Origin of the sequence: Sphingobium mellinum (assembly GCF_037860795.1) — a bacterium.
GTDB classification, from domain to species: domain Bacteria; phylum Pseudomonadota; class Alphaproteobacteria; order Sphingomonadales; family Sphingomonadaceae; genus Sphingobium; species Sphingobium mellinum.
The window spans coordinates 1-115,343 of sequence record NZ_JBANRK010000007.1 but is presented as its reverse complement, the minus strand read 5'-3'; the positions used below and the strand labels follow the sequence as shown (position 1 = coordinate 115,343).

Annotated in this window: 95 protein-coding genes (1 of these 95 running past the window's edge); 43 read left to right on the top strand and 52 right to left on the bottom strand. The window is 65.5% G+C overall.

The window, feature by feature from the left end; genetic code table 11:
* A protein-coding gene (locus AAC640_RS10550; RefSeq protein WP_340266078.1) for an MFS transporter crosses the window boundary here: on the top strand, positions 1-598 show its final stretch. The gene continues 680 nt to the left of window position 1, outside the view; the window shows 598 of its 1,278 coding nt (coding positions 681-1,278); its start codon lies off the left edge, out of view; the stop codon is at positions 596-598.
* Positions 599-667: 69 nt separating this feature from the next.
* Here AAC640_RS10550 and AAC640_RS10545 read toward each other — a convergent pair whose 3' ends face one another.
* The 6 genes from AAC640_RS10545 to AAC640_RS10520 form a co-directional block, all read right to left on the bottom strand.
* The gene (locus AAC640_RS10545; RefSeq protein ID WP_340266077.1) at positions 668-1,669 is read right to left on the bottom strand and encodes an NADPH:quinone oxidoreductase family protein; all 1,002 of its coding nucleotides are present in this window, start codon (positions 1,667-1,669) and stop codon (positions 668-670) included.
* A gap of 150 nt (positions 1,670-1,819) precedes the next feature.
* Complete coding sequence (locus tag AAC640_RS10540) at positions 1,820-2,113, bottom strand: 4a-hydroxytetrahydrobiopterin dehydratase (RefSeq protein WP_340266076.1); 294 nt, start codon at positions 2,111-2,113, stop codon at positions 1,820-1,822.
* A gap of 13 nt (positions 2,114-2,126) precedes the next feature.
* The gene (gene maiA, locus AAC640_RS10535) at positions 2,127-2,771 is read right to left on the bottom strand and encodes a maleylacetoacetate isomerase (protein WP_340266075.1); all 645 of its coding nucleotides are present in this window, start codon (positions 2,769-2,771) and stop codon (positions 2,127-2,129) included.
* Between the two features lie 119 nt (positions 2,772-2,890).
* Positions 2,891-3,934: a 4-hydroxyphenylpyruvate dioxygenase gene (gene hppD, locus AAC640_RS10530; protein ID WP_340266074.1), complete on the bottom strand. Its 1,044-nt coding sequence runs from the start codon at positions 3,932-3,934 to the stop codon at positions 2,891-2,893.
* Positions 3,931-4,821 carry a phenylalanine 4-monooxygenase gene (gene phhA, locus AAC640_RS10525; RefSeq protein WP_340266073.1) on the bottom strand — a complete coding sequence of 297 codons (891 nt, stop codon included), beginning with the start codon at positions 4,819-4,821 and terminating at the stop codon, positions 3,931-3,933. The genes hppD and phhA overlap by 4 nt, the downstream gene beginning before the upstream one ends.
* A gap of 109 nt (positions 4,822-4,930) precedes the next feature.
* Positions 4,931-5,725, bottom strand: a complete 795-nt coding sequence (locus AAC640_RS10520; RefSeq protein WP_340266072.1) for a transglutaminase-like domain-containing protein — start codon at positions 5,723-5,725, stop codon at positions 4,931-4,933.
* 308 nt (positions 5,726-6,033) lie between these two features.
* Between AAC640_RS10520 and AAC640_RS10515 the strand changes: the two genes are divergently transcribed.
* Entirely contained in the window at positions 6,034-6,744 is a 711-nt protein-coding gene (locus AAC640_RS10515) for a spermidine synthase (RefSeq protein ID WP_340266089.1), read from the top strand.
* Between the two features lie 6 nt (positions 6,745-6,750).
* On the opposite strand, the gene AAC640_RS10510 is transcribed toward AAC640_RS10515, so the two are convergent.
* The 4 genes from AAC640_RS10510 to AAC640_RS10495 form a co-directional block, all read right to left on the bottom strand.
* Positions 6,751-6,918, bottom strand: a complete 168-nt coding sequence (locus AAC640_RS10510; RefSeq protein ID WP_340266071.1) for a hypothetical protein — start codon at positions 6,916-6,918, stop codon at positions 6,751-6,753.
* Between the two features lies 1 nt (position 6,919).
* Positions 6,920-7,162 carry a hypothetical protein gene (locus tag AAC640_RS10505; RefSeq protein WP_340266070.1) on the bottom strand — a complete coding sequence of 81 codons (243 nt, stop codon included), beginning with the start codon at positions 7,160-7,162 and terminating at the stop codon, positions 6,920-6,922.
* The gene (locus tag AAC640_RS10500) at positions 7,159-7,374 is read right to left on the bottom strand and encodes a hypothetical protein (RefSeq protein WP_340266069.1); all 216 of its coding nucleotides are present in this window, start codon (positions 7,372-7,374) and stop codon (positions 7,159-7,161) included. Before AAC640_RS10500 ends, AAC640_RS10505 begins: the two co-directional genes overlap by 4 nt.
* A 250-nt stretch (positions 7,375-7,624) precedes the next feature.
* Positions 7,625-10,192 carry a TonB-dependent receptor gene (locus AAC640_RS10495; RefSeq protein ID WP_340266068.1) on the bottom strand — a complete coding sequence of 856 codons (2,568 nt, stop codon included), beginning with the start codon at positions 10,190-10,192 and terminating at the stop codon, positions 7,625-7,627.
* 505 nt (positions 10,193-10,697) lie between these two features.
* On the opposite strand from AAC640_RS10495, the gene AAC640_RS10490 reads away from it, so the two are divergent.
* Genes AAC640_RS10490 through AAC640_RS10470 form a run of 5 tightly spaced genes read left to right on the top strand, consistent with a single transcriptional unit; the run spans position 10,698 to position 19,558 of the window.
* Positions 10,698-14,081, top strand: coding sequence for a glycosyltransferase (locus AAC640_RS10490; RefSeq protein WP_340266067.1), 3,384 nt, complete (start codon positions 10,698-10,700; stop codon positions 14,079-14,081).
* Positions 14,078-14,872 carry an AcvB/VirJ family lysyl-phosphatidylglycerol hydrolase gene (locus AAC640_RS10485; protein WP_340266066.1) on the top strand — a complete coding sequence of 265 codons (795 nt, stop codon included), beginning with the start codon at positions 14,078-14,080 and terminating at the stop codon, positions 14,870-14,872. The genes AAC640_RS10490 and AAC640_RS10485 overlap by 4 nt, the downstream gene beginning before the upstream one ends.
* Entirely contained in the window at positions 14,869-17,499 is a 2,631-nt protein-coding gene (mprF, locus tag AAC640_RS10480) for a bifunctional lysylphosphatidylglycerol flippase/synthetase MprF (protein WP_340266065.1), read from the top strand. The genes AAC640_RS10485 and mprF overlap by 4 nt, the downstream gene beginning before the upstream one ends.
* Entirely contained in the window at positions 17,496-18,182 is a 687-nt protein-coding gene (locus AAC640_RS10475; protein WP_340266064.1) for a winged helix-turn-helix domain-containing protein, read from the top strand. Before mprF ends, AAC640_RS10475 begins: the two co-directional genes overlap by 4 nt.
* Positions 18,183-18,193: 11 nt before the next feature.
* Complete coding sequence (locus tag AAC640_RS10470; RefSeq protein WP_340266063.1) at positions 18,194-19,558, top strand: sensor histidine kinase; 1,365 nt, start codon at positions 18,194-18,196, stop codon at positions 19,556-19,558.
* A gap of 23 nt (positions 19,559-19,581) precedes the next feature.
* Here the strand turns inward: AAC640_RS10470 and AAC640_RS10465 are convergent, their stop codons facing one another.
* The 3 genes from AAC640_RS10465 to AAC640_RS10455 all read right to left on the bottom strand — a co-directional run bounded on the left by AAC640_RS10465 (position 19,582) and on the right by AAC640_RS10455 (position 21,212).
* Complete coding sequence (locus AAC640_RS10465) at positions 19,582-20,052, bottom strand: Lrp/AsnC family transcriptional regulator (protein ID WP_340266062.1); 471 nt, start codon at positions 20,050-20,052, stop codon at positions 19,582-19,584.
* A 30-nt stretch (positions 20,053-20,082) separates the two neighbouring features.
* Positions 20,083-20,913: a SirB1 family protein gene (locus AAC640_RS10460; RefSeq protein WP_340266061.1), complete on the bottom strand. Its 831-nt coding sequence runs from the start codon at positions 20,911-20,913 to the stop codon at positions 20,083-20,085.
* A 137-nt stretch (positions 20,914-21,050) separates the two neighbouring features.
* Positions 21,051-21,212, bottom strand: a complete 162-nt coding sequence (locus AAC640_RS10455; RefSeq protein ID WP_340266060.1) for a hypothetical protein — start codon at positions 21,210-21,212, stop codon at positions 21,051-21,053.
* A 175-nt stretch (positions 21,213-21,387) separates the two neighbouring features.
* Between AAC640_RS10455 and AAC640_RS10450 the strand changes: the two genes are divergently transcribed.
* Positions 21,388-22,881 carry an acyl-CoA synthetase gene (locus tag AAC640_RS10450; RefSeq protein ID WP_340266059.1) on the top strand — a complete coding sequence of 498 codons (1,494 nt, stop codon included), beginning with the start codon at positions 21,388-21,390 and terminating at the stop codon, positions 22,879-22,881.
* 101 nt (positions 22,882-22,982) lie between these two features.
* On the opposite strand, the gene AAC640_RS10445 is transcribed toward AAC640_RS10450, so the two are convergent.
* Positions 22,983-23,435: a hypothetical protein gene (locus AAC640_RS10445; RefSeq protein ID WP_340266058.1), complete on the bottom strand. Its 453-nt coding sequence runs from the start codon at positions 23,433-23,435 to the stop codon at positions 22,983-22,985.
* 11 nt (positions 23,436-23,446) lie between these two features.
* Between AAC640_RS10445 and AAC640_RS10440 the strand changes: the two genes are divergently transcribed.
* Complete coding sequence (locus AAC640_RS10440; protein ID WP_340266057.1) at positions 23,447-24,340, top strand: glucosamine inositolphosphorylceramide transferase family protein; 894 nt, start codon at positions 23,447-23,449, stop codon at positions 24,338-24,340.
* Here the strand turns inward: AAC640_RS10440 and AAC640_RS10435 are convergent.
* The 4 genes from AAC640_RS10435 to AAC640_RS10420 all read right to left on the bottom strand — a co-directional run bounded on the left by AAC640_RS10435 (position 24,312) and on the right by AAC640_RS10420 (position 28,704).
* Complete coding sequence (locus tag AAC640_RS10435; protein ID WP_340266056.1) at positions 24,312-25,379, bottom strand: glycosyltransferase; 1,068 nt, start codon at positions 25,377-25,379, stop codon at positions 24,312-24,314. The genes AAC640_RS10440 and AAC640_RS10435 overlap by 29 nt on opposite strands.
* Before the next feature lie 5 nt (positions 25,380-25,384).
* Positions 25,385-26,644 (bottom strand): lipopolysaccharide biosynthesis protein, encoded by a 1,260-nt coding sequence (locus AAC640_RS10430; protein WP_340266055.1) that lies wholly within the window; start codon positions 26,642-26,644, stop codon positions 25,385-25,387.
* Between the two features lie 84 nt (positions 26,645-26,728).
* Entirely contained in the window at positions 26,729-27,517 is a 789-nt protein-coding gene (locus tag AAC640_RS10425; RefSeq protein WP_340266054.1) for a glycosyltransferase family 2 protein, read from the bottom strand.
* Complete coding sequence (locus tag AAC640_RS10420) at positions 27,514-28,704, bottom strand: hypothetical protein (protein WP_340266053.1); 1,191 nt, start codon at positions 28,702-28,704, stop codon at positions 27,514-27,516. The genes AAC640_RS10425 and AAC640_RS10420 overlap by 4 nt, the downstream gene beginning before the upstream one ends.
* A 154-nt stretch (positions 28,705-28,858) precedes the next feature.
* Between AAC640_RS10420 and AAC640_RS10415 the strand changes: the two genes are divergently transcribed.
* From AAC640_RS10415 to AAC640_RS10405, 3 genes are read left to right on the top strand one after another with little or no spacing between them, the layout of a single operon-like run.
* Positions 28,859-29,398, top strand: coding sequence for an RNA polymerase sigma factor (locus AAC640_RS10415; RefSeq protein WP_340266052.1), 540 nt, complete (start codon positions 28,859-28,861; stop codon positions 29,396-29,398).
* A 45-nt stretch (positions 29,399-29,443) separates the two neighbouring features.
* The gene (locus AAC640_RS10410) at positions 29,444-30,403 is read left to right on the top strand and encodes a FecR family protein (RefSeq protein ID WP_340266051.1); all 960 of its coding nucleotides are present in this window, start codon (positions 29,444-29,446) and stop codon (positions 30,401-30,403) included.
* Complete coding sequence (locus AAC640_RS10405; RefSeq protein ID WP_340266050.1) at positions 30,384-32,699, top strand: TonB-dependent receptor; 2,316 nt, start codon at positions 30,384-30,386, stop codon at positions 32,697-32,699. The genes AAC640_RS10410 and AAC640_RS10405 overlap by 20 nt, the downstream gene beginning before the upstream one ends.
* A 22-nt stretch (positions 32,700-32,721) precedes the next feature.
* On the opposite strand, the gene AAC640_RS10400 is transcribed toward AAC640_RS10405, so the two are convergent.
* The 5 genes from AAC640_RS10400 to AAC640_RS10380 form a co-directional block, all read right to left on the bottom strand.
* A complete protein-coding gene (locus tag AAC640_RS10400; RefSeq protein WP_340266049.1) occupies positions 32,722-34,497 on the bottom strand; it encodes a fatty acyl-AMP ligase in 1,776 nt (591 codons plus the stop codon).
* Positions 34,498-34,578: 81 nt separating this feature from the next.
* On the bottom strand, positions 34,579-35,445 hold the full coding sequence (locus tag AAC640_RS10395) for a class I SAM-dependent methyltransferase (RefSeq protein WP_340266048.1): 867 nt from the start codon (positions 35,443-35,445) through the stop codon (positions 34,579-34,581).
* Entirely contained in the window at positions 35,442-35,750 is a 309-nt protein-coding gene (locus AAC640_RS10390) for an acyl carrier protein (protein WP_340266047.1), read from the bottom strand. The genes AAC640_RS10395 and AAC640_RS10390 overlap by 4 nt, the downstream gene beginning before the upstream one ends.
* A complete protein-coding gene (locus tag AAC640_RS10385; protein ID WP_340266046.1) occupies positions 35,750-36,541 on the bottom strand; it encodes an acyl-homoserine-lactone synthase in 792 nt (263 codons plus the stop codon). The genes AAC640_RS10390 and AAC640_RS10385 overlap by 1 nt, the downstream gene beginning before the upstream one ends.
* 133 nt (positions 36,542-36,674) lie before the next feature.
* The gene (locus tag AAC640_RS10380) at positions 36,675-37,226 is read right to left on the bottom strand and encodes a hypothetical protein (RefSeq protein ID WP_340266045.1); all 552 of its coding nucleotides are present in this window, start codon (positions 37,224-37,226) and stop codon (positions 36,675-36,677) included.
* A gap of 168 nt (positions 37,227-37,394) precedes the next feature.
* Between AAC640_RS10380 and AAC640_RS10375 the strand changes: the two genes are divergently transcribed.
* From AAC640_RS10375 to AAC640_RS10335, 9 genes are all read left to right on the top strand, one after another.
* Complete coding sequence (locus AAC640_RS10375) at positions 37,395-38,687, top strand: cytochrome P450 (RefSeq protein ID WP_340266044.1); 1,293 nt, start codon at positions 37,395-37,397, stop codon at positions 38,685-38,687.
* Positions 38,688-38,844: 157 nt separating this feature from the next.
* On the top strand, positions 38,845-41,007 hold the full coding sequence (locus AAC640_RS10370; RefSeq protein ID WP_340266043.1) for a TonB-dependent receptor: 2,163 nt from the start codon (positions 38,845-38,847) through the stop codon (positions 41,005-41,007).
* Between the two features lie 129 nt (positions 41,008-41,136).
* Positions 41,137-43,314: a putative bifunctional diguanylate cyclase/phosphodiesterase gene (locus tag AAC640_RS10365; protein ID WP_340266042.1), complete on the top strand. Its 2,178-nt coding sequence runs from the start codon at positions 41,137-41,139 to the stop codon at positions 43,312-43,314.
* Between the two features lie 266 nt (positions 43,315-43,580).
* Positions 43,581-44,318, top strand: coding sequence for a DUF2334 domain-containing protein (locus tag AAC640_RS10360; RefSeq protein ID WP_340266041.1), 738 nt, complete (start codon positions 43,581-43,583; stop codon positions 44,316-44,318).
* A gap of 10 nt (positions 44,319-44,328) precedes the next feature.
* Positions 44,329-45,495: a glycosyltransferase gene (locus tag AAC640_RS10355; RefSeq protein WP_340266040.1), complete on the top strand. Its 1,167-nt coding sequence runs from the start codon at positions 44,329-44,331 to the stop codon at positions 45,493-45,495.
* Complete coding sequence (locus AAC640_RS10350; protein WP_340266039.1) at positions 45,492-46,427, top strand: hypothetical protein; 936 nt, start codon at positions 45,492-45,494, stop codon at positions 46,425-46,427. Before AAC640_RS10355 ends, AAC640_RS10350 begins: the two co-directional genes overlap by 4 nt.
* A 26-nt stretch (positions 46,428-46,453) precedes the next feature.
* Positions 46,454-46,942 carry a DUF2141 domain-containing protein gene (locus AAC640_RS10345; RefSeq protein WP_340266088.1) on the top strand — a complete coding sequence of 163 codons (489 nt, stop codon included), beginning with the start codon at positions 46,454-46,456 and terminating at the stop codon, positions 46,940-46,942.
* Positions 46,929-48,104 (top strand): glycosyltransferase, encoded by a 1,176-nt coding sequence (locus tag AAC640_RS10340; protein WP_340266038.1) that lies wholly within the window; start codon positions 46,929-46,931, stop codon positions 48,102-48,104. Before AAC640_RS10345 ends, AAC640_RS10340 begins: the two co-directional genes overlap by 14 nt.
* Positions 48,094-48,312, top strand: a complete 219-nt coding sequence (locus AAC640_RS10335) for a hypothetical protein (protein WP_340266037.1) — start codon at positions 48,094-48,096, stop codon at positions 48,310-48,312. The genes AAC640_RS10340 and AAC640_RS10335 overlap by 11 nt, the downstream gene beginning before the upstream one ends.
* A 205-nt stretch (positions 48,313-48,517) precedes the next feature.
* Here AAC640_RS10335 and AAC640_RS10330 read toward each other — a convergent pair whose 3' ends face one another.
* The 3 genes from AAC640_RS10330 to AAC640_RS10320 all read right to left on the bottom strand — a co-directional run bounded on the left by AAC640_RS10330 (position 48,518) and on the right by AAC640_RS10320 (position 50,585).
* Positions 48,518-48,769, bottom strand: a complete 252-nt coding sequence (locus AAC640_RS10330; protein ID WP_340266036.1) for a hypothetical protein — start codon at positions 48,767-48,769, stop codon at positions 48,518-48,520.
* Between the two features lie 61 nt (positions 48,770-48,830).
* Positions 48,831-50,369, bottom strand: coding sequence for a right-handed parallel beta-helix repeat-containing protein (locus AAC640_RS10325; protein WP_340266035.1), 1,539 nt, complete (start codon positions 50,367-50,369; stop codon positions 48,831-48,833).
* Positions 50,370-50,435: 66 nt separating this feature from the next.
* Complete coding sequence (locus tag AAC640_RS10320; RefSeq protein ID WP_340266034.1) at positions 50,436-50,585, bottom strand: hypothetical protein; 150 nt, start codon at positions 50,583-50,585, stop codon at positions 50,436-50,438.
* A 67-nt stretch (positions 50,586-50,652) separates the two neighbouring features.
* On the opposite strand from AAC640_RS10320, the gene AAC640_RS10315 reads away from it, so the two are divergent.
* Positions 50,653-51,063: a low affinity iron permease family protein gene (locus tag AAC640_RS10315; protein WP_340266033.1), complete on the top strand. Its 411-nt coding sequence runs from the start codon at positions 50,653-50,655 to the stop codon at positions 51,061-51,063.
* A 306-nt stretch (positions 51,064-51,369) separates the two neighbouring features.
* The gene (locus tag AAC640_RS10310) at positions 51,370-52,947 is read left to right on the top strand and encodes an ABC-F family ATP-binding cassette domain-containing protein (protein WP_340266032.1); all 1,578 of its coding nucleotides are present in this window, start codon (positions 51,370-51,372) and stop codon (positions 52,945-52,947) included.
* Here AAC640_RS10310 and AAC640_RS10305 read toward each other — a convergent pair.
* Positions 52,944-53,282 (bottom strand): cupin domain-containing protein, encoded by a 339-nt coding sequence (locus tag AAC640_RS10305; protein ID WP_340266031.1) that lies wholly within the window; start codon positions 53,280-53,282, stop codon positions 52,944-52,946. The two genes, AAC640_RS10310 and AAC640_RS10305, sit on opposite strands and share 4 nt — an antisense overlap.
* 599 nt (positions 53,283-53,881) lie before the next feature.
* Between AAC640_RS10305 and AAC640_RS10300 the strand changes: the two genes are divergently transcribed.
* The 9 genes from AAC640_RS10300 (at position 53,882) to AAC640_RS10260 (ending at position 77,641) form a co-directional block, all read left to right on the top strand.
* Positions 53,882-56,812: a CHAT domain-containing protein gene (locus AAC640_RS10300; RefSeq protein ID WP_422794986.1), complete on the top strand. Its 2,931-nt coding sequence runs from the start codon at positions 53,882-53,884 to the stop codon at positions 56,810-56,812.
* A gap of 4 nt (positions 56,813-56,816) precedes the next feature.
* Entirely contained in the window at positions 56,817-58,850 is a 2,034-nt protein-coding gene (locus tag AAC640_RS10295) for a CHASE2 domain-containing protein (protein ID WP_340266029.1), read from the top strand.
* A 31-nt stretch (positions 58,851-58,881) separates the two neighbouring features.
* Positions 58,882-59,601 (top strand): hypothetical protein, encoded by a 720-nt coding sequence (locus AAC640_RS10290; protein WP_340266028.1) that lies wholly within the window; start codon positions 58,882-58,884, stop codon positions 59,599-59,601.
* A gap of 114 nt (positions 59,602-59,715) precedes the next feature.
* On the top strand, positions 59,716-61,509 hold the full coding sequence (locus AAC640_RS10285) for a ShlB/FhaC/HecB family hemolysin secretion/activation protein (RefSeq protein WP_340266087.1): 1,794 nt from the start codon (positions 59,716-59,718) through the stop codon (positions 61,507-61,509).
* Between the two features lie 2 nt (positions 61,510-61,511).
* Positions 61,512-68,360, top strand: a complete 6,849-nt coding sequence (locus AAC640_RS10280; protein WP_340266027.1) for a histidine kinase — start codon at positions 61,512-61,514, stop codon at positions 68,358-68,360.
* Between the two features lie 110 nt (positions 68,361-68,470).
* Positions 68,471-69,859 (top strand): multiheme c-type cytochrome, encoded by a 1,389-nt coding sequence (locus AAC640_RS10275; protein WP_340266026.1) that lies wholly within the window; start codon positions 68,471-68,473, stop codon positions 69,857-69,859.
* Positions 69,856-71,832 (top strand): heme-binding protein, encoded by a 1,977-nt coding sequence (locus AAC640_RS10270; protein ID WP_340266025.1) that lies wholly within the window; start codon positions 69,856-69,858, stop codon positions 71,830-71,832. The genes AAC640_RS10275 and AAC640_RS10270 overlap by 4 nt, the downstream gene beginning before the upstream one ends.
* Positions 71,833-71,834: 2 nt before the next feature.
* Positions 71,835-73,673, top strand: coding sequence for a hypothetical protein (locus tag AAC640_RS10265; protein WP_340266024.1), 1,839 nt, complete (start codon positions 71,835-71,837; stop codon positions 73,671-73,673).
* Entirely contained in the window at positions 73,673-77,641 is a 3,969-nt protein-coding gene (locus tag AAC640_RS10260) for an LVIVD repeat-containing protein (protein WP_340266023.1), read from the top strand. Before AAC640_RS10265 ends, AAC640_RS10260 begins: the two co-directional genes overlap by 1 nt.
* 48 nt (positions 77,642-77,689) lie before the next feature.
* Here AAC640_RS10260 and AAC640_RS10255 read toward each other — a convergent pair whose 3' ends face one another.
* From AAC640_RS10255 to AAC640_RS10240, 4 genes are read right to left on the bottom strand one after another with little or no spacing between them, the layout of a single operon-like run.
* Positions 77,690-78,538 carry a phosphodiesterase gene (locus AAC640_RS10255; protein ID WP_340266022.1) on the bottom strand — a complete coding sequence of 283 codons (849 nt, stop codon included), beginning with the start codon at positions 78,536-78,538 and terminating at the stop codon, positions 77,690-77,692.
* Positions 78,539-78,555: 17 nt separating this feature from the next.
* Positions 78,556-80,364 carry a cytochrome c3 family protein gene (locus AAC640_RS10250; protein ID WP_340266021.1) on the bottom strand — a complete coding sequence of 603 codons (1,809 nt, stop codon included), beginning with the start codon at positions 80,362-80,364 and terminating at the stop codon, positions 78,556-78,558.
* A gap of 8 nt (positions 80,365-80,372) precedes the next feature.
* A complete protein-coding gene (locus AAC640_RS10245) occupies positions 80,373-81,263 on the bottom strand; it encodes a hypothetical protein (RefSeq protein WP_340266020.1) in 891 nt (296 codons plus the stop codon).
* Positions 81,263-83,776 carry a cyclic nucleotide-binding domain-containing protein gene (locus AAC640_RS10240; RefSeq protein ID WP_422794985.1) on the bottom strand — a complete coding sequence of 838 codons (2,514 nt, stop codon included), beginning with the start codon at positions 83,774-83,776 and terminating at the stop codon, positions 81,263-81,265. Before AAC640_RS10240 ends, AAC640_RS10245 begins: the two co-directional genes overlap by 1 nt.
* 203 nt (positions 83,777-83,979) lie before the next feature.
* On the opposite strand from AAC640_RS10240, the gene AAC640_RS10235 reads away from it, so the two are divergent.
* Entirely contained in the window at positions 83,980-84,894 is a 915-nt protein-coding gene (locus AAC640_RS10235) for a tetratricopeptide repeat protein (RefSeq protein WP_422794984.1), read from the top strand.
* Positions 84,895-84,963: 69 nt separating this feature from the next.
* On the opposite strand, the gene AAC640_RS10230 is transcribed toward AAC640_RS10235, so the two are convergent.
* The 6 genes from AAC640_RS10230 to AAC640_RS10205 form a co-directional block, all read right to left on the bottom strand.
* Entirely contained in the window at positions 84,964-85,227 is a 264-nt protein-coding gene (locus AAC640_RS10230; protein WP_340266017.1) for a hypothetical protein, read from the bottom strand.
* A gap of 175 nt (positions 85,228-85,402) precedes the next feature.
* Complete coding sequence (locus AAC640_RS10225; RefSeq protein ID WP_340266016.1) at positions 85,403-85,849, bottom strand: ferritin-like domain-containing protein; 447 nt, start codon at positions 85,847-85,849, stop codon at positions 85,403-85,405.
* A 231-nt stretch (positions 85,850-86,080) separates the two neighbouring features.
* Positions 86,081-86,479 carry a GFA family protein gene (locus tag AAC640_RS10220; protein ID WP_340266015.1) on the bottom strand — a complete coding sequence of 133 codons (399 nt, stop codon included), beginning with the start codon at positions 86,477-86,479 and terminating at the stop codon, positions 86,081-86,083.
* A 132-nt stretch (positions 86,480-86,611) separates the two neighbouring features.
* Positions 86,612-86,839 (bottom strand): hypothetical protein, encoded by a 228-nt coding sequence (locus AAC640_RS10215; RefSeq protein ID WP_340266014.1) that lies wholly within the window; start codon positions 86,837-86,839, stop codon positions 86,612-86,614.
* Positions 86,836-87,033, bottom strand: a complete 198-nt coding sequence (locus AAC640_RS10210; protein ID WP_340266013.1) for a hypothetical protein — start codon at positions 87,031-87,033, stop codon at positions 86,836-86,838. Before AAC640_RS10210 ends, AAC640_RS10215 begins: the two co-directional genes overlap by 4 nt.
* 198 nt (positions 87,034-87,231) lie before the next feature.
* A complete protein-coding gene (locus tag AAC640_RS10205; protein WP_340266012.1) occupies positions 87,232-87,558 on the bottom strand; it encodes a response regulator transcription factor in 327 nt (108 codons plus the stop codon).
* A 496-nt stretch (positions 87,559-88,054) separates the two neighbouring features.
* Here AAC640_RS10205 and AAC640_RS10200 point away from each other — a divergent pair, with 496 nt between their 5' ends.
* On the top strand, positions 88,055-90,088 hold the full coding sequence (locus AAC640_RS10200) for an elongation factor G (protein ID WP_340266011.1): 2,034 nt from the start codon (positions 88,055-88,057) through the stop codon (positions 90,086-90,088).
* Between the two features lie 24 nt (positions 90,089-90,112).
* Here AAC640_RS10200 and AAC640_RS10195 read toward each other — a convergent pair whose 3' ends face one another.
* Entirely contained in the window at positions 90,113-90,298 is a 186-nt protein-coding gene (locus AAC640_RS10195) for a hypothetical protein (protein WP_340266010.1), read from the bottom strand.
* A gap of 113 nt (positions 90,299-90,411) precedes the next feature.
* On the bottom strand, positions 90,412-91,311 hold the full coding sequence (locus AAC640_RS10190; protein ID WP_340266009.1) for a LysR family transcriptional regulator: 900 nt from the start codon (positions 91,309-91,311) through the stop codon (positions 90,412-90,414).
* Between the two features lie 113 nt (positions 91,312-91,424).
* On the opposite strand from AAC640_RS10190, the gene AAC640_RS10185 reads away from it, so the two are divergent.
* Complete coding sequence (locus tag AAC640_RS10185) at positions 91,425-93,527, top strand: malate synthase G (protein ID WP_340266008.1); 2,103 nt, start codon at positions 91,425-91,427, stop codon at positions 93,525-93,527.
* Positions 93,528-93,573: 46 nt separating this feature from the next.
* Here the strand turns inward: AAC640_RS10185 and AAC640_RS10180 are convergent, their stop codons facing one another.
* The 3 genes from AAC640_RS10180 to AAC640_RS10170 all read right to left on the bottom strand — a co-directional run bounded on the left by AAC640_RS10180 (position 93,574) and on the right by AAC640_RS10170 (position 96,502).
* Positions 93,574-94,032 (bottom strand): low molecular weight protein-tyrosine-phosphatase, encoded by a 459-nt coding sequence (locus AAC640_RS10180; RefSeq protein ID WP_340266007.1) that lies wholly within the window; start codon positions 94,030-94,032, stop codon positions 93,574-93,576.
* On the bottom strand, positions 94,029-95,483 hold the full coding sequence (locus tag AAC640_RS10175) for a helicase HerA domain-containing protein (RefSeq protein WP_340266006.1): 1,455 nt from the start codon (positions 95,481-95,483) through the stop codon (positions 94,029-94,031). The genes AAC640_RS10180 and AAC640_RS10175 overlap by 4 nt, the downstream gene beginning before the upstream one ends.
* 137 nt (positions 95,484-95,620) lie before the next feature.
* Entirely contained in the window at positions 95,621-96,502 is an 882-nt protein-coding gene (locus AAC640_RS10170; protein WP_340266005.1) for a LysR family transcriptional regulator, read from the bottom strand.
* A gap of 107 nt (positions 96,503-96,609) precedes the next feature.
* Here AAC640_RS10170 and AAC640_RS10165 point away from each other — a divergent pair, with 107 nt between their 5' ends.
* The 6 genes from AAC640_RS10165 to AAC640_RS10140 all read left to right on the top strand — a co-directional run bounded on the left by AAC640_RS10165 (position 96,610) and on the right by AAC640_RS10140 (position 103,412).
* Entirely contained in the window at positions 96,610-98,106 is a 1,497-nt protein-coding gene (locus AAC640_RS10165) for a CoA-acylating methylmalonate-semialdehyde dehydrogenase (RefSeq protein ID WP_340266004.1), read from the top strand.
* Positions 98,107-98,215: 109 nt separating this feature from the next.
* Complete coding sequence (locus tag AAC640_RS10160) at positions 98,216-99,358, top strand: acyl-CoA dehydrogenase family protein (RefSeq protein WP_340266003.1); 1,143 nt, start codon at positions 98,216-98,218, stop codon at positions 99,356-99,358.
* Positions 99,359-99,372: 14 nt separating this feature from the next.
* Positions 99,373-100,437, top strand: a complete 1,065-nt coding sequence (locus AAC640_RS10155; protein ID WP_340266002.1) for an enoyl-CoA hydratase/isomerase family protein — start codon at positions 99,373-99,375, stop codon at positions 100,435-100,437.
* Complete coding sequence (locus AAC640_RS10150) at positions 100,434-101,213, top strand: enoyl-CoA hydratase-related protein (protein WP_340266001.1); 780 nt, start codon at positions 100,434-100,436, stop codon at positions 101,211-101,213. The genes AAC640_RS10155 and AAC640_RS10150 overlap by 4 nt, the downstream gene beginning before the upstream one ends.
* A 103-nt stretch (positions 101,214-101,316) precedes the next feature.
* Positions 101,317-102,204, top strand: a complete 888-nt coding sequence (gene mmsB / locus AAC640_RS10145; protein WP_340266000.1) for a 3-hydroxyisobutyrate dehydrogenase — start codon at positions 101,317-101,319, stop codon at positions 102,202-102,204.
* 251 nt (positions 102,205-102,455) lie between these two features.
* A complete protein-coding gene (locus AAC640_RS10140) occupies positions 102,456-103,412 on the top strand; it encodes an SDR family NAD(P)-dependent oxidoreductase (protein WP_340265999.1) in 957 nt (318 codons plus the stop codon).
* Positions 103,413-103,713: 301 nt separating this feature from the next.
* Here AAC640_RS10140 and AAC640_RS10135 read toward each other — a convergent pair whose 3' ends face one another.
* Positions 103,714-105,927: a TonB-dependent receptor gene (locus AAC640_RS10135; protein ID WP_340265998.1), complete on the bottom strand. Its 2,214-nt coding sequence runs from the start codon at positions 105,925-105,927 to the stop codon at positions 103,714-103,716.
* A 419-nt stretch (positions 105,928-106,346) separates the two neighbouring features.
* Here AAC640_RS10135 and AAC640_RS10130 point away from each other — a divergent pair, with 419 nt between their 5' ends.
* Positions 106,347-107,045 carry a helix-turn-helix transcriptional regulator gene (locus AAC640_RS10130; RefSeq protein ID WP_340265997.1) on the top strand — a complete coding sequence of 233 codons (699 nt, stop codon included), beginning with the start codon at positions 106,347-106,349 and terminating at the stop codon, positions 107,043-107,045.
* 282 nt (positions 107,046-107,327) lie between these two features.
* Here AAC640_RS10130 and AAC640_RS10125 read toward each other — a convergent pair whose 3' ends face one another.
* The 9 genes from AAC640_RS10125 to AAC640_RS10085 form a co-directional block, all read right to left on the bottom strand.
* The gene (locus AAC640_RS10125) at positions 107,328-109,814 is read right to left on the bottom strand and encodes an autotransporter domain-containing protein (RefSeq protein ID WP_340265996.1); all 2,487 of its coding nucleotides are present in this window, start codon (positions 109,812-109,814) and stop codon (positions 107,328-107,330) included.
* A gap of 337 nt (positions 109,815-110,151) precedes the next feature.
* Positions 110,152-110,889 carry an arsenical resistance protein ArsH gene (gene arsH / locus AAC640_RS10120; RefSeq protein ID WP_340265995.1) on the bottom strand — a complete coding sequence of 246 codons (738 nt, stop codon included), beginning with the start codon at positions 110,887-110,889 and terminating at the stop codon, positions 110,152-110,154.
* Positions 110,864-111,541 (bottom strand): aquaporin, encoded by a 678-nt coding sequence (locus tag AAC640_RS10115; RefSeq protein WP_340266086.1) that lies wholly within the window; start codon positions 111,539-111,541, stop codon positions 110,864-110,866. The genes arsH and AAC640_RS10115 overlap by 26 nt, the downstream gene beginning before the upstream one ends.
* Before the next feature lie 36 nt (positions 111,542-111,577).
* Positions 111,578-112,012, bottom strand: coding sequence for an arsenate reductase (glutaredoxin) (arsC, locus tag AAC640_RS10110; RefSeq protein ID WP_340265994.1), 435 nt, complete (start codon positions 112,010-112,012; stop codon positions 111,578-111,580).
* Positions 112,013-112,261, bottom strand: a complete 249-nt coding sequence (locus tag AAC640_RS18430; protein ID WP_459113009.1) for a hypothetical protein — start codon at positions 112,259-112,261, stop codon at positions 112,013-112,015.
* A gap of 10 nt (positions 112,262-112,271) precedes the next feature.
* Positions 112,272-112,601 carry an ArsR/SmtB family transcription factor gene (locus AAC640_RS10100; RefSeq protein ID WP_340265993.1) on the bottom strand — a complete coding sequence of 110 codons (330 nt, stop codon included), beginning with the start codon at positions 112,599-112,601 and terminating at the stop codon, positions 112,272-112,274.
* A gap of 237 nt (positions 112,602-112,838) precedes the next feature.
* Positions 112,839-113,363, bottom strand: a complete 525-nt coding sequence (locus AAC640_RS10095) for a glycine cleavage system transcriptional repressor (protein WP_340265992.1) — start codon at positions 113,361-113,363, stop codon at positions 112,839-112,841.
* Positions 113,364-113,521: 158 nt separating this feature from the next.
* Positions 113,522-114,013: a LysR substrate-binding domain-containing protein gene (locus AAC640_RS10090; RefSeq protein ID WP_340266085.1), complete on the bottom strand. Its 492-nt coding sequence runs from the start codon at positions 114,011-114,013 to the stop codon at positions 113,522-113,524.
* An 11-nt stretch (positions 114,014-114,024) separates the two neighbouring features.
* The gene (locus AAC640_RS10085; protein WP_340266090.1) at positions 114,025-114,252 is read right to left on the bottom strand and encodes a hypothetical protein; all 228 of its coding nucleotides are present in this window, start codon (positions 114,250-114,252) and stop codon (positions 114,025-114,027) included.
* 466 nt (positions 114,253-114,718) lie between these two features.
* On the opposite strand from AAC640_RS10085, the gene AAC640_RS10080 reads away from it, so the two are divergent.
* Positions 114,719-115,027 (top strand): helix-turn-helix transcriptional regulator, encoded by a 309-nt coding sequence (locus tag AAC640_RS10080; RefSeq protein ID WP_340265991.1) that lies wholly within the window; start codon positions 114,719-114,721, stop codon positions 115,025-115,027.
* Positions 115,028-115,343: the final 316 nt, after the last annotated feature.

Genomic DNA, 115,343 nt, shown 5'->3' with positions numbered 1-115,343 from the left:
CTTCACCGCGCTCCTGCGCGCGAGCCGGTCGCCGGTGTTCTGGCTGTTGTTCGGTACGTTCTTCGTCTGTGGCCTGACCACCAATGGCCTGGTCGGCACGCATATGATCGCGTTCTGCGGCGACCATGGCATTGCACCCGTCCAGGCAGCGGGACTGCTGTCACTGATGGGGCTATTTGACCTGATTGGCACCACCGCATCGGGCTGGCTGACCGACCGCTACGATCCGCGCAAGCTGTTGTTCGTTTACTACGGGCTGCGCGGGCTGTCGTTGATGGTGCTGCCCTTCCTGGATTTCAGCGCCTACAGCCTCTTGGGCTTCGCGATATTCTACGGCCTCGATTGGATCGCGACCGTGCCGCCGACGGTCAAGCTGGCCAATGTCCACTTTGGCGAGCGCGATGCGCCTGTCATATTCGGCTGGATCATGGTCGGCCACCAACTGGGTGCGGCCACGGCCGCGTTCGGCGCGGGCGCCATCCGCGAATGGTCAGGAACCTATGCTCCCGCGTTCATCATCGCCGGCGCCTTCGGCGTGGTCGCCGCTCTGGCTATCTTGGGCGCGCAGGCGCGAACTGCCGAGCCGGCACTGGCCTGAGGGCCATTCGCCAGCGTCCCGCGCTTCCACCCGGCGTGATGCCGCCAGCCGGTCTTCCACCGGGCGCCGCTATTGCTCCACGGCCACGACCATCTTGCCAATGGCGTCGCGTGAGGCGAGGCAGGCAATGGCCTTGCCGCCCTGCTCCAGCGGGAAGACATGGGTCGCCCTGGGCGCGATCTTGCCATCGGCCCAGAGGTTGAACAGCGTCGTCACGTCCCGCGCGCAGGCGTCCGGATCCCGCTCGGCAAAGGCGCCCCAGAAAACGCCGCAGATGTCGCTGCCTTTAAGCAGCGGCAGGTTCAGCGGGATACGGCTGATCCCGGCAGGGAAGCCGATGACCAGGTAGCGGCCGCCCCAGGCGATGGAGCGCAGCGCCGGTTCGGCATAATCGCCGCCCACCGTGTCGAAGATGACGTCGAACCCCGCCGTGCCGCCCATCTCCTTGAACCGCCCGCTCAATTCGCGCATCATCTCGCGGTCGAACGGGCCGCGATCATAGACCAGCGCCTGGTCCGCGCCGCCGCGGAGCGCGACATCGGCCTTTTCCTCGCTGGAAACGGCGGCGACGACATGGGCGTCGAGCGCCTTGCCGAGTTCGACAGCGGCAAGGCCCACGCCTCCCGCGGCGCCCAGCACCAGCAGCCGGTCGCCCGATTGCAACCGCCCGCGACCCTTGAGGCCATGCAGCGCCGTCCCATAGGCGTAAAGCAGGGCGGCGCCTTCGTTGAAGCCATGGCGCGCGGGCAGCGAGAATATACGGCGTGCATCCACCGCGACCTGTTCGGCCAGGCCGCCATGCAGGGTCACGCCGATGACGCGGTCGCCAGGCTGCCAACGCGTGACGCCGGCGCCGACGCTCCGGACCACGCCGGCAACTTCGCCACCCGGCGCGAACGGGCGCTGCGGCCTGAACTGATATTTGTCCTCGATGATGAGCAGATCGGGAAAGTTGATCGCGCAGGCCTTGATGTCCAGCACGACCTGCCCGGGACCGGCGACCGGATCGGGCATGTCTTCGATCACCAGATCGTCGGGACCGCCGGTCTGGCTGGAAATAAGTGCGCGCATCCGATGTTCCTTTCGATCCACCGCCCTCGTTCGTGCAACTGGCCCGCGCCCGGGACGGTCGTTCACATGCGCGGGCAAGGACCGGCTGCCGACAAGGGTGGATAGGGGCGCCTTATTCCGCGCGGCCCCTGCAATGACAAGGGCGCTCGCTTACCCCGGCACGAACCGGTTGATCTTTTCCGCCAACGCCACGTCGCGGGACGATACGGCGCCCGCATCGTGCGTCGTCAGCCAGATTTCAACGCGGTTATAGACATTGCTCCATTCCGGGTGATGGTCAGCCTTGTCGGCCTCGATCGCCACGCGCATCATGAAGCCGATGGCCTCGGCGAAATCGGCGAAGCGGAAGGCGCGATAGAGCGCGCGGCGATCGGTATCATAAACCCAGCCCGGCAAGATGGCGAGCGCCTTGGCGACTTCCTCGCTGGATAGGCTCTTGATCATCCTGACCTCTTCATCATGCGTCGGCGTCGGGCTGGACGTCGGGACGGGCTGACTGGACGGCCGGCAGCGCCGCCGCCGCATCGCCGGCCGCCACCAGCCGACTATAGGGCGTCAGATCGACATTGTAACGGCGCGCGCCGTAAATTTGCGGCACGAGATAGCAATCCGCCAGGCTCGGCGCGTCGCCAAAGGCATAGGCACCGCCATGTCGCGCGATCAGCCGTTCCAGCGCCGCGAAACCTTGCCCGATCCAGTGATGAATCCAGGCCTGCACCTGGTCCGCGTCAGCGCCGAACGTCGATTTGAGATGCCTCAGCACTCGCAAATTGTTCAGCGGATGCACATCGCATGCGATCAGCGCCGTCATGGCACGCACCGTTGCTGCGGCGTCGGGATCAGCAGGCAGCAGGGCGGGGCTGGGCCATCGCTGATCGATCCATTCGAGGATGGCCGGGCTTTCGATCAGAATCTTCCCGTCCGCTTCCAGCGCCGGCACCAGCCCATGGGGCGCGATCGCCAGATAGGCGGGGTCGCGCTGATCGCCCCGACGCAGGTCATGCGAAACCTGCTGATAGTCGACGCCCTTGAGGTTGAGCGCGATGCGAACCCGATAGGCGGCCGTCGAGCGCCAATAGCCATGGAGGACGATGCCGCTCATCGGGCAGGAACTGCGCGCGCGCGGCAGCAGTCGCCGCCGCCCGGTAAGCGGATCGGTTCCTTGCCGTCGGCGGCCGGCATCCCCGGCATGCCTTCGCTGAATATATTCATGTCCGATCCTCACGCATCGACGGAGATGACGCCCCGCCGGATCTGGTCCAGCTCGATGCTTTCGAACAGCGCCTGGAAATTGCCGTTGCCGAAACCCTCATTGCCCTTGCGCTGGATGATCTCGAAGAAGATGGGGCCGAACATCGGCTCGGTAAAGATCTGCAGCAGGATGCCTTCGCTGTTTTTGACGCTGCCGTCGATCAGGATGCGGTTCTTCCTCAGCCTTTCCAGATCTTCGCCATGGCCGGGCACGCGCTTGTCGACCAGGTCATAATAGGTGTCGATCGTGTCCTGCAGCCGCACGCCGCGCCCCCGCAGTCTTTCCACCGTGTCGTAGATATTGTCGGTCGTCATGGCCAGGTGCTGGATGCCCTCGCCATGATATTGGCGGATGAATTCCTCGATCTGGCTCTTGTCGTCCTGGCTTTCGTTGAGCGGGATGCGAATGGCATGATCGGGCGCGATCATCGCCTGGCTGAACAGGCCGGTCGCCTGCCCCTTGATATCGAAATATTTCTGCTCCTCGAAATTGAAGAGCGTGCGATAGAATTCGCTCCACACCCGCATCTGTCCGCGCCGGACATTGTGGGTAAGGTGGTCGAGCAGGTCGAGCCCGACATTGTTCTTCGCCTCTTCTTCCCGCCACCCCGGGAATTCGGCCCAATCGGCATAGAGATCTTCGCCGTCCCTGACGAAATAAAGATAGGATCCGCCAATCCCCTGGATCACCGTATCGTCCTCGTCCGTTGGCCGGGCGCCATGGTCGAGCGCCCAGGCCATGGCGGCTTGCGGATCGGCGACGCGGAACGCCATGGCGCTGGCCGACGGGCCATGCTCGCCGCGAAAGGCCGCGACCCGGCCGGCATCGTCGCGATTGAGCATCAGGTTGATGCGCCCCTGCTTGTAGCGCGTGATATTCTTTGTGGGATGGCGGTGGCTCGGCACGAAGCCCAGCGCCCTGAACTGCGCCGCCATCTCGTCCGGGTCGGGCGAGGTGAACTCGACAAATTCAAAGCCGTTGAGGCCAAGCGGGTTGGCGACGTCGCTGGTCATGATCTGCGATCCTCCCGATCGGTCAGGGTGTTGGCCTTCGACCGGGCGTGGTCCTGCGTCCCGATGGTGTAGAGCTTGTCCTGCGGCAGGATCGTCGCTACCTCCAGGTCGCTTTCCTGCTCCAGTTCCCGATACAGCGGGGCGAAATCCATCTCTACGGTCTGCCTGAGGAGATCGTCGAAGCTTTCGATCACGAAATAGGTCTGTTGATAGTCGTCGATGCGATAGCGGGTGCGCATCACGCGCTTGAGGTCAAAGCCGATGCGGTTGGGCGAAACATCGTCCAGCGCGAACAGGGATTCGCCATGAGAAGAAACGATACCCGCGCCATAGAGCTTCAGCGCGTCGCCCTGCCGGATGAGGCCAAATTCGACCGTGTACCAGTAGAGCCGGGCAAGATGGTCGATGGAACCCAGGCCATCCGCCCGCAGTCCGCCTTCGCCATAGGCCTGCATGTAATCGGCAAAGACCGGATTGGCGAGCAGCGGAACATGGCCGAAGACATCGTGGAATATGTCCGGTTCCTGTAGATAGTCGATCTGGTCCGGGCGCCTGATGAACCGTGCCGCGACGAACCTGCGGTTGGCGAGATGGTCGAAGAAGACCCGGTCGGGCACCAGGCCCGGCACGGCGACAACCTGCCAGCCGGTCGCCCGCATCAGCCGATCCGACAGTTCATCAAAGTCCGGGATGCCGCGCCTTGCTATCCGCAACATGTCGAGCCCGTCCAGGAACTCCTGCACGACGCGGCCGGGCAGCATTTTCGCCTGACGGTCGAACAGCCGGTCCCACAGGGCATGGTCCTCCGGCGTGTAGGAGGACCAGTCCTGTGGGATGGTCCAGTCCGGCGCTATGCCTTCGGGTCGCTCTCCACCTTCGCTCGCCATGTCCGGATTGTCTCACATCGCATTCGAAATTGGCTTTCAAAATTTAACGCAAATTGGGGCACGGGTGAAACAGGATCGCACAAATATGGCATGAAGTGACCGATTTGTTTCAAGCCTCCGCCATGTCGTCAACGCGCGTCACGCTGACTTGCTGGTTCACCAGTTCGGCATAGCCAAAGATCGTCATGAACGAGATGTCGGTCGCGTCGCGCCCCACGGCGATGCGCAGCAGGCCTTCGACCGGCGCAAGGCCGCTGGCATCGACCAGATGCCAGGCGTCATTCAGCCAGACATCGACGACGGCATGGAAATCGGGCGGATCGAGCTGCCAGGCATAGGCCGATACCAGGCGCGCGGGGATGCCGGCCGCGCGCGCGAAGGCCGCCATCACATGCGAAAAGTCCCGGCACACGCCCTCGCGCGCCACGAAGCTGTCGACCGCGCTGGTCGTCCCATGGCTGGCGCCCAGCCGATATTCGATGTTGCGGCCTATCCATTTCGCCATGGCATCGATCTTCGCGCCGCCTTCGAAATCCGCGAATTCGCGCGTCACGAACGACGCGAACCGGTCGGACTCGCAGAAGCGGCTGGGCCAGAGATAGGGGATCACATGCGCGGGAAGGTCGGCATGGGCGGATACCGGCAATCCGACAAGCGAGCGTGCCGCGCGTTCCACATCGAACGTGCCGTGATATTCGGCCGTAAAGTCGCCCTGCGCGCAGGCCCATGTCCTGCGGCCGATCCCGTCGTCGCTCGGCACGGTCTGCAGCGCGGTCATGCTGCTGACGGTGAGCAGGTCGTCGACCAGCCACTGCTCCGCCGTCTGCGCGCCCTCGACCGCCAGGAGCACGTCAGCCCGCTCCGGCATATGATAGGCGAGCTTCGCTTCTACTTTAAGGCGCATTGAAATTCGGTCTCCTTGCGACCCGCTGTGCGCCGCTGGCCGGTCAACAGTTTGGCGACGCTCGCGTTCCCCTGCGCGCTTAGGGCGAAAATACATAATGTGCGAGCTTGACGATGAGCGCAAAGCGCGCCGTCCTTCACCCGCTGAAACCGGGCAAGCCGCACAGCGCGCTTGCAAAGAGGGTGCAAGGCGATCATTGCTCCAGATCAACGCGCAATGGACGCCATGCTGGTTTACGTCGCGAAATCCGGGAAAGCGACAGCTACGGCATGAGTGACTATGACGCTGTGCGGCAGCGCACCGACGACATGGAGGCGGGTCCCACCCACGAGCGGGGGCAAGGCGGCCTGCCCATAGAGACGATCGATATCGCGCACATCCCGGACGGCGGGAAATTGCACCTGCTTAAATGCGGCAAGGAATTTTCCATCCAGTTCGGCCAGGACGAACTGATGGGCAGCCAGGACCATGTGTCGGAAAAGGCACTGGCGACGCTTACGAGCCAGCGCCTGGCCGGGAAGGACGGGCATGTCCTGGTCGGCGGGCTGGGCATGGGTTTTACCCTGGACGCTGTCCTGGCCGCCTGGACCGCGAATGCCGTGGTGACCGTCGCCGAACTGGTGCCCCAGATCGTGACCTGGGCCAGGGGTCCCCTGGCGCATCTGTTCGGGGACAATCTTTCCGATCCGCGCGTCAACTTGCGCCTGGCCGATGTCTATGATGTCATAACGGAGCAGGCCGACCGGTTCGACGCTATCCTGCTGGATGTCGATAATGGACCAGACGGGTTCATCACCGCCGGAAACGACCGTCTCTATTCCCATGAAGGCCTTGCGGCGGCCTATGCCGCTTTACGGCCGGGCGGGATATTGTCGGTCTGGTCATCCTATCCGGACGACATTTTCGCGGGCAGGCTCGAAGAAACCGGCTTCGATGTCGACGAGATTGTGCTGCCCGCCTATACCGGCAGCAGGCAGCGCTGGCACAATATCTGGTTCGCGGCCCGGCCCGCGCGCTGAAGGCCGCTAGCGGGGACGCGAGGCCGCCGCCTGCTCCCGCGATAGAACGGACAGGATCTTGGCGTAGGCCCGCGCCCGCTCTTCATGTTTACGCTTTTCGGCAGGGCAGGTGGCAAGATCGGCATGATCCAGCGCCGCCTGCCTGCGGCCATCGACAAGATCCATCCTGGGCATGCTATCTCCGACTGAAGGCGGGCGTCCATTGACGCGCCATGTGAGACGCGGACCGCTGCACCGCCCCATCGATCAGCTTGTCCTTCATCAGGATCCGCAAGGCGTCGGCGTCCCTGGGGTCGAGCATCACGACCCGGGCGCCACCCGACACCAGCGCTTCGATGGCGGATATGCGAAAGGCGTGCTTGTCACAGGCCGCCTTGATGACGTCTGTCGTGGCCCAGAGGTTGACGACCCGGCTCATGCCGCACCGCCTTCAGCGTTGAAGGGAAAGGGATTGAAGGCGGTCGACCCGTCCGGCCGCTCCGACCGATAGGGATGGGGATGATGGCGGATGCGCGCGGCATATCCTATCGCCAGCCGCTGATGGACGCGGCTCGCCGCGGGGCTATGGGCAATCCGGGTGCGAAGCAATTCTTCCTGCTCACGCTTCAACAGGTAATTCAGATCTTCCATGACGAGGCTCCTCGGCTGGCAAGCGGGAGCACGATAGTCTCTCTGTCACGGCGAATGCTTGCAGCAAATTTCGCGCAATAGATGGACCCTAGCAGGAAATATGGCGAACGTCTTGTGCTAAATCGGCGTGAATTTTCCGCAATTTGGCGTCATCGACGCGATCGGCATTTACTTACGCGCACATGGATTCACGCAATAAAAATGGCGCGCTGTTCATCACAGCGCGCCATCCCTATTTCCGTCGTGCCGATCAGAACTTCACGGATGCTTCGATGCCGTAGGTGCGCGGCGCGTTGAAGTTGCCGTAGTCGCCCAGTACGTTGCTGATGCTGCCGTTCGCGACGCTGCTCGTCGGCGCGCCGGGCAGGCTGTTCGACGGATCGCGGCGGAACACATATTGTTCGTTGAACAGGTTGCGGCCCCACAGGCTCAACGTCAGGCTGCGGCCATTGCCGGTCCCGATGTCGGCCAGCGAGATGCGGCCGTTGAAGATCAGCGAGCTGTCGGCCTTCGTCGCGAACTGGTCGAAGGCCTGGGTGGCCTGCGCATAGTTGCCGTCGAAGTGGAACTTCAACTTCGTGTCGCCGCCGCCGACCGGAACCACATAGTCGATCGATCCGCTCGCGGCATTGCGCGGGGTGAAGACGATGTAGAAGTTCTGATAGACCGTGGTCGAAGCACCGGTCGAATCCGTTGCGGTGATCAGCACCGGCGGGATCTTCGTATAGGTGTATGCGTAGGACGCGTTCAGAGTCAGGCCATCGATCGGCTCGACAGTCAGGTCAGCTTCGACGCCCCGGATCTTGGTTGTGCCAGGCGCGTTGATGGTGACCAGGTTGTTGAAGCTGCTCGTTCCGACGAACTGGATCGAGCTGATGTCGACCTGGCTGTCCTTGCGGTCCATGATGTAGCCGGCGACGTTGAAGCGGCCGCGACCGTTCCAGAAGTCGGACTTCAGGCCGACTTCGTAGGACTTCACGTCTTCCGGATTGAAAGCCTGATAGTTGGACGTGCGCGAGCTGGCGCCACCGGCGCGATAGCCGGTCGCATATTTCGCATAGACGTGCAGGTTGCGGCTCACGTCATAGGCGACGGTCGCCATCGGATTGAAGCGGTTCCAGGTCGCATCCAGCGGGCTGTAGCCGGCGCCAGTCAGGAAGGCGGCCGTGGCCGTGTCATAATTGACGTTGCGCGAATAGTGCAGAACGCCCTTCTTTTCGTCATGCGTGTAGCGGCCGCCCACGGTGATGTGCAGCGCGTCCGTGGCGTTCCAGGTCAGCTGGCCATAGGCAGCGTAGCTCTTGGACCAGACTTCCGACGCGCGGTCGATCGAGCAGCCATTGACGGCCTGGCCGACGAAGGCCGGGGTCGACGCGGTGCAGAAAGAGATCGGAGCATAGTTGTAGCCGGTGATCACGCCGGCCCCGTTGCGGATGGCGACCGCACCCATCGAGCTGGGCGTCGCGGCGTCGTCGCTGACATGTTCGTTGAAATAGAACAGACCCGCGACATAGTCGATCGACCCGACCGTGCCGACCGCCTGCAGTTCCTGGCTGAACTGGCGCTGGCGCAGGTCGGCAAGGCTGTAGCGGCTGAAGGTGCAGGGCGAGGCCGCGGTGCAGCCGGCAGCGGAGCTGCCGAGGGGCGGATTCACCAGCGGCGGACGGTGAGCGCCGCCCGAATTGTCCCACTGGGTCGCGTCGACGCCGCGCCATGCGGTGATGGAGCGCAGTTCGAGTTCATCGCCCAGATGCCATTTCAGCGTGTTGGTGAAGCCGTGCGTCTTGTCCACGCTGACCTGCTGCGGCACGCCGATATCGGCGTCGCCCATGCGGCTGTTGCCGTTGACGACCACGCCCGGCAGGAGCGGCTTCACCGGACCGCCGGTCAGGTTGGTGTAGGCGGTGCCAGGCAGAGTGCACGCCGGCTGCGAAGCCTGGGTGCCATTGGCGCAGTTGTTCGGATTGTAGTTCAGCAGCTGGCTGTAGAAGGGCGTGTTCTCGTCCTTCGCCACGTCATAGGCGAAGTCGTTGGTGATGGTGTCGGTTGGCTGCCAGCGAACCGCGGCGCGCGCGCCCTTGCGGTTGTAATAGTTCCAGCCCTTCTGGCCCGCGAGCGGGTTTTCGGTGGTCGCGTCCTGATGCTGGAACACGCCGTCCAGCTTGATGCTGAAGCCAGCAATTGCCGGCAGGTTGATGTGCGCGTTGGCGGTGCGGCCGCCATAATTGCCCGCGCCGGCTTCGACGTGGCCACCGAATTCGCCGGTGGGCGCCTTGCTGACGATGCTGAGCGCGCCGCCTTCGGTGTTGCGGCCGAACAGTGTGCCCTGCGGACCTTTCAGCACTTCGACGCGCTCGACATCGAACAGCGCCGCGTTCAGGCCGTGCTGGCGGCCCATATAGACGCCGTCGACATAGATGCCGACACCCTGTTCGCGGGCGGGCTGGTTGGCGTCGAGCGGCACGATGCCGCGAATGCCGATGGTGAGCGCGGACTGGCGCGCTTCGAAGGTCGCGATGCGCAAGCTGGGAACAGCGCCGTCGGCGAGGTCGTAGAGGCTGGAGACGTGGCGGTCCTTCAGGGCCTCCGTGCTCATCACAGCCATGGAGATCGGCGTTTCCTGAAGATTGGTTTCGCGCTTCGTCGCGGTGACGATGATGGTGCCAAGGCCGGCGTCCGCATCTGCGTCAGCCATGGCGTTCGCGGCCGGAGCGGCAGGCTGTTCGGCGGTGGTGCTGGCGAGAGCAGGCGCGGATACCGACGCCAGCAGCAGGCCGCATAGCGATGCGCGCAGCACGGTGGTGGAAGAGCGAATCATGTGTAACCCCTTTTGATATCCATTCGAGTGGATGCTTTGCGGGGCCGGGCACTAGGCGCACATGACAACAGTTTTGTGACAATGATTGTCACATAATCAGTATTGGAATTTCATTTTCGCGTCATATTGGCGCTTTCAGCCTATTATTCTGGAATGATGGCGGTGCTATCCTTGGCTTCAAGGTTAACTTATGAACTCTTTACGACAAAATATGGAATGTTTACTTGCCGCCCGTCCTTGCGCCGCTCCCTGACTGTGGCCGAGCGTGGGAATGTTCGCCTGACCAGGTCGCGGCCCGTTCTTGCCTTGCAGACATCCTGTCGGCGCCCTGCCCGGACCGTCCGCGCGAGATGGGCCCCAACATCATGAAAAAAACGTAATCTGCCGCTCATTCGCTGGAGCGAAGACATGATCTATTGGGGACGACGGCTATCTCTTGTGGCCGAAAAGTGAGAGGCGGCGTGTCCCCTGTTGCGCCGCCTCTCCCGACCTTCCGGATGGATAGATGCAAAGGCCGATCTTCTACGATGCGAGTGGGCGCCGTCGCCGCCTGACTTTGCCGGCATTATGTATTTTGCTGATCGCCATTCTGGCCGCTGCCGTCGCGTTCGGCCTGACAATCGTCGAGGTCCCGGTGCCGCCCGCCATGCCGGTCCAGATGGAGCGGCCGCGCGCTGAAGGCATCGGCCAGCGCCTCGGGCAGATCGGCTACACGCTGCGCCACGGACTGGCGAGCTGGCTGCCCCGGGGTGGTCGGGCATTGTCCGCGCACCCGGTGAATGTCGGCTTCTACGTACCCTGGGACGATGCCAGCCGTGCCTCGCTGCGCGAACATATCAAGCGGATCGACTGGGTGGCGCCCTCGCTGCTCTACGTCACCGGGCCGCAGCACCAGCTGCGCGTGACGAACGATCCCGCCTTTGTGTCGATCATGCGCGCCAGCCGCCGTCGCCCGGCCGTCCTGCCGGTGCTGCAGAACGCGCGGGATGGCGCCTGGGACGGCGCCGGGGCCGCAGCGCTGCTCCACGATCCGCGCGCGCGCACCGCGCTCCTCGGCCAGATGCTGCCGGCGCTCCAGGCGCTGCACGCTGCGGGCGTGGTATTCGACCTTGAAGCGCTGCCGGCAAGTTCGCAGGCCGACTATCTCGCTTTCCTCACCCAGGCGGCGCCGTTGCTGCGCGCCCATCACTTGCTGGTGACGCTGACGGTGCCAGTGGGGGACCCCAGCTGGAACCTGCGCGCCTACGGCCGCATCGTCGACCGCCTGTTCCTGATGGATTATGACGAACATTATGCCGAAGGCCCGGCCGGCCCGATCGCGTCACAGCCCTGGTTCGTGCACCGTCTGCGCGAAGCGTTGAGCATGGTGCCGCCGGCCAAGGCGATCGTCGCGGTCGGCAACTATGCCTATGACTGGACTGAAGGCAGCAAGGCCGGCGCGGCGGCGCTGTCGATCGAAGATGCGTGGCTGTCCGCCCATGATGCGGGTGCGCCGATACGCTTCGATCCGCGCAGCGGCAATGCGACCTTCGACTATGTGCAGGACGGGCAGGTCCATCATGTCTGGATGCTCGATGCGGCGAGCGGCTGGAACCAGATTCGCGCGGCGCGGCTGTCGGGCGCGGGCGGTGTAGCTCTGTGGCGCATGGGATCGGAGGATCCCGGCTTCTGGCCCGCGCTTGAAGGCAAGAATGATGCCGCCAGGGACCTCGGCCGCCTGACCAGCTTCAACTCGGTCGATGTCGAAGGCAGTGGCGAGATTTTGCGTATCGACGATGTGCCGACGATCGGCCAGCGCAGCGTCAGGCTGGGTTCGGGTCCGACCAGCGGCCTCATCGTCGACGAACATTATGCCAGCTTGCCCACGCCCTATGTGATCCGGCGGACGGGCTATCACCCGCGTCTGGTGGCGCTGAGCTTCGACGATGGCCCGGACGCGAGCTGGACCCCGCCCATCCTCGACATATTGAAGCGCGCCCATGTCCCGGCGACCTTCTTCGTGGTGGGCGAAAATGCGCTGATGCATCCAACCCTGCTGCGGCGGATCATCGCCCAGGGCAGCGAGATCGGCAACCACAGCTATACCCACCCCAATATGGCCCAGGTGTCGGAACGGGGCGTGTCGCTGGAGCTGAACAGCACCCAGCGGCTGGTGGAGGCCTATACCGGCCGGGCCATGCGCCTGTTCCGCGCGCCCTATTTCGGTGACGCCGAACCGACGACGGCCGACGAAATCGGCCCGGCCCTGCAAGCGCAAAGGGCGGGATATCTGAATGTCGGCCTGCACGCCGATCCCGGCGACTGGCGCCGGCCGGGCGTCGACGCGATCGTCGACCGGACGGTTCGGGCGGTTCAGGGAAGCAACCCCGACCGGTCCGCCCAGATCGTGCTGTTGCACGACGGCGGCGGCGATCGCGCGCAGACGGTGGCGGCGCTGCCCCGCATCATCAAGGCGCTGGAGGCGCGCGGCTATCGCTTCGTTACCGTGTCGCAACTGGCCGGCCTGTCGCCCGCGCAGGTGATGCCGCCGATAACAGGCGCTGACCTGGCGGCCGTGCGTATCGACGTCGCCATATTCCTGGTCGTCGCCGCGATCGTTCTGGTGCTCAAGTGGCTGTTCTTCGCGGTCATCCTGCTCGGCATCGGGCGCGCGATCCTGCTCGCGGCCCTGGCCCTGGGCAGCCGGATGCCGTCGAACCAAGTCGAACCGCCCGCGATCGAGCCTTCGATGTTCGTGTCGGTCATCATCCCTGCCTATAACGAGGCCAAGGTGATCGAACAGTCGGTGCGGCGCGTGCTCGCGAGCGAGCAGGTCGTGCTGGAGGTCATCGTGGTCGACGACGGGTCGACGGACGGAACCAGCGCCATCGTCGCCGATGCGTTCGCGGGCGATCCGCGCGTGCGGCTGCTGACGCTGACCAACGGAGGGAAGGCGGCGGCGCTCAACCGCGCCCTGACCATGGCCACCGCGCCGCTCATCATCGCGCTCGACGCCGACACGCAGTTTGAGCCGCTGACGATCGCCCGGTTGGCGCGCTGGTTCGTCGATCCTGAACTGGGCGCGGTGGCGGGCAATGCCATGGTCGGCAACCGCGTCAACCTGGTGACGCGCTGGCAGGCGGTCGAATATGTGACGGCCCAGAATCTGGAGCGGCGCGCGCTTGCGCGGTTCGGCGCCATCACCGTGGTGCCGGGCGCGGTCGGCGCGTGGCGGCGGGCCGCGCTGGATGCCGTCGGCGGCTATCCGGTCGACACGCTGGCCGAGGACCAGGACCTGACCATCGCGATTCAGCGTGCTGGCTGGCGCGTTGCCTATGACACCGAAGCGGTCGCCTGGACCGAGGCGCCGGAAAGCTTCCGCGCCCTTGCAAAGCAACGGTTCCGCTGGGCCTATGGCACGCTGCAATGCCTGTGGAAGCATCGCGGTATCTGGCGCGAAGGGCAGCCTGTCGGCCTGGCCTGGGTCGGGCTGCCGCAGGCCTGGATGTTCCAGATCGGCTTTGCGCTTGTCTCGCCCATCATCGACCTGGCGCTGCTGTTGAGCGCGGTCGACACGGGCGTGCGCATCCATCAGCATGGCTGGGCGCAGACCCAGAGCGACGTGCTGCGCATGGGCGTCTACTGGCTCGCCTTCACCGCCATCGACATCCTGTGCGGTGGGGTCGCCTATCGGCTCGAGCCTCGCGAGCGTCGCTATCCCGCGCTGCTGCTGGTGGCGCAGCGCTTCGTCTATCGCCAGATCATGTACAGCGTCGTGATCCGGGCCGTGTGGAACGCGATATTGGGGCCATGGGTCGGATGGGGCAAGCTGGAGCGCAGCGGCCGCGTCCAGTCGGGCGGCGGCGCCCACGCGGCGACGCAGCCACCTGGATGGAGCCGGGCGGCGTGAAGGCGCCCGGCTACACGCTGCTGGGGCTGGTCGGTGCTCTCCTGCTGGCGCTGTGGCATATCGGCTATTTTGGCGGCCAGCTGTTCCAGGTGCTGCCCGCCACCGCGCCTGTGCCCCCGCAGCGGCGCGCCGTCGCGCTCTATCTGTCGGGGGACATGGGCTTCCATGCCGGTCTCGGCCCCGCCATAGCGCAAAGACTGACCCGGCGCGGCATCACCGTGGTTACGGAAAACAGCCTGAATTTCTTCCGCGTCCGCCGCACGCCGGAGGAAACCGGCGCGATGATCGCCGACGGGCTGCGCCGCGCGCTGGCGGTCGATCCGCGCGCCCGGCTTTTGTTGATCGGCCAGTCCTTCGGTGCGGACGTGATCGCTCCGTCGCTGCCCTATGTTCCGGCCGAACTGCGCCGACGCATCGCCTTCATCGGCCTGATCGTGCCCGGCGCGACGCGGGAATGGCGCGCTTCGCCGTCCCAGATATTTTCCATCTGGGAGCCCGAGGAAAATGCGATCACCGCCGCCAAGCGATTGAGCTGGGTGCCGCTGCTGTGCCTCCATGGCGAGGCAGAGGACGACAGCCTGTGCCCCTCGCTGCGCCAGGCCAATGCCACGGTGGTCGAACTGCCCGGCGGTCACGCGCTGCGCCATGATGCCGCTGCGGCGAGTGGCGCGCTGCTGGGTGCGATCGATCGGGTGCTCGTCCCGTCGGACTATGCCGGCCGACCCCAGGCGGGCGTCAACGATGCGCGCCGGGCAGCGCGACCCGCCATCATCGAGGAAGCGGCGCGATGACACCGGCCATCCGTCTTTCCGACCGAAGCCGGACCAGCCTTGCCATCCTGGCGCTGCTGCTGGTGACGGGGCTTGCCTTCGCCGCCCTTCACGAACTGCTGGGCGCGGTCAGGATGCGCGATGTGCGCGCGGCCTTCCACGCCATTCCGGACTGGGCGATCGGCGCTTCCGCCCTGCTGACGCTTCTCAGCTATCTGGCGCTGACCTTCTACGATCATATCGCGTTGCGTATATTGGGGCGGAAGATCGGCTGGCCGACGGCGGCGCTGGCGTCCTTTTGCAGCTACACGCTTAGTCACAACCTCGGTCTTTCCCTGCTGACCGGCGGGTCGGCGCGCTTGCGCATCTATCGCGCGGCGGGCCTTGGCGCGGGAGACATCGCACGGGTCATCGCATCGGCGAGCTTCGCTTTCTGGGGCGGGGTCATCACGCTGGCGGCGATGCTGATGGCGGTGCGGCCTGTGCCGCTGGTGCTGGGCACGCTGTCCCTGGATTCCGGGGTCGAACAGATCATCGGCATCGCGGGCATCGCCCTGATCGCCGGCCTGCTCTTCATACTCGGGCGCCATCGGCCGCCGGTGCATCTGTTCGGCTGGACGCTGGCGTTGCCGACGCCCCGACAGGCGGTCGCCCAGATTGGCATTGCCTGCATTGACCTCGCGATGGCGAGTGGGGCGCTGCTGGTGCTGGTGCCGCATGCCAGTATCGGGCTGTTCCCGACCTTTTTCCTTGGCTATGCGCTTGCCATCATCGTCGCGCTGGTCAGCCATGTGCCGGGCGGCATCGGCATATTCGAAGCGGTGATCCTGGCCACCTTGCCCGATGTCGACCGGCCCAGCCTGATCGCGGCGCTGGTCGCCTATCGCGTGCTCTATTATTTCATCCCGCTGCTGATCGCGATCGTGCTGATCGCCGGACATGAAGGCGCGCTGTGGCGCAAGCCGCTGCGGCGTGTGGCGAACGGCGCGCAGGTCGTCGCGGGGGCGATCGGGCCTGCCATGCTGGCGACGCTGGTCGCGGCGGGCGGCGCGGTGCTGCTGGTGTCCGGATCGCTGCCCGCCATCCCCGCGCGATTCCGGGCGGTGAGCAGCGTCGTGCCGATGCCCTTCGTCGAAGCGTCGCACCTTGCCGCCAGCATGATCGGGGCGCTGCTGATCCTGCTCGCCTCCGGGCTGTACCGGCGGCTGGACGGCGCTTTCTGGCTGACCCGCCTGCTGCTGGTGGCCGGCGCCGTCTTCTCGCTCATCAAGGGGCTGGATTATGAAGAGGCGATGGTGCTGCTGGTCATCGCCGGGCTGCTGCAATGGAGCCGCAGCGCCTTTTATCGCCGGACCAGCCTGACCAGCGCGACACTGTCGCCCGACTGGATCGCGGCGCTCGCCATCGCCGTGGGCATTTCAATCTGGATCGGCTTCTTCGCCTACAAGCATGTCGATTATCAGAATGAGCTGTGGTGGCAGTTCGGGCGCCATCATGACGCGTCGCGCTTCCTGCGCGCGGCGCTGGCGACCGGCGTTGTGGTGATCGGTGCCGCGCTGTGGGGATTGATGCGGCCCGCATCGCTGCGCGCGGCAGGCCTGTCCGTGTCCCGCGTGCCCAGTCGTCCCGCGCTGGCGCTGGCGCAGCGCAGCGATGCCTTCCTGGCGCTGACGGGCGACAAGCTGTTCCTCTTCTCCCCGACGGGAAACGCCTTCCTGATGTTCCAGGTGCAGGGACATAGCTGGATCGTGATGGGTGATCCGGTGGGCGACCCGGCCGAATGGCCCGACCTTCTCTGGCAGGTCAGGGAAATGGCGGATGCGGCGCAGGGCCGGCTGCTCATTTATCAGCTGAGCGTCGATTCGCTCCCCTTTGCGATCGACCTTGGCCTGTCGGTGGTCAAATATGGCGAGGAAGCGCGCGTCGACCTCAGCCGCTTCACGCTCGACGGGCCAGACGCGCGGCCGCTGCGCTATGCCGTGCGCCGGGCCGAACGCGAAGGCGCGGTCTTTGAGATCGTGCCCGCCGAACGGATCGGGCCGTTGCTCCCCGAACTGAAAGCCGTGTCCGACGGCTGGCTCTCGGCGAAGGGACGGCGCGAGCTGGCCTTCAGCGTTGGCCATTTCGACTCCACCTATATGGAACAGTTCGATTGCGCGGTCGTGCGGCGGGAAGGGCGCATCGTCGCCTTCGCCAATATCTGGTCGACGGCCAATGGCAACGAACTGTCGGTCGACCTCATGCGCCATGAGGACGACGCGCCCTATGGCGTCATGGATTTCATATTTTGCCACCTGATGCTGTGGGGCAAGGCTCAAGGCTATAGCTGGTTCACGCTGGGCGTCGCCCCGCTCGCGGGGCTGGAGGCGCGGCGCCTGTCCTCCGTCTGGGTCAAGGCAGGCGCCCTGATGTTTCGCCACGGCGGCGGATTCTATGGATTTCAGGGACTTCGAGCCTATAAGGCGAAGTTTGGGCCGGTGTGGGAACCGCGCTTCATCGCCGGGCCGCAAGGCCTGTCGCTCTGGCGCGGCATGGTTGACCTGCAACGGCTGGTCGGCGGCGGACGGGCGAGCGCGGCGGGTCGCACGCGGCGCGCGGCGATTGAGCCGCCCGCCGGGGCCATGGAGATGAGGGTGGGTCACGCATGAGCTACAAGGTGCTGCTGGTCGAGGACGATGCGACGACCGCCGACTATATCGCCAAGGGTCTGGCGGAGGAGGGCTTCACCGTCGACCGCGCCGACAATGGCCGCGATGGACTGTTCATGGCGACGGAGGCGAGCCATGACGCGATCATCCTCGACCGGATGCTGCCTGGCATGGATGGGATGGCGGTCCTCGCCGCGCTGCGCGCCGCCGGGATCGAAACGCCGGTCATCATCCTTTCGGCGCTCGCCTCGGCGGATGAGCGCATCAAGGGGCTCACCGGCGGGTCGGACGATTATCTGCCCAAGCCCTTCGCCTTTGCCGAACTGCTCGCCCGGCTGCGCATCATCCTGCGCCGGGGCTCTGCCGGCAAGGCGGCTGAAACGCGCCTGGCCTGTGCTGACCTGGAGGTCGACCTTTTGTCCCGCAAGGTAAGGCGCGGCAGCCGCGCGATCGACCTTCAGCCCCGCGAATTCCGCCTGCTGGATTATCTGATGCGGCACAAGGGCGAAGTCGTGACGCGCACCATGCTGCTGGAAGGGGTGTGGGATTATCATTTCGATCCCGGCACGAACGTGATCGACGTTCATATCAGCCGCCTGCGCCGCAAGATCGATGAAGAAGGCGAAGCGCCGCTGATCCATACCGTGCGCGGCGCGGGCTACCGCCTGGGTGAGCAGGGCTGACGCCCGCCACCATGCGCTGGCGCCATTCGGTCATCTGGCGGTTCGCCGCCCTCATCTTCCTGATGCAGATCGTCTGCGTCGCCGTCGCGCTGGGCGCCGTGCATCGCTTCACCAGCGAAGCGGTGGATCATGCCAGCCGGGAGATCGCGATCGGGCTGCGCGACGACATTTCCGCGACCTATGCGGCGGCGGGCGCGGAGGCGGCCGGCGCTACGGTGCGCAGCCGCATCGCGACCGACCCCGGCGGCAACAGTGTCATCCTGCTGATCGGCCCGGACGGACGGCGGATCGCCGGCAATCTCGACAGTTGGCCGAAGATGGTCGGACCGCTGGAAAGCTGGCGGCTGGTCAACCTGTTGCGCAATGACGGGCGCCATCATGATCCGCAGATCATGGGCATCGTCAGTACCCGCTTCCCCGACGGCACCGGGCTGCTGACCGGCCATGTGGTGGAAAACGACCTGCGCTTTGGCGGCTTCCTGGAGGCGGCGCTGATCGGCGCGGTGCTGATCGCGGTGCCGCTGGCGGCCGGCGCGGCCTGGCTGGCGGTGACCATCATGCAGCGGCGGCTGCGGTCCGTCATCGATACCGCCACGGCGGTGCGCACGGGCGATATGGAGCGGCGCATCCTGCTGACCGGCAGCGATGACATGTTCGATGCGCTTGGTCGGGCGATCAACGCGATGCTGGACCGTATCACGGGCCTTGTCGACGAGATGCGGCTGGTGACCGACGGCTTGGCGCATGACTTGCGGTCACCCCTGACGCGGCTGCGCGCGGTGCTCGAAAATGCGCTGAGCCACAGCCGGGACGAAGCCGGCATCCGCGCGATCGCGCGCGCGCTGGACGAAAGCGACGCGCTGCAGCGGATGCTGGACGCGGCGCTGTTGATCAGCCGGGCGGAAGCGGGGATCGGCCGCGACAGCTTCGTGCCCGTCGATGTCGCCGCGCTGCTGCACGATTTCCAGGACATGTATGGCGCCCTGGCCGATGAACGCGGCATCACGATCGGCGTGGAGGCCGAGCCCGGCCTGATCGTCCATTCGCATCGCGAAGTGCTGGGCCAGGTCCTGTCCAACCTGATCGACAATGCGCTGAAATATGGCGGCGACCGCATCGTCCTGTCGGCGTGGCGGCAGGCCGGCGCGATCGCCGTCCGGGTCGCGGACAATGGCCCCGGCATCCCCGCGGACCAGCGGCTGACGGCGCTGCGGCGCTTCGCCCGGCTGGACGAATCGCGCCATATCGCGGGCGCGGGGCTGGGCCTGTCCCTGGCCGCTGCGGTGATGCGGCTGCACGGCGGTGCCCTGGTGCTGGGCGACGCCGGGCCGGGCCTCAGCGTGATGCTGACCTTCCCCGCCGCCGCTGCGGACTGACGCTGCACGGCGGCCCTGCTTTTTCAGACCGGCAGGGCCGTTGTATATTTGGTCATCGACAGGGCGAAATGGGACGCGGCATGTTCCACCATCGGCTGGCCGAGCAATATCTGCATCAGGAAGAGATTATAGTCGGCGACATCGGCGACGACGATGCGCAGCAGATAGTCCCATTCGCCGGACATGGAAAAACATTCGACGATCTCCGGGCGGCTGTCGACGAAATCCTCGAAAGCCTGCCGGGCGTCGCGGGCATGGCTCCGCATCCGGACGTTGCACAGCACGTTGACGCCCCGGTTGATCTTGTCGGGGTTCACCAGACGCACCGCCCTGGTGAGGATGCCGGCCGCTTCCAGCGCCTTGATCCGCCGCCAGCAGGAGGCACTGGACGCGCCGACGCGCTCGGCCAGGTCGGCATGGCTGATCGTGCCGTCCATCTGGAGCGCGGACAGGATCTTGCGGTCGATTGCGTCGATCTGATCGGCGTTCTTCACCCTGGTGTCCTCGCTATGCCGTGCCGGGCGTCAGGACGATGCCTGCCCCGACAGCTGGACGAGCAGCTGGTTGATCTGGCCCCGCCGTTCAGGGTCGCGCGTGATCTCCAGCATCGCGCTCAGGCTGGCTCGGGCCGCGTCCACATCGCCCAGCGCCAGTTGCAGCCGCGCCAGTTCCCACCAGCCCGCGCCATGTTCAGGCGCGATCACCGTCATGCGGGCATAAAGGGTGCGGGCGCGCCATGTGTCGCCGGACTGTTCGGCGCGGGTCGCCTGGTTGAGCAGCAGCCGCACCAGCGTCATGCGGTTGGACATGGGTTCGACATGCGCCGGACTGGGCGAGGCGCCGGCCCCCAACGCCCGTTCGATCACCGCCTGCAACTGTTCGGCCGGCACCGGCGCGCCCCGGCGGAAGGGATCGATCAGCGCTCGCTCATCCCTTTCACCGACGCTGACGAGCACATGACCCGGCGTGTTGAGCGCATGCGCCGTCCAGCCCAGCCGCCGCGCGGCGGCGACATATAGGATTGACAGGCTGACCGGCAGGCCGCTGCGCCGGTCCAGCACGCGGATCATGTCGGCATTGAGCGGCGCGTCATAAGTGGCGCTGTCACCGGCGAAGCCGAACTGACCGCCCAGCACCTGCGCCAGCAGCGCGCCCTGCGCCGCTCCATCGTGCAGGCTGGACTCGCCAATGTCCGCCCGCGCCTCCTGCAGCGCGTCCGTGATCGACCGCAGCAGGTCGAGATAGGAGTCAATGTCGGCCCCTTCATGATCCAGCGCGCTCAGCATCAGGGCAGCGCTGTCCAGCTCGATTTCCTCGTCGGCGAGCAGGCCGATATAGGCGATGCTCTCGTTCATGGCAGCCGCCGCGCGCGCCTGCCGGCGACCGCGCAGCCCGTCGCTTTTGCGTCTGTAATGCGATTTTCGGTCATGATGATCCGCTCCGTTGCAGGGGGAAATGGTGCTGCGCGACGCCTTTTTCCAGCGCTGCGCGATCATCCCTGCAGCAGTGCCCCGTTGGGCGTCAGCAAGTGCGGACCGGGCGCATTCAGGCTGGTATAGGCAATCAGCGCGCCCAGCAGCAGCGCCAGCAGCACTGCCATCCACAGCAGCCGCTTGGCGTTGCGTGACCGGCGTCCTTCGTCATCCCGGGGCATGGTGACAGCTATGCGGCAAGTTTTGGCGAGTCTTCACGCATCCGACTCTACAATGGCCACGCCCGCAGGATCAACGGCGTTGCGGCCACCGCCACTTCCATCGCCACCGGCGGCGGCGCGCCCAACCTATGCAGGCCATTGCCGCCCCTGCCACCCCGGCCTAATACAGCCGTTGATGTCGACCCGATCCTTCCCGCCTGTGCGCCCCGCCAATAGCCGCATCGCCCTGATCGATGGCGAAGCCGCCGTCAGTTACGGCGCGTTGAACGCCCTGGCGAACCGCTGCGCCACCGGATTGCTCGACGGCCGACCGGATCTGGAGGACGAACGGATCGCCTTCTTCCTGCCGGCGGGGACAGAGTATGTCGCGACGATGCACGGCGTCTGGCGCGCGGGCGGCATCGCGGTGCCGCTCAAGACCGGCGCCACGGTCGCCGAACTCGATCATTATCTGCGCTGCGCCCGGGTGACGCGGCTGATAGCGGGCGCGGCGCATCATCCCATGCTGGCGGACCTCTGCGCGGAGCTTGGCATCGGCCTGGTCGAGCCGGACGCGGTCCTGGCCGATAGGGAAGCTCCGCTGCCGACGATCGGCGAGGACCGGCGCGCGATGATGGTCTTCACCAGCGGCACTACCAGCAAACCCAAGGGCGTGGTCACGACCCACGCCAATATTCGCGCGCAGGTCACGATCTTGCTCGATGCCTGGGGCTGGTCGCAGGACGACCGCATCCCGCTGTTCCTGCCGCTGCATCATGTCCATGGCATTATCAATGTGCTGAGCTGCGCCCTGTGGGCGGGCGCGACCGTGCAGCTTTTCCCGCGCTTCGATGCCGCCGTCATCTGCGGGCATGTCGCGGCGCGCGACTATACGCTCTTCATGGCGGTGCCGACCATCTATGTGAAGCTGCTCGATCATCTGGACGGTCTGGAACCGGCTGCCGCGCGAGCGATCTGCGATGGTTTCGCCGCCATGCGGCTCAATGTCTCGGGGTCGGCGGCCTGTCCGGTGCCGCTGTTCGACCAGTGGCGCGCCCGCACCGGCCAGGCGCTGCTGGAACGCTATGGCATGACGGAAATCGGCATGGCGCTTTCCAACCCCTATCGCGGCGACCGGCGCGCGGGACATGTCGGCCAGCCGCTGCCCGGCGTGCAGGTGCGTCTCCATGGAGAGGATGGCGAACTTGTCAGCGAGGAAGGCGCCCCGGGCGAAATCCGCGTGAAGGGGCCGACGGTGTTCCTTGAATATTGGGACAATGACAAAGCCACCCGTGACAGCTTCGTCGACGGCTGGTTCCGGACCGGCGACATGGCCGTGGTCGATCAGGGATCCTACCGGATCATGGGCCGCAGCTCGATCGACATCATCAAGTCGGGCGGCTACAAATTGTCCGCGCTGGAGATCGAGGCCGTGCTGCTCGCCCATCCCGCCGTCGCGGAGGCAGCGGTGATCGGGGTGGACGACCGCACCTGGGGCGAGGTCGTTGCCGCCTTCATCGTCCTCCGGCCGGGCGAGGCCGCCGATGCCGACACGATCCGCGCCTGGGTGGGGGAGCGCATGTCCTCCTACAAGGTCCCCCGCCTGATCCGCTTCGTCGACAGCCTGCCCCGCAACGCGATGGGCAAGGTGACGAAGCCCGACCTCAAGCGGTTGACGGCCGCCGCCTGAGGCTCCGGTCCGGCCAGTCGCTCAGCCGGCTGATCGGCGAGGTAGACGAGGCTGCCCTGCTGCGGCAGGGCGGCGATCCGCACGGCTGTCCCAGGCGATCGTCAGGCGGGCCGAATGGCGTCATCGCCACCAGCAGGCCCTTCATCCGCCACTGGCGGCAGCGCGCTGCTGTCCTCCATCATCGGCCCGATAGCCGCCCACCAGGGTTCCGTCGGCCGCGACAGGGCGGTGACCACCCCCGTTCGCCGCGATGCCACCCAGCGCTCGCCGGCCCGTTCGTACCGCCAGAGCGGATCGCAATGGCACGGCTCCAGTGTGAATGTGACGCTCGCGATGCCCGCTGACCGGCATAGCTGTTTCAATTGGCCGGAGACCTGCCGAACTGTGCCATCGGGGAAATGGACCGGGACCATCATCGATTTCGTCGCCTTCTTGGACGTGCCGTCGAAGGTCCAACGCGTGAAGGGCGATTGGGTTCGAACGGCTTGTGCAAGATCGATCTGCCGCGCGGCATCGGGGCAAAAGGGCTTGTGCCGATGTGCCCGGCCATGCAAGGGCCTGTCCCATGCCCCGGCGCAAGGACATCTGGAAAAGCGGCCTTGTGGCACAGCCGCTGCCCGCCATCATCGCGGCGGGTGGCATCAGCGATCCCGTGACCTGGATCGCGCCGGAGCCTGATTTCCAGTTCCTGGCCGACCCCTTCGGCTGGCGCGACGATCAGTCCCGCCTGCATGTCTTCGCTGAACATTATGACTATCGCACCCGCCACGGGACGATCCACCGGCTGCTGTTCGACGACGACATGCGCCTGATCGGCCGCCAGCCCTGCCTGGTGGAACCATGGCATCTGTCCTATCCGCAGGTCTTCGCCGGCGAAGGGGCGACATGGATGTTGCCCGAAGCGTATCGCTCGGGCGCGCTGACCCTTTATCGCGATCATGGCGGGCTGGCCGACTGGCGGGCGGAATGCCGGATCGCGCTGGACTGCGTGCCGGTCGACGCCAGCATCCTGCGGCATGAGGGGCGATGGTGGCTATTCTATTCGCCCGCCACCACCCGGCTGACGAAGATCGCGCACCTCCATGTCGCCTGGGCGGACAGGCTGTGCGGGCCGTGGCGCGCGCATCCCGGCAATCCGGTGCGGATCGACCGGCGATCGACCCGGCCCGGGGGCACGCCCACCGTGATCGATGGGCGCATCATGCTGCCGGTGCAGGATTGCGCGGCGACCTATGGCGGGGCGATCCGACCCTTGTGGATCGATCGTCTCGACGAGGCGGCGTTCGTGGCCGAGGCGGGCGACGGGCTGCGGCTGCCGGCGTCGGCCAACGGCTTCGATCGGGGGATGCATACGCTGGCCGCCTGCGGCGACGTGACCTTGTTCGACGTCAAGCGGATCGACCGGTCGCTCCGCGGGCTGATGCTGGATGTCAGGCGCGGGCTTGGCGGATTTCGGTAAGGATCGCCGTGCCCGTCGCGGCGAAACGCGCCCGTGAAAAACGGTCGAGCATGTCGCTCCGCGCCGCTTCGCCCATCGGGCGCAGCCGGGCAGGGTCATCCAGCAACTGTGCCAGCGCTACGGCGAGCGCGTCCGCGTCCCCCGGCGGGACGGTGAGGCCAGTCACCCCCTCGCGGATCGAATAGGGCAGCTCCCCGACGGCCGATGCAACGACCGGCAGCCCGGCGGTCATCGCTTCATGAGCGGCGATGCAGAATCCTTCGGATCGCGACGGCTGCACATAAAGGTGAAGCCCCGCCAGATAGTCTCCCGGCCTGTCGGCATAGCCGGTGAAGTCCACGGGCAAGCCGGCGTCCCGCGCCAGCGCCGCCAGCCGCTCCCGCTCGGCGCCGTCGCCGGCGATCGACAGGGTGAAGTCGGTGCGCTTCAGCCGTGCGAGCGCCGCGATCAGCACGTCATGGCCCTTGACCGGATGCAGCCGGCCCAGCGTGCCGATCCGCACCGGCTCGCCCGCCTGCCAGGCGCGCGCCTGCGGCATGGCGGGATCGGCCGCGAAGATCGGCCAGCAGCGCAGGCGCGCTTCGGGCACGCCCAGCCGCTCTGCCGTGAGCGCCGTCACCGACCGTGAATCGCCGATCCACAGCAGCGCGCGCGAACCCAGCAGCCGCATCAGCCGCCGATTCCAGGGTTTGAGGAACGCGGCATGTTGCCAGCAGATCACCGGCAGTCCCAGCATCGGCCCCAGGATCAACCCCAGGATGGTCGCCCGGCTGAGCGAGGTCCAGACATGGGTTGCGCCCCAGTCCCGCAATTGACGCCGCAGCCAGAGCGCGGCGGCGACATGATCGGTCAATCCCCCTTCGCGCACCACCGGGTCCAGCCCGGCTTCCATCATGGCGGGCAGGCCGCGCCGGTCGCGCGGCGTCAGGGCAAAGACGCGCACCTCTGCTCCGGCATCGCGCAGCACGCGCGTGATGGCGGGCACCGGCTGGGACGCGCCGCCGCCTTCGACCGAATTGATGACATAGGCGATCCGCATGCCGCTCAATGGGCGAGGCTCCGGCGCCAGACAAGACCCGCAAGCAGCATGCTGGCAAGCAGCGCCTGTCCGACCGCCTGAAAACCTGCCCCCATCAGCCCCCAACTCTGCAGCATCAGCGGCAGCACCGGCAGGAAGACCAGGCTGGCGAACAGGTTCGCGCTCATCGACAGGGCGGGATATCCCATCGCCGACAGGGCGGAACTGCACGGCGGTCCGATCACCGCGATCATCCGCGCCGCGATCAGCACGACCATGACGGCGCCCGCCGCGCGGAAAGCCGGCCCCGCCAGCAGGGTGACGATGGGCGTAGGGAACAGGGCGGCGATCACGACCACCGGCGCGGCGGCGGCCAGCGCGATGCCGATCACGCGGGCAAGCGTCCGGCGCAGCGGCGCGCCGCCTTCGCCCGCCGCGACCATGCGCGCAAGCTGGGCATAGGCGGTATTGCCCAATATCTGCGCGGGCTGGGCGATGATGACGGTGGCCCGCTGGGCGACGGCGAACAGGCCCGCCATGGCCGGCCCCAGCACCCAGCCCACCACCAGCGGCGCGATGCGGCCGGCCAGCTCGCTCAAGGTGACATCGGCGTTGCTCGCCACCAGGAATCGCCAGATGCCCGGATTGTCGCTGACCGCGCTGCCCTTTTCGGGGTGGGACAAGGCGGGTCCCAGTCGCCGATAGGCGCAGACCAGGCCCATGATCCACAGCACCGCGAATTCAGCGATCGCCGCGGCCAGCCAGGCAGCCAGAAATCCTTTGAGGCCCCATCCCAGCAGCCACGCCAGTGCGGCTCCCGCAAGCCGGACCAGAGGCTGCACCATATTGTGCAGGCCGATCAGGTCGAACCGGTCGATCAGCTGAAGATAGCCTGCGGGGGCCGATCGCACCGATCCCAGCACGGCGAAGCTGTAGGGAATGGCGAACGCCACCGTCTCGGGCGGCCAGCCCAGGCGCGGCCCGACCAGCGGCGCCAGCACCATCGCCGCGATGATGGCGGCGACGCCCCCTAGCAACTCCACCATCGTGCCGAAGCGCAGCAGCCGGGCGAGGCGATGGGGCGCTTCTTCCTCATGCGCTTCCGCACCATAGCGAACGATCGCCTGCCAGGCAGGAAATTCGATAATGCCGACGACCGCCGTGACATAGCCGTGGACGAGCACCAATATGCCATAGTCGCGTGGCCCCAGCGCGCGGGCGGCTATGACCAGATAGACAAGGCTGATGACCCCCGCGCCCGCCTTGCCGCCGAGCACCAGTCCCATTCCCCTGAAGATGCGCTTTGTGATTGAAGCTTGTACTGAACGGGTCGAAATCTTGCTGCCTCCATGACGTCTGCACGGGAGAGCCTAGAAATCGCGGTCCCGCAGTTTCACTTGCACCAATCCTCTATGCGCGAGCCGTTTGGCAAGGAACTGATAGAAGAACCAATTCTTAAACGGTCCGGGCGTGAAGCGATATACAGTGCGCTCCAGCCAGTTCCAGCTGACGCTCCTTCTGTCGCTTCGCCGCTCGGATGGGAAGCAATAATGATTTGGACTGTAACGGATTTCGCCGTGCACCCGTACGCGTTCATAGACCTCGTGATCGTAGAGCAGGTAGGGCCAACCCCGACTTTCAAAGCCACCTGATCTCCGCAACAAGTCTGTCCGATAGGCGTGCGCATATCCGCCCGCATGGCACTGACTGGAGAAAATCCGCGATTTGCGCATGATTTTCGCGATGCGCCGCTTGGCAGCCGAACTGCCAGCGGGGGAATATAAATCTATCGCCATCACGCCCGCGACCGGGCGGGAACCATCATGGCATTGGAACAGGTCGAGGCAGGTCGCGACATAATGGGGCGGATAGATGGTGTCCGCGTCACAGGACGCGACAAAAGCTGTTGTGACGGCGGCCAATCCATGTTCCAGCGTTGGCAGCTGGCCAGGACAGGAATTATGCAAGAATTGCGTCGCAATGTCGGGATAGTCAGCCATGACAGTTCGGGCGATTTCGGCGCTGCCATCGGTGGACGCATTGTCCACCAATATCAGGCAGAAATCGCGACAGCTCTGACATCCCAGCGACCGAAGCGTTGCCGCCAGATAATCGCGTTCGTTGTAATAGGGGATGATGATCGTCAGCAGGATGCTCATGCCGCGCGAACGTCGGTGCGGCCCACGCCGGCGGCTTGTCGCACGGCAAGCGCCGCGATCACCTCGGCCGCCCGTTCCGAGGAAGGACGCCCGTCCAGGTCGAAACTGTCGGCGAACAACTGTTCCTGTACCGCGCGATAACGGCTCTGGTGAAGCGCGTCCGCCCGCTCCAGCGCCGGGCCCAGTTCAGCGGGATCGCTGATCACCTCGCCCGCATGCCAGTGCGCGTAATTGGGATCGTTCTGCCAGTCGGTGCCGTGGCTGTCGAGGAAGATGCACGGACGCGGATGCAGCAGGAATTCATAGACCTGACTGCTGGCATCGCCCAGATAGATGTCCGCGGCCATCGTGTAGCTCATGTCGGTGGACGCGCGGCTGCCCAGGTCGATGTGGATGTTGTCACCATGCAGGTAGCGATTGTCGATCCTGCCCGCCCGGTTCACCGTCAGCTTGTCGACAGTGAGGACGAACGGCCGCTCGAACAGCATGACATGCGGCGCGAAGATCAGTTCGCGATCGTCATGCCGCACGAAATGATCGAGCACCGCGCGCCCGTGCCGATACCAGGATGACAGGTGTGGCGACACATGCGGGCTGTAGAGCACCACTGGCCGATCCCGCGCCATGCGGGGGCGTCCCGTCTGGCGCACCATGTCGAACTTGGGATAGCCCACGATGCTGATGGAGGCCGGGTCGACGCCCGCTTCGACGATCAGGCGGCGCCGGACCTTTGGCCCTGAACACAGGACATGGTCGAACCGCCCGCTCGCCGGGTCGAAGCCGATGGCGCGGTCGCCGGCGCCATGCCGCGTATGGACCATGAACAGCTTGTCGAGGCCATAGCGGGTCTTGAGCAGCAGCGACGTCTTTTCGGCGACCACCAGCATGTCCAGGCTGCGGAAGAAATCCAGATTGTCGCGATAGAAAAGCAGCTTGCCCGCAGGCAGCATGCGTCCCAGCAGGCCCGCCAGCCGCGCCGACCGGGGAGAGAGGGCAAGGCGTACATGTTGGATGGACGACCCCAGCCATTCGCCGGCCAGCCGTTCCACCTCGGCGGCCAGCCGGTCATTGGTGGTGGCGACGATGATCTCTCCGGGAAAGCCGCCCTTGGCCAGGGCTATCGCGATGGGTAGGCTGTGGGCGACCTGGTGAATTTGATCGTGGTTGAACAGGAATCCGATGCGCATGCAGCTTCGACGGCACGGCGCGCCGCTCACCACAGTCGGCCTATGACGATCGCGAAATTATTTTTGCAATGGCCCGGCAAGGCGTGAAGAAGAATAGTGTCCCGGTGCGGAAACGGCCTTTCCGAAATGCTCGCCACCCGTCTAGATAGGCGGCATGGACTGCGAGCGCGATCGGGATGTGGAGACGCTGTACGGGCTGCATCGCGCCGAGCTTCGCCGATTGCTGGTCGCGCGCGTTGGCGACCCCGTGGAGGCGGAGGACCTGTTGCAGGAACTCTGGCTGCGGGTGCGCGAGCGGGTGGACGGGCCGGTTGAAAACGGCCGGGCCTATCTGTTCCGCATGGCGCAGAATCTGGTTATCGACCGCCGGCGGGAACGGCATCGCCGCATGGCGCGGGAACGGCGCTGGTCGGACGAGGAAACCGGCTTCGCGCGCCCCGGCGAGGATCCCGCCGATCACAGGCAAAGCGCCGAGGCACTGATGATCGCGCGCGAGGAAGTCGCGCTGCTCGCTTCGGCGATCGGCAACCTGCCCGAAGGTGCGCGCCGCGCGTTCAAGCTGCACAAGCTGGACGGCCTCACCCATGCCGAGGTGGCGCAGCAGCTGGGCATCAGCAAGAGCGGCGTCGAAAAGCACATGGCTGTCGCGATGAAATATTTGCGCCGCTCCGTTTCAAGCTGGGGTGACGAATGAGGCGCGCCGTCTCGCAAATGTGACAGGGAAGGAAAGGACTGGCCCGTGATCGCGCGGTCGGACATCGATGAAGGGCTGCTCGACGCCGCGCTGGTCTGGCTGGCGGCGCTGGAGCGCGACGATGCCGACTGGGACGGTTACATCACCTGGCTGGAGGCCGATCCGCGTCACCGCGAGGCTTTCGACGCCGTCGCCCTGACGGCGCGGCTGCTCGATGATCACAGCGCTGCGCTCGGGGAGGTGCTGGATCCGACCCCTTCCGTGACGGTCGCGTCCGGGGCCCGCCGCTGGCCCTGGGCCCTGGGCGGCGGGATCGCCGCCGCGCTCGCCCTTGTCGTGGGACTGCCCATGCTCCGCTCGACACAGGCGCCGCCGGCCACCTATCTGGCCGCCGCCGGTTCGACCCGCTCCGTCGCGCTGGGGCGGGGGACGCAGGTGCTGCTATCGCCGTCGAGCCGCATCGTCGTGCGAGGCAAGGACGACCCGCGCATTCAGCTGGCAAGCGGTGAAGCCTATTTCGACGTCCGGCACGACCCCTACCGCAGCTTGACGATCGAGGCCGGCCCCTATCGCATCAGCGATATCGGCACGCATTTTTCGGTCAACCTGTCAGGCTCCCATTTCCGCGTCGCCGTGGCGGAAGGAACGGTGACGGTCCGGTCGACGCTGGCGGACGGGGAATTGCGCCTTGGCGCCGGGCAGCAGGTGACCGGCGGGGCAGACGGCACCCTTTCGATGGCGTCCGTTGCACCATCGAATGTCGGCAGCTGGCGTTCGGGACGACTTTCCTACACCGACGCGCCGCTGCCTCTCGTCGCGGCGGATATTTCCCGCTATTCCGGCCGGCAAATCATCGTTGATGCTTCGCTGGAGAAGAGACATTTTTCGGGCACGCTGGTCATCGGCGACGGATCCAGGCTGGTTCAGGATCTGGCGACGATCATGGACCTTGCCCCTCGTCCGGGGGATGATGGCGTCGTGCGCCTTGGCGGGGCTGCTCCCTGAGGGCCGCTTCGGGATCGCGTGCGCCCAGGCGCGGGAAGATCGCTACCCGTTCGACATCCCCGCCGGCCCGCTTGCCGCCAGCCTCACGCGCTTTTCCGCGATAGCCGGTCTGTCGCTGGGGTATCCTGGCGACCTGCCGTCGATGCCCGCCCCGGCGGTCCGCGGCATGATGAGCGCGGATGCGGCGCTTCGCCGGCTGCTTGAAGGATCGGGCCTGAAGGCTGTGCGGATCGGGCCGCGCCTCTACAGGCTGGAACCGCGATCCGCCCATGCGGCGCGTACACGGCGCCCGGCGGCCCGCACCGTTCCCGCCATTGCCCGCGCAGAACTTGTCGTCACCGCGCAGAAGCGGCCCCAATCCTTGGGCGACGTCGCCATGGCGGTGGCTGTCGTACCGCTGGGCGAGGGCGAATCCGGGGCACGACCGCTTTCCAGCCGCGACGTCGGCCTTGATGTCGAAGGACTGGCGATGACCAATCTGGGGCCGGGCCGGAACCGGCAGTTCATCCGGGGTGTCGCCGACAGTCCCTTCGTGGGTCCCAGCCAGTCGTCGGTTTCGGTCCAGGTCGACGAGGCGCGCGCGACCTTCAACGCGCCGGACCCGGACCTGCGGCTGGTCGACATCGACCGGGTGGAACTGCTGAAAGGGCCGCAGGGGCCGCTTTACGGTTCGGGCGCACTGGGCGGCATCTATCATATTGTCACCCGCCGGCCGGACCTGGGCGGCGCGTCGGCATGGGCGCGACTTTCGGCCGTCGCGGTCGACCATGGCGGCACCGGCACCGGGGAGGAAGCCGTTGTCAACGTCCCCTTGATCCGGGACCGCCTGGCCGTTCGCGCGGTGGGCTATCGCTCGCTCGACCCCGGCTGGATCGACGATCAGCCCCGGGGCAGGGACAGCAATGCGGCGGAAACCCGTGGCATGCGCCTTTCCGTCCGATGGCTGCCGTCGGGCGACTGGTCGGTCGACGCGGGCTATATGTTTCAGAGCATCAACCTGCGCGACAGCCAATATGTGCTCGCGTCGGACAAATCCCTGCGCCGGCAGGGCCGGATAGCCGAACCGACCGACAATGACTTTGGCCTGGCGCATGCCACGCTGTCCGGGCCGCTGGGGGGCCTGCGGCTGTTGTCGGCCACCAGCTATGTGGATCAGGATTTCAAAAACGTCCAGGATGCCACCGCCGCGGCCTCCCTGTTCGGCCTGTCGGGTCCCGTGACGTTCAACGAACATCGCCATTATACCCTCTTCAACCAGGAATTGCGGCTGTCTTCGGGCACGGACAGCCGCTGGGTGGCGGGCCTGTCCTTCCTGCGCGCTGCCCTTGGCGGGAATGCCACGATGACGGCGGAAGGAAACGGGCCGCTCACGGTCGAACAGACCCACCGGCAGGTGACGGAATATGCCCTGTTCGGCGAGATCACCCGGCCGGTGCTGTCGCAATGGGACGCAACCCTCGGCCTGCGCCTCTATCGCTCGATCAGCCAGGACGAAACCCGCGAGCGGGAACGGGGCACGGGGCAGAAACTGGACAAGATCATCCTGTCGCCCAGCTTCGCCTTGTCTCACCCGCTGGCGGGAGGAGGCCTTGTCTATCTGCGCTACGCGCGGGCCATGCGTCCGGGCGGACTGGCGCCAGCGGGGATGACGGCTTCGGGGCATTTCGACGCGGACGAACTGGGGACGCTGGACCTTGGTTTTCGACGCGGCTTCTGGGGTGATCGCCTGAATCTGGCGGCCGGGGGCTTTTTCACCGAATGGATGGAAATCCAGTCCGACTATCTGCTGCCGAACGGCCTGGTCAGTACCCGCAATGCCGGCCGCGCCCGCATCCTGGGGATAGAGGCGACCGTGGACTGGCAGATTGGCGCGGGCTTTTCGCTTTCGCTGGGCGGGCTGGCGCAAAATGGCCGCCTGACGCGCAGCGAGGACGGCACGCGCATTGACGACAGGCGCCTGCCGATCACCCCCGACGTCACGGCGCGCGCGGCGCTGTCCAAACGCTGGATCGCCGGATCATGGAGCGGCCAGTCGACGATCCAGCTCAACCATGTCGGCAGCGCGCGCCTCAGCTTCGACGACGACCTCGACCGCGACATGGAACCCTATACGGTCGTCGCCATGGACATGGGGGCGGTGCGGGGGGCGTGGACGCTGGGGCTGCGCATCGACAATCTGTTCGACATCCGTGGCGACAGCTTCGCCTTCGGCAATCCCTTTTCCATTCGTGCCGGTCCCCAATATACGCCGCTGCGCCCGCGCGCGGCGACGGTGTCGCTCTCCCGGCGCTGGTGACGCGGTGGCGCGGGGCAGCCGGTCAGGAAGCGGCCACCGCCGCCCGATCAGGCCGAAGCACCGGCGCGAGCGGACCGGCCGCGCCCAGCACCGTCAGCTCGCCTTCCATCAGCATCCGCGCGCCCTGCTTGCGCTGCACCTTGCCGCTGGTCGTCCGGGGGATCGCGCTGGCGGGCACCATCACAAGGTCCGTGACGCCCAGTTCCAGCCTTTCCATCGCCAGCGCGCGCAGCCGCCCCGCCATCTGCTGCAGCTTTTCCTCGGTCAGGTCGCGGGCCTCGGCCCGCTTCACCTCGGCGATCAGGACGATGTGCTGGGCGTCCTCGCGCTCCACCTCGACGGCGGCGGAACTGGCCTGGCCGACCGTTCCCGCAATCTCAGACCAGATATGTTCAAGGTCGCTCGGCGCGTAGTTGCGGCCGCGCACGATGATGATGTCCTTGAGGCGGCTGACGATGTAAAAGCCCTCCGCGCTGTTGAAGGCGAGGTCGCCGGTCCGCAGGAAGGGGCCGCCCGCGTCCAGCCTTCCGCCGAACGTCGCGTCTGTCGCGGCGGCATTGTCGATATAGCCGGTCGCGATGTGCGGGCCGCGCAGCCAGATTTCGCCGATCGCACCATCGGGCAGCGGCTGCCCGGTGGCCGGGTCCACGATCCGCGCCTCCGCGCCCGCCATCGCCGGGCCACAGCAGGCCAGGTCCAGGCTACCGCTGCTCGCCATCGTCTCTTCCGCGCGGCCGGCGGCCAGGGCACGGCTGTCGAAACGCTTGACCAGCGGCTCGCTCCGGGGCGGGACCGCGATGGTGACCAGCGTCGATTCCGCGAGGCCATAGCAGGGCAGGAAGGCGCGCCGGTCGAATCCCAGCGGGCCGAAACATTCGGCGAAGCGGTCGAGCGTCGCCGGGCGCACCCGTTCGGCGCCGTTGAAAGCGACCCGCCAGCTTGACAGGTCGACATCCGGCAGGCCCCGCCGCTCGGCGAAATCGACGCACAGGTCATAGCCGAAATTGGGTCCGCCGCTGGTATGCGCGCCATAGCGGGCAATCAGCTGCAACCAGGACATCGGCTTGTTGATGAAGGCGGCGGGCGAGGTGATAACGCAGGTCGATCCCAGGAACAGCGGCTGCAATATATTACCGAACAGGCCCTGGTCGTGATAATGCGGCACCCATCCGACGAAATGGGAATGCCGGTCGTGGCCGAAGGCGGCCTGGATCATCGTCTCGTTCGCGATGATGTTGCCATGGGTGATCATCACGCCCTTGGGCGCCGACGTGGTGCCGGACGTGAATTGCAGCACCGCCAGCTGATCGGGCGTGATCCGGGGCAGCGGAAAGCCCTCGCTGCCCTGATGCCGGGCCAGCGTCGCGAATTCGAGATAGCGGACCGGCCCGGACGCGGTCGCGGCGGCCAGTTCCGTTCCGAATTGTCCCGCCATGCTGTCGTCTAGCAGGATGCAATCGGGCATGATCCCGGCCATAAGGTCCAGGATATTCTGCAGCCGCGCCCGCCGCCTGCCGACGGGCGCTATCGGAACCGCGACGCTGCCGGCGGCAAAGCAGGCGAGCAGCGACAGCGCGAATTCCGTCCCTGCGGTGAACAGCAGGGCGATGCGCCGCCCCGCGAGCCCCTGGGCGGCGATCGCGCCCGCCATCCGCCGGATTTCCCGCGCCAGCTCGGCATAGGTCAGGCTGCTTTGCGGCCCGTCCCCCTGGTCCAGAATCAGCGCGGGCCGGTCGGGAACGTCCTTCTCATGCTCCAGGATGATATCGATAACCGAACGGTTATAGTCGATGTTCATATTTTTATGCGCCCGCAATTCTCTATTTCATTCATGATCCGGCCCGCTCCTCCGGGCCGGAGCCAGGTCTGGACGGGGATATCAATCGGCCGCGAAGGCGATCCGCAGCAGGCCGATCTTGCGCATGCGGAACCCGGCCGCCGACATCCTTAGATAGCGGGAATATTTCTCCACCGGATCGACCGCCGGATCGACCCTGCCGCTGCGCACCGCGCCGCGCAGCCGGTTGCTCCACATCTCGCACGTGCGGGCATAGTCCAGCCCGTCGTCGCGCAGCCGTTCGACCCGGAACAGCCCGCGCGAGGCAAGGACGATATCCTCCAGCGTCGGCAGCTCCGCGGCCGGGAAGATCTCGTCAGTGATGAACGGGTTCGCATCCTTCGGCGCCATCTTGCCATAGGCGATGGTCTGCAGCGACAGCTTCCCCTTGCCGCTGGTCCAGTCACGGCAGGCCTGAAAGAATTGCCGATAGACCTCGCGCCGCTCGTCGACATCCTGCCGGGGATGGGCGAAATGTTCGAAGGCGCCGACCGAAATGATGCCGTCGAACGGCCGGTCGGGGCGATAGTCGGCCCAGTTGGACAGCACCGCGCTGATGCCCGGATCGCCAAGCTGGGTGATATAGGCGTGCTGCTCCTCGCTCAGCGTCAGGCCCACGCACTCCGCGACGCCATGCGTCCGGCGCAGGTTACGCATCATGCCACCCCAGCCGCAGCCCACGTCCAGGATGCGCATCCCTTCGCCAGCGCCGACGCTCTCGGCATGATAGTCCAGCTTGCGCTGTTGTGCGTCCTCCAGCGGGGCGTCCTTGGGCAGGCCATCCCACATCGCGCTGGAATAGGTCATGCTGGGGTCGAGCCAGGCCGAATAGAAATCGTTGCCCACATCATAATGGTGGCGGATCGCGGCGGCCGATCCGCCGAATTCTACCTCTGCTTCCTCGATCATCGCGCCGCGCTTCCCTGGGCCTGACCGGCGGCCATCTCGTTAACGGCTGCCGCGATGTTGCGCGCCGCGTCACGGATCGCCTCAGCCTCGAACAGCAGTTCCAGCGGCAGTTCCTCGGGCAGGTTGAGCCAGTTTTCCAGCTCCACCATCAGCGATATCGCCTTGGCGGAATCGATCCCGAAACTGTCAAAGGGCGCGTCGGCGGACACGGCGGAGGGGGCCATATTCACCATTTCGGCAATGCGGGCCACGATCCAGCCCTCCACTTCCTCCGCCGACACCTGCCTGATCACATCCGCACTCATCATTGCCCCCCTGCAGCCAACCGGGTTGTCCCGAACCTGCCATAATAATTCTCCGCCGCCCCGACCGAAGGCGGCACCGGTGCCGTTGGAATCTCCGGCTGCGCCGCGATCTTCTGCAGGTCCGGATTTTCGCGGGCCAGCCGGTCGGCGGCGCAATGCACGCTTTGCTCTCCTGGCATCAGGCTGTCGATCCGGATGTGCGAAGGCCTGGGCAGGCCCCACATCTGCCGCATGTCGTCCAGCGCCTCGCGCGATACTTCGACTTCATAGGCTACCGCTTCGCCCTGACCATAATCCATTGCTGATCCAAGCAGCGTCAGCTTCCATCCCACGCCGTAGCAGAAGCTGAGCATCCGCACGTCGGTAAAGCCGACGCAACGGTCGATCCCCGCCTCATAGGCCAGTTCCAGCGGCGCGATCATGCAGGCCGCCTTGCGCCGCAGATTGTGGCGCTTCATGCCGCGTTCGATACAGAAGCCCCGGCTCAGTTCCCAGGTGCGCCCGTCGTCAATCGGGCGGATACCCGCTGGCAGAACATGGGAAAAATGATCGAGCAGCATCGAACAGTCATCGGTGGGACGGAAACGCAACCCCATCACGACCCGTCGGTCAGCCGAAAAGCCTATGATGTTGCTTGCCCGCGCATCATCATATTCGTCATGTTCCAACCCGTCCTTCACCCGGAGATCCCAGCCGAGCTGGTTGACGAACACCTCCGCGCGGGTTTGGTGCAGGTCTGTGATCTCGTCCTGGTAAAGTGCGGAATTGTTCTTCAAAACCAGATGAATCAACCCCGTCGCCCCCGCCTGAAGCGGCGACGCCGGTAGCATATTTCCCACGCAACGTCATCGACTTTGTCGCGGCAAGCGATTGAGCCGGCGAAAAAATCGCCGGCGCCGCTATCTTTGCCGCCTCTTGATGCGGTCAACCGCGCTGCTTGCGCTGCGCGCGCTGGATATGGATCTTCACCGCCTGTACCGACCGATCGAGCGCCTCGGCAATGTCGAGATCGCACAGGCCGCGCCGCCGCTGGTCGAGGCAGAAAAGCTCCGTCTCGGTGAGGGCCTCGTCCTCGGCATCCTCCCGGGCATCGAGCAGAGCGATGCCGCGGCAAAGATAGAGTACCGCCATGGCGTGCAGATTGGCGCGCTCTACACCTGTCTCCAGCATTCCGGAAAGAATGATGTCCACCTCATAGGGCTTTTCGTCCCAACCGGTGACGGGAAAGCATAGCGGCGGCAGGACCGGCCTCGCCGCGATGGCGGCGCTGCCAAGGCCGGCCTCGCCGAACAGGAAGCGGCGATCCTCGCCGTCGATCGCATAGCAAGCATGGCTGACCGCTTGCAGTCCGAGCGCTTCGCTAAAGCGGTTCACGAGGCTGTCGATCGTCAACATGCTGTCGACATGCGCGACGAAATCAGCGGCTGTGGTGGAATTTCCGGCGCGAAGATGGAGACTGGGGAGATATTCGCTCATGGGACCTCGCGCGGCAATTGCTGCCGTCATGCCCGGCAGGTCTTAAAAGCTGATTAAGCGCGTCGCGGTTCCGCCACGCGCTTGACATCGGCAGGGAAAATCAAAAGGTCGGTGCCGGAGGAGCAACCCCTCCGCGGCGATCAACGACAAGGATGAACCAGAAAAGCCATGTTGCCGACATATCGAACCGAGCCGTCCGCCGATCAGGCGGTAGACGAATGGCTGGCCGCCCACGGGCAGGAGGAGGCCGGGGCCGCCCATCCCGACGACACCAGCCGGCCCGAGCTGTATTCGCAGGCCACATGGGAACCGCTTTTCAGCCGCATGCGCGACACCGGGCCCCTCAACCGCGTCGAGGGCACGGCCTATGGCGATTACTGGAACATCTGCTCCCACGCGCTGCTGACCGAAGTGGAAGGCAAGCCGGACCTGTTTTCCTCCTCCTGGAAATATGGTGGCATCACCATTGCCGACCCGGCGCCGGGCGAAGAGTTTCAGCTGCCGATGTTCATCGCCATGGACGAACCCGAGCATGGCGCCCAACGCAAGACGGTCGCCCCCGCATTTACTCCGGCGCACATCACCGAGCTTGCCGTCAAGCTGCGGGCCCATACCGGCGCGGTGCTGGACAGCCTGCCGGTCGGCACCCGTTTTGACTGGGTCGAAAAGGTTTCGATCGAACTGGCGACCAGCATGCTGGCGACGGTCCTCGGCTTTCCCTGGAAGGATCGGCACCTTCTGACATTCTGGTCCGATTGGGCCGGCAATATGGAGGCGGCGCGAATCCCCGAACTTTTCCAGGTACGGCGCGAGGTTCTGACCGAAATGGCGACCTATTTCCACCTGTTGTGGGAAGAGCGCCGCGCTCATCCCGACGGCTCCGACCTGCTGGGCATGATGATCCGCAGCGACAGCATGTCCGAGATGGGACCGATGGAATTCATCGGCAACCTCGCCCTGCTGATCGTCGGCGGCAATGACACGACCCGCACGAGCATGTCCGCGGCCGTGCTGGGAATGGACCAGTTTCCCGAAGAGCGGGCGAAGTTGCAGGCCGATGAATCCCTGTTGCCCAACGCGGTTCAGGAAATCATCCGCTGGCACACACCCATTGCTCACATGCGCCGCACAGCCACGGTCGATTGCGAACTGGCCGGACAGAAGATCGCGGCGGGCGACAAGCTGGCGCTCTGGTATATTTCGGCCAATCGGGACGAGGCCATGTTCCCCGACGCCGCCCGGCTGAACCTGTCGCGCGCCAACGCGCGGCGGCACCTTTCCTTCGGGCACGGCATCCACCGCTGCGTTGGTGCCCGGCTGGCCGAACTACAGATCCGCATCCTGCTGGAGGAATTGCTGAAGCGTCGATTGCAGGTGCATGTGGTGGGCGAGGTGCGGCGCGTTCACGCGAATTTCGTGAATGGTTTCCGACGGATGGAAGTGGAGATGGCCCGAGCCTGAAAAGGCAGGGCAACCGGTCCGATCCGGTGACATACGCATACCGGATTTAACGCGTGATTTACCAACCATGTTTAGGAGCGAGGCGGGATCGACAAAATATAACGGATAATCTAGGGTCATGGCGAATTCACGCAGTATATCTCGTTGGAAGTGGGCATTGATTGCGCCACTGACGGCCGAACTGCTGTCCACGGGCGCTGCCTGGGCGCAGGCAGGCGATGATAGGGGGACCGCCGCGGATCGATCGTGGGCGGACATCACCATCACAGCGCGCAAAGTTCCTGAAACACTGCTGGCCGCACCGCTTTCCGTCACCAGTGTTTCCGGGGACACGATCGTCGCGGCGGGCATCCAGACCATCACGGACCTGACCCGCCTCGCTCCTGATGTCGACATCAGCGGTGGCATTGCTGGTCAGCTGCAGGGGCAAATTTCGATTCGCGGCATTTCGACACTGGTCCGCAATATCGGTCTGGAAACCGGCGTCGGGATTTACGTCGATGGCGTCTATGTCGGACGGCCGGAAAATTTTGTTCAGCATTTGCTGGACATTGATCGTGTGGAAATTGTGCGCGGTCCGCAGGGGACCGAATATGGCAAGAACACGATCGCGGGCGTCATCAATGTGCAGACCAAGCAGCCCGATGCCGATCCGGGCGCGTCCGTTCGGGTAGATGCGGGCAATTACGATTATTGGCGGGGCGAGGCGGCCATGGGCGCACGCCTGAACGACCAGTTGTCGGTGCGCGGCGCGGTTGCCTATACGCGGCAGGACGGCTTCTACAAGCATCTCTCGGGCGGCAAGGACGCCGGTTCGACCGACCTTCTGACCTGGCGTCTGTCGACGAAATATGCGCCGACCGATCAGCTGTCCTTCCTGCTACGCTGGGACGGGCTGCGCGATCGCGGGACGCCGGCCTTTTTCCAGGCGGATGTGCTGGCGGGCTATCCGGCCGACTTCCCGTCCCGGCATCCGCATCGCATCAACAACAACCGGCCCAACCGGCTCAACCGCGACAGCCAGGGCATTTCGCTGACCAGTGAATGGCAGTCCGACGATGTAACCGTGACATCGATCACCGCCTATCGCCATTCCTCCTATGACGCATCGCTGGACGACGACCAGGAACAGGTCGACTTCGTGTCCGTCGACGATTTCAGCGACTCCTCGCGCTTCTTCAGTCAGGAATTGCGGCTCGCCGGCGGGGCCGGCAAGCTGCGCTACCTGGTCGGCGCCTATTATTTCGACCAGACGGTGCATACTGACCGGGGGCTGGGACTTGGCGCCGATCTGCTGGCACCCTTCGGCATAATGGCTTCGCCCGTGTTGACTACCCGTGGCAGCGTCAAGACGCAGAGCGGCGCGCTGTTCGGGCGGCTCGACTATCCGCTGACCGACCGCCTCACCCTGTCTGGCGGCGTCCGCTATACGAGGGAAAAGAAGCGGGCGCAGTTCGCCCAGAATGACGTGACCGGCATTTTCCCCCTTTTGGGCTTCCCTGATCTGACTTTTAACGGTCGATCGAACGACGATGACTGGTCGCCCAGCGCCAGCATATCCTATGAAGTCGCCGCCAAAGCCAATCTCTACGCCCGCTTCTCGCGCGGCTTCAAGAGCGCGGCCTATAATGTCGACATTGCTTCCTCGCTTGCCGGGCTGACCGCACGGCCGGAAAAGGCGACGAGCTATGAGGTCGGCCTGAAGGCAGTGATGCTGGACAATCGGGCGCGTTTGAATGTCGCTGCCTTCCATACGGATTATGACCAGCTTCAGATATCGCAGGTTCTTGGTAACGGACTGGCGCTCACCAACGCGGGCAAGGCCCGGATCGAAGGCATTGAGAGCGAGCTGTCGCTGGCCCTCTCGCCCCGGCTGACGCTCGAAGGAAACGCCGCGGTTCTGGACGCCCATTACAAGCGGTTCGACAATTGCGGCGTGCCGCAGTCGGTGGGGGGAGGAGTCACGAACTGCGCGGGTAATGATCTCGTGCTGGCGCCGCACTTCACCGCTTATGGCGCTATCCAGTACGAAGTGCCGGTAAGCTTCGGTACGATCTTCGCACGCGGCGATGCGGATTATCGCTCCACCGTCTATTTCGAGCCGACCAATAGCGATGCCTTCAAGTCCGATCCGCGAACGCTGCTCGGCTTGCGCGTCGGCGTCCGTCATGGTCCCGGGAGCATCGTCGCCTGGGTCGATAATCTGACCGACGAGACCTACAAGACCTATGCCGACGACCGGTCGGGGATCGGCGTGCCGCGGACGGCTGCCTATGGCGCGCCGCGCACCTTTGGCATCAGCCTGGCTTATAAATTCTGATTTGATCCAGTGTTTTAATGCAGATGATCGAAAGGGGAAGCGCGGCTTTCCCTGCTAGCCGTTAGCAAAAAATTGACGGCTTGGTGACCAATATAGGGGGGCGCCGCACGTGCCGACAACAGGAGCATAATGACCGACCGGACATCATCGCGGCCACCCAACCAAAGCAAGCGGGACGGGCCGGGTCCGATGGACGGCGACCAGGATATTCTGGCGTCTGCGGGCGTGTCATGCTGCCTGGTGGACCGGGATGGCTTGATCCATCCGGACTCGGCGGCGGTGTCATTCTTCGGCTCGAACCAGCCGCAGCGGCTGCTGTCCTGGCTCCGCGGCGTCCGGCGGGATCTGCGCGCGCCGCTTCAGCGGCTGATCCGCGCGACGGGTGCGTCGGGCCGTGGCGAGGCGCTGCTGCACCTCCAGAACCGTGCCGGCGAGATGCGGCATGTGCGGGTTGCGACCCGCATGATCGAGGATCCCGTGGGCGGGCGCCACGCCCGTGCGGTGCTGGTCGATGTGACCGGCGAGCGGACGGAGATCGATCTGTTGCGGCGGAGCGAGGAAAATCTGCGCTTCATCGTCGAATATAATCCTCAGCTCCCGTGGATCGCCGATGCGGAAGGTCGCATCATCGACTTTACTGACCGATGGCTGGAAAATACCGGGCTGGAACGCGACGAGGCGGCCGGCGACGGCTGGCTGGCAGCGACCCATCCCGATGATATAGAAAGGGTCGGCTCGTGCATCGCCCACGCGCACGCAACCGGCGAGCCATTTGATGTGCGGGTGCGCTTGATGGTCAATGACCAGTATCGCTGGATGCGCGCCCAGGCCTATCCGCGTCGCGACGACAAGGGCCAGATCATCAGGTGGTACGGCTATACCGAAGATATCCACGAAAGCGTGCTGATCGAAGAGCAGATCCGCTGGAATGCCGAGCATGACTCCCTTACCCAACTGCCCAATCGCGCGATGTTCAATGCCTCGCTTGATCGTGCGCTTGCCGACGCGCTGGCCGATTTCAAGAAGCTGGGCGTGTTCCTGCTGGACATTGATAATTTCAAGGATGTCAATGACCTGATGGGGCATCATGCGGGGGACGAACTGCTCAAGAGCTTCGCCTCGCGCCTCAAGGACGCATTTGCCGGCCGCGCCTTGGTGTCGCGGCTCGGCGGTGATGAATTCGCGATCCTGGTCGAGGGTGTAGGCAGCCGGGAACAGCTGGTCGAACTCGGCAGCAGGGCCCTCAATATCCGCGAGACGCTCTATGCCATGGGCCGATCGCTGGAATGCCGGGTCAGTATCGGCATCGCGACCTTCCCCGATGACGGGCGTGTCGCCACCGAATTGCTGCGCCACGCCGACCTTGCGCTTTATCGCGCCAAGTCGCTGGGACGCGGGCGGCTGCAGATGTTCGAACAGTCGCTGCTGGAGGACATGCAGGAACGCGTCGCGATGATCAACCGCGCCCGCACTGCGGTGCGCGACGGCACCATCCTGACCTACTATCAGCCCAAGGTTTCGCTGCAGACGGGCGAACTGGTCGGCTTTGAAGCGCTGCTGCGCTGGCGCGACGCGCTGGGCACGATCCGCGCGCCGGCCGAGATCTATGCCGCCTTCGACGATCATGACGTGGCCGACATGATCGGCCAGACGATGACCAGCAAGGTTTTTGCGGACATGGCTGCGTGGCGTGCACGTGGCCTCGGCTTTGGTCACGTCGCGATCAACGTGTCTTCCGCCGAGTTGCGCCGCGAACGCTTTACCCCTCGCCTCATGGAGACGATGGCCCGCTATTCGATCGAGCCCGCCTCGATCGAGATAGAGATTACCGAAGGCGTGTTCCTGGGCGCGGGGTCCGATACCGTCCGCCGGTCTATTGAAGAACTGCACATGTGCAACATCCCGCTCGCGCTGGACGATTTCGGCACCGGCTTCGCCTCGCTGTCCCATCTTCGCTCGCTGCCGGTCAGCACGCTCAAGATCGACCGCTCGTTCGTCAGTGGCGTCACCGCGCGCGACGGCGACAGCGCCATCGTCTCTGCGCTGATTACGCTCGGCCGCGCGCTCGACATGAAGGTCGTAGCCGAAGGCGTGGAAGAAGAGGGCCAGTCCATCCGTCTCCGGGAACTGGGCTGCGACTATGCTCAGGGCTTCTTCTTCGGCCGGCCGACGCCTTCGGAAAATGTCCCTGCCCTTATTCATTCCTGGAACGAACGCAGCGGCGTTATTTCCCTTGATCGCCACGCGACGCCCCTCGAAGGACCCCGCCGGGTGAAGAGTGTGGTGGCGGGATCGGCCAACGGCTGATTTGAAGGCCGATCGCCGGTCGTCATGCGTGCACGGCGCCGGACTAAGACCAATATCGTCAGCCTGAGCGCGCGTCGCACGGAAAGGTCGGCCGGACGCGGTGGGGAGTGCAGAGAACGCTCAGCCGCGGCCAGTTCGCCCTGGCATTACGGCATTTTAATGAAGTGGCAAATTCACCACATCAGCGGCCCTGTAATACACAGGTCATGACAAGCGACGATAGCGCCGTCGCACCCTAAACAGCTTCAATGGCACTGGCCCACACCATGAAAAGACTTCTGCTTTCGATTCATGATGTTGGCCCCCGTTTCGAAACGGAGATCGACCTGCTGCTGGAGCGCCTGTCGCGCCATGTCGAACTGCGCGATCTCGCCATGCTGGTTGTGCCCGACCATTGGGGTCAGCATCCCATCAATCCGCACTCATCTTTTGCCGACCGACTGAGGGGATGGTCGGACCATGGCGTCAGTATGTTCGCACATGGTTGGTTTCATAAGGACATGACGGTCCATAGCCAGCCTGTCGCTAGGTTCAAGGCGCGACATATGACGGCTGGGGAAGGAGAATTTCTGGGTCTGGACGAGACCACCGCAGCGCGGCGCATGACCGATGCGCGCGACCTGGTCGAACAGATTACCGGCCGCCCCGTCGCAGGTTTCGTGGCGCCCGCATGGCTCTATGGTCGGCCCGCTCTCGATGCGCTGGCAAAGGCACATTTCGCGCTGGCGGAAGATCATATGAAGGTCTGGCAACCCAGTTCCGGACGGGTGCTGGCACGAGGTCCGGTAATCACCTGGGCGAGCCGCAGCCGGCTGCGGATCGCCTCGTCGCTGCTCGCCGCGCGGCTGCTGCCGCCGCTGCTGCGCCGGTCGCCGGTCGCGCGGGTCGCGGTGCATCCGGGCGACGCGCATGTGCCGGAACTGCTGGCCAGCATCGACCGGGTACTGGCGCGCATGCGGCGAACCCATGTGCCGGCGCGCTACGACGCGCTGCTTGCGGTCTGAGGACCGAGCCGTGCGCATCCTCACTTTCCTGCACAGTTTCGAACCCGGCGGTGTCGAGCGCGTCGCGCTCCGGCTGGTGCGCCAGTGGCGGCAGCAGGGGGTGGACGCGCCGCTCTTTCTAGGTCGAACCGATGGCGCCATGCGCGACGAATTGGCTACCGGCCTTGCCTGCCATGTCCCGCGCCAGCCGCCTTTCTCGGCCGCTGACTTCGAAACGCTGTGGATGATCGCGACGCTGCCGGCGGTGATCCGCCGCATGCGCCCCGACGCTCTGTTCTGCGCGGGCAACAGCTATGCGGTGGTGGCAGTGGCGATGAAGCTACTGCTGGGCAGTGCCTGTCCGCCGATCCTGGCCCAGATCAGCAATGATCTTGAGCGACTGGACATGTGCTGGCCGGTGCGGATGCTTTATCGCCTGTGGTTGCGTATCCAGGGCCGTTTCATCGACCATTTCGTCGCGATCGCGCCAGGACTCGATCAGGAGATCGCGCAATGGGTTATACCCCGCGCGGGCTCTATCAGCGTCATACCATCGCCCGCCCTGTCGAGTACCCAGATCGATCGGCTTCGCGCGGCGGCTGCCGCTGAGCCGCCCCATCCCATGGACGTGGGCCGCCGCTTCGTCGCGATCGGCCGGCTGGCACGGCAGAAGAATTTCCCGCTGATGCTGAAGGCCTTTGCGGCTGGCTCCTGTCGAGAGGACCGGCTGGTCATCCATGGGGAGGGGCCCGAGCGCAGGGCTCTCGCCATGCTGGCGTCACGCCTAGATATCGTCGATCGGGTGGATTTTGCCGGGCATGTGCCCGAAGCATCGGCGCAACTCCGGTCGACCGACATCCTGCTGCTGTCCTCCGACTTTGAAGGCATGCCAGCCGTAGTGCTGGAGGCGCTGGCTGTCGGAATGCCGATCATCGCCACCGATTGCAGCCGCGCGATGCGGCCGCTTCTGCGCGATGGGGCCCTGGGGGAATTGGTCCCGCCGGGCAACCTTCACGCCATGGCTCGCGCGATCGCGGATGCCAGGGCGCTTGTTCAGGACCCGGAAGCGAGTCTGGATCAGGCGCGCCGCTTCACCCTTGACCATGTGGCGCAGGCCTATGTGGACCGTTTCGCCGCCCTTTCGCGCCGTCAGGCATATCCGCGCGCGACCTCCCTCACCATGACGAGCAGCACATGACTGGCGAAACCCCCACCGGCATAATGGTCCCCTTGGTGGACGCGCCCGTTCTTGATCCGGCGCCATTGATACAATCGGGCCGCAACTGGACGCGCTGGGCAGGGCCACTCCTGTCGGCGCTGATCCTCGTCGTGGCGCTGGCGCAGTTCCGCCATCTCGATCCGCGTAGCCTCTGGGCGCTGATGCCGAGCGCACCGCTCTTCTGGGCGATCTTCGGCCTCAACTATCTGGCGGGGCCATTTTCCGAATGGGTTATTTTCCGCCGCCTCTGGTCGATCCCCGCCGAAGGCTTTCTGGCGCTGCTGCGAAAGCTGGTCAGCAACGAGATTTTGCTCGGCTATCTGGGCGAGGTGTATTTCTACGCCTGGGCGCGGCGCAGCAGTCGGATCACCACCGCCCCATTCGGCGCGATCAAGGATGTGGCGATCCTGTCGGCGCTGGTGGGAAATGTCGTCACATTGGTGATGGTGGCGCTCGCCTTCCCGTTGCTGAGCGCCGTGGACGCTGGCGTAAACCGCTGGGAGGTCGGTGGCTCCATCCTGTTCGTGCTGCTGACGTCGATAGTCACGATGATGCTGCGTCGGCGGCTCTTCACCTTGCCGCGCGAGGAATTGTGGATCGTCGCGGGCATCCACTTTCTGCGCGTCGTGGGGCAGATCGTGCTGTCGGCCATTATGTGGCACCTGCTGCTGCCTGTCGTGGCGCTGAGCTGGTGGATTCTGCTCGGCACCTTGCGACAGCTGATATCGCGCCTGCCCTTCCTGCCGAACAAGGATGTGGTGTTCGCCGGCATCGCGGCCTTACTGATCGGCCGCAATAGCGAGATCGTGGCGGCGATGGCGCTGATGGCGTCCCTGACACTGGCGGCGCACCTGTTGCTGGGCATCGGCCTTGGCGCATCTGAACTTTTGAAAGAGGGGCGTTCGCGGTGATCTCACTGTTGTTTTTGACGGCGCTCATGCCCTCTACGCCTGATCTGGGCAAGGCGGAGGGCCAGTGTCGCCCCAACGAGCACGGATCGGCCTATCTCGTCGAGGTGGCCGGGCTGAAGGATCGCAGGGGCCAGCTGAAACTGGAACTCTATCCAGCGAACGACACGGATTTCCTGGCCGACGACAACGTCCTGCTTGCAGCGGGCAAGGCATTCCGCCGGGTTGAAGTGCCCGTGCCCGCAACCGGGCCGGTCGAACTGTGCATCCGTGCGCCAGGTCCCGGAAATTATGCGCTCAGCCTGCTGCACGACCGCGACGCCAATCGCCGCTTCACCCTGTCGATGGACGGTATCGGCTTTGCCCACAACCCACGCCTTGGCATGTCCAAACCGCATGCCGCCGTCGCGAGCGCCCCGGTCGGTTCCGGCCCTACGCGGATCACGATCATCGTGAACTATCGCCGTGGACTTTTTTCCTTCGGCCCCCTGAAAGAGACAGCCGATGCGCATCGTTGACGTCTGCGCCTTCTATTCGCCCAGCGGGGGCGGGGTGAAGACCTATGTTGAGCGCAAGCTGCATGCGGGCGCGGCGGCGGGGCATGAGGTGATCATCCTTGCTCCGTCGGACGGCGAACGGGTAATGGAAACAAGCGGCGGTGGGCGGATCGTGATGATGCCGGCGCGCCGCTTCCCCCTCGACCGCCGCTATTCCTATTTCGACGACGAACGCTCCTTGCATGCGATGCTCGACCGGTTGCAGCCGGATCTGGTCGAAGCATCCTCGCCATGGTCCAGCGCCGGCATGGTCGCGCGCTGGCGCGGAGCCGCGCCGCGTGCGCTCATCATGCATGCCGACCCCCTGTCCGCCTATGCCTATCGCTGGTTCGGCCAGATATTGCGGCGTGAAACGATCGACCGCGGCTTTGACTGGTTCTGGCGTCACCTGCGCCGCCTGGACGAAAGCTTCGACCTGGTGGTGAGCGCCAGCGACAGTCTTTCGCAGCGACTGATCGCCGGCGGTCTGCACCGCGTGGCCACGCTGCCCATGGGGGTTGAGCCGGGCAGTTTCAGCCCTGATCGGCGCAATGACGCGCTGCGCGCCCGGCTGCTGGAACGGTGCGGCCTGGGTCCCGACGCGACGCTGCTTCTGGGAATCGGGCGGCATGCGCCGGAAAAGCGCTGGCCGATGGTGATCGAGGCGGTGACCTCGGCCGGCTATGTCAGCCCGGTCGGGCTGGTGCTTGTAGGCGACGGGCGCGACCGATCCCGCGTGCGCCGCGCGGCCGCCAACAATCCGCATATCCAGCTGCTGGCGCCGATGCATGACCGGGCGATGCTGGCAGAACTGCTCGCCAGCGCGGACGCTCTCGTACATGGCTGCGAAGCCGAGACTTTCTGTATGGTCGCGGCGGAAGCGCGGGCCAGTGGCGTACCCGTCATCGTGCCCGACGAGGGCGGCGCGTCGGACCAGGCGCGCAGCGGCGGCGGGTTGCTCTACCGGGCGCGGCAGGGCGATAGTCTGGCCGCAACCATTCGTGACTTCATGGCCGGCGATCCGCAGGCCCAGCACGCCCAGGCGATCCGCGCAGCTGCGTCGGTCATGACGATGGACGAACATTTCGAACGGCTGTTTGCAGCCTATTCGGATATCGCAGGAGGACGCCGCCATGCCGCTTGAGCACCAGGTGCGCCTTACGGGAACGCACAGCGACCGCCTCCGCCGTCGGCAACAGCGGGCACGGGATCGGGCCGTCGCCCGCGACCGCTGGCGCGCGGGAGAGGCGCATGATTGTGGCCTCAAGCATTTGCCGACCGGGGATGGCTGGTCGCCGTTCGCGGCGCTGATCTGGTGGATGTTGCGCTCCGGGCCGAGCGGCCGTCGCTGAACCCAGCAGAGAGCGTGCGCGCTGATCGGGCACGTCGATAAAGCAGGTTATCCCTGGTGCGCTATGCGCGGAACGCATTGCGGTCGCAGGACTTCTCGGCTGTCTCATCAGTCATGGATGCAGTCTCGACCGCGCGATCCCGTTTCAGCGGCGGATGCAGCTTGTCAATTGGCCTGTGGATCGCCCTGTCGGGGGGCGGCCTTTGTCAGCCTTCGCCTTCCATCATTTCCATGAAGTCGCGCGCGGCGTTGCGGTCCGCCGGATCATCGAAGGCGTCCAGGTCGGGCGCCGATCCGAGCAGGAACAGGAGCGACCACAGGGCGAAGCGGCGGCCCCGGTCGCGTTCCAGACCGAAGTCGACGCGCATTCGTTCGACGCCAGCGGCAAACGCCGGCTGCGGTACCGCGTCCAGGTCGGCCGATCCGAAATAGCGGCGGAGTTGGTCGTCAAAATCCATGGGTGTAATCTCCGTCCGCGCAATGGGCCGCTTCCTGGCACAGGCGGCTATCGGTAGCAAATCACCGCCTCGCATCGAAAAAGGCCGTGCGGCGGGGCTCCTGCAACTGGACAGGCAAGCCCAGTTCCCGTTTCAGCATCGTCAGCATCCAGCTGCGATGACGTTGCAGGAACTCGTCAAAGCCGTCCGGGCGGGCGGGGTCGAAAACCGGCACCTGCCAGTCGGCGTTCCTGTCTTCCAGCAGTAGGGGAGCCGGTGCGACGCCGCCCTCGGGAAGGTCGACATGGCTGCCCCAATAGCTGTTGCCCTTGAAACGGATCATTCCGGCGGGATCGAAACCCGCCTTGATAAGATAATCCGGGCCGCTGCGCCCCACCTCGCTGCCATATCTGGCGGTGCCGGCGACCTTGAACAGATTGTCGACAAAATGCACGTCGTTCGCCCAGCCGTCCCACTGGGTCGCGACCACCATCTGCACGTCGATCGCCTTGCCGACATGGATGACATTTCGCTCGATCTTCGCGTCGGTCACGTTGCCCGACAGCTGGAATATCCGGCTGCCGTCATTGCGACTGACGTTGAACCGTGCGCGCGTCCCGCGATTGCCCAGATTGTCCTTGTCGTCCCGCCGGGGCGAGCAGATCAGCAGGAAACCGCCGGCATTGTCGTGGCTGTAATTGTAGAGGAAGGTCGTCCGCCGCGAATTGAAGTCGGAATCGAATCCCTGTCCGTCATACCGCGTCCGGGTATAGGCCGCTTCATTGAGCTGGATCAGGCTGTTGTCGGTGCTCCACTGCCAGATGCCTGCGTTGTAGCCGCGGGCGCGGCTGCCGGCATAGCGCACGATATTATGTTCGATCAGCGCCCCGTCCGTGCCGCGCGGGACGATGCCGTCGCCGCCCATATCCTCCAGATAATTGTCGCGGATGACGACATCTTCGCTTGGGAACCAATCGGTCTTGGACACGCGGTCGCTGATGCCGGCGATGCCCGACCTGTCGACGCGCCAGATGATGTTGCGCTCGATCGCGAGGTCGTGAAATCGCGTCGCCAGCCGCCGCCCGGCGGCGCGGAAGACGATGCCGCCATTGTCCTTGCGGTCGTTGGTTCCGCGCACGTCGTGGATGTACATGCCGCTGATGCGGATGCCGCGGGTCACGCCGCGATCTTCCGCCGACACCAGCACGCCGATGCGCGGCGCAGGAGAGGGAGCGTCGTTGGTCACCTCCAGCCCCTGCACGGTCACATAGGCGGCGTTGATGATTCCGACCCCATAAGACGACACCCCGCCCGCGTTGATCCGGGGCCGGGGACCCGTGCCTGTCGCGGCGACCGTGATCGGCGCTCCGTTTCTACCCGATCGGGTGATCGTCAGCGGCTCCGTCCAGGTCGACCCGGCGACCAGCAGCACTTCGTCGCCGGGGCGGAGGGGAAAGTCGCGCACGCGTGCCAGGCTGCGCCACGCCTGCGCGGGCGCCGTTCCCGCCGAGCGATCATCGCCGCGGAGCGAATCCACATAATAGGTTTCGGCCCGGGCGACTGTGGCGAGCGCAGGCGGAACAAGCAGCGCGGCAAGGACGGCGGCGCAGATTTTTTTCAAGGAATATGATCCTCCAGCCAGGGCGGCATTGACTTGCAGCATGGCGCAAAGCGGCTGAACTGTGGCTTAAAAGGCGTTACCGCTCGTGCTTTTCCATGCGGGGGACAACCAGCGCAACAGCATGCCGATGATGGACGGCACGACGCCCATGGCCAGGCATAGCGCTACCGTGAAAATGGCATAGCCTGAAGTCTTGATAACGGCACTTTTGATCATTTCGGTAGTTGAATGTTTCCGAGTGTTGCCGGTTCCCTTCACCGGAGCACCAGATCGAAAGCAGGACATGGACCGTATCTTCACTGCCATCGCAACGCGCATTTCCGGGGCGGCCGGCCAGCCGCTCACCTTCGCTTGCGCGCTGGCAGTTATCATCGTCTGGGGCGTGACCGGACCCGTTTTCGACTATTCGGACACCTGGCAGCTCATCATCAACACGGGCACGACCATCGTCACCTTTCTGATGGTATTCCTTATCCAGAACAGCCAGAATCGCGACGCGGCGGCCTTGCAGGCCAAACTTGACGAGGTCATCCGCGCGCTCGGTCCCGCGCGGGAACAATTTATCGGGATCGAGCATCGCACGTCCAGCGAAGTGGAAGACATTCGCGCGGCGCTGGAAAAGGAAGTAGGTTGCGAAGCGGGCAAGGCGGCGACGGCGGATGACAGCGTCGAACAGGTATTGAAGCGGATCTAGCCGAAAGTAACCGCGATATCTGCGCGTGGACAAGGATCAGCGACATATTTGGCGGTTCCTCCCGCTTCCAGGGCTGAGTCCGCCAGTCCTTCGGCCGCCGCCTTGATGCCTCTTTCACCGCCCGCGTGATCACATTGGCCTGCGAACGGCTATACTGATTTACAGTAACATTCCCGCGTTGCGCGAACGCCTTGCGTCCGTTCACCCGCGCGACTAGATCAGTCGCCACAGCGAGAAGGAGCAGGACAATGGACGATCGGATGAACAGCGCAGCCTTTCCTGTTCCGTCCGCATCAGCGAGTTTTCATGTCCGCTCTTCTTACGCTGGATTCCGTATCCGTCAGAACGCCTGATCACCGGATTCTTTTCAATAATCTTACACTTTCCCTGGGCGTCGAACGGGTAGGCCTGGTCGGCCGCAACGGTTCGGGCAAGTCCACCCTCCTCCATATCCTCGCCGGTGAGGCCGAGCCCGCGTCCGGCACCGTGCAGCGCATCGGGTCGGTCGGCCTGCTGGCGCAGGAGTGGCCCGAGAAGGTTACGATCGGCGAGGCGCTGGGCATCGGCGAAGGCTGGGCGCGGCTTCAGCGCATCCTCGCCGGCGAAGGGCGGGCGGATGATTTCGAGGCTGTTGACTGGACGCTGGAGGCGCGGGTGGAGTCCGCGCTGGCCGAAGTCGGCCTGGCCGGTCTCGCGCTCGACCGCCGCATCGGATCGCTGTCGGGCGGGGAGCGCAGCCGTATCGGCATGGCGCGCCTGCTGATCGAACGGCCTGACGTGCTGCTGCTTGATGAACCGACCAACAATCTCGACGTGGCGGGCCGTTCGGCCATCCACGCCCTGGTCCGTGACTGGAGCGGCGGCATGCTGGTCGCCAGCCATGACCGCGACCTGCTGGAGCAGATGGACCGGATCGTCGAACTGACGCCCGTCGGCATCCGCATCGTCGCGGGCGGCTGGTCGACCTTCGCCGCGCTGCGTGACGCCGAACGGGACAGGGCGGCCATCGACCTCAGCCGGTCAGAGGCAGCGCTATGCGCGGCGGAGCGGACAGCGCAGCGCCAGCGCGAGGCGAAGGAGCGGCGCGACAAGGCGGGGCGCGCCTTCGCCGCAAGGGGTTCCGAACCCAGGATCCTGCTCGGCGCCCAGGCGGCGCGCGCCGAAAATAGCGGCGGCGATGTCCGGCGCCTGACCAGGCGGCAGATCAGCGAGGCGGCGGCTCGGGCGGAAGAAGCCCGCGCCCGGGTAGAGGTGCTGACCCCGCTCACGATGAAGCTGCCGCCAAGCGGCCTTCCCTCGGGCGCTCGGTTGCTGGCGCTCGACCAGGCAACGGTCGAGCTGGGCGGGCGTCGGCTTGGTCCCTGGACGCTGGACCTGCGGGCCCCGGACCGGCTTGCGATCACTGGTCCCAACGGTGCGGGCAAGACGACCTTGCTGAAGCTGGCGACTGGCGCGATCGCGCCGAGCAGCGGGACGGTGCGCCGCGTCGAAGGGCAGATCGCGCTGCTCGACCAGCATGTCGGGCTGCTGGACCCCGACACGACGATCCTCGCCAATTTCCGGCGGCTCAATCCGCGCCTCGAACAACAGCATGCCTATGCCGCCTGCGCCCGTTTCGCCTTTCGCAACCGCGACGCGCTGAAGCAGGTGGGGGCGCTGTCCGGCGGCGAGCGCCTGCGCGCGGGCCTTGCCTGCATGCTGGCGGGTGAGCGGGTGCCCTGGCTGCTGATCCTTGACGAGCCCACCAACCATCTGGACCTGGAGTCGGTGGAACTGCTGGAGCAGGCGCTCCGCGACTATGACGGCGCCTTGATGGTCGTCAGCCATGATCCGGCCTTTCTGGAACGGATCGGCATCGACCGGCGCTTCGATATTCTTCCCTAAGCCTCAGGCTCGCCGATGTGCACGGCCAGCCAGACGGTCGGGTCATCCGTGTGCGTCACACGATGGGGGACGCCTGCGGGTATCAGCAGATGGTCGCCGCGTTCAAGCCGGTGCATACCGACACCCTCCAGCAGCAGTTCGGCGGCACCTGCCACGACCAGCACCCATTCGTCCCAATCCTGGATATAGGGCTGGTCCACGGGCGTCACATGGCCGCGCGACACGATGCGTTCGATCCTGACGCCGGGCCGGCGCAGCAGGTCCTCGAACCGCTCTTCGCCATCCTGCCGTTCGGGCAGGCGCAGAAGATTGCCCTGATCATGTGCTGGTTCCATGCCGCGTCTATGCCTGGGGAGCCGGGCAAGGGGAAGCGCTGAACCCGTTGTCGTTTTCAGGGAGTCCCGCCCGGCGGGAACGGCCACATCGGCATGACGACGACCGCGCTGAAGGCGCCATAGGTGGCAGTTGTGCAGCGGGCTGTCGCAGCTTCACTGGTTTTGGCGCGGATAAATACAGAACGAACTCCTCAAAAGAACGCAGTTCAAAGGTTTACCTTGATCCAGGTTAAACTCTGGCGCGCTCCGCGGCTTGGGCGCGCGGACGGCCGCTGGATGGGTGGCAAATTGACATGACGCTAGGGCGCGCGGGCTTTTGACCTTGCGGTGCGACACGGCCGCGCTATGAAGATCGCGCAGGGTCGCGCGCGAGGCGCTCGTACGGATAAAGTCGGCGAGCTGGGGGATTTAAGCCATTGAGCGTCGTCGGGAAAACGGGTCGCATATTGTTCGCGCTGGGCGTCCTTGGTGCGTCCGTGGCGCTTTGCGCGCAGGGCCGGGATGATCGGCCGCTGCTGCGGGACAGCTTTCGCATCGGATCGGGCGATGGCGCCCTTTGCCAGGCCCAGAGCGTCAACCGCGATCCGGCCGGCCGCACCATGTTCGATCGCGCCTGGACCATCGTCTGCCGCGATGCCGCGCGGCCGGTGGGTCAGCTCTACGCTCTTCGCAGCGGTCCGGAGGACGGCGAAGCGGCGCTGATGGACCGTTTGGCCGCATCGCGCCGGGAAACGGTCAATTGCGGCGTGGCTGGCGGCGTCACGCTGCCGGACATCGGCGCCGCGTCCGCCCGCAATTGCAGCGGCCCGGTCGGCGACTATCGCATCCTTGTCCTGAAACGCGGCAAGACGCTCTATGTCGCGCAGGGCCTTGCCGCCTATGGCAGCGCGCTCGACCTTGGCCTGCGCACCGTGATGCTGGACCATATAGTGCCGGGGAAGGTCGATATCGCGACCACGGGTGCGGCCGACAGCGCGGCTTTCGCCCGGATGCAGGCCGCGACGCTCGATCCGCAGACGGTGCTGGCCGAAGGCTATCGCCGCAACGCCGCCGGCAATTATGCCGAGGCCGCCGAATTTTTCGACAGCCTGACCGATCGGCTTGCCCATGAGTCCGATGCTCGATCGCTGACGGCGGCCGAGCGCGCGAACCGGGCGCATGAATATCTCGTCAATCGCGGCCTGCAACTGTCCAATCTGGGCTTTTTCGACCAGGCCGACGCCGCCTTTGCAGAGGCACGCGGGATTGCCACCGCCGACGCCGTCCAGCTGCGCCTGCGCCGCAATTTTGAAGTCGTGCATCATATCAATCGCCATGACCTCGCCGGCGCGCTCGCGCTGCTCGACCATTCCCCCGAAGACGGCGCGGCGCTTCCCATCGGCGATGGCGCGGTGACATTGCCGCCCGAAGTCGCGGCGGAATTGAGCAGCGGCGGGCCGGAGGCGCGGGCGCTGGGGGTGCGTCAGGATACGAAGCTCAGCCCGGCCGAGCGGGCGGCCATACTCGATGCGCAGGCGCAGCAGCTGCGTGGCACGATCCTGCGCCTGTCGGGCAAGCCGCGCGAGGCGCGCGCCGTTCTCGCCGCCGCGCTGACCGACGCGGTCGCCATCCGGGGCGGGCGGGTAACCTCGATCACCCGGTTGCGCGCCCAGTTGCTGAGCGAGATCGCGCTGACCCATGAAGCCGACGGCGAATATGGCGCGGCCGAATCCTATCTGGACCAGGCGCTTGCCCTGCTGGCGGCTCAATATCCCGAAACCATGGCGCTGAATGGTGCGCGGGCGCGGCTGGGCGCCTTTCTGGCGCGGCGTGGCCGGACCGATGACGCATTGAAGACCTATCGCGCGATCCTTGCCTCGACGGAGGCGGGACGTGGCGCGCTGACCGGGATGGCGAACCAGTTACAACCCTATTTCATGCTGCTGGCGGCAGAAATGCCCAAGCGGCCGGAATTGGCCGCAGACCTGTTCGAGGCATCGCAATTGCTGGTTCGCCCCGGCGCCGCCGAAACGCTGGAGCTGCTGAGCCGCGAACTGTCCGGCGGCACGACGGAGGCGGCGCGGCTGTTTCGCCAGTCCGTGTCGCTTTCGCGCGACATTGAGCGAAGCCGCATTGCACTCGCCCAGTTGAGCCAAGCAGGCAAGGATGACGAGGCCGCGCGCGAGGAGGCGGCGCGGGAGCAGGCCGATATCGACGCGCTTGCTGGCGAACAGGCCGCGACTCTCGCCGCGCTGGCGGCCTATCCCCAATATCGCGCGGTCAGCCCGCAGGTGCTGACGCTCGCCGAAATGCAGGCAACGCTGAAGCCGGGGGAGGGCTATTACAAGCTCGCCCAGCTGGGCGACGCGCTCTTCGCGATCTGGATCGACGGGCAGGGCGCCACCGGTTACCGGCTCGCCGCCAGCGCCAGCGAGGTGGCGCGCAAGGTCGCCGCCCTGCGCCAGACGATCTCCATCGATGTCAACGGCGTCCAGACCACCTATGCGCTCGATCTGCCGGTGGCGCGCAGCCTCTATCTCGATCTGTTCGGTCCCGTCGATCAGCGGCTGGCGCCGGTCCGGCACCTGATCTTCGAACCGGACGGCGCGATGTTGCAGCTGCCCGTCAACCTGCTGGTCGCCAGCCAGCCCGGCGTCGACGCCTACGAAGCGCGGGTGGCCCAAGGCGGCGACGAATTCGACTTTCGCGGCGTCGACTGGCTTGGCCGCGACCATGCGGTGAGCACGGCTCTGTCGGCCCGCGCCTTTCGCGACGCCCGCGCGGCACCGCGCTCGACAGCGGCCCAAAGCTATATCGGCTTTGGCGACAATGCCCCGATCGCGGGTTCCCGCATGGCTGCGCCGGCGCGGGCGGCCTTGCCCGCCGCAGGAGAGGATTGCGGCTGGTCGCCCGCCCAATGGGACCACCCCATCCCGGCCACCGAACTGCGGCAGGCGGCGCAGGCCATCGGCGCGCAGGGCAGTGAACTGATGACGGGCACGGCGTTTACGGATGATGCGGTGATGGCGCGGCGCGACCTCGACCAGTTCCGCATTCTCCATTTCGCCACGCATGGCCTGGTCACTCCGCCGCATCCGGGCTGTCCGGCGCGGCCGGCGCTGCTGACGAGCTTTGCCCCGGACAGGACGTCGGACGGCCTGCTGCAGTTCGGCGAGATTTTCGACCTGAGGCTGGACGCCGACCTGGTGGTGCTGTCGGCCTGCGACACGGCCGGGGCGGCCGGCGTGGAAACGACGCGGGCGGCCGGCCTTTCGGGCGGTGGCGGCGCGCTCGACGGCCTGGTGCGCGCCTTCATCGGGGCGGGCAGCCGGTCGGTCATCGCCAGCCACTGGCCGGCGCCGGAGGACTATCACGCGACCGAAAGGCTGATCGGCGGGCTTTTCGCGGCCCCGCCGGAACAGCCCGTGGCCGAGGCGCTCAGGGCCGCGCAGATCCGCCTGATGGACGATGCCGACACGTCACATCCCTTCTACTGGTCAGGTTTCGCGATCGTCGGCGATGGCGCGCGCCCGCTGACTGACCGGCGCTGATTGCATGGCATCGCGACGCCTGCTGCGCCGGGGTGCGCGGGTGGTGCAGGATGCGGGCCGCTGGCGTCTGGCTGGCACGCTGCTGCTGCTGCTGATCGCGCTGTTCGTCGCCGGATGGGACTGGACGCGATCCGTAGGCGCCCAGCGCGAGATGCCGACGGCCGACGCGGAACGCGGCCTTTACGACTGGCGCGCCGCGACCTTCGCGCCGCGCGTCGCACAGGACAATCGCCTTTTGATGCTGGTCTATGATGACCAGACGCTGATCGCCACGCGAAAGCGGTCCCCGCTCGACCGCGGACTGCTGGCGCGGGCGCTCCGCAATCTCGACGGGATGGGCGCCCGGTCGATCGGCATCGACATATTGTTCGACCAGCCGCAGGACGAGGACGCGCAACTGCTTTCGACGCTGAAGGCGATGCGGACGCCGGTCTGGCTGGGCTATGCCAATCTGGGTGACAATCAGGAACAGATCATCTTCGAGCAGCAGCGCTATCTTGACCAATTCATCGCGCGGGCACGGACAGCCAGGGTGCGCCCCGCCAGCATCAGGCTGGAAACGGACGCCGACAATGTCGCGCGCAGCTGGCCCCGGCCCACCGCCGGCCAGCCCCCGCTGCTGTCGCTGGCGATGCAGCCGTCGCCGCTGTTCCACGATTATCGCGGCGCCATCCGCTTTCGCCGGCCGCTCGCACAGGCGGACGGATCGGAGGAGCCGGTGATCCCCAGCCTGCAGATCGACCTGATGGCCAATCCCGCCATGGCGCCGGCGCTGGCGCCGATGATCAAGGGGCGGCACATCCTGATCGGCGGCGACATCGTCGACATCGACCAGTTTGAAACGCCGCTATCGGGTCGCCAGGCTAGATCGACGATGATCGGCCTTGAAGTCCATGCCACGATGCTGGCGCAACTGCTGGACGGCGCCCGGCTTCCCGCTCTGCCGGGCGCTACCCTGTGGCTGGCGGCGGGACTGGTGGTGCTCGCCGCGACGCTGACCAGCCTCGCCGAGCTACGCTGGTTCTGGCTGGCCCCGGCGCTGGCGGTGCAGGCGGTCGCGATCGTCGGGCTGCCGCTGTGGCTGCAGGCGCGCGGCTGGGACACGAAAGGCCTGCCCGCCGCCGGTTGGGGACTGGGCTGGATTATCGCTTTCGCCGCCGTCGGTGCGGCGGCGCGCGCGGTGACATCGCAGCAGCGCCGCTTCGCGCAGGCGGCGCTGGGCAAATATCTGCCCCGCGACATCGCCACGCAAATTCTGGCCGAGCCGGAAAAGCTGGCGCTCCATGGTGAAAAGCGGCCGATCTTCACCCTGTTCACCGACCTCGAAGGCTTCACCAAGTTGAGCCATGCCATCGCGCCGGAAATGGTCGCGCACCTGCTCAACCGCTATCTCGACATGTTGAGCGACGTGGTGCTGGCGCATGGCGGCACGATCGACAAGTTCGTGGGGGACGCGGTGGTTGCCTTCTGGGGCGCGCCGATCGCGCGGCCCGACGACGGGCGCAATGCCGCGCTGGCCGCCTATGCGATGTGGCAGGCGGGGGAGAATTTTCGCCGCGACCTGCCGCCGGGCGTGCCGCCGATCGGCCGCACGCGGGTCGGATTGCATCATGGCGATTCGATCGTCGGCAATTTCGGGGGCGAGGGGCGCATCCAATATACCGCGCTGGGCGACAGCATGAACACGGCGTCCCGGCTGGAGGCAGCGAACAAGCCGCTGGAAACGAAGGTGCTGGTGAGCCGCGAGGCGAAGGACCTGTCCGGGCTGGACTGGTGGCGGCCGATGGGACGGGTCAGGCTGCGTGGCCGGGCGACGCCCGTGGACCTGTTCGAACCCGCCCCCGATTTTCCGGTGGAAGAGTGTGAGGCGCTTTCGCGAGCCCTGGAGGCCTTTGATGGCGAGGATCCGGCAAGCCGGGCAAGGGCGCTCGATGTGTTGCGCGCGCTGGCGCAGCGGCATCCGGAGGATGCGGCGATCGCCAATCTCGTGTATCGCTATGAATATCTTGGGGAAGGAGGAGTCTATGCTCTGGGCTAGGGGACCGCGGCGGCCAAGGGCGTGCTGGGCCGTGGCGGCGCTTTGCACGGGTCTGGGCCTTGCGGGGCCGGCGGCAGCCGAAACAATGGTGGTGCGCGCGTCGGGGCCGTCGGCCGCGACCTACCGTCCCGGCAGCAAGCTGGCCGATGGCGGGTCGCTGGTGCTGAAGGCCGGCGACGTGGTCACGCTGCTGGACGCCAGGGGGACCCGCACCTTGCGAGGGCCGGGCCGTTTCGGCGTTACCGTCGCGGCCGGCGCTGCGCCGGCAGGCAATGTGACGCTTGCCGCCCTGCTCGATACCAAGCGGGTGCGACGGGCGCGCACCGGGGCCGTGCGGGGCAATGTGAGCGACGCGCCGCCCGCCCCGCCGCATCGTCCCAATCTCTGGCTGGTGGACATGGGCCGGTCGGGCGCCTTCTGCTTCGCCGATCCGGCCGCCGTGCGCCTGTGGCGGGCGGATGCGGCCAAGCCCGCTACGGTTTCGATCAGCGGCGGGCACATGCGCGCGAGCGTCACCTTCGCCGCCGGGGAAACGATCGCGGCCTGGCCGGCGTCGCTGCCTCTGGCCGATGGCATATCCTATCATCTCGATCGCGGCGCCCGGGTCACCGATATCCGCCTCGCCAAGGTGGGGCCGTCGACGACGGAGCTTGCGCCGCTGGCGTCCGCGCTGATCGCGCAGGGATGCGGCGCGCAGCTTGACCTGCTGGTCGACGCGGCAGCCGCGCCGCCGGGTGGCGCGGGGAACTGAAGAACAAAGCGTCCCCCCTTGGTTGCCACCGGGGGTGGGGCTGATACAGCGAAGTTTGCGAGGGCGGGAGGATGGCCATAAGGCCGCACTCGCCCGACGATGTGGGGGCAGTTGATGGGCGTGCAGGGGGCAAGAGCATCCGGAGTTCAGCGGGCGGCGCGATGGCGTCTTGCGCTGGCGCTGACGGCGGTGGTCCCTTTGAGCGCGGTGGCGCAGGTCGCGCCGCGTGCGCCGACCCGCGAGGAACTGTCGCCCGCCGAGCGGCAGGAGGGCGCCGCCCCGCGGGCTGGACGGTTGACTGTGGTGGGCGGCGTGGAGCGCGCGCCCTGCCCGCTCGCCGATCCGCGCTTCGCCAATGTCACCGTGAACTTCGCCGATGTCCGGTTCGAGGGGCTGCACGGCGTCGATCCGGAGGCGCTGCGCGACAGTTGGAGCGACCTGTCCGGGCACGAGGTGCCGATTGCCAGCCTGTGCGAAGTCCGCGACCGAGCCGCGACCGCGCTGCGCCAGATGGGCTATCTCGCCGCCGTGCAGGTGCCCCCGCAGCGGATCGAGAAGGGCGGCACGGTCCGCTTCGACATATTGATGGCGCGTCTGGTGGCGATCGAGGTGCGCGGTAACGCCGGCAACAGCGAGCGGCTGGTCGCGGCCCATATGGAAGCGTTGAAGGGCCAGCCGATCTTCAACGTGCATGAGGCCGAGCGGCATCTGCTGCTGGCCCGCGACCTGCCCGGCTATGACGTGCGGCTGGCGTTGCGGCCGGCCGGTACGGCGCCGGGCGAGGTGATCGGCGAAGTGCAGGTGACGCGCCGCCGGGTGGAAATCGACGCCAACGTCCAGAATCTGGGCAGCCGGTCGGTGGGGCGCTTCGGCGGGCTGGTGCGGGTGCGCTTCAACGACCTGACCGGCATGGGCGACAGCACCGTGTTCAGCATCTTCAACACGGCGCAGCCCAGCGAGCAGACGGTGCTGCAGGCCGGACACAGCATGGCGATCGGCAGCGACGGGCTGCGCCTGTCGGGCGATTTCACCTATGCCTGGAGCAAGCCCGATGTGGGCGGGCTGGACCTGTCGTCAAAGACGATGATCGCGACCGCTGCCCTGTCCTATCCGCTGGTGCGGCGGCAGGTGCAAACGCTGCTGGCGAGCGGCGGGCTGGACGTGGTGGACCAGGATGTGCGGATCGGTTCGGCGGCCTTGTCCCGCGACCGGCTACGCGTGCTGTTCCTGCGGCTGGAGGGCGAGTTGATCGATCCCGACAGCCTGGTGAGCACCACCGGATATACCGGCGTGGAGCCCAAATGGCGGCTGAGCGCGATGGCCGAAGCACGGCAGGGGCTGGCAGCGCTGGGCGCGAGCCGGGCGTGCGGCGCCAATCTGGCGGGATGTCCGGTGCTGCTCAGCCAGATCGACGGCGATCCGTCGGCCTTCGTGCTGCGGATCGGCGCGCAGGCGGAGTATCGGCCGGTGCCCGCACTCACCTTCGCACTGGCGCCGCGCGCGCAATATAGCCCTGACGTGCTGCTGTCCTATGAACAGATGAGCGCTGGCAACTATACGGTCGGGCGCGGCTATGATCCGGGCCTGTTGACCGGCGACAGCGGCGTCGGCGTGGCGGCGGAACTGCGCTATGGCAGCATCATGCCGCGCGGGCCGGGGGCGATCGCGTTGCAGCCCTTCGCCTTTTTCGACGCAGCCTGGCTGTGGCATGAAAGCGCCAATTTCGCGGGACTCGATCCGCAGAAGCTCTTTTCGGCAGGCGGCGGCCTCCGGGCGACCTGGGACAGCCATGCCCGGATCGACCTGACGCTGGCGACGCCGCTGCGCAAGGCGGGCTTTCAGACGGAGCGCGGCGATACGCGGCTGCTGCTGTCGATCACCACGCAAATCCTGCCGTGGAGGCGGTGACGATGAAGAAGCGGAGCAGTTTTTCCCCTGTGACCCTGCTGGGTCGGGCCAGCGCGATTGCGCTGGCGGTCGGCTGCGGGGCGGGCGCGGCGCAGGTGCAGAAGGCGTTGCAGGGCACGCCTTCGGTCGTGTCGGGCAGTGTTTATGTCTCGCCCAATACCGATTCCGTCCAGCTGAATTCTTCCCAGGCGGTCATCAACTGGACGCCTGACGATACGTCCGGAACCGGCGCCATCGATTTCCTGCCTGCGGGCAAGACGGTCACCTTCTCGGGCTTCAGCGACTTTACGGTGCTGAACCGGATCCTGCCGCTGGACGGCAGCGGCCTGCCTGTCTCGCGCGTGGTGGCGCTCAACGGCACGGTACAGAGCCAGATCGTCAGCAGCACGGGCGGGTCGGTGTGGTTCTACGCGCCGGGCGGTATCATCGCCGGCGCGAGCAGCGTGTTCAATGTGGGGTCGCTGGTGCTGACCGGCAACGACATCGACACGACGGGCGGACTGTTCGGCAGTGCGGGCGAAATCCGCTTCCGTGGCGTCGCCGGCAGCGCGGCGGCGGTCGAGGTGCAGCCGGGCGCGCAGATCAACGCGCTGGCAAGCGGCAGCTATGTGGCGCTGGTCGCCCCGCGCGTGGTGCAGGGTGGCACCGTCACCGTCAACGGATCGGCCGCCTATGTGGGAGCCGAAGCGGCCGATATCACCATCAACGGCGGGCTGTTCGACATCAGCATCACGGCCGGGACGACTGACCCCAACGGCGTGGTCCATAGCGGCACGACCGCGCGCCCGGCCACCAGCGTCAGCACCGATGCCCAGCATGTCTATATGGTCGCCGTGCCCAAGAATAACGCGCTCACCATGCTGCTGTCGGGCAATGTCGGCTATTCGGCCGCCGAAACGGTGGTGCAGGACGGCAGTGCGGTGGTCCTGTCGGCGGGCCATGATATAGTTAGTGGCGCAATCGGCGCACGCAATGCGACAACGGCCGCCGATGCCAATGTCACCATCGACGCGGGAACCTGGCAGCCGGGTCTGACCGGCCGTGCTACCGGCGAGATCGTGGTCCAGTCCAACGCCGCTCCGACGACGCATTTCGGCGGGCCGGTCAGCCTGGCGGCGAACCGTGCTATCACGCTGCGGGCTGATCCGTCCGGCCTCATCAGCGCGGACGGCGACATGGTCCTGACTGCCGGCAACGGCGGGACAGGCGGCAGGATCGACCTGCTGACCTTCGGCGGCAGCGGGGCGTCGGCGACGAATGGGCAGATCGCCGTTACCGGCGCGCTGACGCTGAATGCCAGCGCGTTGGGCGATGGCAGCGCGAACGTGCCGTTGCTGACGGGCGGGAACGCGACGGGCGGGCTGATCAATGTCATCGCGACCGGGGGTTCCATCAGCGCGGCGAGCCTCACCGCCAATGCCTATGGTGTCGGCGGCCTGGGCAGCGATCGGTCAGGGGATGGCACGGGCGGCGCCGTCGCGCTGTCGGCGCTCACCTTTGCCGGGCCGAACGGTGCCGAAGGCGGCACGCTGAGTTTCGGATCGACGACCTTGGATGCGTCGGCTTCGACGTCGTCAGATCCCTTCTTCCCCTCCACCAGCGGCGGGGAGGCGAGGGGCGGTTCGATCGCCATCACAGGCACCGCCGGCGTGGCGGCGGTCGGTTCGCTTGGCGGCCTGGATCTGGGCGCGGTCAGCGCGACGGCAAGCGCGGTCGGCGGCAATGCCAAGACGGGCGCGGCGGGCGACGCGATCGGCGGCGACATTCGCGTCAATATCGGCAGCGGCACGCATCATTGGACGAGCTTCAGCGCCGACGCGAGCATGGAAGCGGGCTATGCCACCGATGGGGGCACCTATGGCAGCGCCGCTCCGGGCGCTACCGGCATCGGGTTCGACATTGGTGGAACGGGCCGGCTCGAGGTGGCGGGATCCGTCTCGCTGCAAGCGGATGCATCGGCATTTGGCGGCGGCGCTTCCGGCGGCACGCTGCGCGGGGGGCAGATTGCGGTCACGGCTCATGATGGCGGCGCTTTGGTCATCACGGATCAGTTATACGCCACTGCCGCCGCGCGAGGATCTTCCGCCAGTGCGACGAGCACGCTTCCGCTGCCTGGCACGCCAGCGACTTTCGGCGGCGCGATCGACCTGGCGGCGGCGGGCGGCACCATCAGCGCGGCGGGTCTCTATGCCAATGTCAGTGCCGCGTCAGGCGGGACGCCCGGCCTCGCCGGCGCCGCAACGGCGGGCAGCGTCACCCTGTCCGCCGGGACGGCCAGCGGATTGCGCGGCAATTTCACGCTGAGCGATTGCGCGCGCCTGCAGTGCGACATCCAGGCCAATGGCAATGGCGGCTATGGCAGGGACGGTGCGAGCGGCGCTGGCGGATCGATCTTGGTCCAGGCGACCGACGCCGATTTTTCCGTCAATGGCGACCTGACGCTGAGCGCGGCGGGCGTCGGCGGCGGCGCGTTCAGCCCTGACGGCGTGAGCGGACGCGGCGGTGATGGCCAGGGCGGCAGCGTGGCGATCGAGAGCAGAGCGGGCGTCGCCGGCAGCGCGGTGATGAGCTTCACCAACATCTTCGCCTCGGCCGACGGCAGCTCCACGGAGGGCACGGAAGGCCCGTTCTACAACGGCGGCAATGGCGGGACCGGCATCGGCGGCGCGGCCAGCCTGCTGGTTGCGGGAGGCAGTTTTAACGCCGGCTCCGTTGCAGCGAGCGCTTTGGGCCGGGGTGGTGCCTCCGACGTCAACTGCGCGGGCTGCGAGGGCGACGGCGTGACCCCCTTCCAGTCCGGCACGGGGCGGGGCGGCACCGCGAAGTTCCTGATCACCGGTGGCAGCGCGGGCCTGGGGTCGCTTTCTCTCACTGCCCTTGGCACGGGCGGCGAGGCGCGGTCGAGCGACTTCCCGGCAGGCGCGGTGGCGTCCATCAGTGGACAGGGGATCGGCGGCGCCGCGCTGCTGGAATCACGCGGCGGCACATTGCTGGCCGACGCGATCACCATTGATGCGAGCGGTGTCGGCGGCGACGGCGTATCGACCTTCCAGGCCGATGGCGTGAAGGGCGGTGCGGGGAGCGGGGGAACCGCGCAGCTGCTGATGGATGTCGGCGGCACCGGACAGGTTTCGGCGAGTAGCGGTCTCATCATCCAGGCGCTGGGCAAGGGCGGCGCGGGCGGAGCCACGGCCTCCGATGGTCCGGGCTTCTACCTTGCCGGAGCGGGCGGCAACGGGACGGGGGGCACGGCGGGGCTGACACTGGCGAGCGGCCAGCTGACAGCGCCGTCCGTCCTGCTTTCGGCAGCGGGTGTCGGCGGCGCGGGCGGCGACAATGCCAGTGACGGGCCGAGCGGCAGCGGGGGCGCCGGCTTGGGTGGTACGGCAAGCCTGGCCTATTTAAGCGAAGGCCATGCGATCGGAGCACTGACGGTCAAGGCCGACGGGGACGGCGGGCAGGCGGGCAGCAATCGATACGCCTTTAGTTATGACATAAACGGCAACCCGATCTACACCTATGGCATCGGCAACGCCGATGGCGGCGCTGGCGGAGCCGGGCAGGGCGGCAACGCCACCATGCAGGTCGATGTCGACCCCGGCTTTGCCAACCTCACGGTCAGCGCCGATGGCATCGGCAGCGCGGGTGGCATCGGCATCAACGGTGGCGCAGGCGGCGTCGGCACCGGCGGCGCGGCGGCGTTCAACATCGGTTTCGGGACAACCAGCGTCAGCGGTGCATTGCGGGTGACCGCGTCCGGCCTGGGGGGTGCGGGCGGCGACGGGCTGGACGGCACCGGCGGCCGGGGCGGGAACGCTTTTGGCGGATCGGCGACGCTGGGGCTGACCGGTGCTTCCGCGCTGCTCGACGCGGGCGACATCGGCGTTCTGGCGGAGGCGCTGGGCGGCGCGGGCGGCTTTGCAGGACAGCGTAGCGGTGCCGGGCTTCCCGGCGCGAACGGTGGCGACGCCCAGGGCGGCACCGCCCTGTTCGCAATCACCAGCGGAGCCAATGCGTTGACCGGCGCGTCGTTGACGGTCAGCGGCGACGCAAGCGGCGGCGTCGGATCGACGGGCACGATCGGACCCGTCGGCGGCGCGGGCGGGTCGGGCGGCGGCGCGGCCGCGGGATCAGCGACCCTGCGCCTTGATGGTGGTCGACTGCGGTACAACAGCGCTCTTTCAACGCCGCCCGGCTACAGCATCACCGCTGTAGGGCGAGGCGGCGCGGGTGCCGGTGGCAGCGCGGGGACGAATGCCGGGCTAAGCGGGGGCGCTGGCGGCAATGGGGGCAGCGGGTCCGGCGGCACGGCATCGTTCGACGCGAAGGACGCCGACTTTGTCCTGGGCGCGCTGTCTGTCGACGCTGACGGGACCGGCGGGCTCGCTGGCACGGGCGGCAAGGCGCCCGGCGGCTCTTCGTCCCCGGGCCTGGATGGATTGTCGAGTGGCGGCACGGCATCGCTGACCCATGGCGGCAACCTGCTGCTGGCCCCGGGCGCGCAGCGGTTGATCGCTTCGCTATCCATGCGCGCGACCGGCACCACCGGCGGACGCCTGTTGTTTTCTGACGACACAAGCGCGCCGGGCGGCGCGGTCGGGATCAGCGGTGCGCTGACGCTCGACGGGTCGGGCGCAACGCTGGCTGGCTTCACCGGCATTGCGGTCAGCGCAAGCGGCAATCCGGTGCAAGTGGGTGGCGACGCCAGTTTCACGACGGAAGGCCCGTTGACCTTTGCTTTGGCGGGCAGCGGCGCGATGGCGGTGACAGGCACGCTGACAGGCTATTCCGGCACCGGCATCAATATCAGTCATGCGAGCCGAACCGCCGGTGTTGCCAGCCTGTCAGCCGGCAACACGCTGCTGCGTACGGCGGGTGGCATCAGCCTGGGCGGGGACAGCCGACTGAGCGCGGGCGGCTTGTTGACGATGCTGGCGCTCGGCGGGGACATTGGCCTTTCGTCCGGCACGAGCATCATGGCGAGTGGCGATCTGCGATTCTTCGCGCAGGGCAATGTGCTGGGCGCGGGGGCGAGCCTGACGGCCGGTGGATCGGTGGCGATCGGCCTGGGCGGCGCCGGAAACCTTCTGCTTGGCAATGTGTCGTCGGGCGGGCTGCTCGATCAGTCGGACGCCAATGGTGCGGCGCTGGGCAGCGGCGGCCTTGCGATCGGCGGGGATTTCGCGGTGAGCGGCCTGCTGGCGGTGGGGCCGGGCAGCGGTACGCTGTCCGCGCGCAGCATCAGCATCGGCACTCTGACCGGCGGGTCGCAGTCGCTCAGCGCCTCGGGTGGCGTAACGATCGGTGACGCCACGCTTGCCGGGCTGTTGAACATTGCCACGCCGGGCCTTGTACAAATGACCGGCAGCGCGAACGCCGGCGCCATCGACATCGTTGCCGGCAGCATCGGCCTGGGCGCTATCATTGCCCGGACGGGCGACTTGCGGTTGAGGTCGGTTGCAAATCTGTCCGTCACGAGCGCCCAGGCGTCCGGCAATGTCCAGTTGGCGTCCAGCGGGGGAAGCCTGGCCGTGGGTTCAGCGCTGGCAGGCGGCACGCTCACGTTGAGCGGTGCCGGTATCAGCGCGCAGGCATTGGGCGCGGGTGGCGGCGCGTCGCTCGATGCCGGCGGGGGCGATCTGGTCGTCAACGATATCGCCGCTCAGGGTGCGATCAGCGCTGTCGGGCGCAATATCCTGCTGGGTGCGACGGGGGCGATGTCCATCACCGACGTGATCGGCAGCGGCGTCGTGGCGCTGAACGCTGGCGGACCGCTGAGCGCATCGGGACAGATCAGCGGCAGCGCCGTCAGCCTTGCCTCGAGCGATATCGTGCTCGGCGGCGGAGCGCGGATCGTTACGCCTGGTCAACTCCACCTGGCAGCGGTTGGGCTACAGCCGGCGGTGATTGGCGGCGTGGACGCAGTTGGAGGCTACAGCCTTTCGGCGGCGGAACTGGCACGGGTGTCGGCGGCGAACATGCTGATTTCAGGAGCGGGCGACATAGTCGTGCGGGACCTGTCCGTCGGCGCCACGATGCTGCCCGGCGCGGGCGTGCTGAGCATCCTGACGCATGGGCGGCTGCGGGTGGAGGGTGCGTTGCGCGTGACGGGGCGGACCGGCCAGGGCGGCCTTAGCCTGTCGGCGGGGCAGCGGATCGAGGTGATCGCCGACACGGGCTTCATAGAGCTGAACGATGGCAGCGGCGGGTTGGCCGGGGTGCTGACGTTGAGCAGTCCCGCGGTTTACGCGGCCAGCCTTGCGGCCATCGCTGATGTGGATGCGGTGAGCAGCCTCGCCGCGAGGGAGGTGCGGCTGTCGCGGAACGACGGCCTTGTCAGCGACGCGGGCCTGCTGCGCGCGGGATCGATCGCGATCGATGCGCGGAACGGCGTCTATATCCAGAATGGGGGCGTGTCGGCGCGCTTCGACGACCGCCGTGGTTTCACCGCGAACAGCCTGTCGATCCTGGGCGGCAGCGGCCGGCCGGAAATCGCCATCAATGGTCGCCTGGCATTGTCGACGGGGACGTTTGCGACGGGGCTTTCGACCATTCCGCTGGTGGCGATCAGCGGAAGCTATGCGGCGGGGTCGAAGATCAACGGCTGCTTTATCGCCGGCGCGGGCGCTTGCACTGCCTCCGGCGCGGAAAGCCACGACAATTTCCAGGGACGGCTCGATCCCACGGCATTCATTCCGCGCATCTTCCCGCTGGCGCTGGTCCAACTGCGGGATATCATCGCTCAAGGCTATCCGCCGCTGATCGACGAGCCGGTGACCGGGGCGGGGAATGAGGATTTGTGGGAAAGCGACTGCGGCGGCGAAGGCGAGCCGTCATGTGCCGCGCAATAAGCGGAAATCCGGCGCGAAACAGGATTGAAAGCGCGGGTCGGACGAGGCTAGAGCGGTTAGCGTGCAAGGGAGGCATGCAGGGGCCGAACGGGCCGGCACGGGGGCTTATAATGGGGGCGGTACATAATGGCAGGTGGAGCAGGATAGCCGCCGGCATGATGCTGGGCGCGATGCTGCTGCTTGCCGTGCTGCTGTTCGGGCTGCCAGGCAGCGGCGCCGATGCGGCTTCCGTACCGTCGTCCCGCGCCTTTCTGGGCGTGGCGTCCTGCGCGGGCTCCACCTGTCACGGGCGGATGGAAGGCGACGGCAAGGTCGTGCGCCAGGACGAGCTGGCCCGTTGGCAGGAGCCTTCGACGCCCGGCGGCGCACACAGCCGTGCCTATGCAGTGCTGTCCGGCACGCGCGGACGGCAGATCGCGGCGACGCTGGGGATCGGCGACGCAACCGCGGCGCCGGCCTGCCTGGGGTGCCATTCGACGCCGGCGGCGGAGACGGGCGCACGCTTCCTGCGCCAGGACGGCGTCGGCTGCGAAGCGTGCCACGGTGCGGCGGGCGGCTGGATCGCGTCGCATTATGCGGTGGGAGCGAGCCATGCGGGCAATGTCGCGGCGGGCATGATCCCCCTGGACCGTCCGCAGGCGCGGGCGTCGGTCTGTCTGGACTGCCATTTCGGCAGCGATCGACCTGGACAGTTCGTGGACCACCGGATGATGGCCGCTGGCCATCCACGCATCAATTTCGAACTCGACCTCTTTTCGTCAATGCAGGCGCATCATGATGAGGATGCCGACTATGCGCGACGCAAGGGGCGGCCCGACAGCCTTAAAGTCTGGGCGGTCGGGCAGGCCATGGCGGTCGAACGCGCGCTTACGCTCTATGCGGGCGCCAAGGGAACGGAAGGGACTTTCCCGGAATTCTATTTCTTCGACTGCCAGAGCTGTCATCGGCGGATCTACGATCAGGCGGAGCGGACAAAAACGTGGGAGGCGAACCCGGGTCGCCCCATCCCGGCGGGGATGCCGCCCTTCAATGACGAGAATGTCATCATGCTGTCCGCCGCCGCCAGGGTGATGGTGCCGGGCGCGGCGGCGCGGTTCGACGCCGACAGCAAGGCCTTCCATGCGGCGATCGCGAATGACCGGCGAGAGGCGGTCGCGGCTGCGGCCAGGCTGGCGCGGAGCGCGGCGGTGCTCGCCAATGGCTTTGCGGCCGCGCCGACCAGCGGCGACATGGCCTTCGCCATCGTCAGCGAGATTGCCGGCGCCGCGACCGGGCCGCGCTTCACCGATTATGAGGGTTCGGTGCAGGCGGTGATGGCGATCGACACGCTGCTGAGCAGCATGGTAAAGTCGGGCCGCGTGACGATCGGCGCGGCAGCGGGCATCCGAGCCGACGTCAATCGCGCCTATGCGGCCGTGAAGGAGCCGAACAGCTATCAGCCCGCCGCGTTCAGAGGCGCGCTGGGCAGTGCGGCGCGCAGCATTGGAGCGCTGCAATGAAGGGCGGACGGCACAGGCTGGCCGGTCTGGCCGCAGCTTCGGCGCTGATCCTGTCGTCCTGCGGCGGAGGAGGCGGCAGCAGCAGCGGCGGCGGCGGGGGCACCCCGACCCCCACCCCGACGCCGATCACGGCCCGGCTTTATGCCGATCCGGCACAGGAGACGTTGAGCGTCGCCGATGTCGAAACAGTTATCGGACATGCCGTCGCCGAGGCGCAGGCGCGCAGCCTGCCCGCCGTGATCGCCGTCACGGATCGCGTCGGCAATGTGCTGGCGGTTTTCCGCATGGCCGGCGCGCGGGCGACGGCGACGACGAGCGCTGCGCCCAATGGCCAGAATATCGACGCGCAAAATCTGACCGTTCCGGCCGAGGCGGCGGCGATCGCCAAGGCGATCACGGGCGCCTATCTGTCGAGCGGCGGCAACGCCTTTTCAACGCGCACCGCGAGCATGATCGTGCAGCAGCATTTCCCCCCGGCGCCGGGCACGGTAGGTTTGGAAAGCGGCCCGCTGTTCGGGGTGCAGTTCAGCCAGCTGCCCTGTTCGGACCTGTCGGCGCGCTATGTTTCGTCCGGCAGCCAGGCGATGATCGGTCCCAAGCGTTCGCCTTTGGGGCTGGCGGCCGATCCGGGCGGCTTTCCGCTGTACAAGAACGGCGTCGTGGTGGGCGGTGTCGGCGTCATGGCGGACGGCGTCTATGGCTCTGATCCCGATGTGACCGATACGGACAATGATCCGGAGGAATATATCGCCCTTGCGGGGACTTTGGGCTTCGAGGCACCAGAGAGCATCCGCGCCAATCGCATCACTGTCGACGGCACGTCGCTGCGCTATTCGGACGCAGCCTATTCCGGCTTGATGACCACCAGCGCGGCAAGTTTTGCGGCGATCAACGGTAGCGCGGGCAATCTGGTGGCGGTGCGCGGCTATTATGGCGAGCCTGCGCCCATGGTGCTGGCGGGCGTGGCCTATGGAAGCGAATCTTCGGGCGTCCGGGCGTCGCGCCCGGCCGAGTTTTCGAACCGCGACGCCTTTGTGCTGACGGACGGGTCAGGCAATAACCGCTTTCCTGTTCGCGCGGGCACCGATGCGGGCGACGTTGCCCAGCCGCTGACCGCCGCCGAGGTGACGGCGGTGCTGGAGGAAGCCTTTGCCGTCATGAGCCGGGCGCGGGCACAAATTCGCCAGCCGCTCGACAGCCGGGCGCAGGTTTCGATCAGCGTTGTGGACACGCGGGGCGCGGCGCTGGGCATTGTCCGATCGCCGGACGCGCCGATATTCGGCACGGATGTCAGCTTGCAGAAGGCGCGAACGGCAGCCTTCTTTTCCGGTCTTCATGCGGGATCGGACCTGCTGGGCAGCAGCAGCGCCGATGTGGCGGCCTTTGTCGGCAAGGCGCGCTCCTTTCTGAACGATCCGGCGGCGCTGACCGGCAACCACGCCTTTACCGACCGTGCCAACGGCAACCTGTCGCGGCCCTATTTTCCTGACGGAGAGGTCGGCAGGCCGAACGGACCCTTTTCCCGTCCGATCGCACAGTTCAATCCATTTTCCACGGGGCTGCAGTCGGCGCTGGTGGTGGGTGACCTCGCCGCGCATCTGGGCTTTGTGACCGGCGCGAGCACGACCGATACGCCGCAGCGTTGTTCGGCGGTGGCGGGCGTGGGTAGCGGCAACCGTATCCAGAACGGCGTGCAGATCTTTCCCGGCTCTGTTCCTATCTATCGCGGCAATGTGCTGGTGGGCGCGATCGGCGTGTCCGGCGACGGCATCGATCAGGACGACATGATCAGCTTCCTTGGCACGCATAATGGCGGGCAGCGCGTCGGCGGCATCGGCAACGCGCCGGCCGCGATCCGGGCGGACCAGATCGTCGTCGACCTGGGCAACGGATCGGCGCGGCTTCGCTATGTGAATTGTCCCTTCGCCCCCTTCCTCGACAGCATGTCGCAGAATGTCTGCGAGGGGCTTTGAACGTGGGCGTTGCCGCTTTCCTCCCGCTGCTTGCGCTGGCGCAGCCCGGCGAGCCGGTGCCGCCGCCTCCCCCCGACAATTGGGAAGAGATATTGAACGCGCCGCCCGTGGGCGCCGACGACCCGTTGATCGAGGGACGGCGTCGCCCCGGCTACGAGGCGTCGCTGCCAGAGGCGGTGACGCAGGACAATAAGGGCGCCGTCCACGCGCCCCCGCCCGAGGCCTTTCCGGTGGATCAGGTGCCGATCCCGGACCGCTGGCGGCTGATCGAGAGCCTGGGCGTCGTCAAGGAACGCTGGTTCGATCCCTATCATCAGAACACGCTGAAGGGTGACCGGCCGATCGACCGCGAAAAGGTCAAGTGGCTGCCGATCAAGGGCGATGACTGGTTCTTTGTCGCCAATGCCGTGAGCGATACGGTGATCGAGCCGCGCAGCTTCCCGATCCCGGTGGGGGTGCAGACGACCGAGCGGCCCGGCAGCATCGACCTGTTCGGCAAGGATGCGAGCTATGTGCTGTCCCAGACGTTCATCGGCGGCGTGGCGCTGATCAAAGGGTCGACCGCGTTCAAGCCGCCCGAGATAGAATATCGGCTGACGCTGGCCTTCAATGTCAGCCATGTGAATGTGCCCGAGCGGCGCGTGCTGTTCGTCCAGCCTTCAAGGCCCTCTCACCGCACCGATCATTTCCTGGGCGTGCAGGAAGCGTTCGTCGATTACCATCTGGCGAATACGTCGGACCGCTATGATTTCCGGTCGCTGCGCGTCGGCATCCAGCCGTTCCAGTCGGATTTTCGCGGGTTCCTGTTCAATGACCAGCAGTTGGGCATTCGGCTGTTCGGCAATCGAGACAACAACCGCTTTCAGTTCAACCTCGCGGCCTTCTGGCGGCTGGAGAAGGATACCAATAGCGGGCTGAATTCGGTGGTGCAGACGCCCCGCCGCGACTGGGTGTTCCTGGCCAACCTCTATCGGCAGGACTTCCTGTTACCGGGCCTCACCAGCCAGATCACGGCCGTGTACAACAGGAACCGCGAGGCGGGCCGGATAGAGATTGACGACAATGGCTTTCCGGTGCGGCCGGCTCTGCTGGGCGATTTGCGGGGGCGGGATTATGATGTCGTCTATCTCGGCTACAACGCCGACGGACGGGTCGGGCGGCTGAACCTCACCGCGTCGGTCTACGGCGCGCTGGGCGAAGACCGGAACAGCTTCTTCACGTCGAAGCCGGCGGACATCCGTGCCTTCTTTGCCGCGGCCGAAGCGAGCGTCGACAAGGACTGGATGCGCTTCCGCCTGTCCGGGCTCTACGCGAGCGGCGACGGGGATCCTTACGACAATCGCGAAACGGGCTTCGACGCTATCTTCGAAAATCCGGTTTTCGCAGGCGCGGATACCAGCTACTGGATCCGCCAGTCGATCCCCTTCGCGGGCGGCGGGCGCGTGATCGGGATCAACGGGCGCAACGGCATCCTCAATTCGCTCCGCTCATCCAAGGAGCAGGGGCAGTCGAACTTCAACAATCCCGGCACGATTTTGCTGGGCGCGGGCGCGGATTTCGACCTGCTGCCGCAGCTGCGGTTGTCGGCCAATGCAAACCATCTGTGGTTTGAGAATACGGCAACCTTGCAGGCCTTGCGGAACGAGGGAAGTATTCCCCGGTCGATCGGCTGGGACCTGTCCACCGCCGCGATCTGGCGACCGCATGCCACGCAGAACATCGTCTTGCGCCTGTCGGGCGCGACCCTGATCCCCGGCGCGGGCTTCCGCGACCTCTTCACCAACAGCGAGCGCAACCGGAACTATTATTCGGTGCTCGGCAACCTGATCCTCAGCTATTGATGCGCGCGCTTCTGTCCCTCTTCCTGCTTGTCTGCGCGGCACTGGCGCTGCCGGTTGCGCTTCTGCAAGCGTCGGACGCGGAAAAGCCGGTCGCGCGCGTCTATGCCGTGACGGCGCCCGCGCCGATGAGCCAGACCGCAGAACAGGTCGCGGCCAAGTCCGACGGGTGCTACAGCTGTCACAGCCGGACCGATGAGCCGTCCATGCACGCGACCCCGGCGGTGATGCTGGGCTGCGTCGATTGCCACGGCGGCGACCCGGCTGTGCGGGGCGATCCTTCGCATGGGTTCGAGGACCCCGCCTATGTGTCGGCGCGGGACAAGGCGCATGTGCTGCCGCGCTATCCCGAAAGCTGGCATTATCCTTCGTCCGCCAACCCCAAGCGCAGCTATACCTTGCTTAACCGCGAGGCGCCGGAGTTCGTGCGCTTCGTCAACCCCAGCGATTACCGGGTGGCGCGGGAAGCCTGCGGCGCCTGTCACATGCAGGTGATCGAAGCGGCGGAACGGTCGCTCATGGCATCGGGTGCGATGCTGTGGGGCGGGGCGGCCTATAATAACGGGATCGTGCCGTTCAAGAATTACATTTTCGGCGAGGCCTATACCAAGGATGGCAAGCCCGCGAAGATCGTGTCGCCTGGATCGCCGCCTGGCACGCTGACCGCGGAACAGAAGGCGCGCGGGGCGCTTGCCGAGCTGTATCCGCTGCCCAACTGGCAGGTGACGCCGCCCGGCGATATCTTCCGCGTGTTCGAGCGGGGTGGCCGCAATATCGGCACGCAGTTCGCGGAGATCGGCCTGCCCAATCCGACGGGCTCCATTCAAAGGCTGGAGGAGCCCGGGCGGCCCGACCTCAAGCAGTCGAGCCGGGGGCCGGGGACGGGCCTGCGGGTCGCCATTCCGGTGCTGAACCTGCACAAGACGCGGCTCAACGACCCCTATATGTGGTTCATGGGGACCAACGACCAGCCGGGCGACTACCGCCATTCGGGCTGTTCGGGATGCCATGTCGTTTATGCCAATGACCGCGAGCCGCGCCACAGCCTGACCTATGCCCAATATGGGCGCGACGGGCAGACGGCCACGGTCGATCCCACCATTGCGGCCAAGATGGAGCAGGAGGATGCGGGCCATGGCGCGCTGGTGAAGCCCGATCATCCGATAGCGGCCATCAAGGAAAGCGGACATCCGATCCGCCACGCATTCACGCGTGCCATCCCGACCGCGCAGTGCATGAACTGCCACATGCACCAGCCCAATATCTTCCTGAACAGCTATCTGGGCTACACGATGTGGGATTACGAGTCCGATGCGCCCCTGATGTGGCCGGACAAGCAGAAATATCCCGCGGCCGCCGAAGTCCACAAGACGCTGGAGCGCAATCCCGAAGGGGCGGGCCCGCGCGGCAAATGGTCGGACCTCGACTTTCTGCGTAACGTCTATGACCTCAATGACAAGGCGAAGGACACGCAGTTCGCCGATTATCATGGCCATGGCTGGAACTTCCGCGGCGTGTTCAAGCGGGACCGCGAAGGCAATCTGCTCGACGCGGATGGCAAGATCGTGTCGAACGATGATCCCGAGAAATGGCGGAAGAAGGGCGAGGGCAAGTTCGTGCCAGTGGGCACCAATCCGGGCAAGTCGGTGCACCTCATGGATATTCACGCCGAAAAGGGCCTGCAATGCGCCGATTGCCATTTCGCGCAGGACAGCCACGGCAACGGCTTCATCTATGGCGAGGTCGCCAATGCGATCGAGATCGGCTGCAAGGATTGCCATGGCACGGCGGACGCCTATCCGACGCTGCTGACGTCCGGGCCGGCGGCCCCGCCCAAGGGCACGAACCTCGCGCTGCTGCGCAACCCCGATGGCAAGCGACGGTTCGAATGGTTCTACGACGCAAGCGGGCGGCGCAAGCTGGTGCAGCGGTCGATTGTCGATCCGAATCTGGAATGGGACGTTTCGCTGGTGAAGGACAGCGTCGATCCCGCCAACCCGCATTTCAACGCTAAAGCCGCGCGCGCCAAGCTGATGAGCCGGTCGGGCGCGGAAGATGGCAGCTTTGCTTTCGGACCGGGCGTGGCGAAGGAAGATCGCGCGCATGGCGACGATTCCATGGCCTGCTTCACCTGTCATCTCAGCTGGACGACGAGTTGCGGCGGTTGCCACCTGCCGATCGAGGCGAACTGGAAGACATCGCTCCACCATTTCGATGGAGAGGAGACGCGCAACTTCGCGACCTACAACCCGCAAGTGGCGCGGGACGAGATGTTCCAGCTTGGCAAGCATATGACGACCAAGGGGAATGAGACGGCGCCCGTGCGATCCACATCAGCGCTGGTGCTGTCATCCACCAATATCAATCGCGAGCGCATCTATATCCAGCAGCCGCCCATTTCGGGCATCGGCTTTTCGTCGCAGGCGTTCGCGCCCCATTTCCCGCATACCGTGCGGCGGACGGAGACGAAGACCTGTTCCGATTGCCACCTGTCGGTGAAGGACGACAACAATGCGATCATGTCGCAACTGCTGCTGCTGGGTACGAACTTCGTCAATTTCGTCGGGCTGAATGCCTGGACGGGCCTTGAAGGCGGGTTCGAGGCGATCCGCGTCACTGAATGGGACGAGCCGCAGGCGGTGATCGGGTCCTATCTCCAGAAATATGCCTATCCCGATTATTGGAAACTGCATGTCGAGCAGAATGGCCGCGAACTGAAAAACTGGGTGCGGGGGACGTTCTTCGACAAGAAGGGGTCGGGCGAGACGCACCCGGTCGAGGAATTCCGCAATGTCGTGAAGGGGACGGCGGATCGGGTCGGCTGCCTGCAATTGCGCGGCGAATATATGTATGTCGCCGAAGGGAAGGGCGGCTTTCGTGTCTATGACGTCGCGTCGATCGCCAACAAGGGCTTTTCCGAGCCGATCCTGAGCGGGCCTTTCTCGAAACTCGGCCACGATACGGCTGTGCCCACGAAGAACGCCACCTGCATGGCGCTGCCGACAAACCAGCCGATCAATCCGCTGCGCAACACCAAGGAACTGCGCGAAATCAACCAGGAGCAGCCCTTCCTGCCGATCTACAGCTATGCGGCGGTGACGGACAGTGTCGAAGGCCTCATCATGGTCAATATCGAGACCATGGCCGATGGCGAGTTCCGCAACAATTTCCTCAAGCGCGCCGTCACCTGGAATCCCGATGGCGTGCTGAACGGTGCGCGGCACATCCAGCTGGCCGGGCAGGTCGCCTATATCACCGCCGATGTCGGGCTCGCGGTGGTGGACCTGGCCGACCCGCTGCACCCGCGCCTTGCAGCTGTTCGTTCGCTCAGGGATGCCCGCGCCAGCGCTATCCAGTTCCGCTATCTGTGGGTGACGGATGCGGAGGGGCTCAAGCTGTTCGACGTGACGAAGCTGACCGATCCCGTGGCGGTCCCGTCGGCGACCGTGCCGATGAGGGATGCGCGGCGCATCTATCTGGCGCGCACCTATGCCTATGTCGCTGCCAAGGCGGACGGGCTCGTCATCGTCGATATCACCAATCCGCTCAAGCCGTCCGTTTACAGGAAGGAGACGTTCGGCGGGCAGATGACCGATGCGGAGGATGTGATCGTCGGCACGACCAATGCGTCGCTGTTCGCCTATGTCGCGGACGGCCGGGCGGGCATGAAGGTGATCCAGCTGACCAGCCCGGCGAGCCAGCCCAATTTCTACGGCTTTTCGCCCGCGCTCAAGCCCGAGCTGATTGCCTGGGCGCGCACGCCTTCGCCGGCGCTGGCGCTGTCGAAGGGGCTGGACCGCGACCGGGCGGTGGACGAGACCGGGGGGCAGATCGCGGTGTTTGGGCGGATCGGGTCGCGGCCCTTCACGCGGAGCGAGATGGAGCGGCTGTTCCTGACGTCGAAGGGCGTGCCCTACAAGGTCAGCGATGACGTCGACATGAAGGCGTGGCGGCCGCCGTTGTTGCGCTGACCGGTCGCGGGACTTGTCGAGAGGGGCGGGCCCGGCGGGTCGGCAGCGTCAGGCCGGCCGCTCCTGCATCAGCGCCTGGACGAGGGGCTGCATCTTCGCGTCGAATTTCGCCAGCATGGGATGCCGGTCCGCCGTTTCGAAATGCGTAACCAGTCCCCCGGCGCTCCAGCGATGAAGAGCGTAGGCGGGCGGGTCGGCGATGATCATGGCGCGGTCGTCGGGGACGGCGGGATCCATGGGCCGCAGGTCGAGGGCGAGTTGTGGCGCGGTCGAGGCGCAGACGGCAACGGTGGTGCCGTTCCAGGGCGCGGCGATGGTGCGGTGGAGATGGCCGCAGAGGATGGCGGCGATGTTCGGGCGGTTGGCGATCGCGGCGGCGAAGCGCTGGACCCAGGGTTCGTCCGGATGCGTGTTCATCCAGTCGATGCCGGCTTCGAACGGAGGATGATGCATGACGATGAGGGTCGGAATTGCGCTGTCTTCGTCGAGGCGGGCGGAGAGCCAGGCGGCGCGGGTTTCGCAGAAGGCGCCGCCGTGCCGGCCGGGTTCGAGCGTGTCGAGGACGAGGATGCGGCGGTCGGGAAAGGGAATGGAATAATGAACGAAACCATCAACTAAACGCGTTTCAGGAAATATCGTTACGAAGTCGGAACGACTATCGTGATTGCCCATGGCATAGTGGACCGGGAAGGGGCAGCGGGCGAAGGCCTGGGCGAGCGCGCGGTAGCTGTCGGCGTCGCCATGTTCGGTGAGGTCGCCGGTCGCGAGCAGCAGGTCGGGGCGGTCGGGGCCGTCGATCAGGGCGGACAGCACCTGGTCGAGACGCTGGCGGTTGAATTCCGCCGGGTTGCCGGGTTCGAAACCGAGATGGATGTCGGTGACCTGTGCGATCAGCATGGCCGTTGTCGCTCCCCTCAACTGTCGCGGCCGCTCGTTCGGGGCCTGTCCGCTTGCTCTTTTCTTATCCCCTGGCTGGCGGGCGCCCAGGGCGCGCCGTCGTCCATATGGTAGCTGTGGCACATGGCGCAGCCCGAAGGCACGTCCGCCTTCGACTTTTCGCCGCCATGACAGGTGCGGCAGCTGTCGATCCCGGGCAGCAGCAGCTGGCGCGCGTCGTGCGATGTGGGCGCGGCGTGGCAGCTTTCGCATGTTTCCGTGCGGTGCGCGGCATGGTCGAACCAGCCGTTCATCATGTAGCGCATCGGCTGATGCACCGGCGTGACGGTCCAGCCGGCATGGCCGTTCGCGCCGGGCGGAGTGATGGTGTGGCAGTCGTAGCAGGCGCCGCCCTTCGAAAAGACGGCGCGGATCGCGTCGTCCGCGCGGGACGGGCGCGCGGCCACGGCGCCGAACCACGCATGATAGACGCGGCCCTGCGCATAGTCGCCGGGGCGGCGGCGGGTCATGCCGCCCAGCGCGGGCGGCATGGCCGGGCCGGTCGAGCGATAATAGGCGCGCAGGTCGGCGATCACCTGATCCGGCTGGCCGTGACGCAGCGTGCGGACGGTGCCGCCGATGGTTTCGAACGCCAGGCTGTGGCAGGACTGGCAGTCCCGTTCCATGTCGACGGGAAGGAAGCGCACCCCGTCGGCGGTGGGGCGATGGCAATCCTTGCAGGCGAGCGCGTCGCCATAGCCCTTTTCCGCGCCCAGCGTGCGGGCCATGCGGGCGACGCCGCCGGTCCGGGACAGGTGGATGTCGTGCGGGAATTTGAGGCCGCTGTCGTCCATCGGCTTCGCATCGAGCGAGGCGCGGACGAAACGGGGCTGCTGGCCCGGCACATATTGGACGAGCGCCGAGAATTGCGGATGCGCGGTGCCGAAGTCGCCCGCATTGGCGAGCTTTGTGTCCTTGAGCCGGTCCTTGAGCGTGCCGTGGCAGTCGGTGCAGAAGGCCTGCGGCGCCGGCTGCATCGGACCCGCGCCCTCATGTTCGCGGTGGCAGTCGACACAGGCGCCCTCGGGCGGCTTGCCGAAGGTCGCAGCGACGAGGTTCAGGAATTTCCCGCCCAGGCCGGGTGCCGCACGGGCCATCGCGATGCGCGCGGCGGGGGCGTGGTCATGGACCGATGTGTGGCAGCTCTGGCAGGCGGAGTCGCGGACGGACACAAAGGCTTTCTGGTGGCAGGTTTCGCACCTGCCTTCGAGCGCGTGGTGCGCCTGGCTGAGCGGGCCGGACGACCATGCCGCATCGCCCTTCACGTTATAGATGCTGCGCGTGTCGTCGGCCGGCCGGGTCGCGTAGCTGTAGATCGGGACGGCGAGGAAACCGATGAGGATGGCCAGCGCCAGCGCCCAGGCGGTGAGGCGCTTGGGCGGCGCGAGGCCGCGCAGCGAGAAGACGCGCGCCTCCTCCTTATCCTCAGAGGCTTGCGAGACGGCGTCGACGCGGCGGATCGTGAGGATGGTTGCGCCATCTTCCGCGCTGACGGTGAGGCGGTGACCGCCAAAACGCAGTTCCGCGCCCTTTGTCGCGTCGATCTCTGCCGAGCGGGTGGTGCGGCCGTCCATGTCGAAACCGAGGGTGCCGGTGGCGCGCACGCGGATGGTGCGATCGTCCACCTGCTCGATGCGGGCGTGGTCGGGCTCCAGCGCGAGGTCGGGCAGGTGGATGTCGTTCGTCGCGGCGCGGCCGAGCGACAGTTGCGGCTTGGCGAAGGATGTCGGGCGGATGATCTCACGGCCGTCGGCGGTGAGGCTGATCTGGCGAAGGATGAAGCTCATGCCAGCGATCACCAGTAGAAAAAGACGCTGACGATGTGCGCTGTGAGCGCGGCGATCAGGGCGAAGGTGGCGGGGACATGGACATAGAGCCAGATTTCCAGCAGCGCCTTGTATTTCAGATGCCGGCGCAGGCGGGCGAGCATGGCCTGCTTGCGTTCCAGCAGCGCGTCAACCTTTTCCACAGGGACGTTGCCGGTGTCGGGCTGGTCGGCGGTCCAGTGGCGCAGGGACGCCTGGGCGCGGGCGGTGGCACAGCGGGGATAGCGGCCGGAAAGGCGGGCGATGAGGCCGCCGCCGAAGGGGTCCTGCTCCAGCGACTGGCGGACAAGCGCGGCCTGTGTCTGGGGGAGCGGCTGGGCGGCGTCGTGCAGCTGGCGGTCGATGGCGCGGATCGCTTCGAGCATCTGCACCTGCGTCATTTCAGCGCGGTTGTTGCTGAGCGCGGTCGGCAGCACCGCATAGACGGTGATGCCGAACAGGCCCGAAAGGATAACCAGCATCATCAGCACATAGGCAAGCGTGTGGACGTTCCAGCCGAGCTGGAAGCCGGTGTGCAGCGTGCCGATGACGATGAGGCTGAGGCCCAGATAGACATGGGCGCTGGTCCAGGCTTTCAGCGACCAGCGGCCGCGCGTCATCGCCCGTTTCCGCAGCCCCAGCAGGGTGAGCCAGAGGATCAGCGCCACGCCGATCGTGCCCAGCGTATAGCCATACCAGCTGCCGCCATTATGGTGCGGCGTGATGTCGATCATCATGTAGCTGGCGATGACCAGCAGGCAGAGGATCGTCGCGATCTTGAGCCAGCGGAAATTGGCGTGGCGCAGGAAGCCGTCGTGCAGCACCTCGCCCTTGGCGCGGCGGGCCTGGGACGGGGCGCGGCCGGAAGCGCGGGTGGCCATCAATTGGCCTCCCGATCAAGACGGGCGACGGTCAGGAAATCCTCTGGCGAGACGCGGATCGCGGCGCCGGTCGGGCAGGCGCGCACGCAGGCGGGGCCGCCGTCAATGCCCGAGCACATGTCGCACTTGATCGCCTTTTTCGGCTTTTCGACGCCGGGTTCGGCGTTCTTGTAGCGCCATTTTTTCGACGGTTCGCCGGGGCCGGGGCCTTGCCCGAAGAGCATCCAGCTGAGCAGGCCCGGCTTCTTGGGCGGCACGCTGTCCATGCGGATGACGCCATAGGGGCAGTTGCGCTGGCAATTGCCGCAGCCGATGCATGTGTCGTCGATGAACACTTCGCCGTCCGGGCCGCGATGGATGGCGTTGGGCGGGCAGTCGGCCATGCAGTGCGGATGTTCGCAATGGCGGCAGCTGGTGGGCACGTGGAGATGGGCGTAGGTGCGCCCTGCTTCGCGATCGAGGCGGGAGAGCCCTTCATGACTGTCGGCGCACGCCTTTTCGCAATTGTCGCAGCCCACGCACAAATGTTCGTCGATAAGGAGCACGTCGGTGGCTTCGCCGATACCGTTGTCGACCAGGAATTTCGCCGTCTCCGAATACATGTCGACGACGGTCGAGAAGCTGTCCTTGCGGCTTTCGATAAAGGCGTTGACGTCCTGCCGGGCGGCCATGTCGCGGCGGGCGCGCTCCAGGAGGGCGGGCTTGGCGGCCATGAGGCGGGCGAAGGCGTCGCCGTTCAGCTTGATGACTTCGGACTTGACGGTCGCCTTGACCGTGGCGGTGCGCGGGCCGCCCGAAATCAGCGCCATTTCGCCGACATAGCTGCCGGCGGGGAGGTAGGAGAGAAAGACGTTCCTGCCGCCGATCTTCTTTTCCACGATCATCGATCCGACGCGGATGACATAGATGTCGGTGCCAAGATCGCCTTCGGTGAGGATCGCCTCGCCGGCTTTGACAGTCCTGATTTCGGCGCTGTCGAGCACTTCGGCAAGGTCGGCCGGGGTGAGGCCGGCGCCGAACATCTGGAGCAGCTGCCGCTCGGTCGAGATGCGGGTGATCGCGCGCCTGGCCGGCGGGTTCGACGACATGAGCTTCAAGGCCGCGGTGCGCGATACTTCGACCATGATCGAATCCGTGCCCGCGCGCACGGTCGAGCCGCGGCGGCGGCCGGAGATGAGGCCGACCTCGCCGAAGATCGAGCCGGCCTCGATCGGCACGTCGGCGCCGGGGGCGACCTCCACCAGTGCCTGCCCCTGCGCGATGCCAAACAGGGAGGAGCCGGGGTCATGCTTTTCGAAGATCACCTCTCCAGCGCGATAGGCGCGGACTTCGCTGTCAAGCATGAACTCGCGCATCTGCAGCGGGGTCAGCCCTTCGAGGATGGAGACATTGGTGCGCAGGAATTCCAGCCATTGGGCAACATCGCGCTTTTCCCGCAGGGCGGCGAACCTGGCGGCGAGAATGGGTTCGTCGGCGGGCTTCAGGTCCCGGTTGCCGTTGATATATTCAACGACATCATAGCCCTGGTTCATGCAGTGCTTGATGAGGGGGTAGCCGGCGAGCGCGCCGATGACGAAGATGCCGGGCGCGGTGCTTTCGAACACCGGCGACAGCTTCGGGAAGGCGAGGCGATCGCTGCTGGCGAATTCGATGCCGCAGCTTTCGACGAAGCCACGCGGCGGGGCAGAGCCCATGCGGGCGATGATGCGGTCGCAGCGCAGCTTCACCTCGCCATCGCGGCCGTCGACGGTGATGAAGCCCGGTTCGATCTTCGCCGTCGTGCTTTCGGTCATGATGGTGAGGCGGCCGGCTTCGGCGGCGGCCATCAGCCCCTTGACGTTGGCGGGCTTGGCGCTGGCGAATTCGGTCCCCCGGTTGAGGATGGTGACGCTGTTGCCCTGCGCTTCGTCGGCGGCAAGGCCCATGGCGTTTTCGATGCCCGCGTCGCCGGTGCCGACGACGAAGATATGTTCGTCATTATAGGCGGCAGGATCGTCGAGCTGATATTGGACATGGGGCAGGTCGGCGCCGGGCACGCGCATCAGGTTGGGATTGCCCTGCGTGCCGATCGCCAGAATGACGGCGTCGGCGATGATGTCCCGCCCGTCGGTCAGCGCCAGGCGGTAGGGCGGGGCGAGGCGCTGGATTTCGCGCGTTTCGCTGGTGCCGTCGCGCTTGCGTTCGGTGATGCGGTGGATGCTGCCGGGGATGGGATCGCCGGTGCCGGTGATCGCCTTCACTTCGGCATTATAGGCGACGTTGAGGCCCAGCGCGGCGGCCTGTTCGTTCCAGCGGCCGAGGATCGCTTCCCGCTTGCCGGCATCGAAGTCGCAGTCGGAGCGAAGCACGAGCTGGCTGGGCGTCGCCATCACATGCTTGCCCTTCTGATATTTGTAGATCGTGTCGGAAAGGTGATCCGTCTTTTCGAGCAGCAGGTGCGACAGGCCGAGCTGCGCCGCGCGCGCGGCCGCGCTCATGCCCGCCGGTCCCGACCCGACGATCGCGATGCGCACGCGGTCCGTCACCTGTTTCCCCCCAAATCCCCTTGAAACATGCTCCTGCCGCCATATCGCGCCGGGATCAAGCCTCTGACCACTCTATCATTTCGTTACTCTTACGCTAGAGCAGGCGGGCGTGACGAGAGTCGCCTTTCCCGCCAGGGGGGAAGGGCGCGCCTGGGGGATTGATGGCGGTGAATCTGGGGCGAACCTTGCTGATGGGAGCGGCGGCGCTGGCGCTGGTGTCGGTGGGCTACAATGTCGCGCGCGATCGGGACGAGGGCAGGAAGCAGGCGCCCGCCGCCCCCGCTGCGCCGATGGCTCAGGCCAGCGATCCCGAAGCGGTCATTCGCGGGTTGCAGGACCGGGTGGGGGCCAATCCCAACGATGCCGAGGGCTGGCAGATGCTGGGCTGGACCTATTTCGAGAGCGGGCGCCATGCCGATGCGGCGCGGGCCTATCGGCGGGCGGTGAAGCTGGCGCCGGGCAATGCGACCTTCTGGTCCTCGCTCGGCGAAGCGGTGGTGATGGCGAGCGCGCATGACCCGATGCCCAAGGAGGCGGCGGAGGCTTTCGACAAGGCGGTCCGGCTTGATCCGAAGGAACCGCGGGCGCGCTATTTCCTGGCGGTTCGCAGGGACCTGGCGAAGGATCATGAAGGCGCGATCCGCGACTGGCTGGCGCTGCTGGCCGACACGCCGCCGGGCGCGCCGTGGGAGGCGGACCTGCGGCGGACGATCGAGCAGGTGGGCAAGATCAACGGCATCGAAGTGGCCAGGCGGCTGGCGGCGGTCAGGCAGGCGGGGCCGCATCCCGCCATGGGTCCGGCCGTGGGCGGATCGGTCGCGGCGGCGGCGATCCCGGGGCCGAGCCGGGAGCAGATGCAGGCGGCCTCGCAGCTTCCCAAGGGCCAGCAGGACGCGATGATCGAGGGCATGGTGTCCGGGCTGGAGGCGAAGCTGAAGGCCAATCCGGGCAATGTCGACGGATGGATCATGCTGATGCGCAGCCGCATGACGCTGGGCGAAACGGCCAGGGCGCAGGCGGCGTTCGACGCCGCGCGCAAGGCCAATCCGGGGCAGGCGGGGCGGATCAGGGATGAGGCAAGGCTGCTGGGGGTGCCGGGGGCGTGACGGCGGAGCGGCGACGGTTGTGAGCTGTTCAGCCATCCATCCGGGCACGATGCCGACCTGCCGGCGATATCAGCATATGGCGCGCAGATAGTCGGGCAATTCGTCGGGTTGGCGCCCCCGGCATTCGATGCGGGGCGACGCGCTCCAGGTGCTGAACCTTTCCAGCAGAATCGCCGAGCCGCAAAATCCGCATTCGGCGGTCATGCGCCCGACGATCCAATGCTGCCTGCCGCAACCGGGGCAGTGATTGGGCTCATCATCGCGATAGAGCGGGATATAGTGGCGCGCGATCGGGAACCGCTCAACGGCCCTTTCCCCTGCCTGCATTCGCATAGGCTTGCCCTCGTTTTTGCCTGTAATATCAGTAGCCAACGGTCCAGCGGCAGGTTCGTTTCATGAACGGAAAGTCAGGCAGGCGGGAATGAAAAGGACCCCGCCCAGGGGAAGGCGGGGTCGCTCGTCCGTGGCATGAAAGGGGCAGGGACCGGGGCTGCCGGCCCGGCGGCTGTCAGGCGACGCTGTGCTTCAGCTGGCTCGCGCGGTCGTGGCCGGCCTTGACCGACTGGTAGGCGCGCTCGACCACCGCGCGGGAAGCGGGGTCAAGGTCGGTGTCGCGCAACGCCTCTTCGAACTTGCCCTTGATATAATCCTCGCCACGTTCGACTTCCTCGATGATCGCCTTGTCGTCCTTGCCGGTGAACGCCTGCTTGAGGTCCATGAAAGTGCGATGCGCGGCGGCCAGGAAGCTGCTGTCATCCTCCGGTTGGCCGCCAAGGCGACGGACTTCGGCCTGAAGGGCCGTCGCGACCGCGCTCCGTTCGCGTGCGAAATCGGCGAACATCGACGAATAGCGGGTGCTCTCCGCGTCGTCCGCCGCGTCCTTGAAGCCCTTCATGCTGTCGAGCGTGGTCTTGGTGAGGCTGTTCAAGAGCGAGATGCTGCTGTCTGTGTTCATGGCTTGGCTCCTGTGCTGAGAGCCGTCCTAACGGTTCGCGCAGGCTAAAGGTTCACGGCTGAGCGAGGCGATAACCGGCGGGCGCCGGGGATGGGCCGAAGTCCCCGCCTTTCGCGACAGTCCGATTTGAGTCGGCCCCCGATGGCTTTCGCGTCGCAGGCGGATCGCGCCGCCGCTGGATCCTGGAACCGGGCCTGGAGGAAGCGGTCGCTGCCTTTCGCAAGCACATTTTTACGCGTGTTGTGGCAAGTCGTCGCGAATCTCGTACCAGTTGGCCTTCGAGCCGACGAAATAGTGCGCTACAGGCGGCGCCGTCAGCGGCGTATCGAGTGTCCCCAGGCGCAAGCGCACGACATCCGGCATCGTATCGCGGCGACTGAAGATCGGCGAACCGCAATTGGAACAAAAGAAGCGATGAACGCCGGGAGAAGATTCGAACGCTTTAAGCGCCTGCTCGCCCTCAATGATGACGAAATCATCAGCCGGGACGCCGGCATTGGTCGCGAATGCGGTGGCGGTCGCCTTGCGACAACGCGAACAGTGGCAATAGATCGCCGGACCAAGGTCGCCACGAACCTCGTATTTCACTGTGTCGCAGAGACAACTACCTTTATGCATAAAATCTCCCATGAGCGATTGGCCATCGTTGCATAAATCAGTCCGAGAAGCGATCGCCTCTGGCCAGGCAGACCGCGCTGATCCTGGCGATGAATTGATCCGCTTCACACTCTTTCCGCGCCATCAGGTGCCGGGGCGAAAAACCTAGGCCTTCATCATCGGATAGCGCATCCTCAAATCGTCGAGCAGCGTTTCGACCGCCGCTATTTCCTGATGCGAGCCGGTGGGCGTGATGGCCCAGTTGCAATGTGGGTGGGTTTCGCGCGCATAGAGCCGCACCGCGCCGATCACCTTGCGCCAGTGATGTTTGCTGCGGCCATGATCGCGCACCAGTCGCGCGACGAGCAGGTCCATGATCTTGTCGGCCGTCATTCCTCGCCCTTTTCCGCGCCGAGCCAGCGGCCGGGCAATTCCATATAAGCTTCCAGTTCGCGCCAGTGGCGGTCCCAGCCGGGGCCGCGCCGTTCCTCTGGCACATGGGCTTCCACCATGCGCCGCGCGCGGGCGACGACATTGTCGGCGGGCGCCCGCAGGCGGTCGAGAATGGCGCGGATCTCGTCGCTCATGATCGGCTGATAACCCGGCCTTGGGCCGCGCGCCAGTCGTGCGCGGAGGCGGCTTGTGATTGGCGGGATGGGGAGCAGGGTCAGGAGGGGACGGCGGGACGGATGCATTCATGCGCTGCCCGGCGGGCGAGTGGTGGCTTGACCGGGGGCGCGGCGCGGACCGCCCCGTCCACCGGCGAGCCTATGCGCGCGGCCGGATCAGGCGCAGCCGATATTGCCGAGTTCAGAAGGACGGATGGGGCTCACCAGCTTCAGCAGCGGTTCGGGCACATCCATGGTCGGGCTGGAGGCCACCGCCGGACTATCCACGGTCAGCAGCCGCGCCGCGATCGCCTTCGTCACCATATGGGGCCGATTGCGCGCGTGCAGCTTCAGTCGGATCGTGTCGATATGGCCTTCGACGGTTCGCGGAGCGATGGCGATGGACTGCGCCACCTCCTTGGCGGACAACCCCTGCGCCACCAGCTCCAGGATCTGGATTTCCCGGCGTGTGAGCAGAAAGTCACCTTCATTCGCTTTGCGCATATGGCCTCCTTGTCCCGCGCGAAGGGCGGGAATGACATGGAGCGACCCTGATGTTTCTTGGCGAGTTGCACCCTCTGAGGAGACTGCAATCGCGGCCTTGATTCAGCACAGTGCCAAGCTGGCACCGGAACAATCCGTGCGGAATATCCCCCGACGTATCGAAATAGTGTCGCATCGTAACGAGTCATGCAAGGTCCAGCATGTAAACAGGTAATTTTACGCCCCGCCATTGGCGCAAGGAGCGACGCGGCGGGAGCGGCCATTGGCCCGAGACGGCACGGGCCTGTGAGACAAAAGGCTGATCTTGCGCGCTTTTCGCGACCGGGGGCGGATCGTGGATGCGGGCTTGTCGGCAAGGCGCGCCGATCCCGCCATTCGCCGCGCCGGCGGCGGTTCTGATCCTTCTGGCCCTTGCTTTACCGCCGCCTTGGGTTGATCCTCGCGACTCCGATGCAAGAGATCCCGCAACGAGGGACGCGAAGGCAAGGAGAAGACCATGAAGGCAGTCGATCGTGCCTCTAAAGTCATCGCGCTGGTTGGACCCGCGGGCGCGGGCAAGACAAGCCTGGCCGAAGCGATGCTCTTTGCCGCAGGCGCGATCCCGCGCCTGGGCGCCGTCAAACAGGGGAACAGCGTGGGCGACGCCAGCCCGGAGGCGCGATCGCGCGGGGCGTCGACCGAACTCAACGTCATGCGGTTCAGCTGGATGGACGAACCTTATGTCCTGCTGGACGTGCCGGGATCACCAGGCTTCGCCGCCGACGGCGATCTGGCGCCGGGCGTTGCCGATCTCGCGCTGGTGGTGATCGATCCCGACCCGGAGCGCGCGCCGCAGGCCGAACCGATGCTGCGCCGGCTGGAAAAGCTGGACATGCCGCGCGCCATATTCGTCAACAAGATCGATCAGGCGCGGGGCAGCATCCAGCATCTGCTGGAGGCGTTGCAGCCGCTGGGACAGGCGCCCTTCGTCGCGCGGCAGATCCCGATCCGGACGGGTGAACAGGTCGACGGCTTTGTCGACCTGGCGCTGGAGCGGGCCTATCATTACCGGCCCGGCGGGCCGTCCGAGCCGATCCCGATCCCTGCCGACCTCAAGGCGGCCGAGGCCACCGCGCGATTCCACATGCTGGAGCAGCTGGCCGATCATGACGATGTGCTGCTGGAACAATTGCTGAGCGATCAGGTGCCGCCGCTGGATGTGATATTCGGCGACCTGCATCGCGAACTGGCGGAGGGGCAGGCGGTGCCGGTCCTGTTCGGGTCGGCGCTGAACGGCTTTGGCGTGCGCCGGCTGCTGAAGATGTTGCGGCACGATACCCCGCCCATGGACCAATGCGCCGCGCGGCTGGGCATCGGCGCGGACGGGGCGCAGATCTTCAAGATCATGAACGGCAGTTCGGTGGGCCGGCTGGCGCTGGCGCGGCTGTTTGGCGGGCCGGTGCAGGAAGGCGCCGAGTGGGTCGACAGCGACGGCCGGATCGTGCGCGCGGGGGCGCTGTTCGGCTTGCAGGGCGCTGCGTCGACCAAGCTGCGCGCCGGCAGCGATCCGGGCGATGTGGTCGGCATACCCAAGCTGGACGGCGTGCGGGCGGGCGATCGGCTGGGCCTGGCGGGGCAGAGGCCGCAGGCCGCGCCGCCGCGCGAGAAGCCGGGCGCCAATTGCGCGCTGACCGTGGCGGTCAAGGATCATAAGGACGAGGTGCTGCTGTCCACGGCGATCGCCAAGCTGGTGGAAGAGGATGCGGGGTTGGAATGGTCGGTCGACCAGATGAGCCAGCAGATGCTGATCCGCGGCGTCACGGAGGAGCATCTGGCGGTCGCGCTCGACCGGCTCAAGCGGCGCTACGGCGTCAGCCTGCAATCCGGGCCGCCGTCCGTCGCCTACAGGGAAACGATCCGCAAGGCGGTGACGCAGCGCGGCCGGCACAAGAAGCAGTCGGGCGGGCACGGGCAGTTTGGCGATGTCGTGCTGGAGGTCCGGCCGTTGCAGCGGGACGAGGGGTTCCGGTTCGACGATCGCATTTCTGGCGGGGCAGTGCCCAAACAGTGGATTCCAGCGGTGGAACTGGGGGTGCGCGACGCCATGGCGAGCGGTCCGCTGGGCTTTCCGGTGGTCGATGTCGCGGTGACGCTGGTCGATGGGTCGTTCCACAGCGTGGACAGTTCGGAACTGGCTTTCCGGCTGGCCGGGCGGCTGGCGATGGCGGACGCGCTGGCGGCGGCGTCGCCCTATCTGCTTGAGCCTTTCGTCCATGTGGAGATCGCCGCGCCGGGCAGCGCCACGTCGCGCGTCACTTCCGCGCTGGCGAGCCGGCGGGGGCAGTTGCTGGGCATCACTCCGCGCGAAGGCTGGTCGCGATGGGACATGATCGAGATGCTGCTGCCCGGTGCGGAGTTGCAGGGGCTGGAAGCGGAACTGCGCTCGCTAAGCCAGGGGATGGCGCAGTTCGAGGCGCGCTTCGACCATTTTGCGGAGGTCAATTCCAAGCTCGCCAGCACCATCCTGCACAAGCGGCTGGAACCTGCCTGATCGGCGCTTCGCCCGACAGCGGCGTCAGACGGCCTGTCGTTGCTTCGCGCTTCTCAGCAGCCGCAGGGCCATGGCCTGGAAACGGACGGCGCGTTCGTTGTGATGGGCGATGGTCAGCCGATCAGCGCCGCTCAGCCGGGCCTCACGGGCGCGCCGCGCTTCCTGGGCGGCGCAGGCGGAAAAATGGGATGCGTCCTTATTGGGGCTCATGGCCCGATATCCTCTCTCATTCATTGTCTTTTCCCGCCTATATATCGACAGCGGGAGGAGGCGCTATAATCAAGATTATAAGGGCGTCATTCTCTTTTTAGCCCGCGGCGGCGTCAGGCGGCGGGCCCGTTCCAGGGCGCGTCGCGGAATGTTTCGCGCAGGAAGGCGATGAAGGCGTCGACCGCCGCGGGGCGGCCGGCGGCGCGGGGATGCACCGCATGGACGGCGAGGTCGTGCGGACCTTCCCAGCTGTCCAGCACGCGCACCAGCCGGCCCTGCGCGACCAGTTCGCCCACGTCCCAGAGCGACCGCAGCGCGATGCCGACACCGCCCAGCGCCAGTTCGCGGACGATCTCGCTGCTGTTGGTGCGGACGTGGCTGCGACCATCGACCTGGCGGCGCGCCCGGCCGCTGATGAGCCGCCAGGGCAACTGGCCATCCGCCGCGAGCAGGCGATGGCTGGCGAGGTCCGCCAAGCGTTCGGGCATGCCATGTTCGGCGAGATAGGCGGGGCCGGCGCACAGGATGCGGCGATTGGCGGCGAGGGGATGCGCTTCCAGGCTGGGCGGCACGGCGCTGGTGATCCGGATGGCGACATCCACCCGGTCGCCCATCAGGTCGACATAGGCGTCCGACAGGTTCAGTTCCAGCTCGACCCTGGGATGGGCCTTGAGGAAGCGGTCGACATGGGGGGCGACGTGCAGGCGGCCGAAGGAGGTCGGCGCCGATACCCGCAACGGCCCGGATATGGCGCGATGGCGGTTGGTCACCCTGTCCTCCGCCTCGCGGATCGCGTCGAGGATGGCGAGGATGTCGCGGTGAAGGCTGGCGCCTTCCTCCGTCAGCGCGAGCCTGCGCGTCGTGCGGTGGATGAGCCGCACGCCCAGCCGCGCCTCCAGCCGGGCGATGCGCTTGGACATCATGGCCGGCGAGATCATCAGCACCCGCCCGGCCGCCGACAAGCTGCCCGCTTCGACGGCGCGGGCGAAGAGAACATAGTCGGGATCCATCATGATCTTTTCCTCATGGGAAAATATCTTTCTACCCTTTCTTGCCTAGTGCGAGGATGGCGGCGGGTCTATAGGCCGGCCGGGATTATTGCCGGGATTATCGAAGGAGTTCACGGATGGGCGACATGATCGACAAGGGCGGCCTGCGGATCGCCAGCGAACTGGTGCGGTTCATCGAGGACAAGGCCTTGCCCGGCACCGGCATCGAGGCAGGCGCTTTCTGGACCGGCGTCGCGGCGATCTTCGACCGCTTCGCGCCGCGCAACGCCGAATTGCTCGCAAAGCGGGACGCATTGCAGGCGCGCATCGACGCCTGGCATGGCGAGCGCGCGGGGAAGCCGGTCGATGCGCCGGCCTATCGCGCCTTCCTGACCGACATCGGCTATCTGGTGCCCGAGCCTGCGCCCTTCGCGATCGGATCGACGAAGGTCGACGACGAACTGGCGACGCTGGCCGGGCCGCAGCTGGTGGTGCCGATCCTCAACGCCCGCTTCCTGCTGAACGCCGCCAATGCGCGCTGGGGCAGCCTGTATGACGCGCTGTACGGGACCGACGCCATTCCGGGCGCGCCCGCCGGCAAGGGCTATGACGCCGCGCGCGGCGCGCAGGTCATCGCCTGGGGCCGGGCGTTCCTGGACCGCGCGGTGCCGATGGCGGACGGCAGCTGGGCCGACTGGCGGGGTAGTGCGCCCAAGCTCAAGGACCCGTCGCAGCTGGTCGGCCATGCGGGCGACACCATCCTGCTGCGCCATAACGGGCTGCATATCGAACTGGTCATCGACGCCGCCCACCCGATCGGCCGCGACGATCCGGCGCATCTGGCCGACATCGTCCTGGAATCGGCGCTGTCGACCATCTGCGACCTGGAAGATTCGGTCGCGGCGGTCGACGCCGCCGACAAGGTTGCCGCCTATGCCAACTGGCTGGGCCTGATGAAGGGCGACCTGGAGGACACGTTCGAAAAGAATGGCGCGACGATGACCCGTCGCCTGAACGGCGACCGCAGCTACACCGCGCCGGATGGCAGCCGCTTCACGCTGCCGGGCCGTTCGCTGTTGTTCGTCCGCAATGTCGGCCATCTGATGACGACGCCCGCCGTTCGCCTGGGCAGCGGCGCCGAGGCGCCCGAGGGCATATTGGATGGCATCGTCACCAGCCTGATCGCGCTGCATGACATCAAGCGCAACGGCAAGGTCGTCAACAGCCGCGCGGGCAGCATCTATATCGTCAAGCCCAAGATGCATGGCCCCGAAGAGGTCGCCTTCACCAACGACCTGTTCGACGCGATCGAGGATCTGCTGGGCGTTGACCGCCATGTGCTGAAGGTCGGCGTCATGGACGAGGAGCGGCGCACGTCGGCCAATCTGGCCGCCTGCATCCATGCGGTGCGCGACCGCATCGTCTTCATCAACACCGGCTTCCTTGATCGCACCGGCGACGAAATCCACACGTCGATGCGCGCCGGGCCGATGATCCGCAAGGGCGAGATGAAGACATCCGACTGGATCAAGGCCTATGAGGATCGCAACGTCCAGATCGGCCTTGCCTGCGGGCTGTCCGGCAAGGCGCAGATCGGCAAGGGCATGTGGGCCGCGCCCGACCGCATGGCCGACATGCTGGACCAGAAGATCGGTCATCCGCAGACCGGCGCCAACACGGCCTGGGTGCCTTCGCCCACCGCCGCGACGCTGCACGCGACCCATTATCACACCGTCGACGTCTTTGCGCGGCAGCAGGAGCGGCGGGCCGAGCCGGTGGCTGGCCTCGAGCGGCTTTTGAGCATTCCGCTCGCGACCGGGCGCAACTGGTCGGAACAGGAGATTGCCGAGGAGCTGGACAATAACGCCCAGGGCATATTGGGCTATGTCGTCCGCTGGGTCGACCAGGGCGTCGGCTGTTCGAAGGTGCCCGACATCCACGACATCGGCCTGATGGAGGACCGCGCGACGCTGCGCATTTCCTCGCAGCATATGGCGAACTGGATGCTGCATGGCGTCTGTTCCGCCGATCAGGTCGACGCGGCGCTCAAGCGCATGGCGGCCAAGGTCGACGCGCAGAATGCGGGCGATCCGATGTACCGGCCGATGAGCGGCCATGAGGAGACGAGCCTGGCCTATCAGGCGGCCCGCGCGCTGGTGTTCGAAGGGGTGAGCCAGCCCAGCGGCTATACCGAACCGCTGCTGCACAAGTTCCGCGCGCGGCTGAAACAGGAGGGGTGAGATCGGGCCGGCTGCCGCTCCCGGTCTGGCGGGAGCGGCGGGGGCATCAGAGCAGCCGTTTCACGATCGCGCGGGCGGCGCGGGTGACATCGTCCCAGGTGATGTCGAAGCCGGCATCGTCGCCGAAATAGGGATCGGCGACGCCGCTGCCCTCGCGGCCCGGCACCAGATCCATCAGCAGGCGCAGTTCGGCCGTCCCGTGCGACGGCCGCAACGCCTTGAGATGCCTGAGATTGTCGGCATCCAGCGCGAAGATATGGTCGAACCGCAGGAAATCCGCCTCAATCACCTGCCGCGCGCGATAGGTGGAAATGTCGATCCCGTGGCGCAGCGCCACCGCCTGCGCGCGCCTGTCGGGCGGCGATCCGACATGCCAGTCGCCGGTGCCGGCCGAGTCCGCATGGACATCAAGGCCGCTGCCCGCCGCTTCGTGGCGCAGGGCTGCCTCGGCGAGCGGTGAGCGGCAGATATTGCCAAGGCAGACGAAGAGACAGGACACCCTCATCCTTCGGCCGCCGCCGTGCTGACGCCCAGCTGCGGCACACCGATCGACCGTCGCCCGCCGAAGTCGGTGCGCGCGACGATGACGCCGAGCTTTGCCATATAGTCGATCAGCCGCCGGACGCGGCCGGGCGAACTGGTGCCATAGGCGCGCGCGAGCGCGGCATCGCCCGGGCAAGGAAGCCCCTCCATCGCCGCGCGCGCGATCAGCAGGAAGGGGGCCAGCATATCCTCCGGCACCGGCTCCGCCGCCTTCATGGCGTCGGCCCAGCGCGGGTCGCTGGCATCGAACATCCCCGCCTGCGCCATGGCGAAGCGCTTGCGGAAGGCGGGCAGGTCGAGCGGCGGGGTCCGCAGGCCCTTCATCCGGCACCGCACGCCGAAATCCTGATAGAGCGTCGACACGCCGGGCTGCGCTTCGCCCAGGTCGGCGACGATTTCCTGCAGCACCGCGATAATCGCCGGCTCATTCTGGCCGAAGTCCAGTTCGGGCGCGACGGGCTTGGCCGACGGCGCGGCGGCGAGCGCGCGCATCAGTTCCTCGGCGGGCAGCGGCGGCGGTTCCGCGCGGGGCGGGGGAGGGGGCAGCGCGTCGTCATCTCCGGCGCCGGCGAACAGCAGTTCCTGCATATTTTCGGCCGGGGCGACGGGCGGCGGCGTCAGCTTGTGCGAACCGCCCCTCACGCTGGTTTCAACCGCGCCGATCCGGACGGCCACCGGCCGCCGGCAGATGGCGGGGCCAAGCGCCAGGAAGCGGCCGCGTTCAAGGTCGCGGATCTGTTCCGCCTGGCGCCGCTCCATACCCAGGAGGTCGGCGGCGCGGGCCATGTCGATGTCAAGGAAGGTCCGGCCCATCAGGAAATTGGATGCTTCGGCGGCGACATTCTTCGCCAGCTTCGCCAGCCGCTGCGTCGCGATGACGCCGGCGAGGCCGCGCTTGCGCCCCCGGCACATGAGGTTGGTCATCGCCGCGAGGCTGAGCCGCCGGGCCTCGTCCGACACGTCGCCGGCGGCCACGGGGGCGAACATCTGCGCCTCATCCACGACGACGAGCGCGGGATACCAATGGTCGCGCGGCGCGTCGAACAGGGTGGAAAGGAAGGTCGCGGCGCATTTCATCTGCGCCTCCAGCTCCAGGCTTTCGAGGCTCAGCACCACCGAGGCGCGATGTTCGCGGATGCGCGTCGCCATCCTGGCGATTTCCCGCTCATTATAGTCGCCTGCGTCGATCACGACATGGCCATAGCGATCGGCGAGGGTGACGAAGTCGCCTTCGGGATCGATGACGACCTGCTGGACCAGCGCGGCGCTTTCTTCCAGCAGGCGGCGCAGCAGGTGCGATTTGCCCGACCCCGAATTGCCCTGCACGAGCAGGCGGGTGGCGAGCAGTTCCTCGACATCGACGAGAACGGGGTTGCCGTTGCCGTCGGTTCCTATGCTGATGCTGGCGGTCACGCTGATCCTTTGGCCCAGGCGATGGCCTTCGCGCAACCCCGCTGGTGACCGCCCGGGGCCGATAGCGGATCGAAGCGGCTTCGATATGCGCCGCGCCGGTGCGCCGGCGGGCGAAGCGTGTCACGCCCCCATACCGGTCAGCCTGTCGCTGGCAGGGCCGTCAGGCGAGCCTTTATCATGTCGGCGACCGCGGCAATCCGGGCGAGTTTCGCCATATCCCCATGAACGACAAGCCAGAAGCTGCGCGTAATTTCCACTTCGTCAGCGAGGATCCGGGTGAGCCCGGCGTCCTGCGCCGCCATGAAATCGGGGAGAACGCCGATGCCCGCCCCTTCCAGCACAAGGCGTCGCTGGATGCCGATGCTGCTCGAGCGGAGGGTCGCTTCCAGGCCGGGCTGCACTTCATCGAGATAATCAAGTTCCGGTGAAAACAGAAAATCCGGCACATATCCGATCAACGCATGACTGCGGAGATCAGCAGCGGATCGCGGACGTCCAAGGCGCTTGAGATAGTGCGGTGACGCATAGAGATGCAGCCGGTAGTCCGAGAGCCTTTCGACCGCCAGTTGGCGGTGCTGCGGCCGCGCAAGCAGGACTGCCATGTCCGCCTCGCGTTTCGAGGGGTTCAGGAAGCCGGACGCGGTGACGACGTCGAGGCGGATACCCGGATGCCGGGCGTGGAAGGCGGGGAGGGCAGGGGCCAGTATATATGTGCCAAAGCCCTCTGCGACGGACAGCCGGACCTGGCCGCTCAGGCTGTGCCGTTCTCCCTTGATCTCGCTGACCGCCGACATGGTTGCCGCCTCCACGCTTTCGGCATGTCGAAGGAGGGCCGATCCTGTCTCGGTAAGCACGCGCTCGGCCCCGGCCTGTTCGAAAAGCGGCGCGTCAAGCGCGCGTGCAAGCCTGGCCAGTCGTCGTGCGATGGTGGTGGCATCGATGCCCAACGCCCTGGCGGCAGGCGCCATGCGCTTCATGCGCGCCACAGCGAGAAAGACGCGAAGATCGTCCCAGTCCATCGGCGGTTGTCCTGCGTTATTGCAGTTTCATTATGCAGAAAAGAGGAATTGAATGCAGCAATGCAGTTCGACATCATAGCGCAAAATGTTTCTAGCCGAGAGGTGCCATGCGCGACATTACCCATAAGCTGGCTTTTGCCTTTGATGGCAAGGCGGGACGCTATAGCGATGTGTTCGATCCCAACAACGGCAATGTCCAGGCGCGCGTGGCGCTTGGCGACAAGGCGCTGCTGGACAGAGCGGTGCAAGCGGCGCTGGCTGCCCAGCCGGCGTGGGCTGCGGTAAATCCGCAGCGGCGGGCGCGAGTCATGTTCAACTTCAAGGCTCTGGTCGAGCAGCATATGGACGAGCTGGCGCATATGCTTTCGTCCGAACATGGCAAGGTGATCGCCGATGCCAAGGGCGATATCCAGCGCGGGCTGGAGGTGATCGAGTTCTGCTGCGGCATACCCCATGTGATGAAGGGCGAATATACGTACGGCGCCGGCCCTGGCATCGATGTCTATTCGATGCGCCAGCCGATCGGCATCGGCGCGGGCATCACCCCGTTCAACTTCCCGGCGATGATTCCGCTGTGGATGTCGGGCGTGGCGATCGCAACCGGCAACGCCTTCATCCTCAAGCCCTCCGAACGCGACCCGTCCGTGCCGGTGCGGCTGGCCGAGCTGTTTATGGAAGCGGGTCTTCCGGAAGGGATTCTCCAGGTCGTGCAGGGCGACAAGGAAATGGTCGACGCCATCCTCGATCATCCCGATATCGCCGGCGTGAGCTTCGTCGGATCGTCCGATATCGCCCATTATGTCTATCATCGCGGGGTTGCGGCCGGCAAGCGCGTGCAGGCGATGGGCGGGGCCAAGAATCATGGCATCGTCATGCCCGATGCCGATCTCGATCAGGTGGTCGGCGATCTGGCGGGCGCTGCCTTCGGATCGGCGGGTGAACGGTGCATGGCGTTGCCGGTCGTGGTGCCTGTAGGCGAAAAGACCGCCGTCGCCCTGCGCGAAAAGCTGATCCCCGCCATCGAGGGGCTGCGCGTGGGCGTGTCGACAGATGCGGAGGCGCATTATGGCCCGGTGGTCACGGCCGCGCACAAGCAGAAGATAGAAAACTGGATCCAGACCGGCGTGGACGAGGGCGCGGAGCTGGTCATCGATGGCCGCGGCTTCAGCTTGCAGGGGCATGAGCAGGGCTTCTTCGTCGGGCCGACGCTGTTCGATCATGTGACGCCCGAAATGCAGGCCTATAAGGAGGAAATCTTCGGGCCCGTGCTCCAGATGGTCCGCGCTGACAGCTTTGAAGAGGCGCTGGCGCTTCCCAGCAAGCATCAATATGGCAACGGCGTCGCGCTGTTCACGCGCAACGGCCATGCCGCGCGCGAGTTCGCCGCGCGGGTGAATGTCGGCATGGTGGGGATCAACGTGCCCATCCCGGTGCCGGTGGCCTATCATAGCTTTGGCGGATGGAAACGGTCGGCCTTTGGCGACACCAACCAGCATGGCATGGAAGGCGTCAAATTCTGGACCAAGGTCAAGACCGTGACGCAGCGCTGGCCCGACGGCGGGCCGAGCGGGGACAGCGCCTTCGTCATTCCCACGATGGGCTGACCGCCGGCATGCCCGCGCGCGGCTTTCGCTGCTGAGCGGGGCGGTTTATGGCACAAGCCTTGCGCGCGCATGTTTGACAGACATGCGCGCGCCGCCACAGGATCACGACATGACTCAATTCGACCTCACTGACGATCAGCGCGAAATCCAGGACCTGGCGCGGCGCTTCACCGCGGACGCCATCACGCCCCACGCGGCGGAGTGGGACGAGAAGTATATCTTCCCGCGCGAGACGATCCGCGCGGCGGCCGATCTTGGCTTTGGCGGCATCTATGTATCCGAAGCGTCGGGCGGCATCGGGCTTGGCAGGCTCGAATCCGCGCTCATCATGGAAGCCATGGCCTATGGCTGTCCTTCGACCAGCGCCTTCATATCGATCCACAATATGGGGTCGTGGATGATCGATTGTTTTGGAGGGCAGGCCGTGAAGGCCAAATATCTGCCCGATCTGCTGCCGATGACGCGCATGGTGAGCTATTGCCTGACCGAGGCCGGGGCCGGTTCGGATGCCGCTAGCCTCCAGACTCGCGCGGTCCGGGAGGGCGATCATTATATCGTCACCGGATCCAAGCAGTTCATCTCCGGCGGCGGCGAGAATGACGTGTACGTCGTGATGGTCCGGACGGGCGAGGACGGTCCCAAGGGGATCAGCTGCCTCGTCATTGAAAAGGACATGGAAGGCGTCAGCTTCGGTCCGAAGGAACGCAAGCTGGGCTGGCATTCGCAACCCACGGCACAGGTCAATTTCGACGGCGTTCGCGTGCCGGCCGAAAACCGCCTTGGCAATGAGGGCGAAGGCTTCCGGATCGCCATGGCGGGTCTGGATGGCGGGCGCCTCAATATCGGCGCCTGTTCCCTGGGCGGCGCCCAGCGCTGCATCGACGAGGCGGTTCGCTATAGCAAGGACCGCAAGCAGTTCGGCCAGTCCATCGCCGATTTCCAGAACACGCAGTTCACACTCGCCGACATGCAGACCGAACTGGAGGCGGCGCGGGCGCTGCTGTATGCCGCCGCGGTCAAGGTGACGGAAGGTGCGCCCGACAAGACCCGCTTCGCCGCGATGGCCAAGCGCTTCGCCACCGATACCGGCTCTTCGGTGGTCGATCGCGCGCTTCAGCTGCATGGCGGCTATGGTTATCTGATGGACTATCCCATAGAGCGCTTCTGGCGCGACCTGCGCGTGCATTCCATCCTGGAAGGGACCAACCAGGTCATGCGCATGATCATCGCCCGCGACATGCTGCGCCAGTGATTGAAGGGGACGCAATGACCGACCAGCTCATCAGCTTCGTCGAAAATGGCGTCGGCCGCATCCGGCTTAACCGTCCCAAGGCGATCCATGCGCTGACGTCCGAAATGTGCGAGGCCATCAACGCCGCGCTGGTGGGGTGGCGGGACGATCCGGCGGTCGTCGCGATCATGATCGACCATGCCGAGGGGCGCGGCTTTTGCGCCGGCGGCGATATCGCGCTGATCGCCAACAGCGCCAAGGCGGACTGCCTTGAGGCCGACCGCTTCTTTCAACTCGAATATCGGATGAATCATCTGCTGTTCGTTTACGACAAGCCCATCATTGCCTTCATGGACGGCATCGTCATGGGCGGAGGCGTCGGACTTTCACTGCCCTGCCGCTATCGGGTCGCGACCGAGCGCACGACCTTTGCCATGCCGGAAACCGGCATCGGCCTGTTCCCCGATGTCGGCGGCGGCTGGTATCTGCCGCGCCTGCCAGGGCGGATCGGCGTCTGGCTCGCCGCGACCGGCGCGCGGATCGATGGCGCCGATTGCGCCGCCATCGGCCTTGCGACCCATTATGTCGCTTCGGAAAGGCTGGACGCGGTCAAGGCGGATGTCCTGGCGCAGCCCGCAGCCCTTGCGACGATCCTCGATCAGGCGAGCGAGGGTGCGCCGCCTTCGAAGCTGATGGCGCAGCGCGGCGATATCGATCGGCTGTTCGCGTCCGACCGCTACGAGGATATTCTGGCCGCCCTGCGCTCCGACCGCTCCGATTGGGCGCAAAAGCAGTTGGCGGTGCTGGCGTCGAAGTCGCCGCAGACGATCAAGGTTGCCTTGCGACAGCTCGCCGAGGGAGCGGTCTGCACGGACTTCGCCGACAATATGCGCAGGGAATATCGCATCGCCTATCACGTCATTCGTCGCCCGGATTTCGTCGAGGGTGTGCGCGCCCTCATCTTTGACAAGGATAATGCGCCGCAGTGGAACCCGGCAAGGCCGGAGGATGTGAGCGACGCCCTTATCGACAGCCTTTTCGCGCCCTTGCCGCCCGAAAAGGAATGGACCCCTCTGCCCCAAAAGGGAATTTTGCCATGACCTATGAAACTATCCTTGTCGAACAGCGTGATGCCGTAACGCTCCTCACCATCAATCGGCCCCAGGCGCTGAATGCGCTCAACGCGCAGGTGTTGCACGATCTGAGCGCCGCCTTCAGGGCCTATGACGCCGATCCTTCGCAGCGCTGCGCGGTGCTGACCGGGAGCGGCGAGAAGGCCTTTGCCGCCGGCGCCGATATCAAGGAAATGGCCGACAAGCCGGCCGCCGATTTCTTCCTGGAGGATTTCTTTTCCGGCTGGCAGGCCAATGTGGTCGCGACGCGCAAGCCCTGGATCGCCGCCGTGGCCGGCTTTGCCCTGGGGGGCGGGTGCGAACTGGCGATGATGGCGGACTTCATCCTCGCGGCGGACACCGCGAAATTCGGTCAGCCGGAAATCAAGCTGGGTGTCGCGCCGGGCATGGGTGGCTCGCAGCGCCTGACCCGCGCCGTGGGGAAGGCCAAGGCCATGGAAATGTGCCTGACCGGGCGGATGATGGGGGCGGAGGAAGCCGAACGTAGCGGCCTGGTCGCGCGGATCGTGCCGGCTGCCGAGTTGCTGGATGACGCGCTGAAAACGGCCGCGACCATCGCCGCGATGCCGCCCATGGCGGCGATGGTGAACAAGGAGATGGTCAATCTGGCATTCGAGACCGGTCTGGCGCAGGGCATCCTGACCGAGCGGCGCATGTTCCAGATCCTCACCGCGACGGAAGACAAGGCGGAGGGCATGGCGGCCTTTGTTGAAAAGCGGGCCGGCGTCTGGCGCGGTCGTTGAGAGATCGCCGGGAATAGCCACATTACATAATGGGAGCCGGCCGCCAGCGCGCCATTGAAGCCAATGTCCGCGGCCGCGCGACCGGGAGTCCAAGGAGCAGAATATGGTGGGACGGATTGCCTTTATCGGCTTGGGCAACATGGGCGGAGGCATGGCCGCCAACCTGGTCAGGAATGGCTTCGCCGTCAGCGCTTTCGACCTTTCGGAAGCGGCTCTCGCCAGCGCGGAAGCCGCAGGCGCGGTCCGCGCCGCGAGCAGCGCCGACGCCGTCGCCGGCGCCGATGTAGTCGTCACGATGCTGCCCGCAGGGAAACATGTCGAAGCGGTGTACAGCGAAGAGGTTTTCGACAATGCCGAGCCGGGCGCGCTGTTCCTCGATTGTTCGACCATCGACCTGGCGACAGCCCGCCGCGTGATCGCAGCGGCGACGGAGAGGGGATTCGATATGGTCGACGCGCCCGTTTCCGGCGGGATCGCTGCCGCCAGCGCAGGCACGCTGACCTTCATGGTGGGCGGGACCGACGCGGCCTTCGAAAAGGCCAAACCCATCCTGTCCGCCATGGGCAAGGCGGTCATCCATGCTGGCGGTGCCGGCAATGGACAGGCCGTCAAAATCTGCAACAATATGCTGCTCGGCGCGACCATGGTCGCCACCTGCGAGGCGTTCGCGATGGCCGAGAAGATCGGCCTCGATCCGCAAACCTTCTATGATATTGCCAGCATATCCTCCGGCCAAAGCTGGTCGATGACCAGCTATTGCCCGGTCCCCAATGTCGGGCCGAAATCACCGGCCGACAATGGATATGAGGGCGGGTTTGCCGTTGCGCTGATGCTGAAAGACCTGAAGCTGGCGCTGGACGCCGCGGCGTCAGTCAATGCGAGCGTTCCCATGGGAGCGCAGGCGGAGAGCCTTTATCAGATGCTGGCAAATGGAGGCGAGGCGGGACGCGACTTTTCGGCCATCATCAAGCTGCTGGCCGGAAAACCATAGGATTGGCGCGGCGCACGCACATCGGGCGGTGCCTTTGACCCGGTAGCAGCCATACTCACAGGGCCTCCCTTCGTCGATGGGTGGGAATGGGACCGGCCGAATGTTGAGCCAAGGGAGGCGCGGCTGTATATCATGCAGTCGGGCGCAGCGTCCTCAATCGCGACAATCGGTCCCTCTTATCCCGCAAGAGCATGAGACCAAGCTCGATTGGGGTCGGCGCTCGCCCGGCACCGCGAAGAAGGAGAGAGACTTTGTTGGATTATCATGTGGACAAGGACCCGACGACCGACGAAGTGCTGGGGAGCATGGATCTGTCGGGAAAGCATGTGTTTGTGACCGGCGCGTCGGCTGGACTGGGTCTGGAAACCTGTCGTGCGCTGGCGGTTCGGGGCGCGCATGTCGTCGGCACCGTCCGCGATGTGGCGAAGGGGCGGGAGATCATCGCGCCGCTGACAGCCGGTGCCGCCGGGACCGTCGAACTGCTCGAACTCGACCTTGGGTCGCTGGAAAGCGTCCGCCGTTGCGCGGAAATGATGCTGAAGGCGGGCAAGCCGATCGACGTGCTGATATGCAATGCAGGCGTGATGGCGGCGCCGCAGGGGGTGACCGCGGATGGGTTCGAGACGCAGTTCGGCGTCAATCATCTGGGCCATTTCCTGCTGGTCAACCTGCTCCTTCCCCTGTTGCGGGACGGGGCGCGGATATTGGTCCTGTCTTCCATGGCACATCGGATGGCCGACATTGATCTGGACGATCCCAATTTCCGGCGGAAGCTGTATGACAAATGGGAAGCCTATGGCGCGGCGAAAACCGCCAATTGCCTGTTTGCCGTCGAACTCGACAAACGACTTCGGGCCAGGGGCATAAGAGCAGCCGCGATTCACCCCGGAGTCGTCGCCACAAAGCTCAATCGTCACATGCCCGACGAGGAATGGAATGCCTTCGAAGAGGCGCAGACCGCGCATCATGATCCGCACCACAGGATAAAATCGATACCGGAAGGGGCCGCGACCACGGTTTGGGCCGGCTTCGTGGCTGGGGCGGACGAAATTGGCGGCCATTATTGCCAGGATTGTGGCGTGCCGGCCGACAATGACGCGCCCGAAGTTCCGGGCGCCGGCCCACGCGCCTATGCGATGGACCCCGACAGGGCAGCCAGGCTGTGGCAGATCAGCGAAGAGATGGTGGGGCAGACGTTCAACGCCTAGGTCGGCCTTCAGACCGTCCTGCAAACTGTCCGCTTCCGTGCGTCCCGGCCAACAAAACAGTTTGGGGCACCAGAGTGCGACCAAGCAGGGGCTGCCCAAGGACAAAAGCGACAAATAAAATGAACCCACGGCGTTCCCCTTGGCGCCGTGGGTTCGAGCCCCTCTGGACGGCCTGTTCAGCCGACTGGGAGCAGCCCCCCTAGAGCAGTGTCCGTTCTGATTGCATCAGACGGACTGCTCCAGGTCTTTGTTTTAACGCATTTTCGGAGCCAGAAGATGATCCTGTCCGCTTCGAAAATGCTCAGAAGGTATATTCCAGACGCAGGCCGTAGGTACGCGGCCTTGCGGCATTGTGGTACACGCCGAACGTGGTGTCGGTCTGGATGAAGTTGACATATTTCTTGTTGAACACGTTGTTGGCGTAAAAGCCGATCCGAAGATTGTCACCCGGAGGGCTGATATAGCCTGAGGCGTTCACGAGGAAACGTTCGCCATCACGATCGGCCAGCAGCGGGCCGCCCGCGCCCGGCGTATAATAGACGGACGAGCGATATTGAGCGATGCCGGAGAGAGAGCCCTTCCACGAACCGATGGGGAATTCATAGCTCGCGTTGAACGAACCCGACCAGTCCGGAGCCTGCGGCGGGGGCGTGCCCGTCAGATCGGTGAAGCACCGGCTCATGGTCGGGATGGTGTTCGGATTGAAGCAGGCGATCGCGGCATTTTGATAGGGCCTGAAACGGGCATGCTGCCAAGCGCCGCTAAGTCCAAGGGTCAGTCCAGTGACAGGGAAGACCTGTGCTTCGACTTCGATGCCGTAGTTTTCCAGCGCGCCCGCATTGGCCGTGATGGTCCCGCCAGACTGCAAGTCAATGGTCTGCGTCTGCAGGCCCTTGTTCTTGAAGTAGAAGGCGGCGGCATTGAGGCGGAGCCGGTTGTTGAACAGGGCCTGCTTGACGCCCACTTCGTGGCTGAAGATCTTTTCCGGTTTCACGGCAGCGATCGGGCCGAAGATCGGTCCAGGGAAACCGCCCGCCTTGAAGCCACGCGTATAGCTGTAATAGATGTTGGTCGGCCCGTTGTTCCACGCCAGGACGAAACGGGGCGTGAACGCACGCTGCGCCTCCTTGAGCGTGGGGATCGGGAAGCCGAACACCACGGCATCCGCAGACCGTTCTTCATATGTATAACGGCCGCCGACGGTGGCCTTGATGTGGTCGGTGAACTGGAAATAGCCTTCACCGAACACAGCGAAAGACCGCGTCTTCGCTATATTGTCAGCACCAGAGGCCGTGGCGACGGTGAGGCCGGTGCCACCCAGACCCAAGGCCGGATCGCCGACGAAGCGGGTGTCGAAAATACCCTTGTCGTCCAGATAGCTCAACCCGACAATATAGTTGAACATGCCGTCGAGCTTCGAAGTGACCTGCAGATCCTGGGTATAGGACCGGCCGCCCGATCTCGGCACCGCGAATTCGAAGCCCGGAAGCGATGTCAGGTCGGCATCGCCGGCGCTGTCGGTGGTCTTTTGCTTGCGATAGGTCGTCGTGCTCCCCAGTTCAAAGCTGTCGAAGTCGAACGTCATCTTGAGCGTGGCGCCGTAGAACTTGGTTCTGACCGGCTGCACGGCGACCACGCTGTCTGTCACGAACAGGTCGGCGGCATTGGCCGGCACCGTGCCCGGGAAGAGGACGCAGGCAAGGCAAGTCGAATCGTTACGATGCAGCGACTGGAGCGGGCCCAGGCGATAGGCCGTGTTATAATATTCGCCGCCCAGGATGATATCGGCATTGGCCGGCTGCCAGCGCAGCTTCGCCCGGGCGCTGTAGGTGCGTCCGCCGCCGGCCGTGCCACCCGTGACCAGGTTATGCACAAAGCCATCATCATGCTTGTAGCTAGCGCTCGCCCGGAAGGAGAGATCCTGGCCGAGCGGCAGGTTGATCATGCCATTGAACTGCTGGTGATCGAAGTTGCCATATTCGGCGCGCAAACGACCTTCGAACTTGTCCGTGGGATCGGCACTGTTGATGATGATGACGCCGCCCGTCGCGTTACGGCCGTACAGTGTGCCCTGGGGACCGCGCAGCACCTGGATGCTGCCGACGTCGAAATTGTCGACTATCTCGTTAACCGTAAGGGTTCGTGTGAGATATGCGCCGTCTTCATACATGGCGACAGGGGATTCCACCCCGACCGACACGAAGTCCACGCCGATGCCGCGAATGCGCGGCGTAAAGAAGCCATTGGTGATCGTGAAGCTCGCGCCGGGCGTGATCGCCGCGATATCCTTCATGTCGGTAATGCCGAGGCTCTGGACGCCCTCTGCGGTCACCGCGGTCACCGCGATCGGGGTCTGTTGAAGGCTTTCCGACTTGCGCTGGGCGGTCACGATGATTTCGCCCGGCACATCGGCGCTGCCGCCTGACGCCTGAGGCGTGGCCGTCGAAGTTTGGGCATAGCTGGTCGAGGCGAGCATTGCGCCGAGCGCAGCCGCAACCGAACCGAATTTCTTCATATAATCCTCCCTTTGACCCAGCCGGCATAAGTGCCCGGATCCGCATTCATCCATCCCGGCGCTGCTTGCGGCGCGATTAGTATGGAGTAGCTAATGTGCTACAGAGGTTGACGCGCTTCCGCAAGGCTATGGGAATGCGCTCGAAACGTCGGCGCGCGAGTGTGATATAAACGCCACGGTTAAGCGGTCCGGGGACGGGCGGCAGGTTGCGTCATGGCTATGTATGGAACCAACTGATCGATCTGCGATGCCGCAGGTCAGCGCTTTCCGGGAGGCGGCGCCAGTCATTCAATATCGCTATTCCGAGGCGCCTGTTATATTTGTTTAAATCGTACACAAAATATTGAATATCTCAACCCATGTTTGCGCTGGTGCGAGGCTGGGCCTAAACGGCTCAGAGGTGGAGGGAAGCGATGACAATGAGCAGCAAGGCCGAGCGCGAGAAGTTGATGGCGATTTTTCAATCGTTGGTCGAGCCACTGGGTCATGCGCTGCCGGGATCGGCCGAGGTGGTGCTGCACGATCTGTCGCTGCTGCCCAATTCCATCATAGCCGTGGCAGGCGATGTGACCGGCCGCGAAGCGGGGGACGCCGCCACCAATTTGCTATTGGAGGCGGTGGCAGCCAAGGATTTTACGCATAAATCAGGCTATGAAACGCAGACGGCGGACGGCCGCAGGCTGCGGTCTTCCACGACCTTCTTGCCCGATCTGAACGGCAAGCCGATGGCGGCGCTGTGCATCAATATCGACATGTCGCCGTGGGAACTGATGCGCGACGCGGCGGCCGCCGTTCTGGGCGAAGCTTCTCACACGCCCGTCAAGGGGTCGCTCGGACCAGAAATGTTCATGCGCGACATCAACGAGTTGGCGGCGTTCCTTATCCAGCAGGCAATCGCGAAAGTCGGCGTTCCCGTCCACCTCATGCACAAGCGACACAAAATTGCGGTGGTCAGCGAATTGTCCGCACGCGGCCTGTTTACGCTGAGACTGGCCGTCGACACGGTGGCCGAGGCTCTGAATACGACGCGGTTCACCATCTATAATTATCTCAACGAACTGGCGTCGGCGAATGACACGCAAGAGGCGGAGGATCCGCCTGACGGATATGTTATCTGACCGGATGTCCTATTCCCCCCGAGGCATCGATCCGCGTGGGGATTCGCGCCTTTCGGGTTCAAAGCGGAATTCTGGTCAAATGCTCAGCCGAGAACTGGGCGAAGCGAAGGCCGCTGTTCAAGCATGGAACACGCAATCCGGGTGCGGTCGCGACTATCGCTGCTTATGAAGGCGACGACAGCTGGCTGGCCGAGAGGAATGCGCACCCCATGGTTTCTCTGTCGCTTCGTATCGCGACCGTTCTTGGGTGCCGCGGCCTGATCGACCGCGGCACCCCTGCATTCAGAAGCGGATGCGCAAACCGGCCCGACCGCCAGCCCCTTCAAGGCTGTTGGAGCGGCTGCCGTTGCTGAACGTGCGCGCATAGCTGGCCTCCAGGAAGCCGGAAATGCCGCTGGTCTGGCCAATGGTGACCCCCAGGACCGCTTCACCATAATCCCTCATGCGGTCATTGGTGTAGGCCACCGTCTGCACGCCGTTGGTGAAGCTTACCTCGTCCCGTCCCTTGAATTCGTGGACATAGTTGGCCCCTATATAGGGAGCCAGCACGGCCGTGTTCCCAACGTGGACCTGCCCGCCGACACGCCCGCCGACGCGGCCGCGAAGGCCGTCATCCTCGTTGAAGTCCACGGTCGTGCCAAGGACCGAGAAGTTGTCGATTTTCGAGCGGGTGTAGGACAGGCTTGCGGCCGGCTCGACGAAGAAGGAGTCGCTGCCGAACCGCAGACCGACCTCCCCACGGACGCCATAGACGGAGCCATTGAACTTCTGCCTGAAGCCGCCGGTCGGGCTGTTGGCATTGGCCCAATAATAATCATATTTGCCCAGGACGTTCGCAAAGATATTGCCCGAGGTGAAGCTGCCATAGACACCGGCATTAACCGCGTTGAAGTTGATCCGGTCCGGCGAAGCGGCAAAGTTCTGCGAGGAATTCATGTAGCCGCCGGTCACACCCAGGGCGAAGCCACCCTTTTCACCGACGCCCCCGCCCAAGTCGAGGCCGGCCTGTCCACCAAAATAATCCTGTTTATAGCCCGTGTTGACGACCCGGCTTTGGCCAAAGTTGGACACTGACCGACTTCCGCCACGATCCTCGACCGAACCGTGCATCTGGAGCCAGAACTTGCCGGAGGTCGCGGCATCGCCATGGGCCCACAGTGAATCGCGTCGCGACCGCAGTTGCGCGGTGACCACGTCCGCGGACTTCATCCACAGGCTGCGGGCGCCATCCGCATAATTGAGCGTGCGGAAGGCTGCGTCGCTTGGTCCGCCCGTGACACTGTAAGACAGGGTCGCCGGGTCATAGGCGACTTCATATCGGACGAGGCCGGCATTCTGGAAGCCCCCGCTGAACTGAAAAGCCGAAGCGGCGGACGGAGCGCCGGCCTGAACGATGACGGCGCCCGACGTGAATATCGGTGCGGTAAGGGACGGGGCGCCAAGCAGAACCGTGGTTGTCCCCGTGGCAGCGCCACCCAGGATCAGGCGATCGCTGCCGCCAGCACCCACATCCACGCCCAACTGGCTGGCGCCCGTGCCCGAGAAGGTGCCCGGAAGCGTGAGGCTGTCGCCCACTATGCCGTTGCGCAGATCGACCAGGCCGGCGTTGGAAAAGCTCTCCAGGCCCGTGAAGGTCGATGCGCCGGCGACCGTTGCGCCTGCGCCGACACTCACCACGCCGGTGTTCACGAAGGCGTCCGTTCCCGCGCCGAAAGCGGGGTTGGGACCAACGACGAACGTGCCGCTATTGTTCACGGTGTCGTTGCCGGCAGTCAAAAGAATGTCGCTGGACAGGGAACCGCTGTTGTTGATCGTTGCCGGACCGCCGAGCGCCTGGATAGCCAGACCGTTGGGATTGGAACCGATCGTGCCGGAGTTGGACAGGGTGCTGCCATTGACCGACGTCAGCGTGATGAGGTTGCCGTTAGCCGCCGACAAGCGGCCATTGGGGCCAACAGTGACCATCGCCCGATTTCCGCCCGTGACTGCCACGGCGTCAGCGCCAAGACCCGATGTCGACACCAGCCCGTTCACTGTGGCACTGGCATTGTTGCTCGCCGTCACCGCGACAGCGCGCGACGTATCGCCGCTGGCCGCGACATTATTCACGACTGCACTGGCATCGCCCGCCGTCCCGGTTACCGAGATGGCATCGGAAGCGCCACCCAGGGATGCGCGACCCGCCGTCGTCACCGTGCCGGTGGAAATCACCCTGGCGTTGGCGCCCTGCGCGAAAATGGCGCTGCGGCTGGTCGCCGTGTCCGCGGGCAGCGCAGCGACGGTGCTGACATTGTTTGCGGTGACGGCAGCATCGCCCGTTCCGGACACTGCCGAAAGGCCCGCTCCGCCGCGACCGGTGGAGGTGACGTTGCCGGTCGTTGTCACGCTGGCGGCCCCAGTGTCCGATAGTGCGGAGACTGCCGTCGATCCCGCGCCGGTAGTGGATACCGATGCCAGTCCCGCATTCGCCGAACCGCCCAGGCTGGAAACCGTCACGCCATTGGAAAGCGCGCCGGTGGTTGCCACGGACGCGCCGTTTCCGGCGACTGCCAGATCACCTGCGCCCACGATCTGAACGCCGGGGGTTGCGGGCGTGGCCGTCTGGATGGCAACGCCGGCGGGCAGGGCAACCGTCAAGCCAGCCGTGGGAAGGTAAGTGATGCCGGCCGGATAGGGGTTGCTGGAGGCGGGGCAGGAGACCAGGCCGCCGGCCGCCGGCAGCGCGCCGCATTCATTCTGGGCCAGCGCAGCGTCAGGCACGGCCAACATCAAAATTCCGAGCGAACCTGCAAGGCCCGTGACGCCCAAAAGGGCGCGCGAAGACATAGCATTCCGACGAGCGGAATGCCCAAAGTTTTTCGAATTCATCTGTTAATCCCTTTTTTCCTCCCTGGCAGGGAGTCTGTTTTGGGAAACGATGATGATAAATGAAAGTTCCGACGGTCTTTGATAAGATATTTATTCTAGATTGGCCGCATCATTGTTCGCCATGCCGATTTCAATATTGTACTGTCGTATGAACGAATTTTGGAATAGCCAATAGATATTGATATGGATCAAGATAAAGGGTCGTTTGCCAAGCCCCACCGACCTTGTCCGGGTCGCGTCAGCCCCGTACAGCTTTTAGCGCAGGGTGGTCCGCCGCTTCGGTGCCGGCCGCCTTCCGTTCCGAATATCGCTGTACAAGCTGATCGGCATGGGGACGCATCAGCACGGTGAACCGCACCAGTTCCTCCATCACATCGACAATCCGGTCGTAATAGCTGGAGGGTTTCATCCGGCCCGCTTCATCGAACTCCTTATAGGCCATGGCCACCGAAGATTGGTTGGGGATGGTGAACATCCGCATCCAGCGGCCCAGGAGGCGCAGGGTGTTCACGGCGTTGAACGACTGCGATCCGCCGGACACCTGCATAACGGCCAACGTCCGTCCTTGAGTGGGTCGCATCCCTTTCATTTCCAGCGGCAGATGATCGATTTGCGCCTTCATGATGCCGGTGATGGCGCCATGCCGTTCCGGGCTGCACCATACCTGTCCTTCGGACCACATGGACAGTTCGCGCAGTTCATGGACAGCGGGATGGTCATCGCCCTTGACCTGGTCGGGCAGCGGAAGATCGGAGGGATCGAAAATTCGCGTTTCCGCGCCGAAAAGCTGGAGCAGACGCGCCGCCTCTTCCACAGCGAAACGTGAAAAGGAACGCTCCCGCAGTGACCCATAGAGCAGGAGAATGCGCGGCGGCGGGGCAAGTTCGCCCAGGCCGAGCGCTGGGCGGCGCAGAAGATATTCCTGCTGGAGCGCGGGTAGATTTTCAGCGTCAGGCAGTTCGCGGACGCGGGGCATGACGGACCTCATGGGATGGTGCGGGGAAAAGCTCCTGGCTCACGGCGTAGGCCGCGAGCGCGCCAACCAGTTGGGCAAGGATAAAAGCTGGCGCACTGGACGGAGCGATGCCCGCGAAGCTGTTGCTGAGCGACCGGGCGATGGTGATGGCCGGATTGGCGAAACTGGTCGAGGAGGTGAACCAATAGGCAGCCGTGATGTAGAGGGCGACGCTTGCCGGAACCCGTTGCGGGCGCATCCGCACCGTCCCCAATATGGTGAAGATCAGTCCGAAGGTCGCGACCGCCTCGCCACCCCATTGGCCGGGACCGGTGCGGACCTTTTCGGATATCTGCCAGATAGGCAGGCCGAACATGAGATGGGCGATCCAGACGCCGAGGATGCCGCCCATCAGCTGGGCCAGCACATGCGCCAATGCCGGCACGGTGGCGATCTCACCCCGCAGCCGAGCCACCAGCGTGACCGCCGGATTGAAGTGAGCGCCCGAGATTGCGCCAAGCATCGTGATGAGGACGAACAGGATCGCGCCGGTCGCCAGCGTGTTGCCCAGAAGGGCAATGGCGACATTACCCCCGGCCAGTTTTTCAGCCATGATGCCCGAGCCGATCACTGTCGCGAACAGGAACAGGCTGCCGATCGCTTCGGCAAGCATCGTCTTTCGCAGGGGAAGAATCTGCTCCGCCACGGGTCAGCCCGCCGCCACGCGGTTGCCGTTCGCATCGATCACCGGTTCGCCATCTTCCTTCGCAAACGGCCCCCGCTGCGGTTCTGGCAGAAGATCAAGCACTGCCTCGGACGGGCGGCACAGCTTCACGCCGAGGGACGAGACAACCAAGGGCCGGTTGATGAGGATGGGATGCTGCATCATGGCATCGACAAGCTGGTCGTCAGATAGCGTTTCATCCTCCAGGCCCAACTCGGCATAGGGGGTTCCCTTTTCGCGCAGCAATTCCCGCGCAGTCATGCCAGCACGCCCGATCATCTCGACAAGCAAGTCGCGTGCGGGTGGGGTCTTCAGATATTCAATGACATGCGGTTCGATCCCGGCGTTGCGGATCATCGCAAGGGCATTGCGCGAGGTGCCGCAGGCGGGATTGTGATAGATAACAATATCGTGGGTCATTCAGATACTCCTGCCGGCGCTGTCGCGCCTTCGCCGCGCCCGATGTCCGTGAGCTTGCGACGCATCGCCATCTCGCCGAGGCTGCTGAAAGGCAGCGCGAGGAATAGCGAGATGCGGTTTTGCAGATAATGCATTGCTGAACGCGCGAAAGCGCGCCTCGCCAAGGTGATTCATGACAACCTCGCCCAGAATGGAGCGGGCGCTGTTCCCGGTGCAAAGGAACAGCACGTTATAGACCTTGTCTGTCATGCGATCTCGTTCAGCAGCAGGTGAGTTCTGCAAGTAGTGGCTCGCAGAGTTCGGCGCGCCCTTCGCAGCAATCCTTGGCAAGAAAGACCATCAGCCCGCGCAACGCGTCGATATGGACGCGCTGGATTTGCTGACGGCCTCGTTTTTCCGATGTGACCAATCCCGCCTTCACCAGCACCGCCAGATGAGTGGAGAAGGTGCTTTGGGTGAGGCCGCTTTCCTGGACCAACTGGCCGGTCGACAGGCCGCCAGGTTCATGACGAACGAGCAAGCGGAAGGCGGCGAGCCGGGTCGGATGCGCCAGGGCCGCCAGAATCGAAAGGGCATCATCGGAGTTCATGTATCGTAAATAGCCGATGTGATTTTCGGGTCAACATCTATCGGCAATTTACGATTGAACAATCGCCAAGCCTGCGTCTGAGCATCCTTCATCCCATCGGCCAATTCCGAGGCGGAGACTTAAAAAAACGGCCCGGCCGGGCGATGCATTGCCTTCATTCAGTCGCCGCGCGTCTGGTGACCCCGCTGGCGCGGACCCGTTGTAAACTGGACGGCCGGAAGCGACAGCCCCAGCATGTCAGCTTGGCTCGGGCTCGATGTCGAAATCGACCATCACCTCTCCCGATATCTCCTCCAGCGCATGGCGCACCTCGTCGGTCGAGAGAGTGGAGGGAATCAGCAATTTCACTCTTGCCCGGAACAATGGCACGCCTGACCATGCGCCGCCTTCCACAGTCGTGACGAAGTCTTCGATGTTGACGTCGAGCCCGGCGAGGACCGTGGTCACTTCACGGACGATTCCGGGGCGATCCTGCCCAACGATTTCTATCGTCAACGGCTCGCCACTACGCTCATCTATTTTGGCGGACGCGATGATATCAACCTTGAGACCCAATGCATCGATTTGGCGGGCCGCCTGTTCAAGCTCTTCCAGCCGGTCTTCGGGCAGTGTGACCAACACCGATCCGACATATTTTCCGCCAAGCCGCGAAAGATGGCTTTCCAGCCAATTGCCGCCGGCGGCGTATACCGCGTCGGCGATCGCGCGGGTAAGGCCCGGCCGGTCGCTGCCGATCACCGTCAGAATTATCGTTTGATCCATGCTCCACCTTCACACGCTTCATACTCGCCAGCACAGGCAGATAGTGCATTTTGGTCCTTTTGAAGAGTGCCCTTGCCTAAAGGAACGGCCAGTCAGCACCCGAATGCTGTGAACGCTCCTCCGCACGGCTGGGATGAGTCGATTGGACTGGCCGCGTTTCACACGGTCGTTCCCACGAAATCTCGCGGAAAGCCGGCAGCCAGATGGTCGATGAGGGCACGGACCGCCGGCGGTAGCCCGCGACGTGTCGTGAAGACGAGATGCACGATGCCCTGCTGTCCGCGCCACTCCGGCAGCACGTGCCTCAGTTGTCCGGCATCCAGCGCCGCCTGACAGACGTGATCCGGCAAGATCGCCACGCCCAGGCCGTGAATGGCGGCGTTGCGCACGGTCGCCATGTCCTCGCATCCCATGCGGGGCTGCATATGAGCGACATGTTTGCGGCCATCCTCGGTCTCCAGGTGCCATTCGAGTTCGTCGGCGGCGTCATGGGTCGCGAGAGCGGGAAGTGACGCCAGCTGCTCGATGCTATCCACTTGGCTTGCAAGCCGGGGGGAGGCGACCAGGATACGCGTCGAGGAGCCAAGCGACCGCATTGTCAGCGCGGCATCGCTTGTGAGGCTAGCGCGAATCCGGAGCGCAAGGTCAATCCGCTCTTCGATCAGATCGACCGCGCGGTCTGTGGCGACAAGCTGGAGCCGTACCTTTGATAGCGCGCCAGAAAGGTGGCGATCAGGCCGGAGATCGGTTCTAAAATGCCGGTAGGGCAGCTGAAGCGGATGCGACCGTGCGGTTCCGCCTGAGCCTGCATGACCAGCGCCTCGGCCTGCTCCGCCTCCGCGAGCATCGCCCGGCAGCGCTCGTAAAAGGCTTGCCCCGTGTCGGTCACGCGAAAGCACCGGCTTGACCGCTGATGAGGCGCAGGCCCAGTCGTTCCTCCAGTCCCGCGATCCGGCGGCTGAGCTTCGACTTTGGCTCGCGTAGCACTCGGGAAATAAATTTTTCGAGCTGAGGGGGCGCATCGACCGAGTCCCAGGTGTCAACCCTTTGGGAATGTAAGGGCTGTTTCCCAGGAGGTGTCGTGCGGTTCGCCGTGATGACGCTTGCCGATTGGGTGGCAGTCATTGAGGTGGCGCGCCATTTCCCGTGGCGCCTTGCTGGGCTGCCTTCGCATATGGAAGGGGCGCCGTCATGGCGAAGCGAGCTTGAGTGTGGGTACCGAATTTGGCTCCAGCGGAACTGAGGTGATACGCGCGGACCCCGCCCGTCCAGAAATTGGAAATTACGCGACCCCCCAACGTCCTCGATGCCGACCGTTACTCGCTCCTTGGCAAGTGAGCCTGTCAAAGAGCCTCATGCGCCAACGGTTGGAGTCGTCAGTTGCGATGTCCGATATCGCTTTGAATTGCCGGCTTTCAGTAAGCTATTTTGAACGTGCCTTCGCAAACTCGGTTGGAATTTCACCATATGCATGGCTCTTGGAGCAGCGACTCATGCAAGCCAAAGATTTTCTGCGCATTCCTTCAATGCCGATTGCGCATATCGCGTTAGATTGTGGCTTCACGGACCAGGCTCATTTCACCAACACCTTTTCGCGCAAGGTTGGCATGACACCAGGTGTATGGCGAAATAAGCATTCGCCTCCGAAGGAGTTGCAAGGATGACAGCTGAAGGTTCTGAGCGGAATACGAGTTCGACCACGGGGCTATTCACGGGAATTTAGGGGGTCGGTGATTCTAGAGGCTGAAACACATTGGCACATTCCTCTAAAAGCGGCACTGGCCATTGTCCCGGTAGAATTTCAAGGACAGATGAAGATGTTCCGCTTGGGAGCGGCATCTCTGGGCTCAAAGTGAAGGTCGTGGCGCAACATGCGCCGTAGCCAGGGAAACAAACTGCCGCCTGTCAACGGCGGTCGGATTCCAGGCCATGATGGCGGAGTAAAAGCAGGCCATTGAAGATGAGCGCGGATGATATGCA

Bases quoted from the DNA above. Each gene is read 5' to 3' on its own strand.
- AAC640_RS10185 (WP_340266008.1), top strand. From the start codon at position 91,425: ATGGGCGACATGATCGACAAGGGCGGCCTGCGGATCGCCAGCGAACTG.
- AAC640_RS10500 (WP_340266069.1), bottom strand. From the start codon at position 7,374: ATGGAAGATCTGAATTACCTGTTGAAGCGTGAGCAGGAAGAATTGCTT.
- AAC640_RS10115 (WP_340266086.1), bottom strand. From the start codon at position 111,541: ATGCTTGCCGAAGCGATCGGCAGCCTGTTCCTGTTCGCGACAGTGATC.
- AAC640_RS10430 (WP_340266055.1), bottom strand. From the start codon at position 26,644: ATGGGACTGGTGCTCGGCGGCAAGGCGGGCGCGGGGGTCATCAGCCTT.
- AAC640_RS10460 (WP_340266061.1), bottom strand. From the start codon at position 20,913: ATGAACGAGAGCATCGCCTATATCGGCCTGCTCGCCGACGAGGAAATC.
- AAC640_RS18430 (WP_459113009.1), bottom strand. From the start codon at position 112,261: ATGACAGACAAGGTCTATAACGTGCTGTTCCTTTGCACCGGGAACAGC.
- AAC640_RS10155 (WP_340266002.1), top strand. From the start codon at position 99,373: ATGACCGACCAGCTCATCAGCTTCGTCGAAAATGGCGTCGGCCGCATC.
- AAC640_RS10470 (WP_340266063.1), top strand. From the start codon at position 18,194: ATGCGCTGGCGCCATTCGGTCATCTGGCGGTTCGCCGCCCTCATCTTC.
- mmsB (WP_340266000.1), top strand. From the start codon at position 101,317: ATGGTGGGACGGATTGCCTTTATCGGCTTGGGCAACATGGGCGGAGGC.
- AAC640_RS10270 (WP_340266025.1), top strand. From the start codon at position 69,856: ATGAAGGGCGGACGGCACAGGCTGGCCGGTCTGGCCGCAGCTTCGGCG.
- AAC640_RS10230 (WP_340266017.1), bottom strand. From the start codon at position 85,227: ATGCGAATGCAGGCAGGGGAAAGGGCCGTTGAGCGGTTCCCGATCGCG.
- AAC640_RS10180 (WP_340266007.1), bottom strand. From the start codon at position 94,032: ATGAGGGTGTCCTGTCTCTTCGTCTGCCTTGGCAATATCTGCCGCTCA.
- AAC640_RS10330 (WP_340266036.1), bottom strand. From the start codon at position 48,769: ATGGATTTTGACGACCAACTCCGCCGCTATTTCGGATCGGCCGACCTG.
- AAC640_RS10100 (WP_340265993.1), bottom strand. From the start codon at position 112,601: ATGAACTCCGATGATGCCCTTTCGATTCTGGCGGCCCTGGCGCATCCG.
- AAC640_RS10425 (WP_340266054.1), bottom strand. From the start codon at position 27,517: ATGAGCATCCTGCTGACGATCATCATCCCCTATTACAACGAACGCGAT.
- AAC640_RS10475 (WP_340266064.1), top strand. From the start codon at position 17,496: ATGAGCTACAAGGTGCTGCTGGTCGAGGACGATGCGACGACCGCCGAC.
- AAC640_RS10395 (WP_340266048.1), bottom strand. From the start codon at position 35,445: ATGATCGAGGAAGCAGAGGTAGAATTCGGCGGATCGGCCGCCGCGATC.
- mprF (WP_340266065.1), top strand. From the start codon at position 14,869: ATGACACCGGCCATCCGTCTTTCCGACCGAAGCCGGACCAGCCTTGCC.
- AAC640_RS10400 (WP_340266049.1), bottom strand. From the start codon at position 34,497: ATGAACATCGACTATAACCGTTCGGTTATCGATATCATCCTGGAGCAT.
- AAC640_RS10420 (WP_340266053.1), bottom strand. From the start codon at position 28,704: ATGCGCATCGGATTCCTGTTCAACCACGATCAAATTCACCAGGTCGCC.
- arsH (WP_340265995.1), bottom strand. From the start codon at position 110,889: ATGCCCCGCGTCCGCGAACTGCCTGACGCTGAAAATCTACCCGCGCTC.
- AAC640_RS10255 (WP_340266022.1), bottom strand. From the start codon at position 78,538: ATGCTGATCGCACAGGTCACCGACATCCATCTCGGTTTCGAACCCGGC.
- AAC640_RS10160 (WP_340266003.1), top strand. From the start codon at position 98,216: ATGACTCAATTCGACCTCACTGACGATCAGCGCGAAATCCAGGACCTG.
- AAC640_RS10150 (WP_340266001.1), top strand. From the start codon at position 100,434: ATGACCTATGAAACTATCCTTGTCGAACAGCGTGATGCCGTAACGCTC.
- AAC640_RS10345 (WP_340266088.1), top strand. From the start codon at position 46,454: ATGCCCTCTACGCCTGATCTGGGCAAGGCGGAGGGCCAGTGTCGCCCC.
- AAC640_RS10415 (WP_340266052.1), top strand. From the start codon at position 28,859: ATGGACTGCGAGCGCGATCGGGATGTGGAGACGCTGTACGGGCTGCAT.
- maiA (WP_340266075.1), bottom strand. From the start codon at position 2,771: ATGAGCGGCATCGTCCTCCATGGCTATTGGCGCTCGACGGCCGCCTAT.
- AAC640_RS10195 (WP_340266010.1), bottom strand. From the start codon at position 90,298: ATGAGCCCCAATAAGGACGCATCCCATTTTTCCGCCTGCGCCGCCCAG.
- AAC640_RS10225 (WP_340266016.1), bottom strand. From the start codon at position 85,849: ATGAACACAGACAGCAGCATCTCGCTCTTGAACAGCCTCACCAAGACC.
- AAC640_RS10135 (WP_340265998.1), bottom strand. From the start codon at position 105,927: ATGAAGAAATTCGGTTCGGTTGCGGCTGCGCTCGGCGCAATGCTCGCC.
- AAC640_RS10495 (WP_340266068.1), bottom strand. From the start codon at position 10,192: ATGATTCGCTCTTCCACCACCGTGCTGCGCGCATCGCTATGCGGCCTG.
- AAC640_RS10510 (WP_340266071.1), bottom strand. From the start codon at position 6,918: ATGCCCAGGATGGATCTTGTCGATGGCCGCAGGCAGGCGGCGCTGGAT.
- AAC640_RS10210 (WP_340266013.1), bottom strand. From the start codon at position 87,033: ATGAGCGACGAGATCCGCGCCATTCTCGACCGCCTGCGGGCGCCCGCC.
- AAC640_RS10520 (WP_340266072.1), bottom strand. From the start codon at position 5,725: ATGCGCCTTAAAGTAGAAGCGAAGCTCGCCTATCATATGCCGGAGCGG.
- AAC640_RS10095 (WP_340265992.1), bottom strand. From the start codon at position 113,363: ATGGATCAAACGATAATTCTGACGGTGATCGGCAGCGACCGGCCGGGC.
- arsC (WP_340265994.1), bottom strand. From the start codon at position 112,012: ATGACCCACGATATTGTTATCTATCACAATCCCGCCTGCGGCACCTCG.
- AAC640_RS10080 (WP_340265991.1), top strand. From the start codon at position 114,719: ATGCGCCAACGGTTGGAGTCGTCAGTTGCGATGTCCGATATCGCTTTG.
- AAC640_RS10390 (WP_340266047.1), bottom strand. From the start codon at position 35,750: ATGAGTGCGGATGTGATCAGGCAGGTGTCGGCGGAGGAAGTGGAGGGC.
- AAC640_RS10375 (WP_340266044.1), top strand. From the start codon at position 37,395: ATGTTGCCGACATATCGAACCGAGCCGTCCGCCGATCAGGCGGTAGAC.
- AAC640_RS10250 (WP_340266021.1), bottom strand. From the start codon at position 80,364: ATGAGCTTCATCCTTCGCCAGATCAGCCTCACCGCCGACGGCCGTGAG.
- AAC640_RS10295 (WP_340266029.1), top strand. From the start codon at position 56,817: ATGGCATCGCGACGCCTGCTGCGCCGGGGTGCGCGGGTGGTGCAGGAT.
- AAC640_RS10440 (WP_340266057.1), top strand. From the start codon at position 23,447: ATGCCCCGGCGCAAGGACATCTGGAAAAGCGGCCTTGTGGCACAGCCG.
- AAC640_RS10315 (WP_340266033.1), top strand. From the start codon at position 50,653: ATGGACCGTATCTTCACTGCCATCGCAACGCGCATTTCCGGGGCGGCC.
- AAC640_RS10205 (WP_340266012.1), bottom strand. From the start codon at position 87,558: ATGCGCAAAGCGAATGAAGGTGACTTTCTGCTCACACGCCGGGAAATC.
- AAC640_RS10130 (WP_340265997.1), top strand. From the start codon at position 106,347: ATGAGCAGCAAGGCCGAGCGCGAGAAGTTGATGGCGATTTTTCAATCG.
- AAC640_RS10540 (WP_340266076.1), bottom strand. From the start codon at position 2,113: ATGATCAAGAGCCTATCCAGCGAGGAAGTCGCCAAGGCGCTCGCCATC.
- AAC640_RS10515 (WP_340266089.1), top strand. From the start codon at position 6,034: ATGGAGGCGGGTCCCACCCACGAGCGGGGGCAAGGCGGCCTGCCCATA.
- AAC640_RS10200 (WP_340266011.1), top strand. From the start codon at position 88,055: ATGAAGGCAGTCGATCGTGCCTCTAAAGTCATCGCGCTGGTTGGACCC.
- AAC640_RS10165 (WP_340266004.1), top strand. From the start codon at position 96,610: ATGCGCGACATTACCCATAAGCTGGCTTTTGCCTTTGATGGCAAGGCG.
- AAC640_RS10235 (WP_422794984.1), top strand. From the start codon at position 83,980: ATGGGAGCGGCGGCGCTGGCGCTGGTGTCGGTGGGCTACAATGTCGCG.
- AAC640_RS10505 (WP_340266070.1), bottom strand. From the start codon at position 7,162: ATGAGCCGGGTCGTCAACCTCTGGGCCACGACAGACGTCATCAAGGCG.
- AAC640_RS10350 (WP_340266039.1), top strand. From the start codon at position 45,492: ATGACTGGCGAAACCCCCACCGGCATAATGGTCCCCTTGGTGGACGCG.
- AAC640_RS10245 (WP_340266020.1), bottom strand. From the start codon at position 81,263: ATGGCCACCCGCGCTTCCGGCCGCGCCCCGTCCCAGGCCCGCCGCGCC.
- AAC640_RS10320 (WP_340266034.1), bottom strand. From the start codon at position 50,585: ATGATCAAAAGTGCCGTTATCAAGACTTCAGGCTATGCCATTTTCACG.
- AAC640_RS10450 (WP_340266059.1), top strand. From the start codon at position 21,388: ATGTCGACCCGATCCTTCCCGCCTGTGCGCCCCGCCAATAGCCGCATC.
- AAC640_RS10435 (WP_340266056.1), bottom strand. From the start codon at position 25,379: ATGCGGATCGCCTATGTCATCAATTCGGTCGAAGGCGGCGGCGCGTCC.
- AAC640_RS10545 (WP_340266077.1), bottom strand. From the start codon at position 1,669: ATGCGCGCACTTATTTCCAGCCAGACCGGCGGTCCCGACGATCTGGTG.
- AAC640_RS10275 (WP_340266026.1), top strand. From the start codon at position 68,471: ATGGGGGCGGTACATAATGGCAGGTGGAGCAGGATAGCCGCCGGCATG.
- AAC640_RS10335 (WP_340266037.1), top strand. From the start codon at position 48,094: ATGCCGCTTGAGCACCAGGTGCGCCTTACGGGAACGCACAGCGACCGC.
- AAC640_RS10215 (WP_340266014.1), bottom strand. From the start codon at position 86,839: ATGACGGCCGACAAGATCATGGACCTGCTCGTCGCGCGACTGGTGCGC.
- AAC640_RS10455 (WP_340266060.1), bottom strand. From the start codon at position 21,212: ATGCCCCGGGATGACGAAGGACGCCGGTCACGCAACGCCAAGCGGCTG.
- AAC640_RS10360 (WP_340266041.1), top strand. From the start codon at position 43,581: ATGAAAAGACTTCTGCTTTCGATTCATGATGTTGGCCCCCGTTTCGAA.
- AAC640_RS10280 (WP_340266027.1), top strand. From the start codon at position 61,512: ATGAAGAAGCGGAGCAGTTTTTCCCCTGTGACCCTGCTGGGTCGGGCC.
- AAC640_RS10260 (WP_340266023.1), top strand. From the start codon at position 73,673: ATGCGCGCGCTTCTGTCCCTCTTCCTGCTTGTCTGCGCGGCACTGGCG.
- AAC640_RS10340 (WP_340266038.1), top strand. From the start codon at position 46,929: ATGCGCATCGTTGACGTCTGCGCCTTCTATTCGCCCAGCGGGGGCGGG.
- AAC640_RS10220 (WP_340266015.1), bottom strand. From the start codon at position 86,479: ATGGGAGATTTTATGCATAAAGGTAGTTGTCTCTGCGACACAGTGAAA.
- AAC640_RS10190 (WP_340266009.1), bottom strand. From the start codon at position 91,311: ATGATGGATCCCGACTATGTTCTCTTCGCCCGCGCCGTCGAAGCGGGC.
- AAC640_RS10380 (WP_340266045.1), bottom strand. From the start codon at position 37,226: ATGAGCGAATATCTCCCCAGTCTCCATCTTCGCGCCGGAAATTCCACC.
- hppD (WP_340266074.1), bottom strand. From the start codon at position 3,934: ATGACCAGCGACGTCGCCAACCCGCTTGGCCTCAACGGCTTTGAATTT.
- AAC640_RS10490 (WP_340266067.1), top strand. From the start codon at position 10,698: ATGCAAAGGCCGATCTTCTACGATGCGAGTGGGCGCCGTCGCCGCCTG.
- AAC640_RS10305 (WP_340266031.1), bottom strand. From the start codon at position 53,282: ATGGAACCAGCACATGATCAGGGCAATCTTCTGCGCCTGCCCGAACGG.
- AAC640_RS10125 (WP_340265996.1), bottom strand. From the start codon at position 109,814: ATGTTGGCCGTGCCTGACGCTGCGCTGGCCCAGAATGAATGCGGCGCG.
- AAC640_RS10310 (WP_340266032.1), top strand. From the start codon at position 51,370: ATGTCCGCTCTTCTTACGCTGGATTCCGTATCCGTCAGAACGCCTGAT.
- phhA (WP_340266073.1), bottom strand. From the start codon at position 4,821: ATGGCGAGCGAAGGTGGAGAGCGACCCGAAGGCATAGCGCCGGACTGG.
- AAC640_RS10300 (WP_422794986.1), top strand. From the start codon at position 53,882: ATGTTCGATCGCGCCTGGACCATCGTCTGCCGCGATGCCGCGCGGCCG.
- AAC640_RS10170 (WP_340266005.1), bottom strand. From the start codon at position 96,502: ATGGACTGGGACGATCTTCGCGTCTTTCTCGCTGTGGCGCGCATGAAG.
- AAC640_RS10285 (WP_340266087.1), top strand. From the start codon at position 59,716: ATGGGCGTGCAGGGGGCAAGAGCATCCGGAGTTCAGCGGGCGGCGCGA.
- AAC640_RS10365 (WP_340266042.1), top strand. From the start codon at position 41,137: ATGACCGACCGGACATCATCGCGGCCACCCAACCAAAGCAAGCGGGAC.